117 protein-coding genes and 1 pseudogene (1 of these 118 running past the window's edge) are annotated in these 111006 nt (G+C 66.9%); 51 read left to right on the top strand and 67 right to left on the bottom strand.

The annotated features are described in order from the left end of the window. Positions 1-57: 57 nt before the first annotated feature. Complete coding sequence (locus F624_RS0101915; RefSeq protein WP_051107298.1) at positions 58-990, bottom strand: helix-turn-helix domain-containing protein; 933 nt, start codon at positions 988-990, stop codon at positions 58-60. Positions 991-1188: 198 nt separating this feature from the next. Here F624_RS0101915 and F624_RS0101910 point away from each other — a divergent pair, with 198 nt between their 5' ends. Further along, positions 1189-2283, top strand: coding sequence for an ABC transporter substrate-binding protein (locus F624_RS0101910; protein WP_019572564.1), 1095 nt, complete (start codon positions 1189-1191; stop codon positions 2281-2283). Then, positions 2280-3662 carry a sulfatase family protein gene (locus F624_RS0101905; protein WP_019572563.1) on the top strand — a complete coding sequence of 461 codons (1383 nt, stop codon included), beginning with the start codon at positions 2280-2282 and terminating at the stop codon, positions 3660-3662. Before F624_RS0101910 ends, F624_RS0101905 begins: the two co-directional genes overlap by 4 nt. 46 nt (positions 3663-3708) lie before the next feature. Here the strand turns inward: F624_RS0101905 and F624_RS0101900 are convergent, their stop codons facing one another. After that, the gene (locus tag F624_RS0101900) at positions 3709-5169 is read right to left on the bottom strand and encodes an APC family permease (RefSeq protein ID WP_051107273.1); all 1461 of its coding nucleotides are present in this window, start codon (positions 5167-5169) and stop codon (positions 3709-3711) included. 510 nt (positions 5170-5679) lie between these two features. Here F624_RS0101900 and F624_RS0101895 point away from each other — a divergent pair. Further along, a complete protein-coding gene (locus F624_RS0101895) occupies positions 5680-6552 on the top strand; it encodes a Bug family tripartite tricarboxylate transporter substrate binding protein (RefSeq protein ID WP_245573534.1) in 873 nt (290 codons plus the stop codon). Between the two features lie 109 nt (positions 6553-6661). Continuing rightward, the gene (locus F624_RS0101890) at positions 6662-7258 is read left to right on the top strand and encodes a nitroreductase family protein (protein ID WP_031253856.1); all 597 of its coding nucleotides are present in this window, start codon (positions 6662-6664) and stop codon (positions 7256-7258) included. Positions 7259-7282: 24 nt separating this feature from the next. Here the strand turns inward: F624_RS0101890 and F624_RS0101885 are convergent, their stop codons facing one another. From F624_RS0101885 to F624_RS0101815, 15 genes are all read right to left on the bottom strand, one after another. Continuing rightward, positions 7283-8005, bottom strand: coding sequence for an IclR family transcriptional regulator (locus F624_RS0101885; RefSeq protein ID WP_019572559.1), 723 nt, complete (start codon positions 8003-8005; stop codon positions 7283-7285). A 157-nt stretch (positions 8006-8162) separates the two neighbouring features. Continuing rightward, positions 8163-8903, bottom strand: a complete 741-nt coding sequence (locus F624_RS0101880) for an IclR family transcriptional regulator (RefSeq protein ID WP_019572558.1) — start codon at positions 8901-8903, stop codon at positions 8163-8165. A gap of 301 nt (positions 8904-9204) precedes the next feature. After that, complete coding sequence (locus tag F624_RS0101875; RefSeq protein ID WP_019572557.1) at positions 9205-10188, bottom strand: Bug family tripartite tricarboxylate transporter substrate binding protein; 984 nt, start codon at positions 10186-10188, stop codon at positions 9205-9207. 68 nt (positions 10189-10256) lie between these two features. After that, positions 10257-11294, bottom strand: coding sequence for a Bug family tripartite tricarboxylate transporter substrate binding protein (locus F624_RS0101870; protein ID WP_019572556.1), 1038 nt, complete (start codon positions 11292-11294; stop codon positions 10257-10259). Then, complete coding sequence (gene gabD, locus F624_RS0101865; protein ID WP_019572555.1) at positions 11291-12742, bottom strand: NADP-dependent succinate-semialdehyde dehydrogenase; 1452 nt, start codon at positions 12740-12742, stop codon at positions 11291-11293. The genes F624_RS0101870 and gabD overlap by 4 nt, the downstream gene beginning before the upstream one ends. A gap of 129 nt (positions 12743-12871) precedes the next feature. Then, positions 12872-14299, bottom strand: coding sequence for an NAD-dependent succinate-semialdehyde dehydrogenase (locus F624_RS0101860; RefSeq protein ID WP_019572554.1), 1428 nt, complete (start codon positions 14297-14299; stop codon positions 12872-12874). A gap of 75 nt (positions 14300-14374) precedes the next feature. After that, entirely contained in the window at positions 14375-15349 is a 975-nt protein-coding gene (locus F624_RS0101855) for a Bug family tripartite tricarboxylate transporter substrate binding protein (protein ID WP_019572553.1), read from the bottom strand. A gap of 136 nt (positions 15350-15485) precedes the next feature. Next, positions 15486-17105: a bifunctional 3-(3-hydroxy-phenyl)propionate/3-hydroxycinnamic acid hydroxylase gene (locus F624_RS0101850; RefSeq protein WP_019572552.1), complete on the bottom strand. Its 1620-nt coding sequence runs from the start codon at positions 17103-17105 to the stop codon at positions 15486-15488. 30 nt (positions 17106-17135) lie between these two features. After that, positions 17136-17432 (bottom strand): NIPSNAP family protein, encoded by a 297-nt coding sequence (locus F624_RS0101845; protein WP_019572551.1) that lies wholly within the window; start codon positions 17430-17432, stop codon positions 17136-17138. Between the two features lie 49 nt (positions 17433-17481). Further along, positions 17482-18327 carry an alpha/beta fold hydrolase gene (locus tag F624_RS0101840; protein WP_031253854.1) on the bottom strand — a complete coding sequence of 282 codons (846 nt, stop codon included), beginning with the start codon at positions 18325-18327 and terminating at the stop codon, positions 17482-17484. 12 nt (positions 18328-18339) lie between these two features. Next, a complete protein-coding gene (locus F624_RS0101835) occupies positions 18340-18942 on the bottom strand; it encodes an amino acid synthesis family protein (protein ID WP_019572549.1) in 603 nt (200 codons plus the stop codon). 30 nt (positions 18943-18972) lie between these two features. After that, complete coding sequence (locus F624_RS0101830; protein ID WP_027476678.1) at positions 18973-19455, bottom strand: VOC family protein; 483 nt, start codon at positions 19453-19455, stop codon at positions 18973-18975. Between the two features lie 14 nt (positions 19456-19469). Beyond that, positions 19470-20507, bottom strand: coding sequence for a WD40/YVTN/BNR-like repeat-containing protein (locus F624_RS0101825; protein ID WP_019572547.1), 1038 nt, complete (start codon positions 20505-20507; stop codon positions 19470-19472). 28 nt (positions 20508-20535) lie between these two features. Beyond that, positions 20536-21330: an SDR family NAD(P)-dependent oxidoreductase gene (locus F624_RS0101820; protein ID WP_031253852.1), complete on the bottom strand. Its 795-nt coding sequence runs from the start codon at positions 21328-21330 to the stop codon at positions 20536-20538. Positions 21331-21400: 70 nt separating this feature from the next. After that, on the bottom strand, positions 21401-22975 hold the full coding sequence (locus tag F624_RS0101815) for an acetolactate synthase large subunit (protein ID WP_019572545.1): 1575 nt from the start codon (positions 22973-22975) through the stop codon (positions 21401-21403). A 632-nt stretch (positions 22976-23607) separates the two neighbouring features. On the opposite strand from F624_RS0101815, the gene F624_RS35490 reads away from it, so the two are divergent. The 5 genes from F624_RS35490 to F624_RS34625 all read left to right on the top strand — a co-directional run bounded on the left by F624_RS35490 (position 23608) and on the right by F624_RS34625 (position 28766). Further along, positions 23608-23946, top strand: a complete 339-nt coding sequence (locus F624_RS35490; protein ID WP_211224125.1) for a BON domain-containing protein — start codon at positions 23608-23610, stop codon at positions 23944-23946. Positions 23947-23955: 9 nt separating this feature from the next. Beyond that, the gene (locus tag F624_RS0101805; protein WP_019572542.1) at positions 23956-24348 is read left to right on the top strand and encodes an antibiotic biosynthesis monooxygenase family protein; all 393 of its coding nucleotides are present in this window, start codon (positions 23956-23958) and stop codon (positions 24346-24348) included. A gap of 381 nt (positions 24349-24729) precedes the next feature. After that, a complete protein-coding gene (locus F624_RS0101800; RefSeq protein WP_043425346.1) occupies positions 24730-26550 on the top strand; it encodes a SulP family inorganic anion transporter in 1821 nt (606 codons plus the stop codon). Between the two features lie 126 nt (positions 26551-26676). Beyond that, positions 26677-28461: an arsenical pump-driving ATPase gene (gene arsA / locus F624_RS0101795; RefSeq protein WP_019572540.1), complete on the top strand. Its 1785-nt coding sequence runs from the start codon at positions 26677-26679 to the stop codon at positions 28459-28461. Between the two features lie 131 nt (positions 28462-28592). After that, a complete protein-coding gene (locus tag F624_RS34625; protein WP_019572539.1) occupies positions 28593-28766 on the top strand; it encodes a hypothetical protein in 174 nt (57 codons plus the stop codon). 102 nt (positions 28767-28868) lie between these two features. Here F624_RS34625 and dsbD read toward each other — a convergent pair whose 3' ends face one another. Beyond that, positions 28869-30758, bottom strand: a complete 1890-nt coding sequence (gene dsbD / locus F624_RS0101785) for a protein-disulfide reductase DsbD (RefSeq protein WP_043425343.1) — start codon at positions 30756-30758, stop codon at positions 28869-28871. A gap of 114 nt (positions 30759-30872) precedes the next feature. After that, positions 30873-31088, bottom strand: a pseudogene (locus tag F624_RS35485) (c-type cytochrome); the annotation flags it as partial. An 8-nt stretch (positions 31089-31096) separates the two neighbouring features. Between F624_RS35485 and F624_RS35480 the strand changes: the two are divergent. Then, positions 31097-31381 carry a hypothetical protein gene (locus F624_RS35480; RefSeq protein WP_019572536.1) on the top strand — a complete coding sequence of 95 codons (285 nt, stop codon included), beginning with the start codon at positions 31097-31099 and terminating at the stop codon, positions 31379-31381. On the opposite strand, the gene F624_RS0101770 is transcribed toward F624_RS35480, so the two are convergent. The 6 genes from F624_RS0101770 to F624_RS0101745 all read right to left on the bottom strand — a co-directional run bounded on the left by F624_RS0101770 (position 31337) and on the right by F624_RS0101745 (position 37291). Further along, entirely contained in the window at positions 31337-31636 is a 300-nt protein-coding gene (locus tag F624_RS0101770; protein ID WP_019572535.1) for an alpha/beta hydrolase family protein, read from the bottom strand. The genes F624_RS35480 and F624_RS0101770 overlap by 45 nt on opposite strands. Before the next feature lie 92 nt (positions 31637-31728). Continuing rightward, positions 31729-32556, bottom strand: a complete 828-nt coding sequence (locus tag F624_RS0101765; RefSeq protein ID WP_019572534.1) for a VOC family protein — start codon at positions 32554-32556, stop codon at positions 31729-31731. Further along, positions 32553-33107, bottom strand: coding sequence for an OsmC family protein (locus F624_RS0101760; protein ID WP_019572533.1), 555 nt, complete (start codon positions 33105-33107; stop codon positions 32553-32555). Before F624_RS0101760 ends, F624_RS0101765 begins: the two co-directional genes overlap by 4 nt. A 181-nt stretch (positions 33108-33288) precedes the next feature. Further along, positions 33289-33894, bottom strand: a complete 606-nt coding sequence (locus tag F624_RS0101755) for a histidine phosphatase family protein (protein ID WP_019572532.1) — start codon at positions 33892-33894, stop codon at positions 33289-33291. Beyond that, entirely contained in the window at positions 33891-34910 is a 1020-nt protein-coding gene (locus F624_RS0101750) for a class I fructose-bisphosphate aldolase (protein ID WP_031253846.1), read from the bottom strand. The genes F624_RS0101755 and F624_RS0101750 overlap by 4 nt, the downstream gene beginning before the upstream one ends. Continuing rightward, on the bottom strand, positions 34907-37291 hold the full coding sequence (locus F624_RS0101745) for a phosphoketolase family protein (protein ID WP_019572530.1): 2385 nt from the start codon (positions 37289-37291) through the stop codon (positions 34907-34909). Before F624_RS0101745 ends, F624_RS0101750 begins: the two co-directional genes overlap by 4 nt. Before the next feature lie 206 nt (positions 37292-37497). On the opposite strand from F624_RS0101745, the gene gnd reads away from it, so the two are divergent. Continuing rightward, on the top strand, positions 37498-38553 hold the full coding sequence (gnd, locus tag F624_RS0101740; protein WP_019572529.1) for a phosphogluconate dehydrogenase (NAD(+)-dependent, decarboxylating): 1056 nt from the start codon (positions 37498-37500) through the stop codon (positions 38551-38553). A gap of 89 nt (positions 38554-38642) precedes the next feature. Here the strand turns inward: gnd and F624_RS0101735 are convergent, their stop codons facing one another. Both F624_RS0101735 and F624_RS33170 read right to left on the bottom strand, forming a co-directional pair. Then, positions 38643-38903, bottom strand: a complete 261-nt coding sequence (locus tag F624_RS0101735; protein ID WP_019572528.1) for a hypothetical protein — start codon at positions 38901-38903, stop codon at positions 38643-38645. A gap of 131 nt (positions 38904-39034) precedes the next feature. Continuing rightward, complete coding sequence (locus F624_RS33170) at positions 39035-39454, bottom strand: hypothetical protein (RefSeq protein ID WP_157443273.1); 420 nt, start codon at positions 39452-39454, stop codon at positions 39035-39037. A gap of 215 nt (positions 39455-39669) precedes the next feature. Between F624_RS33170 and F624_RS34615 the strand changes: the two genes are divergently transcribed. Beyond that, a complete protein-coding gene (locus F624_RS34615; protein ID WP_019572526.1) occupies positions 39670-40185 on the top strand; it encodes a hypothetical protein in 516 nt (171 codons plus the stop codon). A gap of 50 nt (positions 40186-40235) precedes the next feature. Continuing rightward, positions 40236-41099 carry a DUF2145 domain-containing protein gene (locus F624_RS0101720; protein WP_019572525.1) on the top strand — a complete coding sequence of 288 codons (864 nt, stop codon included), beginning with the start codon at positions 40236-40238 and terminating at the stop codon, positions 41097-41099. 178 nt (positions 41100-41277) lie between these two features. On the opposite strand, the gene F624_RS0101715 is transcribed toward F624_RS0101720, so the two are convergent. After that, positions 41278-41811, bottom strand: a complete 534-nt coding sequence (locus F624_RS0101715; protein ID WP_019572524.1) for a DUF2867 domain-containing protein — start codon at positions 41809-41811, stop codon at positions 41278-41280. A gap of 45 nt (positions 41812-41856) precedes the next feature. Further along, positions 41857-42222: a response regulator transcription factor gene (locus F624_RS0101710; RefSeq protein WP_019572523.1), complete on the bottom strand. Its 366-nt coding sequence runs from the start codon at positions 42220-42222 to the stop codon at positions 41857-41859. Between the two features lie 133 nt (positions 42223-42355). On the opposite strand from F624_RS0101710, the gene F624_RS0101705 reads away from it, so the two are divergent. The 3 genes from F624_RS0101705 (at position 42356) to F624_RS32050 (ending at position 43786) form a co-directional block, all read left to right on the top strand. Next, positions 42356-42553 carry a hypothetical protein gene (locus tag F624_RS0101705; protein WP_019572522.1) on the top strand — a complete coding sequence of 66 codons (198 nt, stop codon included), beginning with the start codon at positions 42356-42358 and terminating at the stop codon, positions 42551-42553. A gap of 170 nt (positions 42554-42723) precedes the next feature. Then, positions 42724-42930 (top strand): dodecin, encoded by a 207-nt coding sequence (locus F624_RS0101700; RefSeq protein ID WP_019572521.1) that lies wholly within the window; start codon positions 42724-42726, stop codon positions 42928-42930. 265 nt (positions 42931-43195) lie between these two features. Continuing rightward, positions 43196-43786: a hypothetical protein gene (locus tag F624_RS32050; protein ID WP_019572520.1), complete on the top strand. Its 591-nt coding sequence runs from the start codon at positions 43196-43198 to the stop codon at positions 43784-43786. Between the two features lie 9 nt (positions 43787-43795). Here F624_RS32050 and F624_RS0101690 read toward each other — a convergent pair whose 3' ends face one another. Both F624_RS0101690 and F624_RS0101685 read right to left on the bottom strand, forming a co-directional pair. Further along, positions 43796-44257 (bottom strand): GNAT family N-acetyltransferase, encoded by a 462-nt coding sequence (locus F624_RS0101690; protein ID WP_019572519.1) that lies wholly within the window; start codon positions 44255-44257, stop codon positions 43796-43798. Positions 44258-44323: 66 nt separating this feature from the next. Then, positions 44324-44671 (bottom strand): DUF3088 family protein, encoded by a 348-nt coding sequence (locus F624_RS0101685; protein WP_019572518.1) that lies wholly within the window; start codon positions 44669-44671, stop codon positions 44324-44326. A 216-nt stretch (positions 44672-44887) separates the two neighbouring features. Between F624_RS0101685 and F624_RS0101680 the strand changes: the two genes are divergently transcribed. Both F624_RS0101680 and F624_RS0101675 read left to right on the top strand, forming a co-directional pair. Further along, positions 44888-46153: an OmpP1/FadL family transporter gene (locus tag F624_RS0101680; RefSeq protein ID WP_019572517.1), complete on the top strand. Its 1266-nt coding sequence runs from the start codon at positions 44888-44890 to the stop codon at positions 46151-46153. A gap of 9 nt (positions 46154-46162) precedes the next feature. After that, positions 46163-47041: an FAD-dependent oxidoreductase gene (locus F624_RS0101675; protein WP_051107270.1), complete on the top strand. Its 879-nt coding sequence runs from the start codon at positions 46163-46165 to the stop codon at positions 47039-47041. A gap of 23 nt (positions 47042-47064) precedes the next feature. Here F624_RS0101675 and F624_RS0101670 read toward each other — a convergent pair whose 3' ends face one another. From F624_RS0101670 to F624_RS33165, 4 genes are all read right to left on the bottom strand, one after another. Next, positions 47065-47808, bottom strand: a complete 744-nt coding sequence (locus F624_RS0101670) for a GGDEF domain-containing protein (protein ID WP_019572516.1) — start codon at positions 47806-47808, stop codon at positions 47065-47067. After that, the gene (locus F624_RS0101665; protein WP_019572515.1) at positions 47805-48209 is read right to left on the bottom strand and encodes a hypothetical protein; all 405 of its coding nucleotides are present in this window, start codon (positions 48207-48209) and stop codon (positions 47805-47807) included. The genes F624_RS0101670 and F624_RS0101665 overlap by 4 nt, the downstream gene beginning before the upstream one ends. Positions 48210-48270: 61 nt before the next feature. Then, positions 48271-49203 carry an OmpA family protein gene (locus tag F624_RS0101660; protein ID WP_019572514.1) on the bottom strand — a complete coding sequence of 311 codons (933 nt, stop codon included), beginning with the start codon at positions 49201-49203 and terminating at the stop codon, positions 48271-48273. Continuing rightward, the gene (locus tag F624_RS33165) at positions 49200-49640 is read right to left on the bottom strand and encodes a DUF4398 domain-containing protein (RefSeq protein WP_169426521.1); all 441 of its coding nucleotides are present in this window, start codon (positions 49638-49640) and stop codon (positions 49200-49202) included. The genes F624_RS0101660 and F624_RS33165 overlap by 4 nt, the downstream gene beginning before the upstream one ends. Before the next feature lie 411 nt (positions 49641-50051). Between F624_RS33165 and F624_RS0101645 the strand changes: the two genes are divergently transcribed. The 4 genes from F624_RS0101645 (at position 50052) to F624_RS33880 (ending at position 60336) form a co-directional block, all read left to right on the top strand. Next, a complete protein-coding gene (locus F624_RS0101645; protein ID WP_019572512.1) occupies positions 50052-50384 on the top strand; it encodes a BON domain-containing protein in 333 nt (110 codons plus the stop codon). Between the two features lie 108 nt (positions 50385-50492). After that, positions 50493-50792 (top strand): DUF1488 family protein, encoded by a 300-nt coding sequence (locus tag F624_RS0101640; RefSeq protein WP_019572511.1) that lies wholly within the window; start codon positions 50493-50495, stop codon positions 50790-50792. 224 nt (positions 50793-51016) lie between these two features. Further along, positions 51017-60079, top strand: a complete 9063-nt coding sequence (locus F624_RS35610; RefSeq protein ID WP_019572509.1) for a glycoside hydrolase family 94 protein — start codon at positions 51017-51019, stop codon at positions 60077-60079. 98 nt (positions 60080-60177) lie between these two features. Beyond that, positions 60178-60336 carry a DUF3309 family protein gene (locus tag F624_RS33880; protein WP_019572508.1) on the top strand — a complete coding sequence of 53 codons (159 nt, stop codon included), beginning with the start codon at positions 60178-60180 and terminating at the stop codon, positions 60334-60336. A gap of 271 nt (positions 60337-60607) precedes the next feature. On the opposite strand, the gene F624_RS0101620 is transcribed toward F624_RS33880, so the two are convergent. Next, complete coding sequence (locus F624_RS0101620) at positions 60608-61495, bottom strand: S1 family peptidase (protein ID WP_337955884.1); 888 nt, start codon at positions 61493-61495, stop codon at positions 60608-60610. A gap of 32 nt (positions 61496-61527) precedes the next feature. Next, entirely contained in the window at positions 61528-61908 is a 381-nt protein-coding gene (locus tag F624_RS0101615; RefSeq protein WP_019572506.1) for a hypothetical protein, read from the bottom strand. Positions 61909-62207: 299 nt separating this feature from the next. On the opposite strand from F624_RS0101615, the gene F624_RS0101610 reads away from it, so the two are divergent. The 5 genes from F624_RS0101610 (at position 62208) to F624_RS0101590 (ending at position 65311) form a co-directional block, all read left to right on the top strand. Continuing rightward, positions 62208-62939: a Crp/Fnr family transcriptional regulator gene (locus F624_RS0101610; RefSeq protein ID WP_019572505.1), complete on the top strand. Its 732-nt coding sequence runs from the start codon at positions 62208-62210 to the stop codon at positions 62937-62939. A 114-nt stretch (positions 62940-63053) separates the two neighbouring features. After that, positions 63054-63692, top strand: coding sequence for a sterol desaturase family protein (locus F624_RS33160; RefSeq protein WP_019572504.1), 639 nt, complete (start codon positions 63054-63056; stop codon positions 63690-63692). Further along, complete coding sequence (locus tag F624_RS0101600) at positions 63689-64339, top strand: BON domain-containing protein (RefSeq protein ID WP_019572503.1); 651 nt, start codon at positions 63689-63691, stop codon at positions 64337-64339. Before F624_RS33160 ends, F624_RS0101600 begins: the two co-directional genes overlap by 4 nt. Before the next feature lie 36 nt (positions 64340-64375). Next, positions 64376-64942 carry a hypothetical protein gene (locus F624_RS0101595; protein ID WP_019572502.1) on the top strand — a complete coding sequence of 189 codons (567 nt, stop codon included), beginning with the start codon at positions 64376-64378 and terminating at the stop codon, positions 64940-64942. Positions 64943-65083: 141 nt separating this feature from the next. After that, positions 65084-65311 carry a glycine zipper 2TM domain-containing protein gene (locus F624_RS0101590; RefSeq protein WP_019572501.1) on the top strand — a complete coding sequence of 76 codons (228 nt, stop codon included), beginning with the start codon at positions 65084-65086 and terminating at the stop codon, positions 65309-65311. Positions 65312-65371: 60 nt separating this feature from the next. Here the strand turns inward: F624_RS0101590 and F624_RS0101585 are convergent, their stop codons facing one another. Beyond that, positions 65372-65683 carry a hypothetical protein gene (locus F624_RS0101585; protein ID WP_019572500.1) on the bottom strand — a complete coding sequence of 104 codons (312 nt, stop codon included), beginning with the start codon at positions 65681-65683 and terminating at the stop codon, positions 65372-65374. Positions 65684-66001: 318 nt separating this feature from the next. Between F624_RS0101585 and F624_RS35605 the strand changes: the two genes are divergently transcribed. From F624_RS35605 to F624_RS33875, 3 genes are all read left to right on the top strand, one after another. Next, complete coding sequence (locus tag F624_RS35605; protein WP_019572499.1) at positions 66002-66373, top strand: hypothetical protein; 372 nt, start codon at positions 66002-66004, stop codon at positions 66371-66373. Between the two features lie 84 nt (positions 66374-66457). After that, positions 66458-67042, top strand: coding sequence for a ferritin-like domain-containing protein (locus tag F624_RS0101575; RefSeq protein ID WP_019572498.1), 585 nt, complete (start codon positions 66458-66460; stop codon positions 67040-67042). A 31-nt stretch (positions 67043-67073) separates the two neighbouring features. Further along, the gene (locus tag F624_RS33875) at positions 67074-67232 is read left to right on the top strand and encodes a DUF3309 family protein (protein WP_043328040.1); all 159 of its coding nucleotides are present in this window, start codon (positions 67074-67076) and stop codon (positions 67230-67232) included. A gap of 68 nt (positions 67233-67300) precedes the next feature. Here F624_RS33875 and F624_RS0101565 read toward each other — a convergent pair whose 3' ends face one another. After that, positions 67301-67993, bottom strand: a complete 693-nt coding sequence (locus F624_RS0101565; RefSeq protein WP_051107297.1) for a GntR family transcriptional regulator — start codon at positions 67991-67993, stop codon at positions 67301-67303. A 164-nt stretch (positions 67994-68157) separates the two neighbouring features. On the opposite strand from F624_RS0101565, the gene F624_RS32020 reads away from it, so the two are divergent. The 3 genes from F624_RS32020 to F624_RS0101550 are packed head-to-tail and all read left to right on the top strand — an operon-like array spanning position 68158 to position 70732. After that, a complete protein-coding gene (locus F624_RS32020) occupies positions 68158-69042 on the top strand; it encodes an NAD(P)-dependent oxidoreductase (protein ID WP_031253828.1) in 885 nt (294 codons plus the stop codon). Positions 69043-69056: 14 nt separating this feature from the next. Continuing rightward, positions 69057-69719 carry a 4-carboxy-4-hydroxy-2-oxoadipate aldolase/oxaloacetate decarboxylase gene (locus F624_RS0101555; RefSeq protein WP_273421773.1) on the top strand — a complete coding sequence of 221 codons (663 nt, stop codon included), beginning with the start codon at positions 69057-69059 and terminating at the stop codon, positions 69717-69719. A gap of 32 nt (positions 69720-69751) precedes the next feature. Beyond that, positions 69752-70732 carry a Bug family tripartite tricarboxylate transporter substrate binding protein gene (locus tag F624_RS0101550; protein WP_019572493.1) on the top strand — a complete coding sequence of 327 codons (981 nt, stop codon included), beginning with the start codon at positions 69752-69754 and terminating at the stop codon, positions 70730-70732. Between the two features lie 174 nt (positions 70733-70906). Here the strand turns inward: F624_RS0101550 and F624_RS0101545 are convergent, their stop codons facing one another. Then, positions 70907-72361, bottom strand: a complete 1455-nt coding sequence (locus F624_RS0101545) for a phospholipase D-like domain-containing protein (RefSeq protein WP_031253826.1) — start codon at positions 72359-72361, stop codon at positions 70907-70909. Next, positions 72358-73059, bottom strand: a complete 702-nt coding sequence (locus F624_RS0101540; RefSeq protein ID WP_169426519.1) for a hypothetical protein — start codon at positions 73057-73059, stop codon at positions 72358-72360. Before F624_RS0101540 ends, F624_RS0101545 begins: the two co-directional genes overlap by 4 nt. 297 nt (positions 73060-73356) lie before the next feature. Between F624_RS0101540 and F624_RS0101535 the strand changes: the two genes are divergently transcribed. The 7 genes from F624_RS0101535 to F624_RS0101500 all read left to right on the top strand — a co-directional run bounded on the left by F624_RS0101535 (position 73357) and on the right by F624_RS0101500 (position 77405). Continuing rightward, positions 73357-73611 carry a DUF2789 family protein gene (locus F624_RS0101535; RefSeq protein ID WP_019572490.1) on the top strand — a complete coding sequence of 85 codons (255 nt, stop codon included), beginning with the start codon at positions 73357-73359 and terminating at the stop codon, positions 73609-73611. A 127-nt stretch (positions 73612-73738) separates the two neighbouring features. Next, the gene (locus F624_RS0101530) at positions 73739-74080 is read left to right on the top strand and encodes a c-type cytochrome (RefSeq protein ID WP_019572489.1); all 342 of its coding nucleotides are present in this window, start codon (positions 73739-73741) and stop codon (positions 74078-74080) included. 235 nt (positions 74081-74315) lie between these two features. Further along, complete coding sequence (locus F624_RS35315) at positions 74316-74828, top strand: Spy/CpxP family protein refolding chaperone (protein WP_019572488.1); 513 nt, start codon at positions 74316-74318, stop codon at positions 74826-74828. Between the two features lie 38 nt (positions 74829-74866). After that, positions 74867-75199 (top strand): hypothetical protein, encoded by a 333-nt coding sequence (locus tag F624_RS0101515; protein ID WP_157443271.1) that lies wholly within the window; start codon positions 74867-74869, stop codon positions 75197-75199. A 168-nt stretch (positions 75200-75367) separates the two neighbouring features. Next, positions 75368-76102, top strand: a complete 735-nt coding sequence (locus tag F624_RS0101510) for a hypothetical protein (RefSeq protein ID WP_019572486.1) — start codon at positions 75368-75370, stop codon at positions 76100-76102. A gap of 161 nt (positions 76103-76263) precedes the next feature. Beyond that, complete coding sequence (locus F624_RS0101505; RefSeq protein ID WP_051107268.1) at positions 76264-76500, top strand: hypothetical protein; 237 nt, start codon at positions 76264-76266, stop codon at positions 76498-76500. 89 nt (positions 76501-76589) lie between these two features. After that, positions 76590-77405 (top strand): helix-turn-helix domain-containing protein, encoded by an 816-nt coding sequence (locus tag F624_RS0101500; protein ID WP_019572484.1) that lies wholly within the window; start codon positions 76590-76592, stop codon positions 77403-77405. On the opposite strand, the gene F624_RS0101495 is transcribed toward F624_RS0101500, so the two are convergent. From F624_RS0101495 to F624_RS0101455, 9 genes are all read right to left on the bottom strand, one after another. Further along, positions 77406-77969: a lipid-binding SYLF domain-containing protein gene (locus tag F624_RS0101495; protein ID WP_019572483.1), complete on the bottom strand. Its 564-nt coding sequence runs from the start codon at positions 77967-77969 to the stop codon at positions 77406-77408. 86 nt (positions 77970-78055) lie between these two features. Beyond that, a complete protein-coding gene (locus F624_RS0101490; RefSeq protein WP_019572482.1) occupies positions 78056-78805 on the bottom strand; it encodes a Crp/Fnr family transcriptional regulator in 750 nt (249 codons plus the stop codon). A gap of 106 nt (positions 78806-78911) precedes the next feature. Then, positions 78912-80003, bottom strand: a complete 1092-nt coding sequence (locus F624_RS0101485) for a hypothetical protein (RefSeq protein WP_019572481.1) — start codon at positions 80001-80003, stop codon at positions 78912-78914. A 226-nt stretch (positions 80004-80229) separates the two neighbouring features. Then, a complete protein-coding gene (locus F624_RS0101480; RefSeq protein ID WP_031253817.1) occupies positions 80230-81105 on the bottom strand; it encodes a hypothetical protein in 876 nt (291 codons plus the stop codon). 11 nt (positions 81106-81116) lie between these two features. After that, positions 81117-82001, bottom strand: coding sequence for a YaiO family outer membrane beta-barrel protein (locus tag F624_RS0101475; protein WP_019572479.1), 885 nt, complete (start codon positions 81999-82001; stop codon positions 81117-81119). After that, on the bottom strand, positions 81998-83239 hold the full coding sequence (gene wecB / locus F624_RS0101470) for a non-hydrolyzing UDP-N-acetylglucosamine 2-epimerase (protein ID WP_157443270.1): 1242 nt from the start codon (positions 83237-83239) through the stop codon (positions 81998-82000). Before wecB ends, F624_RS0101475 begins: the two co-directional genes overlap by 4 nt. A gap of 93 nt (positions 83240-83332) precedes the next feature. Next, entirely contained in the window at positions 83333-84328 is a 996-nt protein-coding gene (locus F624_RS0101465) for a hypothetical protein (RefSeq protein WP_157443269.1), read from the bottom strand. Further along, a complete protein-coding gene (locus tag F624_RS0101460) occupies positions 84325-85374 on the bottom strand; it encodes a bactofilin family protein (RefSeq protein WP_019572476.1) in 1050 nt (349 codons plus the stop codon). Before F624_RS0101460 ends, F624_RS0101465 begins: the two co-directional genes overlap by 4 nt. After that, on the bottom strand, positions 85371-86843 hold the full coding sequence (locus F624_RS0101455) for a glycosyltransferase family 2 protein (protein ID WP_019572475.1): 1473 nt from the start codon (positions 86841-86843) through the stop codon (positions 85371-85373). Before F624_RS0101455 ends, F624_RS0101460 begins: the two co-directional genes overlap by 4 nt. A gap of 386 nt (positions 86844-87229) precedes the next feature. Between F624_RS0101455 and F624_RS0101450 the strand changes: the two genes are divergently transcribed. Then, entirely contained in the window at positions 87230-87565 is a 336-nt protein-coding gene (locus F624_RS0101450; RefSeq protein WP_157443268.1) for a BON domain-containing protein, read from the top strand. Between the two features lie 114 nt (positions 87566-87679). On the opposite strand, the gene F624_RS0101445 is transcribed toward F624_RS0101450, so the two are convergent. Beyond that, positions 87680-88681: a LysR family transcriptional regulator gene (locus F624_RS0101445; RefSeq protein ID WP_245573533.1), complete on the bottom strand. Its 1002-nt coding sequence runs from the start codon at positions 88679-88681 to the stop codon at positions 87680-87682. Positions 88682-88749: 68 nt separating this feature from the next. Between F624_RS0101445 and F624_RS0101440 the strand changes: the two genes are divergently transcribed. Continuing rightward, on the top strand, positions 88750-90141 hold the full coding sequence (locus tag F624_RS0101440) for a D-serine ammonia-lyase (protein ID WP_019572472.1): 1392 nt from the start codon (positions 88750-88752) through the stop codon (positions 90139-90141). 28 nt (positions 90142-90169) lie between these two features. Here F624_RS0101440 and F624_RS0101435 read toward each other — a convergent pair whose 3' ends face one another. The 4 genes from F624_RS0101435 to F624_RS0101420 all read right to left on the bottom strand — a co-directional run bounded on the left by F624_RS0101435 (position 90170) and on the right by F624_RS0101420 (position 92515). Next, complete coding sequence (locus tag F624_RS0101435) at positions 90170-90832, bottom strand: LysE family transporter (RefSeq protein WP_019572471.1); 663 nt, start codon at positions 90830-90832, stop codon at positions 90170-90172. 105 nt (positions 90833-90937) lie between these two features. Further along, a complete protein-coding gene (locus tag F624_RS33150; protein WP_169426517.1) occupies positions 90938-91495 on the bottom strand; it encodes a helix-turn-helix domain-containing protein in 558 nt (185 codons plus the stop codon). 85 nt (positions 91496-91580) lie between these two features. Next, complete coding sequence (locus tag F624_RS0101425) at positions 91581-91859, bottom strand: DUF427 domain-containing protein (RefSeq protein ID WP_019572469.1); 279 nt, start codon at positions 91857-91859, stop codon at positions 91581-91583. A 182-nt stretch (positions 91860-92041) separates the two neighbouring features. Beyond that, on the bottom strand, positions 92042-92515 hold the full coding sequence (locus F624_RS0101420) for a hypothetical protein (protein ID WP_019572468.1): 474 nt from the start codon (positions 92513-92515) through the stop codon (positions 92042-92044). 234 nt (positions 92516-92749) lie between these two features. Here F624_RS0101420 and F624_RS0101415 point away from each other — a divergent pair, with 234 nt between their 5' ends. Continuing rightward, a complete protein-coding gene (locus F624_RS0101415) occupies positions 92750-93220 on the top strand; it encodes a (2Fe-2S)-binding protein (RefSeq protein WP_019572467.1) in 471 nt (156 codons plus the stop codon). Continuing rightward, on the top strand, positions 93217-95502 hold the full coding sequence (locus tag F624_RS0101410; protein WP_019572466.1) for a xanthine dehydrogenase family protein molybdopterin-binding subunit: 2286 nt from the start codon (positions 93217-93219) through the stop codon (positions 95500-95502). The genes F624_RS0101415 and F624_RS0101410 overlap by 4 nt, the downstream gene beginning before the upstream one ends. A gap of 65 nt (positions 95503-95567) precedes the next feature. Here the strand turns inward: F624_RS0101410 and F624_RS0101405 are convergent, their stop codons facing one another. From F624_RS0101405 to F624_RS0101385, 5 genes are all read right to left on the bottom strand, one after another. Further along, a complete protein-coding gene (locus F624_RS0101405; protein WP_157443267.1) occupies positions 95568-96758 on the bottom strand; it encodes an MFS transporter in 1191 nt (396 codons plus the stop codon). A gap of 141 nt (positions 96759-96899) precedes the next feature. Continuing rightward, a complete protein-coding gene (locus tag F624_RS0101400) occupies positions 96900-97793 on the bottom strand; it encodes a LysR family transcriptional regulator (protein ID WP_019572464.1) in 894 nt (297 codons plus the stop codon). Positions 97794-97968: 175 nt separating this feature from the next. Next, a complete protein-coding gene (locus F624_RS0101395; RefSeq protein WP_019572463.1) occupies positions 97969-98178 on the bottom strand; it encodes a CsbD family protein in 210 nt (69 codons plus the stop codon). Between the two features lie 135 nt (positions 98179-98313). Beyond that, positions 98314-98460 (bottom strand): lmo0937 family membrane protein, encoded by a 147-nt coding sequence (locus F624_RS34605; protein WP_019572462.1) that lies wholly within the window; start codon positions 98458-98460, stop codon positions 98314-98316. A 29-nt stretch (positions 98461-98489) separates the two neighbouring features. Then, positions 98490-99014 (bottom strand): acyloxyacyl hydrolase, encoded by a 525-nt coding sequence (locus F624_RS0101385; RefSeq protein WP_019572461.1) that lies wholly within the window; start codon positions 99012-99014, stop codon positions 98490-98492. On the opposite strand from F624_RS0101385, the gene F624_RS36435 reads away from it, so the two are divergent. After that, positions 98967-99104, top strand: a complete 138-nt coding sequence (locus F624_RS36435) for a cytochrome c3 family protein (protein WP_420536224.1) — start codon at positions 98967-98969, stop codon at positions 99102-99104. The two genes, F624_RS0101385 and F624_RS36435, sit on opposite strands and share 48 nt — an antisense overlap. 47 nt (positions 99105-99151) lie before the next feature. Here the strand turns inward: F624_RS36435 and F624_RS0101380 are convergent, their stop codons facing one another. Further along, a complete protein-coding gene (locus F624_RS0101380; protein WP_031253809.1) occupies positions 99152-99658 on the bottom strand; it encodes a hypothetical protein in 507 nt (168 codons plus the stop codon). Between the two features lie 147 nt (positions 99659-99805). On the opposite strand from F624_RS0101380, the gene F624_RS0101375 reads away from it, so the two are divergent. Further along, positions 99806-101137 carry a PQQ-dependent sugar dehydrogenase gene (locus tag F624_RS0101375; protein ID WP_019572459.1) on the top strand — a complete coding sequence of 444 codons (1332 nt, stop codon included), beginning with the start codon at positions 99806-99808 and terminating at the stop codon, positions 101135-101137. On the opposite strand, the gene F624_RS0101370 is transcribed toward F624_RS0101375, so the two are convergent. The 3 genes from F624_RS0101370 to F624_RS0101355 form a co-directional block, all read right to left on the bottom strand. Next, positions 101103-102257: an alpha/beta fold hydrolase gene (locus tag F624_RS0101370; protein WP_245573532.1), complete on the bottom strand. Its 1155-nt coding sequence runs from the start codon at positions 102255-102257 to the stop codon at positions 101103-101105. The two genes, F624_RS0101375 and F624_RS0101370, sit on opposite strands and share 35 nt — an antisense overlap. A gap of 369 nt (positions 102258-102626) precedes the next feature. Then, the gene (locus F624_RS0101360) at positions 102627-103508 is read right to left on the bottom strand and encodes an ADP-polyphosphate phosphotransferase (RefSeq protein ID WP_019572456.1); all 882 of its coding nucleotides are present in this window, start codon (positions 103506-103508) and stop codon (positions 102627-102629) included. Between the two features lie 203 nt (positions 103509-103711). After that, complete coding sequence (locus tag F624_RS0101355; protein WP_031253805.1) at positions 103712-104038, bottom strand: hypothetical protein; 327 nt, start codon at positions 104036-104038, stop codon at positions 103712-103714. 273 nt (positions 104039-104311) lie between these two features. Here F624_RS0101355 and F624_RS0101345 point away from each other — a divergent pair, with 273 nt between their 5' ends. The 4 genes from F624_RS0101345 to F624_RS0101330 are packed head-to-tail and all read left to right on the top strand — an operon-like array spanning position 104312 to position 107988. Continuing rightward, positions 104312-105439, top strand: a complete 1128-nt coding sequence (locus F624_RS0101345) for an ABC transporter permease (protein ID WP_031253804.1) — start codon at positions 104312-104314, stop codon at positions 105437-105439. Between the two features lies 1 nt (position 105440). After that, positions 105441-106283 (top strand): ABC transporter ATP-binding protein, encoded by an 843-nt coding sequence (locus F624_RS0101340; protein WP_019572452.1) that lies wholly within the window; start codon positions 105441-105443, stop codon positions 106281-106283. Positions 106284-106306: 23 nt separating this feature from the next. Then, positions 106307-107218, top strand: a complete 912-nt coding sequence (locus tag F624_RS0101335) for an MlaD family protein (RefSeq protein ID WP_211224124.1) — start codon at positions 106307-106309, stop codon at positions 107216-107218. Beyond that, positions 107215-107988, top strand: a complete 774-nt coding sequence (locus F624_RS0101330; protein ID WP_019572450.1) for an ABC-type transport auxiliary lipoprotein family protein — start codon at positions 107215-107217, stop codon at positions 107986-107988. Before F624_RS0101335 ends, F624_RS0101330 begins: the two co-directional genes overlap by 4 nt. A gap of 211 nt (positions 107989-108199) precedes the next feature. Here F624_RS0101330 and bla read toward each other — a convergent pair whose 3' ends face one another. Beyond that, the gene (bla, locus tag F624_RS0101325) at positions 108200-109102 is read right to left on the bottom strand and encodes a class A beta-lactamase (protein ID WP_043425295.1); all 903 of its coding nucleotides are present in this window, start codon (positions 109100-109102) and stop codon (positions 108200-108202) included. 104 nt (positions 109103-109206) lie between these two features. Here bla and F624_RS0101320 point away from each other — a divergent pair, with 104 nt between their 5' ends. Continuing rightward, positions 109207-110073 (top strand): LysR family transcriptional regulator, encoded by an 867-nt coding sequence (locus F624_RS0101320; RefSeq protein WP_031253802.1) that lies wholly within the window; start codon positions 109207-109209, stop codon positions 110071-110073. Positions 110074-110088: 15 nt separating this feature from the next. Here F624_RS0101320 and F624_RS0101315 read toward each other — a convergent pair whose 3' ends face one another. Then, positions 110089-110637, bottom strand: a complete 549-nt coding sequence (locus tag F624_RS0101315) for a flavin reductase family protein (RefSeq protein ID WP_019572447.1) — start codon at positions 110635-110637, stop codon at positions 110089-110091. A gap of 69 nt (positions 110638-110706) precedes the next feature. Continuing rightward, positions 110707-111006: the end of an ABC transporter permease gene (locus F624_RS0101310; protein ID WP_019572446.1), read on the bottom strand. It continues 930 nt past the right edge of the window; only the last 300 of its 1230 coding nucleotides appear in the window; its start codon lies beyond the right edge, outside the window — the gene reads right to left on this strand; its stop codon occupies positions 110707-110709.

Genomic DNA, 111006 nt, shown 5'->3' with positions numbered 1-111006 from the left:
CGGATTGCTGCGCCTGTCGAAACCCTGCGCTGCCCAGGGAAAACCCCGCCCCTGGCCTCAGCCCGCCCGGCGGTAGGCCGTCGGCGTCAGGCCCCAGTGCTGGCGGAAGGCCTGCGCGAAATGGGAGGCCGAGCGGTGGCCCGTCTGGCGGGCGATCTCCTCGAAGCTCAGCCGGGTTTCCCGCACCGCTTGCGCGGCCGCCTCCATGCGCTGCAGCCTCAGCCAGGCGTGGGGCGCCGCACCAAACGAGGCCCGGAAGGCCCGCGAAAAATGAAACGGGCTGAGGTCGACCAGTTGGGCCAGGCGCTCGACCGTCCAGTGGCCGGCCAGGTCGGCGCGCAAGGCCTCTTCCACGCGCTGCATCTGGCGCCGTGAGAGCCCGGCCTGGGCCCGTGAGCTGGTCCGCGCCCCGACGTAGTGCTGCATCAGGTGCAAGGCTATGGCTTCAGCGATGTGCTGGCCGAACTGGCTGTCGAGCGAGGTGTTGGAATCGAGCGAGGCCAGCAGCAATTGGGCAAACCCGGCCAGCAGCGGATCGTCGCGCCCGAAGCAGCTTTGCAGCGACACCTGCGCGTGCGCCACGCGCTCCAGCCAGGCGGGCGAGAGGTCGATGTGCAGGTTGTCGCGCGGCTGCGCACTGCGCCAGAACGAAGGCAGCCCGGCCGGCACCACCACGGCCTGCCCCGGCTGCCAGCGCAAGGACTCGGTCACGCTGCCCTGGCGCTGCAACAGCTGGGTGGGCTGCGCCCGCCGCACCAGAATGCTGTGACTGGCCGTGGGCGGCACATACAGATCGCCCTCCGGCCCCACCTGGTGCCAGAACACCAGGCCGGGCCAGGGCCGATCCTGGCTGGAGCGTTTGACGGTGTGCGGCAGCAGCTTCCAGGGAGGGGCATCGGGCGCCGCCTGCTCCAAGGCCTGCCAGCGGCCCACGTCAAAGCCGCTGGGCACGCGCCGGGAAGCATCAAAACGCGGGTCAGGTGGGTACATGGTCAGCCGGTGGCCCAGAACTGGGATCACACGGATGATGCCACGCAGGCGGGCCTGTCAGGCCGGCCCAGCCAAGACCCTGCTTGCTTATGCATCAAACTTCTTTGGCTATGAAGTCGGGTTTTCATAACATTTCGCCATGACGGGAGCGCGCCTGAAGGCCGCCCCGGTGTTTCAACGACTTCAAGCCCCCATTTCATGCCCTTGACCCTCGCCAAGCGACTGGCCCTGCCCCGTCGCGCCTTGATCGCCAGCGCCGGCCTGCTGCTGGCCGCTGCCGCCACCTTCACCCAGGCCGAGCCCGCCCCCACCGTGATCCGCATCGGCTCGCCCGAACTGGGCACCGGCACCAAGCCCTTCCCGGGGGCCAACCCGCTGGCGGTGGTCAAGGCCCGGGGCTGGCTGGAGGAAGAATTCAAGGCCGACCACATCAAGATCGAATGGACCACCTTCCGCGGCGCCGGCCCGGCCGTGAACGAAGCGGTGGCGGCCAAGCAGCTGGACGTGGTGTTCCTGGGCGACCTGGCCTCGGTCATCGGCAAGTCGCGCGGCCTGCCCACGCGGCTGATCGCCGTGGTGGGGCGCAACTCGAACAGCTACCTGGCGGTGGCACCGGGGGCGGGCATCCAGAGCTTTGCCGACCTCAAGGGGCGCAAGGTGTCGGTGCTCAAGGGGACGGCCTACCAGCGCCCCTTCGATGCCTTTCTGGCCGAAGCCGGCCTGACCGAAAAAGACCTGAAGGTGGTCAACCTCGACTGGCCCGGCTCCAAGGCGGCGGTGGTCAACCGCGACATCGACGCCACTTTTGGCGGCGCCGACCTGCACCTGCTGCTGGACAAGGGCGTGACCCTGCCCGTCAGCACCAAGGGCAAGGGCCCGGCCTTCAGCATCTACGCCAGCCTGCTGGCCACCGATGACTTCATCACCCGCTACCCGGCCCACACCACGCGCCTGGTCAAGCAGTTGATCCGCGCCTCGCAATGGGCCAGCGACGAAGCCAACCGCGCCGCACTGCTGCAACTGTGGGGCGACCAGAGCGGCCAGGGCGAGGCGGTGTACAAGGCCGAGTTCGACGGTGAATCGCTGAAGTCGCGCCATTCGCCGCGCATCGACGAGGCCGCGGTGTCGGTCTACAAGGGAGTGGTGGCCGATGGCCTGAAGCTGGGCCTGATCAAGCAGCCCGTGGACGTGGACGCCTGGGTGGCACCGCAGTTTGTCGAAGCCGCCCTGAAAGAGTTGAAGGCCGAGAAGTTCTGGCCCGCACTGGACCGCAACGGACGCCCCCTGCCATGAGCCAGAGCCGCCACACCAAGCACCCAGCCGACACCCACGACCCCCTGCACGACAGGCGCCCCAACATCCTCTTCATCGTGGCCGATGACCTGGGCTGGGCCGATCTGGGCGTGTACGGCCAGACCGACTACCCCACCCCGCACCTGGACCGGCTGGCCGACCAGGGGGTGCGCTTCACCCAGGCCTATTCCAACTCGGCCGTGTGTTCGGCCACCCGCTTCGCGCTGATCACCGGGCGCTACCAGTACCGCCTGCGTGGCGGCCTGGAAGAGCCGATCGCCAAGCCCGCCCACTACCTGGGTCTGCCGCCAGAGCACCCCACCCTGCCCTCGCTGCTGGCCGACGCCGGCTACCACACCGCATTGATCGGCAAATGGCACCTGGGCGCCCTGCCGCACTTCGGCCCGCTGAATAGCGGTTACCAGAAGTTCTTCGGCAACTACAGCGGCGTGATCGACTATTTCACCCACAAGCCCGGCGTGGGCGAACATGTGCCGCGCGACCTGTGGGAGGACGATGTGCCCGTTGAGCGCGTGGGGTACTACACCCAGATCCTGGCCGATGAGGCCTCGCGCTATGTGCAGCAACAGGCCCGAGCCGACAAGCCCTTCTTCCTGTCGCTGCACTTCACCGCGCCGCACTGGCCCTGGGTGGGGCCTGAGAACGAGTCGGTGTCGCGCAGCCTGAGCGACCTGTTCCACTACGACGGCGGCAACCTCGCCACCTACGGCAAGATGGTGCAATCGCTGGACACCGCCGTGGGCCAGGTGCTGAAGGCACTCGATGAGAGTGGGCAGGCCCAGAACACGATCGTGGTCTTCACCAGCGACAACGGCGGCGAGCGCTTTTCCAAGACCTGGCCCTTCACGGGTCAGAAGACCGAGCTGCTGGAGGGCGGGCTGCGCGTGCCCACCCTGCTGCGCTGGCCGCAACGCCTGGCGCCGCAGATCAGCGACCAGGTCACCATCACCATGGACTGGCTGCCCACCCTGCTGGCAGCGGTGGGCCTGGCGCCCCACCCCGACTACCCCAGCGACGGCGAGAACATCCTGCCCGCGCTGACCGGCGACCGCAGCCCCTGGCAACGCACCCTGTTCTGGCGCTACAAGTCACAAGCCCAACGCGCAGTGCGCCAGGGCGACTGGAAGTACCTGAAGATCAACGACAATGAGTTTCTGTTCGATGTGGTGCAGGACCAGCGCGAACGCGCCAACCTGCGGCACCGACACCCCGAGGTGTTCGCGCAGCTGAAAACCCTGTGGGGCCAATGGAACGAAACCCAGCTGCCCATCACCGACGAGGTCTTCACCCACGGCGTCACCCCCGACATCCAGGCCGACCGCTACGCGCCAGACAAGAGCCAGCGGATTCGGGCTTGACCGCCCAGAGCTTCAACGACGACGCACGCTGACGCGGGGCTGAACCCTACTTTCGATCGTGCCCCAAGGTGGCGTAGGCCACAGGGTCCAGGGCCTTCAATCGAAGAGCCGCCGCCCACCCTGCAAGCCCCGCACAAGGCAACAAGGCGAGCAGGGCCCAGGACAAGGCCTGGCTGGCCCCGGTCAAGACTTGAAAGTTGGGCACGGCGAGAGCGAAGACAAAGCTCAGGCCCAGCAGAGCCGCGAGTGGCATCCAGAAAATTCTGAACCTGCTGTAGGCATGTGCATCCCGGCGGAAGAACACGATGACCGCCACCGCCGTCGCCATCATCAGCAGCAGCAGGCACACCGTGGCGATGTTGCTGAGCCACGAGAAAAGGTGCAGAACGGGGTCGGCCTTGAACAGCGCAAACAAAAGCACCACGGCCAGGCACAGCACGGTCTGCAAAAGCGAGGCCACGTGCGGGCTTTTGTACTGCGGATGGGTGCAGCCCAGGCGCCTGGGCAGCAGGCGCTCCCGGCCCATCGAATAGAAGTAGCGGGCGGTAGAGTTGTGAAACGCGATCAGCCCCGCGTAGATGCTGACGATGAACATGCCGCGCAAGAGAAGGGTCAGGGGCTGGCCCGCGTAGGTATCAGACAGCAGATACAGGAAGTTGGTCGGATCACTCAGCCCGGTGATGGTCTCCTGGACGCGCTCGGCCCCCGTGCCGATCACCAGACACCACAGCGAAAACGAATAGAAGCACCCGACCAGGATCAGGGCCGAGTAGGTGGCGATCGGGATGCTGCGCTTCGGATCCTTGGCCTCTTCGCTGTAGATGGTGGTGGCCTCAAAGCCGATGAAGGCCGCGAAGCAAAACAGGATCCCGATGGAGGGATTGCCGGCACTGAGTGCTGCGGGCTGGAACGAGGAAAACTCGATGCCATGGGCCCCGCCGCGGTGCAGGATCAGCACGTCCAACAGCAGCACGAAGGCGTATTCGGCCACCACAAAGCAGGCCAGGATCTTGGCCGAAAAATCGATCTGGTGAAATCCAAAGTAGGCCACGGATGCAATCGCGGCCACCGCCACCAGCCACCAGGGCACGCTCAGATCAAACTGCGTGCGCAAGGATTCGGAGACCACCTCGCCGAGCAGCCCATACAAGCCAAATTGAAGGGTCAGCGACCCCAGTATCGCGATGAAGGCCGCCGCGCCACCCGCCGCACCACCCACCCCACGCGAGATCATCGCGTAGAAGCCTCCGGCACTGGTGACGCAGGTGCCCATGGCGGTATAGCCCGCAGCAAACATCAGCAGCAGCAACAAAGCCAGCACCACCAGCGCGGGTGTCCCGGCGCCATTGCCCAGCATCATCCCGATGGGAAAGCCCCCGGCGACCACACTCAGCGGGCTGGCCGCCGAGATCACCAAGAGCGTGATGAACCATGAACTCAGGGTTCCTGAGCGCAGGCCCGTGGCGTCATCGGGCAGACGGGGCATCGAAGGAGTGGGTGAATCCATAGGTGTTCTTGATCAGCAAGTGAGGTCTGTTGTCGGAGGCCACGCGAACGGTTCAGGTCGCGTTCACGCGCTCGGTTGTCTGAGGGCTGACGCAAAGTCTAGGCCGGCCATCTGGGAGTCGATAGCCCAGATCGGCATGCAGGAACACCGATCCAGGCACCGTAAAAGTGCGCCGGGAAGGCGCCTTAAAAATTTCGCACCAAAAGCCGGCATTTCTTAAAACGAAAATTTAACATCGTGCACGCAATTATTTTTTGATTTGTTTTGCTTTTTTATTTCATTGTGATAACTTTGCATTCACGCATCCACGGGGAAAAACGTGGATGACAAACCGTACGGCTTGGCCCATCACAGCTCAAGCCAGTGTCTTCCAGGATGATTTGAAAAGGACTCGGAATGCTTGCTGCACTCAAAAAATGGGCTTTGCTGGGCCTGCTGCTCGCCACCTCCGCGGCATGGACGGAATCGGCCGTTGCGCAGACGAATTGGCCAGCTCGACCCGTGAAAATCATGGTGCCTTACCCCCCGGGCACCGGGCCCGATGTGATGGCCCGATTGGTCGCAGAGGGGCTGGCCAAAGAGCTGAACACCAGTGTCATCGTGGACAACAAGCCGGGTGCCAACGCCATCATCGGCACCGATGCGGTGGTGAAAGCGCCTGCCGACGGCTACACCTTCTTGCTGCTGGACCGCATGACCTTGTCGGTGAACCCGCTGCTCTATCAACCACTGCCGTTTGATGTCCGCAAAGACCTGGTCTCGGTGAGCAACATTGCCGATGTGAACCTGTACCTGGTCACCAGCGCTCAATTGCCGGTGAGCGATTTCGCCTCGTTCGTGCAGTACGTGAAGGCCAACCCTGGCAAGGTCACCTTTGGCACGGGCGGGGTGGGCAGCATCATGCATCTGAACATGGAGTTGCTGCAGGCCCGCACCGGGATGGAGTTTCTGCATGTGCCGTACAAGGCCCTCGCGGAAGTCATCCCCGCCATGCTCGGTGGCCAGGTGCAGGCGACCTCGGGTGGTGTGGAGGCATTGCTGCCCCATGTTGAAAAGGGCAGCCTGAAATTGCTGGCGGTGGGCGCCCCCAAGAGAGCGCCCATCACACCCCAGGTGCCCACCATCCTGGAGGCTGGCGGCGCCGACATGCTGCTCTCGACCTCCTACACCCTGCATGCCAAGGCGGGCACGCCACCGGAAATTCTGGCCAGGGTGAATGCCAGCCTGTTCAAAGTGCTGGGCAGCCCTGAATTGCAAGCCTGGACCGCCAAGCGGGGCCTGCACGCGGCGGCGTCGAAGCCGGCAGAACTGGACGCGCAGATTGCCATTGATTCAGAACGCGTGGGCAAGCTCATCCGTGAACGGGGCATCCGGGTGCAGTGAGCACGGGGCCACGCCCGCCGCAATGGCCCCCACGCGACTCACCCTGCCCCTTCACCCACCCGACCTGCGCACCACGCTGCAGGTCAATTCACCCACCGGAGACCACCCTGTGTCATCTACCCGCGAAACCGAGCACCCCATCCATCCGCTATTCACTCAACGCTGGTCACCCCGCGCCTTCACGGGTGAAGCGATCTCAGAAGAACAGTTGCTGACGCTGCTCGAAGCCGCGCGTTGGGCGCCGTCGGCGTACAACGCCCAACCCTGGCGCTGGATCCACGTGCGACGCGACACGGCGCATTGGGCGCCCATTTTCGAGTCGCTGGTGGAGTTCAATCAGGGCTGGGCACAACACGCAGCAGCGCTTCTGGTGCTGGTGTCGGCCAAACAGGCCGTGTTTCCAGGAAAACCCGCGGCGACGCCCAATGCCTGGCACTCTTTTGACAGCGGTGCCGCATGGGCCAGCCTGGCCTTTCAGGCCACCTTGTCTGGCTTGGCCAGCCACGCCATGGCCGGCTTTGACGAGCCCCGCCTGCGCGAAGCCATTCAGTTGCCCGAGACCCACGCCATCGAGACCGTGATTGCGGTCGGCAAACCCGGCCGCCCGGATCGCTTGCCCGAAGCGCTGCGCGCGCGCGAGACTCCGAACGGGCGCCTGCCGCTGGCAGACGTGGCCTTCGAAGGCCGCTTCAAGAGCAACAGCTGAGGGCCTTGGGGCCGCCGCCCGGGATCAGGCCGCTGAAATATGCGCCGTGATGCTGGCGGCCGCACCCACCACCAGATTGGCGAGAAACTCCTGGTTGAAGGCCGCAAAGCGCTCGCTGGGCCCCACCAGGGTGATGCTGCCCAGAATGCGCTGCTTCTCGTCGAAGATCGGCGCGGCCAGGCCCGTCTTCTCGGGGTCGAGTTCGCCGACGCTGATGCAGAAACCCTGCTTGCGGATCTGCAGCATGGTCTTGGAGAAGACTTTCCAGTCGCCGCCAATGCGCTGCACGCCGGGATGATCGGTGTGGGCGTCGAATATCTTGCGCAATTGACGCGGCAGCAGATAGGCCAGGATCACCCGCGATGTGGCGCTGCGAAACAGATCCATGGGGCGCCCGCGACCAAAATTCAGGGGGTCGACGTTGGCCCCGGGCTGGTGATAGATCGAAATCACGGTGGAGCCATACAACTCGCTGATCAGCACACTGAGCCCGGTCTGCTCCACCAGGTGCTGCGTCAGATCGCGGCTGCTGGACAACAGCGGGTGGTATTCGGTCATCAGGCGATCCAGCTCGATCACCCTCGGGCCCAAGGCGTAGCCCCGGGGCAGACGCACCAGCAGACCGACATCGCTCAACTCGCGCACATAGCGGTAGGCGCTGGCCGGCGCATAGCCCAACTGGGAGCAGATCAACTCCACATCAATCACGGCCTGCTCAGGCTTGAACAGGCTCAAAACATCCAGCATGCGTCGAAGGCTATTCATCAATTCGTTGTTCTGTGGGAGGGTTGAAGTTCAGGTTGACAAGCGTAATCGAACTGCGGGCAGTGCCCGTGACGAAACGCCAAAGGAAGAGCAACAGGCCCGCACCAAGCCCATGCCCCCAAGGTCAGGAATGAGGACTCTATTGGGCCACGATGCGATCCGTCAACCGCGCAGCGGCCCGCACGACCAGATCACACAGAAAGGTTTCCTGAAAGGCTTGAAAGCGCTCGCTGCGCCCGACCAGGGTGATGCTGCCCAGCACCCGGCGCTTCTCGTCGAACACCGGCGCGGCAACGCCGGTGCGATCCGGGTGAAGCTCGCCCCGGCTCAGACAATAGCCTTTCTTGCGGATGTCCAGCAGGCTGCGGGAGTAGTCTTTCCAGGCCAGCCCCAGGTGCTGCAGCTGGGCGCTTTCGGCATGCTGATCGTAGATGCGCCGTATCTGGCGCGGCAGCAGGTAGGCCAGCACCACGCGTGAGGTGGCGCTGTGAAACAAGTCCATCGGCAAGCCCCGCCCACCGCCCACGGGCCCGGCGTCATGGCCCCGTTGCAGCAGCACATTGATGACGGAGTGGCCATGGAATTCGCTGATCAGGGCATCCAGGCCCGTCTGGGCCACCAGGTCGGCCACCAGGTCCCGCCCCCATTGCAGCATGGGGTCGTAGGCTGTCATCTGGTGCTCCAGCGCAATGATGCGCGGCCCCAAAGCGTAGCCCCGCGGCAGACGCACCAGCAAGCCCACCGCCCCCAGTTCACGCAGGTAGCGATAGGCGCTGGCCGGGGTGTAGCCCAACTCACGGGAGATGATGTCGATGTCGATCACCGACTGGTCAGACCTGAAGAGGCCCAAGACATCGAGCATCCGGCGCAAGCTGTTCATGGCATTGGTTTTGAAAACAACAAGGTGACAGCCAGGCACTTCGGCCCTGCCCTGCCAACGACATGCCAGGGGCCCGCACAGCCAAGCCGCGCCGGGCAACATGTCACAAATTTATTGCAAATTTTTGTCTATTTGATTGTATTGCAATTAAATAAAGCACTTTTATGCCAAATCAACACATCGATTTTTATCTCAGCGGCCTCAGGCATATTCCAACCGTCCTACGCTGCAGGCTTCATGGCGCCGCTGCCCGGGCCTTTCAGCGCCAGGCCTTGGGCCGCCCACCGGCTGGGCCACGCCCTCACTCCGCCGACATGCCACTTTGCCGGACCACGTCGGCAATCAGGGCGCGCTCGCTGCGCATCAGGCGCTCGAATTCAGGCCCCTGGATGAGCTGGGGCACGATGCCCCGGGCTTGCAGCATTTGCCGAAAGGCCTCACTGCCCGCCACTTTGCCGACGGCTTGATTCAGCCGATCGGCCTCGCTCTGCCGCAGGCCCGCCGGCGCCAGCAGACCCAACCATGAGCTCAGGGCCACGCCCTTCATGGCCGGCAGTTCAGACAGGGTGGGTACCTGGGGCAGCACACCGAGCCGCTGCGCGGCGCTCACGGCCAGGGCTTTCATTCGGCCCTCCTGCACGTGCTGCTGCACCAGGGCCACGGGCAGGATCGCCAGGTCCAACTGCCCGCCCAGCACATCGGTCACCACCTGGGGCGCCGCCTTGTAGGGAACATGCACCCAGTCCAGGCCGGTGCGCAGGTGGATCAGTTCACCGGTGATGTGCAGCAACGAGCCCCGGCCATCGGTGCCGAAGTTCAGCACCCCGGGATGGGCGCGCGCCCAGCGGATCAGCCCCTCCAGCGTGTCTGCCGGCAAACCCTGGCGCCCCACCACGGCAAAAGGCATCTGCCCGACCGCAGTCAAGGGCAAGAAATCACGAAAGCTGTCATAGCGCACGGCACTGGGGGTCAGCACCGGCGCCACATTGAGCGGGCTGCTGACCGCGAAGAGCAGCGTCTGCCCATCGGCGGCAGCGTGGGCGACCTTCTGCGTGCCGATGGTGCCGAAGGCGCCCGTGACGTTGTCGACCACCCAGGCCTGCCCCAGCAACTGGGCCACCGGCGCGGCCAACTGGCGGGCCACCCCATCGATGGCGCCGCCCGGCGCAAACGGCACGATCACGGTGACGGGCTTGCCCGCCACGGGTTGCGCCATCAAAGGGCACACCACGGCCAACCCGGCCAGGCCGAGACCCTTCAGACAAAACCGCTTGTTCAGTTCCATGCTGTACCTTTCGGGCCTTTCAGGGCCCATGCGTTGCTGACAACCTGACACCCGATGGGCCACCGGCCTCAGGGGAACTCGATGTGCGCCCGCTTGACCACCGGCTCGGCCTGGCGGAAAGCCTCCGCCCAGATGCGCCGTGCCTGCTCGGGCGTGCTGCCGACCGGGTCCACCCCCTGCGCCAGCAACCGCGACCGCAGCTCGCTCGACTGCAGCACCTGGTGCAAGGCCTTGGCCAAGGTGTCCTGGATCACGGGCGGTGTACCGGCAGGTGCAAACAGCGCAAACCAGCCCGACTCGGCCATCTGGGGCCACCCCAGTTCGACAAAAGTGGGGGTCGATGGCAAGGACGGGAATCGATGCGTGCCGGTCACGGCCAGCGGTCGAACCTGGGCACTCTCAACACCGCCACTGATGGCAGACACCGTGAGAAACACACTGTCGAGGTGCCCCCCGAGCAGGTCCGTGAGTGCTGGGGCCGAGCCCTTGTAGGGCACATGCACCCATTGCAGGTGGGCCACATCCGCCAACACCTCGCCCATGACATGGCCTGAGGACCCCACCCCGAAACTGCCGTAGCTCAGGCCTGGCGCCTTGGCCCGCTGCACGAACGCCCCCAGATCGCGCTCCTTGGCATCCGCCCGCACGGCCAGCACCAGCGGGGCATGGCCCACGATGCTGACCACGGCGAACTGCGCCATCATGGCCTGCGGATTCTGCGGCGGCTGCGCGGCCAGGGGCGCGATGACGTGCGTTGAATGGCTGCCCAACAGCAAGGTGTAGCCATCGGCCGGCTGCCGCTGGACGCTGCGCCAGGCCACCGTGCCATTGGCACCGGGGCGGTTGTCCACCACCATGGGCTGCCCCAACACCTGCTGGAGCTGCGTTCCCAGCAGGCGGGCCAGCGCGTCGGTGCCCCCGCCACTGGCAAAGGGCACCACCAAGGTGATGGCTTTTTGGGGGTAGGCCAGATCGGCTGCGCGGGCGTCGTGCGGCACGCCGACCCAGCCCGCCAGGGCCAGGGCCAGCCCCGCCAGGCCGATGCGCCAACTGGAGGCCGCGGTGCCAGGCCGCACCCACCTCCGCAGGGCCGGGGCCGTGCTCATTGGATACCTGCCATGTTGATGTACTTGATGACCAGGTAGTCATCCATGCCGTAGTGCGAGCCCTCACGCCCCAAGCCCGACTGCTTGACGCCGCCAAAGGGCGCCACTTCATTCGAGATCAGGCCCGTGTTGACGCCCACCATGCCGTACTCCAGACGCTCTGCCACGCGCCACACCCGCCCCAGGTCGCGGGCGTAGAAATAGCTGGCCAGGCCAAACTCGGTGTCATTGGCCAGGGCCACGACCTCGTCCTCAGACTCGAAACGGAACAGGGGCGCCAGAGGGCCGAAGGTCTCCTCGCGGGCCACCGCCATGTCGGAGGTGACATCCGCCAGCACGGTCGGCTCGAAGAAGGAACGCCCCAGGGCGTGGCGCTGCCCACCGGCCAGGACCCGCGCCCCCTTGGCCAGCGCATCGGCGATGTGCTCCTCGACCTTGGCCAGGGCCTTGTCATCGATCAGAGGCCCCACACGCACCCCCTCGGCCAGGCCGTCGCCGACCTTCAGGGCCTGCACCGCGGCCACCAGTTTGGCGGCAAAGGCGTCATAGACCTTGGCATGGACATACAGGCGGTTGGCGCACACACAGGTCTGCCCCGCATTGCGGTATTTGGAAATCATCGCCCCCTCCACCGCCGCATCGAGGTCGGCATCCTCGAACACGATGAAGGGCGCATTGCCCCCCAGCTCCATGGACACTTTCTTGATGCTGTCCGCGGTCTGCTTCATCAAGGTGCGCCCCACCTCCGTCGAGCCGGTGAAGCTCAGCTTGCGCACCGCCGGGTGGGTTGCCAACACCCGCCCGATGTCAGCCGCCGAGCCGGTCACCACCGACAAGACGCCCGCGGGCACGCCCGCACGTTCGGCCAGCGCCACCAAGGCCAAGGCCGTCAGGGGTGTCTGTGAGGCCGGCTTGAGCACCATCGTGCAGCCCGCAGCCAGGGCCGGGCCCGCCTTGCGGGTGATCATGGCGGCCGGAAAGTTCCAGGGCGTGATGGCGGCGCACACGCCAATGGGCTCCTTGGTGACCACGATGCGCTGGCTGCTCAAGGGCGCTGGAATGGTGTCGCCATAGACGCGCCGGGCCTCTTCGGCAAACCACTCGATGAACGAGGCTGCATAGGTGATCTCGCCCCGGGCCTCGGCCAGGGGCTTGCCCTGCTCGGCCGTCATGATGCGGGCCAGGTCGTCGGCATGGGCCTGGATCAGCTCGTACCAGCGGCGCAGGATGGCGGCACGCTCTTTGGCCGTGCGGGCGCGCCAGGCCGGCCAGGCGGCCTGGGCCGCCAGCACGGCACGCTCGGTCTCGGCGGCGCCCAGGCGGGGCACCGAGCCCACGCGCGCCCCAGTGGCCGGGTTGGTCACATCGATGCGATGCTCGGAAGAGATCCACTGGCCATCGATCAGGCATTGGTCGCGCAGCAGGGAGGGGTCTTGTAGGTTCAACATGGCGATTGAAATTTGAGAAAACCCCCAGGACCTGAAGCCCTGGGGAAAAGCCTGGAGAACAGGCCGTGAAACATCGGGTGAAAGGCAGGCCCGGCGGGGCCTTGCCCATGGCATGGGGCGCGCCAGGCGCTAGATCTGGGTGATCATCTTGGTGGCCAGGTAGCCGTCGAACAGCTCGGTGCCGCCCTCGCTGCCAATGCCGCTGTCCTTGATGCCGCCAAAGGGCAGCTCGGGATGGGCCATGCCGAAGTGGTTGATGTTGACCATGCCCGCCTCGAGGCCGTTGGCCACCCGCGTCGAGGTCTGAATCGAGTGGGTGAACACATAGGACGCCAGGCCAAACGGCACACTGTTGGCCCTGCGCAGCACCTCCTCCAGATCGGTGAAGCGGGTGATGGGCGCAAGGGGGCCGAAGGGCTCCTCGTTCATCACACGGGCGGTGTCGGGCAGGCCCGTGATCACGGTCGGGGCAAAGAAGTGGCCGGCACCCGGAAGACGGCCGCCACCGCTGAGCACCTCGCCCCCTTGGCGCCGGGCGTCTTCCACCAGGGACTGCACGGCCTCGAGGCGACGCGCGTGCACCAGGGGGCCCATCTGCGACTCGGGCTGCAGGCCATGGCCCATCGTCACCGAGTTGATGACCTCGGTGAAGGCGCTCACAAAGCGGTCATACACCCGGCTCTGCACATAAAAGCGCGAGGGCGAGACACACACCTGCCCGGCGTTGCGCACCTTGAAGCGGGCCAGCAGGGTGGCCGCCTGCTCCACATCGGCATCATCAAACACCAGCACCGGAGAATGCCCGCCCAGCTCCATGCTGACCCGCTTCATGTGGGCCCCCGCCATGGCCGCCAGGTGCTTGCCCACCGGCACGGAGCCCGTGAACGACACCTTGCGCACAATGGGCGACTCGATCAGGTGCTTGGAGATGGTGGAAGGCACGCCCCACACCACATTGAGCACGCCGGGTGGCAATCCGGCGTCGTGGAACAGGCGGGCCAGGGCATCCACCGCGCTGGGAGACTCTTCGGGCCCCTTGAGGACCACCGTGCAGCCGGCGCCAATGGCCGCCACCACCTTCTTCATGGCCTGCCCCATCGGGAAGTTCCACGGGCTGAAGGCCGCGCACACCCCCACGGGCTCGCGTACCACCCACTGGCGTACGAGGGGGTTGCGGGGCGGCACCACGCGGCCGTAGATGCGCCGGCACTCTTCGGCCGCCCATTCGGCATGTTCGGCGCTGTTGAGCACCTCGGCCACGGCCTCGGCCAGGGGCTTGCCGTTGTCCTGCGTGATGGCCCGTGCAATGTCGTTCGCGCGCTCGCGGGCCAGCTCACCCACCCGGCGCAACACGGCGGAGCGCTCCATGGGCGAGCTGCACCGCCAGGTCTGGAAGGCATGGTCTGCGGCCAGAAGTGCGGCATCCAGGTCTTCGCCAGTGGCCCAAGGCAGTTCACCCAAAGCCTCCTGCGTTGCAGGATCCCGGATGGTCTGGACTTCGCGCCCTTCGGCACTCAGGAAGCGGCCATTGATGTAGAGAGAAAGTGAGGGGTACATGGTGCGGTGCTCAGAGAATGGGTGGAGCGGGGGGCCCTGCCCTGTTCGGGGCAGAAGGCACAGGCAGAAACTTCGTCACTCCAGCTTGATGCCGGCCTCCCGGATGATCTTTCCGTAGCGCACGGCGTCCTTTTTCATGGATGCCAGGGTTTGCTGAGGCGTTGAGGTGGCCACGTCCATGCCGCGCACCGCATAAGTGCCCTTGACCTGAGACGAGTCCATGACCTTGGCCACGGCCTGGTTGATCTGCGTCACCACCGCATCGGGCACCTTGGAGGGCGCAAACAAGGCAAAGACGGTCGAGGGGATGGTGCCGGGCTTGCCGCCCGCCTCGGCCAGCGTGGGCACATCGGGCAGGTACATGGCGCGCTGCGTGTCGCCCATGGCCAGCAGGCGGATCTTGCCGCTCTTGGCGTGGGCCTGCATCACCATGCCGCCCGCCATCACGGCATCCACCTCACCCGACAACAAGCCCAGCACGGCGGGCGCCACGCCCCGGTAGGGCACGTAGGAGAAGTTCAGGCCGTGCGCCTGCTTGAGCATCTCCATGCCGATGTGGTTGACATGGCCGTTGCCACCGGTGCCGATGTTGACACCGCCCGGTGCGGTCTTGGCGTACTGCAGGAACTCGGCAAAGTTCTTCACCGGAAGACCTTCGCGCACCCCCACGAACAGGTTGACACCCGCCAGATCGGACACCGGCTTCAGGGCCGTCTCCCACTGGTAAGGCATCTTGGCGTACAGCACCGGGTTGGTGACCACGGCCAGGCGATCCACCATCAGCAAGGTGCTTCCGTCAGCATCTCCCTTGGTCACCACCTCGGTGCCGACGATGGAGTTGGCACCGGGGCGGTTGTCCACCACAAAGGCCTTGCCGGTCTGCTTGCTCAGGGCATTGCCCAGGTCGCGGGCCAGCACGTCGGGCTCGGTACCGGGTGGGTAGGGCACCACGATGCGGACCGTGGCGGGCGGCCAGGACTGTGCCATGGCGGACACGGCACCCAGTGCCAGCAGGCAAAAGGCCAGAAGACGGGATTTTGAGCGGTTCATGGGGGGGCTTTCTTGAGGGAACGAGATACGGAACTCAACAACACAGGCGGCCGAGGCCTGGCCGCAGCCAAGCGCGGCCCGGCGGCGATGCCGCCACGGCGACACCGGCGCTTTCAGCGCGATCGGCGCGATCGCCCTACCGCACCACCGTGCGACAGAACTCGGTCAATTGTTCGGGTGCGCTGGCCGCCAGGCCGGCCGCAGCCACAAACCGGTCCGGGCGGATCAACACCCAGTCCACACCACGGGCCTGGAACCAGGCGTTCAAGAGGTTGTCGGTGTCCTGGATGAGGTTGACCATCGGCGCCTCACCCGTGCAGCGATTCACTTCCCAGGCACTGCTTCGGGCCCTGACGGCCACAAATTGATCGCACTTGAGCAGCCGCAGCTGTTCGGCCAACGCGGGGCTCATCTGCGCCAAGGGATTGCAGCGCCAGCTGACCAATGCAAAACACCCGCCGATCACGTCGTCGAGCTTGCGCGGCTCGCCCGAAATCTGCTCGACCACGGGCTGGATGAACATGCGCCCCACCAGATCGTCGCGAGCGGCATGCCCGCTGTTCAGCACCACGCCCTTGACGAAGCGCGGCATGGGCTTGAACTTCATCTGCAGCACGTAGTCGCGCACCTTGGGAATGTTCTTGATCGACAGAAAGAAGCGGTCCCGCAGCCAGGCGACCAAGCGGTTGCGCTGCGACAGCACCGAGCCGAACAGGTCAGCCAGGTCAATCATGGCCTGGGCGTGGGCATGACGCTCGTCGTGGTAGCTGGCCAGCAATTCAGGCTTCATGCGGCCGCGCACGATCCAGGCCAGCTTCCAGGCCAGGTTGAACGCATCGCGCAAGCCGGCATTGAGCCCCTGCCCGATCCAGGGCGGGGTGATGTGCGCCGTGTCGCCTGCCAGGCACACCCGGCCCACCACGAAATCCTTGGCCACGCGCGAGTTGTGGGTGTAGACACGGGCCCGGATCACCTTCAGGCGCTCGGGATGTTCGACGTGGTGGCTCAGCAGCATCTGCACCTTCTCGGGTGTCAGCATCTGGTCGCCATCCTCACCGGGGAACAGCATGAACTCCCAGCGGCGCAGCCCATAGGGCAGGCGCAGGCAGACATAGGGCCGGCGGGGCTCGCAATGCAGCGCCGTGTAGGGGGCGTCGAGCGGGTCATCCTCACACTCGATGACCACCCATTTGTGCGAATGGGTCTTGCCCTCATAGGGCACTTTGAGAATGCCCTCGCGCACGGTGCTGCGTGCGCCGTCCGAAGCCACCAGGTACTGCGCACGGACCGTGCTCAAGCTGCCATCGGCCTGGCGCAAGGTGGCATCCACGCCGTGCTCGTCCTGCACCAGCGAGAGCAACTCCACCCCCAGGGCCATCTCGACATGCGGGTAGCGGGCCAGCCCCTTGCGCAGGGTGGCCTCGCCCAGCGGCTGGGAAAACAGGTTGCGACGACACCAGCCGAATTCACGCGTGCTGGGCAGGATCTCGGCGAAGCATTGCTTGGCCGCCGTGTACATGCGCATGGGCACGTTCTGGATCATGTCGCGCAGCATGTCCTCGGCCAGGCCTGCGGCCTGGAAGGTGCGCAAGGCTTCATCATCCAGACCCACCGCGCGCGGAAAATCCAGAATCGCCGGGCTGCGGTCGATGAGCAGGGTTTCGATCCCGTAGCTGCCCAGCAGGTTGGCGATGGTGACCCCACAGGGGCCAGCGCCAACAATCAGGACCGGAACTTCTTTTTTGTCTTGGGACATGTTGGGGGGGGGTGGTAGCGATGGGGTGTTTCAGATCGGGCTCAGCAACTGGCTTTCCTGACGAATCAACAGGTGCCGGACCGCCTTGCGGAAGTCCGTGAAGCGCGGGTCTTGCAGCAGTTCGGCACGCCGCCTGGCGCGGTCTTCAAAGCTGTCGAATGCCCACAGGAACTTCAGCTCGTTCAGGTCACCGCTCTCGGGCTGCAACAGACTGACCAATTGGCCCAGGATGCCGACCTGGACCTCGCGCCCGAGTTCGTTGTAGGTCTTCACATAGTCCCTAAGGCCGCCGGGGACCAGGGTGTAGGTTCTCAATTCGTAGATCATTTTTCGGTGTTTCCGTCCAACGGGAAGGGCATCAGGGGGGGCGGCTTGGTCACGGCTGGCGCGACAGGAATTGCCACACCACCTGGTTGAATCGCTCCGCCTGGTCGTCATGGATGTAATGGCCCGCATCCGCAATCTCGGTGGCCTGCAGGGTCGGGTTGAGGCGCAGCATCTCGCTCACCATCTCGGGCTGCAGGTAGTCAGAACGACCGCCGCGGATCACCAAGGTGGGGCATTGGATGGCTTGCACGCTGGGGCGAAGATCGACCACGCGCGCAGGGTCGGGGTCAAGCCGTGTCGCGGCGATGCCGGCATGGTCATAGCGCCAGGTCCATCGCCCCTGCGGGGTCTGCTTGAGCATCTGCTGCAAACGCTGATGCCTGGCCGCCTCGGACACGGTGGGCCGAAGCGCCCGCATGAAGTCTGCGGCCAGCTCCCAGCTCTCAAACTCGCTGGGGGTGGTGGCCAGCTCCTTGCGGATCCGAACCGCACCGGCACTGGTGTCAAAGGCGCCGGGGCCGGCGTCCTCGATCACCAGCCGACCCACCCGACCCGGGTGTTCGGCGGCATAGACCAGCGCGTTGATCCCCCCCATCGAATGCCCGAGCAGATCAAACTGCGCCAGGTGCAGGTGATCGACCAGGGCAGCCAGGTCGGCCACATAAGCATCGGTGTAGTAGTTCCAGGCCGGATCCCAATCGGTTTGCCCGCGGCCGCGCTGGTCAAAGGCAATGACCCTGAAGTCAGGCTGGAGCGCCGCGGCCACACCGGCAAAGGTCTCTGCATAGCCCCGGATGCCATGCATCATCACAATGGGTCGAGCGCCCGGGTCACCCCACTCCGTGACGTGGAAATTGAGCCCCTGGAGAGGCAGTGTGTCGTCGCGACGTTCCATGGCGGCCTCAGCTCAGACCAGGCCGTCCAGGCCCTTGACCTCGGAAGCCTTCAAGCCGCCCAGGCGCGCATTCAGGCGCCCGCGAGTGGCAAAGCTCCAGCACACAATGACCTCGTCGCGATTCGGGCCGTCATTGAACAGCGCGCTCACCGAGTCATAGTGCGAACGCACATACAGGGCATCCTTGTGGGCCAGCGGGATGTCCAGCACCGTGCCGGGCCCGCCGCGCTTGCCCGTCGAGGGCACCCAAGACTTGGCACCGCCCAGTGCATCGCGGATCGGATTGGCCGCCGGGTTGGTCAGCAGGGCGTTGCCATGCTCGTATTCACCGTCAGCGCCTACCAGGATGGCCTTGCCATAGCTTTCGATGGCTTGCCCGTTGGCGGCTTGCTGGATACGGCGGCCGAACTCCTGGCCCAGCGCCACAGAGCCTTCGATCCAGGCGCTGAGGTCAGGCTCGTAGCGACCTGCGTAGGGGTTGTGGATGCAGGCCGCCAGCACGAACTTGCGCAGGGGTTCACCGTCTGCAGGTGCACCGGTCTCGCCGGCCAGGGTGTCTTCAACCTGCAAGTACCACTTGCGGATGTGGAAGGCGCCAAAGTTCAGGGTTCTCATGGGTATTCTTTCAACTCAAAGTGGATGGATTCAAAGCGGCGTCAAATCAAAGGGGCGGCTCGGAGCGTCGTAGTCGCCCAGCAGGCGTTTGCCCTCTTCGTCGTCGTGCACGGTCTCGAGGAAGAACTCGAAGCGATGCCCGTCCGGATCCGTGAAATACAGGCCATAGCCCACGGCGTGGTCAGTGGTCTTCACCACCGGCACGTTCTTGCGCAGCAACATGCCGTAGAGACGACGCAGGTCATCCATCGACCCCTCGATCTCCAGCCCGTAGTGCTGCATGTTGATGTCGCCTCGGACCTCCGCCGTCGGGCTGGCCGGGTCGACCTGGATCAATGCGATGTCGTGGTGCTTCTGACCGAAAGAGAGAAACACCCACCGATCGCCACGCGCCGTGACCTCCATGCCCAGCACGTCCTCGTACCAGGAGGCCGTCTCGAAGGGGTTCTTGACGAACAGCGCCAGGTGGGTACGGCGAATGCGGGGCCGTACATCAGATGAGGGCGTAGACATGAAGCTCCCAGGCATCAGTTGATGGATTGCGGATGCGCATGGACCGGGGCCTCGAACGGTGTCCAGGCAATCGAGGTGATTTCGCTGAACTCACGCCACTCCTTGAACCAGGTCCGGCCTGCATCGGTGGAGCGCAGCAGGTCGCCGTACTTGGTGCCGGCAAACACCAGGTCGGGGTCGGCCGCATGGGTCCCGAAAGCCCACACGGTCGAGTTGGGCGCGGTGTGCAGCAAGGCGGTGCTCCAGGTCTGGCCACGGTCTTCTGAACGGTAGATCTTGGTCCGGGTACCCGGTGTGCCGTCGCCGATGGCCAGCAACAGCGCCTGCCCCGCAGCGCCCGTCACCTGGACCGTGCGCGTGTAGTACATGCCGTCAAACCGTTCGCGCGAGGGCTTGTGGACGAAGGACTTGCCGCCATCGGTGCTCTCGCAGACCGAGTTCACGGTGAGCACGAAATGGCGCACCGGGTCTTGCGCGGTGGCCGGCAGGATGGTGATCGCATGGATGTCGGAGTTGTTGATGCCCGCCCCGGGCACATCCATGCGTTCCCAATGGTCGCCTTGGTCGGTGCTGCGCCAGGCGCCACCTTCCTCGACGCCGAACCAGACCTCGTGGTGGTTCACCGGGTTGACGCACATCGTCAGAATCCGGGGGCGGTTGACGCCCTGGCAGAACTCCGGCAACTCGACACCCAGACGCTCCCAGCTCAGGCCGCCGTCGCGGGAGCGGCAGGTGAAGGCGCGCGAAGGCGCCCCGGTGCCGGCGTAGACGACTTTCGGGTCCACCGGGTCGAAGGCGATGGCCCAGACGGTCTGACCGTCCATGGGCGAGCTGACCCGGCTGAAATGGGCGCCACCATCGGTGCTGAGGCACAGCCCCACATCGGCACCCGCCAACACCCGCTGGGGGTCGGCCGGGTCCACCGCCAGCGCCCGCACCGTGCCGTCGAATTCAATGGCTTCCTTGAGCCCCAGGCGATGCCAACTGGCACCGTTGTCCACGCTGCGCAAAATGCCCTGGCCCGCAGTGGCCACAAGAATGGTTCCCTTCATGGGTGTTCCTTTTGGGGTGAATGAGCGATCAGATGAAGATGCCGCGGGTGATGCCGCCATCGACGGCAATGGATTCGCCGGTGATGGCACCAGCCCTCTCGGAGGCCAGGAACAGCACGGTGTCTGCAATCTCCTGGGGTTGGAGCACGCGGCGGATCGGGGTCACCTTGGCGTAGTTGGCCTCGACCTGCTCGGGCGTGAGGCCCTGCAGCTTGGCTTCCTTGGCGTACAGCTCATGGATGTGGGGGGTTTCCACCACGCCCGGGTGGATCACGTTGACGGTGATGCCCGAGGGGCCCAATTGGTCGGACAGGGTTTTGGTCAGGTGGCAGATGGCCACATTGCGCATGCCCGACAGCTGCTTGCTGCCCCGGCCGGTGAGGCCCCCGATGTTGATGATGCGGCCGTAGCCGTTCCTCTTCATGTGGGCTGCGGCCGCCTTGGCGCAACGCATGTAGCCCACCACCTTGATGTTGATGTCTTCCAGCAGGCCTTCGGGGCTGGCGTGCTCGATTTCGCTGCGCACCAGGCCACCCGGGTGGGCGGCCCCGTTGACGAGGATGTCGATGCGCCCGAAGTGTTGGGCCACCTGTTCGATCATGGCCTCGACCTGCTCGGTGCTGCTCACATCGGCCGGTGCGGCCAGCACCTCGACACCGTACTGTTCGCTGATTTCGCGGGCCGCAGCCTGCAGAGGGCCCGCACTGCGCGCCACGATGGCCACACGCACGCCTTCGGCGGCCAGTGCCTCGGTCACGGCACGGCCGATGCCCAGACTGCCGCCGGTGACCACAGCGACTTTTCCTTTGAGTTTCAGATCCACATTAGCTCCTGGTGATGGATGAGCGCCGCTGGCGCCCGGTTGCTTGGCATGACGCTGATGAAGCCGAGGCTCACAGCGCCATTTCGATCAGGCTGGGCCCGGAAGTGGCGACGGCCTTGGCAAACTGCTCTGCCAGCGCCTCGGCCGTCTGGGCGCGCGAGGCTTTGACCCCATAGGACTGCGCCAGCAAGACCCAGTCGATGCGGGGGTTCTCCAGGCTGGTCATGGCAGCAGCGCGTTCGCCGAGCGCAGCCCCGCCGCGCCTCAGCTCATTGCGCAAGATCGCGTACTGGTGATTGGCGGCCACCAGCACCACCACGTTCAGCCCCTCATGCGCCATGCTCCACAGGGTCTGGATCGTGTATTGGGTGCTGCCGTCAGACACCAGGGCGACCACTGGCCGCTCGGGGCAGGCGATGGCCGCCCCCATGGCCACGGGCAGGCCCTGCCCGATGGCCCCACCGGTGTTGGTCAAGGTGGTATGCACGCGGGCTGCAGCAGAAGCGGCATAGAAGGGATAGCCGCAGGTGCCGCCCTCGACCGACACGATGGCCTGGTCCGGCAGTTCACGCGCCAGCACGGCGGCGATCTTCTGGGGCGTCAACTCACCTGTGGGCCGCTCCGGCATCGGCACCTGCGGTGCCACATACGCAGGTGCCGCCAGCGCCTCAGCCAGCGCCTCCAGCCGGGTGGCCGCGTCTTCGCCGGGCTGGCTCAGCAGCAGCAGGCGGTCTGGGGTGACCATCTCGCTCGCATGGCCCTCGTAGCCGAAGTAGGTCACCGGTGGCAAAGCCCCCACCAGCACCACCAGGTCGGATGCGTCGAGCACCTGGCGGGCGGGTTCCGGGAAATACGGCAGCCGATCAAAGACCGGCAAGCCCTGCCCACGCTCCGAGCGCGCCGGGAAGGTCTCGGCATAGGCGCGCCCTGGCAGCACCTGGCACAGGCGGGCCACGGCCTTTTGAGCACGCTCACCCAATCCGCTCAAGGCACCGCCACCGCCGAGCAGGAACAAGGGGGCCTTGGCTTGACGAAGCGCGTGCACGCCAGCGGCCAGGTCGAAATGCGAGAGCGACGGCGACGGCGCGGCCACCGCCTCGCCTTTGCTGGAGCCGGCCGCTGCGTCCAGCGTGCCGTACTGGTAGTCGGCCGGGAAGATCAGCGTGGCCGACTGCCCGCCATGGGCCAGGCTCTGCCGCACGGCCTGCGCGGCAGCCGGCGCGGCATCGGCCACGCTGTCAATGCGATGCACCCAACCGGACACCGGACGCGCCAGGGACTCGATGTCGGAACTCAGGGGCGCATCGAACGGCAAATGCCAACTGGTGTGATCGCCGATGAGGTTGACGATCGGGGTGTGGGCGCGCTTGGCGTTGTGCAGGTTGGCAATGCCATTGGCAAATCCGGGGCCCAGGTGCAGCAGGGTGGCCGCAGGACGACCCAGCATGCGGCCATAGCCGTCAGCGGCGCCCGTGCACACGTTTTCCTGCAATCCGATCACGCAACGGACCGCGTCCTGCGTCTCCATGGATCGCACGACATCCAGTTCCGTGGTGCCGGGGTTGGCAAAGCAGGTATCCACGCCCTGAGCGGCCAGTTGGGCCAAAAGCAGGTCTGCTCCAGTGGGGTATTTTTCGGTGGTCATGTTTGCTACTTTATCGATTAGACGAAAATTAGCAACTACAAAGACGATTTATCAGGTTTTTTCTTTGGGCTATGCTTTGCTATTTTCTGTGTTATACGTATTTGTATCTTTTTAGTCAGTCACCCGAAAGCCGCTGCTGCGCGCGACATGGCAGGGCTGAGTTGCAGCGGATCCAGCCAGCGACAGGAGGCCCAAGGGGCATGGCGAAGCGAGGAATCGCCATGGGCAGGAGCCAGGCGCTGGGAACAACAACGGGCCGTGGGGCCCATGCTGGGAATGCGGGGATGAAGAGAGCGCAGGCTGAGGGGTGGGGGCAGCAGGCAGTCGACGTCTGGCCACGCAAGTGCGCCCCGCCGGGCGGCTGGCATGGCTGCATCGTCATCGGTGACAGCAGCGCCGCGGAGTTGCTGGATGTCGGTGTTCAGGCACAGGCCCAAGTCTGCGGAGGCCAGCGCGCCATGTTCTACGCGGCCCACGATGGGACTGCGAAGACCGGCGTGCACACATGCTGGGCGCCAGCGGCCAATTCTTGGTGGATCATGGTTGGCCTGCGCACCGACGGGTGTGTTCAAACGAGCGATGGTGGTCGCACGGCCACGCCAAGTTGGCCTACCGATTGGAGATCGCCTCAAATGAATACTCACCCCAAATCCATGGCTTTCGCCGCAGCCATGGCCGTAACGATGTTGGTATGCGGATGCGGCAAGTCGCCAGACGCCACAGGGGCGGCACCAGGTGTCTCTGCTGCTGCGAGCAACGTCTCGGACATGGATGTGACCGAGCATGTGAAAACGGCCCTGCAGCAGAATGAATCGCTCAAAGGCTTCGACATCAGCGTCGTGACACTGAAGGGGGATGTGCGCTTGACCGGGATGCTGGACAGCCAAGCGCAGATCGACGAGGCATTGAAGATTGCTCGCACCGCGGATGGCGCCCACACCATTCACGACGAACTCACGGTCAAGAAGTAGGAATGGACCATGGCCCAGCCATCAGCCCGCTTGTTGGCGGCCCTTGCACTGTCGTGTTGGACCTTGGCGTTCACGCCGGGTTCAGCGCAGACAGTTCCTGCCCAGACGGGTCCGGTGACGGTGGTGGTCGAAGTTGCGCTCGCGGCGAACGCCACCCCCTCAGAAGCCTTGGCGGCCATGAACGACATGCGCGCGATGATGAAGAGGCAGCCCGGGTATTTGTCTGAAGAGTTCTTGCAGAACCTCAATGCAAGCAATGCACCCCGCTACGTGCATGTATCGCATTGGGCCTCGATGACCTACTGGGCGGCGGTATTTCGGGCACCCGAATTCAGCAGGCTCAGCGCCCATGGCAACGAGCACTGCACGGTATCGACCGGCGCACTCCTGCCTGCCGTGTAGCTGCAACTGATTGACTCGCGTGCCAGCGACCAAGCCGACAGGTGGCCTCACCGCAGCCAAGTCGGCCATGGTTCAGTCGAGGGAGCCGCTCATACAGCGAGTGGCATCTCCAGCCAAGCGACCCATGACGCATTGGCGCGACATGCGTTCGGCAAGTCCATGGCCAATCCAGAGGGCCGCGCCTCGCGTGCCTGCAGTATGCGGCGCCCCTGACGAGGCGCAATGAAGTCATTGCGGCAAGTGCGTCCTCCCCCTGAGCGAAAGGATATATTGCGACAAGCGGCAGCGGACTCGGTCGCAGTTGGACTGCCACGATGTGGGTGAACCTCTTTTCACGCTGACCCGACTCATCCTTATTCGAGCCAGACAGAGGCTGTGATCATGGAATCTCCTGAAACCGGGAACCACCCGCCGCAGCGCTTGCTTCGCCCGCGTTCCACGCGGGCCGCTGCGGGTTGGGGGCGATGGTGTCCTGGCATTCAAACAGTTCGCCGCTACAAGATGGCATGGCTGGGGCATGACATCGTGGCAGGCCTGGTGTTGACCGCGGTGCTGGTCCCTGTCGGCATTGCTTACGCCGTGGCTTCCGGCTTGCCTGGCATCTGCGGCCTGTACGCCACCATGGCCGGGCTGCTGGCTTATGCCGTGTTTGGGCCGAGTCGCATCTTGGTATTGGGGCCGGATTCCTCGCTGGCCGCCCTTATCCTGGCCGTCGTACTGCCGCTGTCGGCAGGCGACCCACACCGAGCTGTTGCGTTGGCCGGCATGATGGCCCTGGTATCGGGTGTGCTGTGCATCGTTGCGGGCGCCTCAAGATTGGGCTTCATCACCGAGCTGCTGTCCAAGCCGATCCGTTATGGCTACATGAACGGCATCGCACTGACTGTGATTGCCAGCCAGTTGCCAGGCTTGTTCGGCTTCAGCGTCGATGCCCATGGGCTGCTTGACGAGTCCTGGCAATTCGGACTGGCCTTGTGGGCCGGCAAGCTGAACCCCATGGCTCTGCTCATCGGGGCCGGTACGTTGCTGACCATTCTTCTACTCAAGCGGTACCCACGGCTACCTGGGATTTTGGTCGCCGTGGTGGGCGCAACCCTGGTTGTCACCCTCCAGGACTTGGCCTGGGCCACCGGCGCCCATGCGGGCGTGCCCGTGCTCGGCGGGTTGCCACAGGGCCTCCCCCACTTTGCACTGCCGTCGATAGACTCCAACGACGTCGCCCCCGTGCTGCTCGGTGGGCTGGCGGTGGCGCTGATCTCGTTTGCCGACACCAGCGTGTTGTCGCGAACCTATGCTGGCCGAACGGCGACCTTCGTCGATCCCAACCAGGAGATGGTTGGCCTGGGCGCAGCCAACTTCGCCGCCGGGCTGTTCCAGGGCTTCCCGATCAGTGCCAGCGCCTCGCGCACACCGGTGGCGGAGGCCGCCGGCGCGAGGACGCAGCTTACCGGCATGGTGGGGGCGTGCACCGTTGGCGCCATGCTGCTGATGGCGCCCGGCCTGCCACGCAACGTCCCGGTCGCGGCGCTGTCCGCGGTGGTGATTGCCTCGGCCATCGGCCTGATCGAAGTCAAGGACTTGCGCCGCATTTGGCGAATTCAGCGGTGGGAATTCTGGTTATCGATTGGCTGCCTGTTGGGCGTGGCGCTCCTGGGTGCGATCCCCGGCATTGGTTTGGCGATCCTGGCCGCTGTCATCGAATTCCTGTGGGATGGCTGGCGACCGCACTCGGCTGTGTTGGGCCGGGTCGATGGCGTCAAGGGCTATCACGACATCAGTCGCTACCCCGAGGCGCGTGTTGTGCCGGGGCTGGTGCTTTTCCGGTGGGATGCACCGCTGTTCTTCGCCAACGCAGAGTTGTTCCGCGATCGCGTGCTGGATGCGGTGGCCGACTCACCAACACCCGTGCGCTGGCTGGTTGTCGGTGCTGAGCCGATGACCAGCGTGGACGTCACTTCAGCCGATGTGTTGGACGAACTCGATATGACCCTGCATGAGGCCGGCATCGATCTGTGCTTTGCAGAGATGAAGGATCCCGTCAAAGACAAGCTCAAGCGCTTTGGCCTGTTTTCCAGACTCGGCGAGCAGCGGTTTTTTGCGACGCTCGGCGAAGCGGTACGACGCTACCTGGTCTCTCAGAATGTCGTGTGGATCGACTGGGAAGACCGAGCAAGCGAGTCTGGGGCGGGCATTGTTCAATAGGCTCCAACGTCCAGTGGCAGCAGGGTCGGGGCATGTCCGCTGACAGACGGACCTGGAGTCATTTCATGAAACTCTCCTTGATGAAGATTCAGCAGGCACATCAACGCGATTCGAACCAGGAAACCTATGCCGTCACACTTCAGCCTTCTCGATGCGCCGACCAAGTACTTGTTCTTCACCGGCAAGGGCGGGGTTGGCAAGACCTCGGTTTCAACAGCGGTGTCCATTGCACTGGCAGACTCGGGCAAGAAAGTTCTGTTGGTCAGCACCGACGCGGCGTCCAACCTGGATGAGATGCTGGGCATTGAGCTGCGCAACCAACCGGTGGCTGTGCCTGGTGTGCCGGGCCTTTCTGTTCTGAACATCGACCCGGAAACAGCGGCTCAAGATTACCGGGCTCGTGTCGTCGGGCAGATGGGCGCACAGGCCAACCCCGAAGAGGTGTCGACGGTCAGGGAGCAGCTTTCAGGGGCCTGCACCACCGAGATCGCAACCTTCGATGAATTCGCCAGCCTGCTCTCGCATGGCGGCGATGCTTTTGAGCATGTGGTATTTGACACGGCCCCGACGGGACACACACTGAGGCTGCTCAGCCTGCCCAAGGCGTGGAGCGGTTTTCTGAGCGGCAATGACCGGGGAGCCTCCTGCCTGGGCCCGCATTCGGGCTTGAAGATGCAAGAGCAACTCTTCAACCAGGCCTTGAAGTCGCTCAACGACCCGGCCTTGACCAGCCTCGTCCTGGTCGCCCGCCCCGAGGCCGGTGCGCTGAATGAGGCCGCCAGGTCCTCTGTCGAATTGCTGGAATTGGGGCTGAGGCAGCAACGCCTGGTGGTGAATGCGGTGTTCAAGGCCAGTGACCGTCGTGATGGCATCGCGGCCGCACTGGAGGATCTGGGACAACAGGCCATCAGTGCCATGCCTGAGCCACTCCGAGCCCTGCCTTGCGACATGATCGCCTTGCGGCCGGTCGATTCAGTGGGTTTGGAGGCGCTTCGGGCGTTGCTGTCTGCCAAGCCGGTCGACACACCAAAGCGCCCTGCACTGGATGTCGCCAGGGACCATCCGGGCCTCGCGGATCTGGTGGCCGAGATTGCCAAGGGCGAGCATGGCTTGATCATGGTCATGGGCAAGGGCGGCGTCGGGAAAACCACGGTGGCGGCTGCCCTGGCCCTGGGTTTGGTCCAACGCGGCAAATCCGTCCACCTCAGCACCACAGACCCAGCAGCCCATCTGGCTGCAACCCTCGATGGCGAAGTGCCTGGCTTGAGCGTTGGGCGGATCGACCCGAAGACTGAGACACAAAAATACGTCGACAAGATCTTGGCTGCCAGGTCGCCCGGCATGACCGCTGCAGAAAAGGACTTGCTGATCGAGGACCTGCGTTCACCCTGCACCGAAGAGGTGGCGGTCTTCCACGCCTTCTCCCATGTGGTCTCGCAGGCCAGAAGCGCCTTTGTCGTGCTGGACACCGCGCCGACCGGGCACTCGTTGCTGTTGATGGACGCCACGGGCGCCTACCACCGGCAGATGGTTCGGGAGTTTGAGGGAAAAGGGGCCGGGCGGATCGTGACGCCCCTGATGCGCCTTCAAGACGCCAACTACACCAAGATCATTCTGGTGACCCTGCCCGAGGCAACACCTGTCTCGCAAGCGGCGGCGCTGCAAGACGACTTGCGACGCGCTCAAATCGAACCCTTCGCTTGGGTGATCAACAAATCCTTGCTGGCCACGGCAACCCGAGACCCCTTGCTCGAGGCGCGACTGTCCAATGAGCACAAGCAGATTCAGCGCGTGAGAACTTTTGCGCCGCGCGCGCCCTATGTGGTGCCGTGGAAAGCAGAACCCCTGGTCGGCCTGTTGGCGTTGGAGGGCTTGCTCTTGCAACCGGCCCTGCCCGGAAGAGAGTCCTGATCCGGTTCATCTCGGCTTCATCCTCATGGGTCAAAATCCGGCCCGGGAGTGTTGCCTCAATGCGCCACCAGCATAATTTCAAGAGCCCAAAGAGTCCTGCGCATTGAATTTGACATGGATGAGATTAGCAAATGCAACAGGACACCATTCCATCCAGGTTATTTCCAGATGACGATGCCAACAAACAGGAAAACAAGCCCCAAAAATCGTCAAAAGTGGGCTTGTGGGGCATTTTGTTGATTGGAATGTTGGTTGCACTGGGCAGCCTGGCGATTGCCAGGATATTTCACAGATTATTCGGGTAGAAGAAAGACCAGCCATCTTGACCACCAAGATGGCTGTGCTGTCCTGGGCCCTTGATGGCCAGAATTGCTCCGAATAACTTCTACAGCCCTCGTTGACGGCCATTATTTTGCCGAGGACAGATGCTCCAATGAGGCCAGAAATTCAGACGCGTTCTGGTATCCAATCACCCTCTTGACAGGGTCACTGCCACCACGGTGGTCAAAAAACAGGACACTGGGCGGACCAAATAGCCCAAATCGCTTCATCAGCGCCCTGTCCTCCGTGTTGTTGGCGGTGACATCCGCTTGCAAAAGCCTCACATTCTTCAATTTCGTTTGAACAGATGGATCGCTGAACGTCATCGATTCAAACTCCTTGCAGGCGACACACCAGTCTGCATAGAAGTCCAGCATCACTGTCTGCCCTCGTTGGCGGGCATTCTGCATTTCAACCTCAAGTTGGTCCAGGCTGACCACTTTCTCGAATCGCAGAGATTTGTTGTCACGAGGGGCCGCCGCGACTCCATTTTGGGGTGTTCCAAGGCCTCGCAAATGGGCCAGTGGCTGCACCACAGACTGTCCACCTGATGCTGCCCCCAGCAACAGGATCGAGGCAACGGCAATCGCAGCGGCTCCGCCAGCACGGGCTGCCACGGAAGAGCGTGAGTGCAGCGCAGTCCTCGCTTCAAAGATACCCAGCAAGGCGCCGGCAACCAGGAACCAAATGGCCCAAAACGCCATGTGAAGGGGCGCCAACAAAACGGGGGACACAATCCAGATGGCAACACCCAGCAGCATCATGCCGAACACCTGTTTGACCCGCTCCATCCAGGCACCGGCACGCGGCAGCAGACTGCCAGCGGACAGCCCCACCAGCAGCAGGGGGACACTCATGCCCATGGCCATGGAGAAAAGCGCCATGCCGCCCAAGACAACGTCTCGGGTCTGGCTGATGAACACCAAGGCCCCTGCCAGAGGAGCTGCCACGCATGGGCCAACCACCAGCGCAGAAATCCCGCCCATCAAAAACACGCCTAGAAACGAGCCGCCTTGAAAGCGGTTGGACCACTCCGTGGCGCGACTCTGGATGAAGCTGGGCATCTGCAACTCATACATCCCGAACATCGACAAGGACATCCCTGCCAGCAACAAGGCAAACGAGCCGAGGACCCAGGGATTCTGAAGCGCAGCGGCGAGCCCTTCTCCCGCAAGGCCGGCCATCACACCAAACGCTGCATAGACCAGTGCCATCCCCACAGAGTAGGCAGCTGAGAGACCAAAGCCCTTGCGCCTGCTGATCGCGGTGCCTTGACCTGCGATCAAGGACGAAAGAATGGGGACCATGGGCAACACGCAAGGCGTGAAGGCCAACAACAGGCCAGCCAAGCCAAACAGACCGGCAATATGCAGCCAGTTTCCCGATGCCAAAGTGCGCTCAATCTCCGAACTGCCCAGGTCCGCAGTGGGGGCCGACGTCACGAGCGATGACGTGGAAGCGGCTACCGCCGTGATGTCGGGCGTTTTGACGGTGCCCGAGCTATCGGTGATCTGGACACTGCCTCCGGCTTTGTTCGTGCTGGCCGTCCAATTCAACGACGCGGTCTCAGGGGGGTAACAGAGTCCGGCATCGGCACAACCCTGCCAAGTCAGTTCGACACCGTTTCCTTGCCCGACTGGAAGTGCGACGAGCACGTCGGCAGCGCCTTCATAGACCTCCATGTCCTTTGAGAAATTGGCGTCGTAGACCTTTTTGCCCGCGGGCAAGGTGACGGCCTCATGGGTGATGTCTCGGCCGTCAAGCCTGAGGTGAATGCGATCCCTGTAGAGGTGGTACCCCTTGGCGATCTGCCAATGAAGTCGCAAGGTCGAGCTGTCCACGATCTGGGCACTGAGTTCAAAAGCTGCTGTTGCAGCAAGAAACTCATCTGCGGCCCAAGCAGATCCCAGCGTGCTCAAGAAGATCAGTGCAGAGGAGGCCCATCGCCAGGTGGCCTTGTGGAAATAGTCAAGCATGTTCATTGTTCCAAAAATCCTATTCAAAATGCCATCGCGCCGGCTTGGGGAGCGCCGGCAAAGGCGCTGTCGCTCCCCAGTCTCAAGCTGAAGTCAGCCTGTACCGCCGAGGGCTCAAATGCCGGGATTGGCCAAGTACGCGGCAAGATCGCTGGCTGCAGTCGCATCGATCGTCGGCTTCAGAAAGCCCATTCCTCCCACGTTGTTGGTGATCGCGTTCAGGATCGTGGATGGGGAGTTCGCCCCCTTCAAAACCTTGCTGACATTGGCAGATGGATTGGCGGTGTGGCACATCGCACAGTTCGCTGAATACAGCGCCTTGCCATTGGCAGCCGCTGGTGCTGGTGCTGGTGCTGGTGCTGGTGCTGGTGCCGGAGCGGGAGCAGGAGCAGGAGCAGGAGCAGGAGCAGGAGCAGGTGCAGGAGCAGGAGCAGGTGCAGGTGCAGGTGCAGGTGCAGGTGCAGGTGCAGGTGCAGGAGCAGGAGCAGGAGCAGGAGCAGGAGCAGGAGCAGGTGCAGGAGCAGGTGCGTTGCCAATCCTCGCTGGGTCACCGACCCAGCTGCGGTTGGCGCCTTGCGCTAGGCCTTTTGGACCTCCAACGCATCCTGCGAAATCAGGGTTAACAGGCCCCAGTGGTCCAGGCTGGAGCCGATGAGCTGACCACCGCTTTCACCGTGGCCGGCAAAGTCGAACGCCGCGCTGGTGTGGCCGTGGGCGGCCAGGGCCGTCAGCAAGGGCCGAAAGCCCTGGCGCGACGACTGGCCGCCGCCATGCAGGGCCAGGAGGTGGGGCGGTTCGGCAAGCGGGCTGCCATGGTGCACGGTGCCGCGCAACACGGTGTCGCGCAGCGTCAGCTCGAAAGGGGTGGTGTCAGGCACGCCTGGGGTCTCCGTCGATAAGGGGCCGGGCGTGGCCGGCAGGCGCCGACTCTAACCCACCCAGCCCACCTGGGGCCTGGGCCCCGGCGCTCTCAAGCGGGGGTCCATTCGAACGGCGCACCGTGCGTGGCGGCCAGGGGCAAGGCGTGGGTCGATGCCCCGGTGTGGCCAGCGCCCAGGCGCAGGCTGGCCCCCAGCACACCCTCTCCCCGGGTGTCCAGCAGGTGTTGCAGGCTGCGGGCCGGCGCCGTGTCGGCGTCAGCCACCGGGGCCAGCAGGACCAGGCGTTGAGTGCCCAAGGACAGCACCGCCTGTTCGATGCCCAGGCCGCTGAGCACCGTGTGGCCCAGCAGCGGCTCGGCCGCCCCCAGCAGCGCCTGGTAGCGCGACAGGCTGGCGGCGAGGTCACGCACCACCAGGGTCAGCGCCGCCACGCCTTGCACGCCGTTGGCATGCACGCGCACCTCGCCTTCACGCACCCGCAGGGCACGGGGGGTGACGTCGCCACACAAAAAGGGCAGGTCGGGGGTGGGCGGTATGCCCAGTTGCCACACCAGGCGCTCGCCATCAGGGCGCAGGCGGCCGCCCTCGATGGGGCCCTGGTAGTTCAGGCCCTGGGCTTGAGCGCCTTGCACCACCTGGCCCACATCGTGGGGCAGCAGGGCAAAGTCGACAAAGCCTTCGTAGCCGCTTTGCTGGTGCCTGCCCCAGCGGTGCGAGGCCGCGGGCTTCAGGAAGGCGATCAATTCGAGGTAGCTGCCATCGGCAAAGCCGATCAGGGCATTGTGGGTGTTGCCGTCGGCATGGGTGCCGCCGTCCTGCACGGTGAAGCCCAGGGCGGTGTACTGGGCGACCGCTGCCGCAAGGTCTTTGACGTGGATGACCAGGTGGTCCAGCGACAAGGGCGATGAGGTGCTCATGCTGCAGCCTCCAACGATGCCGAGGCGCTGCGGGTGTGCTTCACCACACCGCGCACCTGCTGAGGCTGGCGCAGCAGGTTCAGGATCGGGCAGCTGCGCTCCACCGCTTCAAACAAAGCGTCGATCTCTTCCGTGCTGGCCGGAGAGCTCAGATGCACGGTGTAGGCCAGGTCATGGGGCCAGACCGGAATGTGTTCATGGCCGGGCTTGCCGGCACGTGGATCGATCTGCCCGCTGATCTCGACCTCCAGGCTGTCGATCGGCACCTCACGGTCAGCGGCCTGGATCAGGAAGATGTGGGTCACGCACGAACCCAGCACACCCAGCTGCAATTCGGGCGAACTGGGCCCGAGGTCGTAGCCCGCAAAGTTATAAGGGCTGTCACTGATGATCTGGTGATCACGGATGCGGATGCGGCGCACCCCGCTGCGCCCTTCGGCGCTGACCTTGGCGGCCAGCCGGGCGGGCTGGCTTTCGCCTTGCGCCGTCTGCGCGTGGCGGGCGCGCACGGCGGTGCGTTTTTCGGCCAGGTAGTCATTGAGAGTGGTCATGAACAGGTCTTTCGGGTGGAAAGCCAGGCCCGCTGATCAGGGGCATGGCAGCACCGGATCTTCAAGGCCCTGACGCGTCTTGAAACGAAGACTTCCGCATCAGCTTAGAAGCAGACCGAGGCTTCAGCAGCCGAACCACCTGGGTGACAAGCACCGATGAGCCCCACGGTGGCCAGTTGTCTCAGATCGCCCGCAGCCCCCCACACACCGGGGCATTCCACAGGGTGATGACGCGGCGCTGCGGGTAGCCCTGCTCAAAGCCCAGCACGCTGAGGGATGTGGGGCCCAGCGTGAAGTGCTGGCCCTGGGTCACCGGCAGGCCGATCCAGCGTGCGGCCAACACGCGCCCGAACTGGCCGTGCGAGAACAGAATCACCGGCCCGCTGAGGTCTTGCAGCTGGGCAATGAGCTGATCGGCCCGGGCCGCCACATCGGCCGGGGTTTCGCCCCCGGGGCAACCGTCGGCCCACACGCTCCAGCCCGGGTGCAGCACCTGGATGCCGGCGGTGCGCAAGCCCTCGTAGTCGCCGTAGTCCCACTCGGCCAGCAGGGGCTCGTTCTGTACCACGGCGCCGAGGCCGGCCAGTTCGCAGGTGGCCCGGGCGCGGCGCCGCGGGCTGCTGAGCACCCGGGAGAACGCGATGTCGCGCAGCGGCGCCGCCAGTTCGCGGGCCATGGCCTCACCGGTGGGCGTGAGCGGCAGGTCGGTGCTGCCGGTGTGCTGGCCCGACAGGGTCCAGGCGGTTTCGCCGTGGCGCACGAAGAAGATCTTCAAGGCGCCCGTCATGGGATTTCCAGTTCGGCGGTGTAGCGCCCGCGCAGCGCCGCCACATTGCAGCGCACCCGGTGCATCAGGGCCGCCCGGGCGGCGCCTTGCTGGCTGGCCTGGCCGGCCCAGATCTCGAGCGCCGGGTGTTGCAGGGCCCGGGCAAACGAAAATGACACGGCCCAGGGCAGGCTTGCATCGGGCACCGCATGCAGGGCATTGAGCCGGCTGCTGGCCTGCGGGCCGCTTTGCCCGCCCGACAGCAACACAATGCCCGGCACGGCGGCCGGCACCGCTCGGCGCAGGCACTGCAGCGTGGCCCGGGCCACGTCAGCGGCGCTGTCCTGCTGCGGCCCGTCCAGCCCGCTGATCACCATGTTGGGTTTGAGGATCAGCAACTCCAGGGCCACCCCTTGCCGCTGCAACTGGCTGAACACGCTGCCCAGCAGTGCCTCGGTCACCTGCTGGCAGCGTGCCAGGGAGTGCGGGCCCGCCATCAGCACCTCGGGCTCGACGATGGGCACCAGACCGGCCGCCTGGCACAGGCCGGCATAGCGCGCCAGGGCGTGGGCATTGGCCTCGATGCAGGCCAGGCTGGGCCGGGCCAGGTCATCGACACTGCAGACGCCGCGCCATTTGGCAAAGCGCGCACCCAGCGCCCGGTAGGCCTGCAGTCGCGGGCCCAGGCCGTCCAGCCCCTCGGTGACCTTCTCGCCCGCATGGCCGGGCAGGTCTTGCGTGCCCAGATCCACCTTGATGCCGATCAGCACGCCGGCGTCCTGCGCCAGCTGCGCCGTGCTGACCATGGCCCGCCCGTTGTCCAGCGACTGGCGCAGGGTTTCGTCGTGCAGTATCACGCCGCTGATGCCCTCGCCCAGTTGCGGCGTGCCCAGCAACAGCGCGCGGTAGGCCTGGCGCATCTCGGGCGTGGGGGCGATGCCGGCCGCCACCAGGCGCTGGTTGCAGGTGCCCACGCTCTCGTCCATGGCCAGCAGGCCCTTGCCCGACACCAGCAGGGCGCGCAAGGTGTCGATCATGGGGCCCGCCCCGCACTGGCGGCGGGCCAGCGCCAATCGCGGATCTCGGGCAGATCCTGGCCGTGCTGGTCGATGTAGCGCTTGTGCGCCAGCAGCCGCTCCTGGGTCCATTGGCGCAGGGGCTCGGCGCGGGGGCCCAGCTGGGGCAGGCACTCCAGCGCGTGCTGAATCAGGTGAAAGCGGTCCAGGCGGTTTTGCACCCGCATGTCGAAGGCGGTGGTGATGGTGCCCTCCTCCTGGTAGCCATGCACCTGCAACTGCCGATTGGCGCGCCGGTGGGTCAGGCGGTGCACCAGGCCGGGGTAGCCATGAAAGCCGAAGATCACCGGCTTGTCGCGGGTGAACAAGGCGTCGAAGTCGGTATCGCTCAGGCCCTCGGCATGGTCGACGGGCGACTGCAGTCGGCCCAGGTCCACCACGTTCACCACGCGCAGGTGCAGCTCAGGCAGGTGCTCACGCAGCAAGGCGGTGGCGGCCAGGATTTCCAGCGTGGGGGTGTCGCCGCAGCAGGCCATCACCAGATCGGGCCCGGCCGGGCCTTCGTTGCCGGCCCAGGCCCAGGCGCCCAGGCCCTGGGCGCAGTGCGCTGCGGCCGCCTCGATGCCCAGCCACTGCGGCAGGGCGTGCTTGCCCGCCACCACCACGTTGACGCGGCCCAGGCTGCGCAGGCAGTGGTCGGCCACCGCCAGCAGGCAGTTGGCATCGGGCGGCAGGTAGACGCGCACCAGCTCGGGCTTCTTGCTCAGCACATGATCGATGAAGCCGGGGTCCTGGTGGGTGTAGCCATTGTGGTCCTGCTGCCAGACGTGCGAGGTCAGCAGGTAGTTCAGCGAGGCGATGGGCCGCCGCCAGGGCAGGTCACGGCTCACCTTGAGCCATTTGGCGTGCTGGCTGAACATCGAATCGACGATGCGCACAAAGGCCTCGTAGCTGTTGAACAGTCCGTGGCGCCCGGTGAGCAGGTAGCCCTCGAGCCAGCCCTGGCACTGGTGCTCGCTCAGCATCGAATCGAGCACCAGGCCGTCGGGCTGCAGAAACTCGTCGTTGCCCAGGGTTTCGGCGTCCCACTGGCGGTTGGTCACCTCGAAAACGGCCCCCAGCAGGTTGGACACGGTCTCATCGGGCCCGAACAGCCTGAAGTTGCGCTGCGCGCGGTTGAGCCGCATCACGTCGCGCAGGTACAGGCCCAGCACCTGCGTGTCCTGGGCCTGCAGCGCGCCGGGCACGGTGAGCGGCCGCGCGTGCTCCCGGAAATCAGGCAGCAGCAGTGGGCGCAACAGCAGCCCGCCATTGGCATGGGGGTTGCTGCCCATGCGTTGAAGGCCCGTGGGCGCCAGCTCGGCCAGTTCAGGCAGCAGCGTGCCCTGTTCATCGAACAGCTCTTGCGGCCGGTAGCTTTGCATCCAGGCCTCAAGCAAGGCCAGGTGCTGCGGGAACTCGGGGCTGACCACCAACGGCACCTGATGCGATCGGAAGGTGTTCTCGATCTGCAGACCGTCCACCGTGGCCGGACCGGTCCAGCCCTTGGGCGAGCGCAGCACGATCAGGGGCCAGGGTGGCCGCTCACCGCCTTCGTGCTGGCGCGCCTGGCGCTGGATCTGCTGGATCTGCGCCACCGCCAGGTCCAGTGCCACGGCCATGCGCTGGTGCATGGCCATCGGCTCATCGCCCTCGACAAAGATCGGTGCCCAGCCGCAGCCCTGAAAGAACTGCGTCAGGGCTTCATGCCCGATGCGCGCCAGCAGCGTGGGGTTGCTGATCTTGAACCCATTGAGGTGCAGGATGGGCAGCACGGCACCGTCATGCACCGGGTCGAGCAGCTTGTTCGAATGCCAGGCTGTGGCCAGCGGGCCGGTCTCGGCCTCACCGTCGCCGACCACACAAGCCGCGATCAGCTCGGGGTTGTCGAACACCGCGCCAAAGGCATGGCTGAGCGAATAGCCCAGCTCGCCGCCTTCGTGGATCGATCCCGGCGTGGTGGGCGCCACGTGGCTGGAGATGCCCCCTGGGAAGGAAAACTGCTTGAACAGCCTCTGCAGGCCGGCCAGGTTCTGCGTCACCTCGGGGTAGACCTCGCTCCAGCTGCCTTCGAGGTAGACCTGCGCCACCAGGGCCGCCCCGCCGTGCCCAGGGCCGGCGATGTAGAGCATGTTGAGCCCGTGCTGGCAGATCACGCGGTTCAGGTGCACGTAGATGAAGTTCTGCCCCGGCACCGTGCCCCAGTGCCCCACCACCAGGGGCTTGATGTGCGCCAGGGTCAGCGGCTGGCGCAGCAAGGGGTTGTCGTACAGATAGAGCTGGCCCACGGCCAGGTAGTTGGAGGCCCGCCAGTACGCATCCATGCGCTGCAGCAGATCGGGAGACAGGGAGTCGGGGGTCATGGGTGGGGCTTCCGGTGTTCGAGGGCCTGAGAGCGCTCCAAGTTAGCCGCGGCCCCCGGGGCGGTCTGTGCGCTGAGCCACCCGGCCCGGTGTGCCAGGCCACAGACACAGGGCGGGCCAAGCCTGCACATTGGGCCAACATGCCACGCGCCGGCGCCTGCGGCGGCGGGCGTGCTCATTCACGGCACAGGCGCAGGAGTCGAACGATGCAACTCGGCATGATCGGATTGGGGCGCATGGGGGGCAGCATGGTGACCCGGCTGCTGCGCGGGGGCCACGACTGTGTGGTGCTGGACCGCGAGCCGCAGGCCATTGCACCGCTGTTCGCCCTCGGGGCCCGGGGCGCGGCCTCCGCCCAGGACCTGGTGCAGCAATTGAGTGCGCCACGCACGCTGTGGCTGATGGTGCCGGCCGCGGCGGTCGATGCCTTGCTGGCCCAGCTCATCCCCCTGCTGGCCCCGGGCGACACCGTGATCGATGGCGGCAACTCGCGCCACCGCGACGACCTGCGCCGCGCCACCCTGCTGCGGGCCACAGGCATCCACCACCTGGACGTGGGCACCAGCGGGGGTGTGGCGGGGCTGGAGCGCGGCTACTGCCTGATGGTGGGCGGCGATGCCGCCGTGGTGCAAGGCGCCGCGCCGCTGTTCGAAACCCTGGCCCCCGGCAGCGGCACGGCCCCACCCACCCCCGGCCGGCCGCCCCACACCGGCACCGCCCGCCATGGCTGGCTGCACTGCGGGCCGCACGGCGCCGGGCACTTCGTCAAGATGGTGCACAACGGCATCGAATACGGCTTGATGGCGGCCTACGCAGAGGGCTTCAACCTGTTGCAAAGCGCCGGCATCGGCCGCACTGGCCTGACGACGCAAGGCACGCAGGCCCCGGCACCCAATGCCGAGACCGCCCCCCTGGATGCGCCCGAGCTGTATGCCTACGACATGAACCTGGCCGACATCGCCGAGCTGTGGCGCCGGGGCAGCGTGGTCAGCTCCTGGCTGCTCGACCTGAGCGCCGAGGCCCTGGTGGCCGACCCCACGCTGGCCGCCTTCGAAGGCCGGGTGTCCGACTCGGGCGAGGGCCGCTGGGCGGTGCAGGCGGCCATGGACGTCGGGGTGCCCGTGCCGGTGCTGAGCGCCGCCCTGAGCGCGCGCTTTGCCTCGCGCGGCGAGAGCGGCTTTGCCCTGCGCCTGCAGTCGGCCATGCGGCATGAGTTCGGCGGCCACGCCGAAACGGCCCCTGCAAAAGACGAATCACACTGAATCGGCCACCTCAAAAGAATCAGGGCGCCGGAGCCTGTCGGCTGCCGGCGCCCTGTAGGGCCGGTAGGGCCTGTGGGGCCTGCCTCGGCTCAGCGCGAAGCCGGGGCCGAAGGCTTGGCCGCTGCCTTCTGGGCATGCTGGGCGGCCGTGGCGGTGTGGGTTTCGGCCTTCTTTTCGGAGCTGGCTGCGGCGGCCTTGTCGCCACTGGCATGGTGCTTGGCCGCATCCTTGTGCGCGGCCGAGGCCAGGTCCAGGTGTTCTGCGCTCTTCAAATGGTGCTGCTCCGCCGACTTGGCGCCGTCTTTGGAGGCGTCTTTGGCGGCGGCATTGCTGCTTTGGGTCAGGGTCATGGAATCACCTTGTGCTGGTTGGGTTGACGAATGCTGAACGCAGACATTGCGCTCAGGTACAGATTCTTGAGCCGTGGGCCAGGGCGGTCTGTGCGACATGGCACCCAGATCTGCAGCGCACTCAGATCGTCTCAGCGCGCTGGTGCGAGCGGCGCTTCTTCCGCGCGACGCCACTCACGCAAGATGCCCCCTGACTCCACCGAGCCATGGGCGGCGCTGGGCTCGTTCATGCGCGACAGGCAGTCTTCACGGGCGTGGTCGCGCTCGGGCAAGGCCTGGCAACGCCGCACCTGGTTGTGGCGGTAGCGCGCCGCGTCCGCGCTGCGGGTGGGGGCTGGCACGGGCTGGGCGTGGGCGGCGTTCGCCTCTTTCAGGCAGGTGGCCCGGTCCTGGTGGCTGCTGCCATCGAGGCAGCTTTGGCGCTCGCTGCGGTAACGCCGTTCACGGTCCTGGGCCTCGGTGGGGGGCAAGGCCAGGGCCGAGCCCAGGGTGCAGGCCAGGGGCAGCGCCAGGGCAAGGCGGGGTATCCACAACCGAAATGAAGCACACATGGCAAACCTTTGGAAAGTTGTTTTTCAGGTCCCATGATTCTGGTGAGCGGCATGGCGAGCTTCTGTGCGTCAGCACACCGCCCCCTGGCGAAGGCGCAGCGCCCGTTGGGCCGCAATGCCGGGGCGCTGCATGGATAATCAGCCCACCAGTCAACCCGCGGCACGCTGCCCCAGGCACACGTCCCTGCAGCTTGCCCCCATGCCCTAGCCCCACCATGCCCCTTCAAGCCACCCACCTTTGCCACCTTTCAGCCGCACTGCTGATCGCTGCAAGCTGTGCCTACGGGCCTGCCCAGGCCGACAGTCTGGCCTCTTCGGCCTCCAGCGCCGGCTCGTCGGCCAGCGGCAGCGTGTCGGACTCGCTGCACGGCTCCAGCAACAGTTCGGCCGACAGCTCGCGTGATGGCCGGCAGGTGGCCAATGGCGACTACCGCATCCTGGCACTGGCCCCGGTACCGGAGCGCCCAGGCAAGCTCCGCCTCACGCTGCAATGGCAGGCGGCCATGCCGGTGGGTCAGGCGACGGCCGCCGCCGATGCGGGCCTGCTGATGCTCGACCTGCCGGCCGAAGTGGTGCGCGCCCAAGACCTGAGCACCGGCGGCACGGTGCATGCCGAACGCCGCGTGTACGGCATCGAGTTCAGCCAGCCCGAGACCCGGAAAGCCTTCTTTCTGGTGCTGGCCGACGACTGGCACGACGACCTGGCCGCCCGCCGCGTCATCGGGCTGTGAGGCTCCGGGCGATCCGCGCCCTGCTCGCAGGTCTCACTCTGGCCTGCGGGTTGGCCACAGCCCATGCCGCCGGCCTGGCTTCTTCTCAATTTTGCGAGCGCAGCCCCACCCTGAGCGCAGGCGAGCAAGACACCCTGCTGCGCTTTGCCGGTGTGCTGCGCGCCGAGCTGGACGCCAGCGGCGAAGACACGGTGCTGATCAGCCGCTCGGGCCTGGACCTGTCGGAGTTCGGGCTGCGCTACTCCCATGCAGGGGTGGCCCTGCGCGACCGCGAGACCGGGGTGTGGCGCGTGCGCCAGCTGTACTACGCCTGTGACGAACAGGCCCCGCGCCTGTACGACCAGGGGCTGGCGGGCTTTGTGATGGGCTCGGAGCGACCCCAGCGGGGCTACTTGTCCGTCGTACGCCTGCCGCCTGCCGCGGCCCAGGCGCTGCGCGCAGCGGCCCTCGACACGCCCGCCGCCCTGCAACTGCTGGCCAGCCGCTACAGCGCCAACGCCTATGCCTGGGGCCTGCGCTACCAGAACTGCAACCAGTGGGTGCTGGAGCTGATGGCCCTGGCCTGGGGTGCCCTGCCGCGCGGCCCCGATCTGCGCGCCCAGGCCCAGCAATGGCTGCGCCAGGCCGGTTACGCCCCCGAGCCCGTGCAGGTGCCCTCGCACTGGTTGATGTTCGCCTCGACCTTTGTGCCCCTGGTGCACCTGGACGACCACCCCGAGGACGACCGTTTTGCCTTGCGCCTGAAGGTCAGCGTACCCGCCACGCTGGAGGCCTTTGCGCGGGCGCGCTGGCCCGACAGTCAGCACCTGGAGCTGTGCCATGACGGGCCGCAGGCTGTCGTGCATGAGGGCTGGGCGCCGGTGGACGAGGCCTGCCACGCCGGCCAGGCGGATCGCCTGCAACCGCTGCTTTGACGCCCGCTGCCCACGCAGGCCCACCCAGCCCGAGTGGCACCTGGGAGCATGGCGCCGGCGCCCACTCCACACGCACAAAGTTGCTGTAGATCGCCCCAGTCACCCCGGCACGGCTGTAGCGCCGCCACGGCGCCATCGGACGAACCGGCCACAGCCGAGGAGGCGCTGAACACCGGGCTCACGCCCCTTCGGGCTTGCCGATGGCCTTCAACACCGCCGGCCCGATGATGCGGTGCATGGGCGTGACCGGCAGCATGTAGATCTTGCCCAGCAGGTTGTGCACGTGCACCACGGTGGTCACGGTCACGGTGGAGGGCCCACCCGCCGGGTCTGCGGCTCGGTGCACCGACAGGGTCACGTCCAGGTGCTTGTCCTGGTCGCCCAGCAGCACCTCGTCGGGGGTGTTTTTGATCAGGGTGAAGATGCCCACACGCTCGCCCACGGCGTAGGCCGAGGCGGGCTTGGCAGGGTCCAGCCGCGACAAGGCGCCCAGGTCTTTCAGGCCCAGCAGGGACACCACCCGGTTGCGCAGCACCATCAGCGTGTCAACCCAGCGCGGGGTATGCCGCAGGGCCTGCAGAAAATGGTCCAGGGCGGTGGTCTGGCGGCCCGCCACGGCGATGGCGTTGGCGTCGTGAAAGTAGGCACCCGGCAGCAAAGGGCTGATCAGGCTGCCGGCCGGGGCCTCACAGGCATAGGGTCTGGCGTGCATAAAGGTCACCGGTTTGAAATTCGCAAAGGCTGAAAGCCGAGGCATTCAGGCTTTGTCGTTGAGTATCTGCAGCTTGGCCAGCAGTTCGGTCACGCTGAAGGGCTTGGCAATGTACTCGTCCGCCCCGGCCATGAGGCCGTCGAACTGGTCGACCAACTGGGCCTTGGCGCTCAGCATCAGGATCTTGCAGCGGTGGCTGGTGTCAGCCCGGATGGCCTTGCAGACCTCCAGACCGTCCAGCCCCCCGGGCAACATCACGTCGAGCAGCACCACATCGGGCTTGTGCTCGGTGTATTGATCCAGCCCGCTGCGCCCGTTCACGGCCTCGAACACCTCGCAATCCATGAAATCAAGCGCCATCACGATCAGTTGCCGCACCGAGGCGTTGTCTTCGATGATCAGGATTTTCATGCTCCTGCCTTGCCTCAAATGAAAGTCTGGGGTACCAGCTTATCAGCCGCAGCAGTGAAAACAGCAAAATCTCGACAAGTCAGGCCGCAGTCAGATGCTGCGCGCTAGGGTATCGGCTCCTCCTGGAAGACCCATGCCCTTGCCCAAAGAACGCCCTGTCGATGACTCTGACATCGACGCTGAGACGCCCTCCTGGCAGCCCCTGCCCGGCGCCAGCAGCCACCCCGGCGCATCGCTGTGCTGGGTGTGGCTGAAGGTGCTGGCCGTGGGTTTTCTGCTGGCGCTGGCCGTGGGCCTGATCGGACTGGCGCTCGATGTCCTCTGGCTTTGATGCGTTTTCCGGGGGGGGCTCAGACGTTTTACTTTGTTGTGCCAGGCCGACAGCGGCGGGAACATGGGCCCACCGACACCCCAGGGTGTCGGCCGGGTGTGCCGCCCCACAGACGGCTGTGCGGCAGCACGCCAGCATCCATGATCCAGCCAACACAAGGAAGCCGTGCCATGAATCACCATGTCTACCAGATCAGCGAACTCACCGGCTCGTCGCCCACCAGCAGCGACGACGCCATCCGCCAGGCCCTGACCAAGGCGGCCGAAAAATCCCCCGACATCAAGTGGTTCGAGGTGGTCGAGACCCGTGGCCAGGTGGTGCAGGGGGCCGTGGCCCACTGGCAGGTGACGATCAAGGTCGGTCAGACCCTGGGTTGAGACCTTCAGCCCGGTGCAGGCCGGGCCTCGAAACCCGGCCCCTCGAATACCGTGACGGGGGCGACTCCCAGGCCCTGCGGCCAACCTCCACCCGGGCCTTCTTGCGAAGGTCACATGCGACTCGGTTGACATAACTTCATCTTTCCATATTTTTCTGGAACTTTGTAAAGACGACCTCGTCTACCCCCTGCGGCGCTGAGAGCAGCCCGCCCTGCAGCCCTGCGTGGCTTCGGGTGTTGGAGATACATCAGGGAGAAAATACAAAGTGAGCCATCTCAACAACCTTCGTCGGCCGCTGTTGGCCGGATCCATCGTGGCGCTGCTTGGGCTGAGTGCCTGTGGCGGTGGCGGGCTGGATGCCCTGGTGGGCGGCACGATGTCGGGCCTGCCAACAGGCCAGCAGATCGTGTTACAGAACAACGGTGCCGACGATCTGACACTGACCCAGAATGGCGATTTCCGCTTTGCCTCGGAACTGAAAGCCAATGCCAGCTACAGCGTCACCATCAAAACCGCGCCCACCGGGGTAACCTGCACCGTCACCAATGGCAGCGGCAAGATCAGCAACACCGGCTCGTCGGTACGAAACATCAAGGTGAATTGCGATACCGGCCCCTCCATTGGGGGCACCCTCACCGGGCTGCAAAGCGGCTACAGCGTCACCCTGAGCACCAACGGCATGGCCCTGGTGCTGGCGCAAAACGGTGACTTCCGCTTTGCCAACTCGCTGCCCAACGGCACGACCTACAACGTGGTGGTGGCGCAGCAACCCCTGGTGGGCACCTGCCAGGTCACCAACCCGACCGGCGTCACCGCCACCAACAAACTCTCGTTGGTCAGCGTCGGCTGTCAGTGAGTCGGTGAACTAGGGCCCGTCGACCTTGCGTGGGGTCCCCGGGCGCCTCACATACACAAGATCCCACTCGGACTCCTGCACCAGCTCAAATCCATGACGCTGGTAGAAGTGGTTCGAGCGGCTGCCCCGCAAGGCCGTCACCCGGACCGGCAGGCCCTGAGCGTCGGCCTGCATGAACACCTCGGCCAGCACAGCGGCACCCAGGCCCTGGCCCTGGTGATCCGGGTGCACATACAGGTGCTCAAGCAGCCACTGCCCATCGTCTTGCCTCAGCACCACCACACCGACCCGGCGCCCAGCCAGCACCAGATGCTGGGTGCAAGCTGGCGTGAAGTGCTCCAGAAAACGGGCTCGGGCGCGTTGGGGATCAAAGCGGCCCACACGCTCCAGGCTGGGGCGCATGGCCGCAATGCGCAAGGCGACGAGTTCCTCGGCATCGCGGAGTTGGGCGGGTTCAAAGTGAAGCGTCATGGCTGGCCTTGAGCATAGCGCTCGCGGCGCCGGCAGCTTCTCAGGCCGGTGAACCCGCTGCCCCCGTCAAAGCGCCAGAAGACCGTGCCGCTCAGCCAGCAAGCGGGAAATCTGCTGCACATCGTTCACAAAAGCCCGGCCTTCGTGGCGTTGAGCATCGGCAGGCACAGGGTGTTGGTCGCCCAGCACCAGCACGGGCAGGCCCTGGTGGTCGGGGCCCAACAGCTCGATGACGGCCTGACGCGGGCGCTCGAAGGGCACGCGCGAGACCTTCAGTTGCGCGGCAGCGCCAGCGGGTGCCGTGGCCAGCAGGCCTTCGAGCACATTGCAGTCGGGGCAGGCAAAGCGGGCCTCGGGTGCGCGGCCGGGGCGCACGAAGCCGGGCTGGATCAGGATCAGGTGGTCTTGGCTCATGGTGTTGGTGTTTCGTTGTTTCGCAGACGCGCCCACCCGGCCGGGCCCCATGCCCAGGCCAGTAGCGATCCCGTTGGATGCTAGGTCGATCGGCGTTCCGCCACCAAGCCCGAATTGCGCTTTAACTTATACAGAAATGATCGTTGGCGCAGGCACGCGGGCGCGGCAATCTGGCAACCAATCGCTTGACCCGACACCCGACTCACAGCCAACACCATGACACACCCAAACCGCTTTGCCACCCCCTTCGCCCTGCGCCCGCTGGCCCTGGCCGCCGCCTTGATGGCGCCCCTGCTGGCCCAGGCCACCAACGGCTACTTTGCCCACGGCTACGGGGCTGCCGCCCTGGGCACGGGCGGGGTGGCCATTGCCCTGCCGCAAGATGCGCTGGTGGCCGCCAGCAACCCGGCCGGCATCACCGCCCTGGGCGACCGGCTGGATCTGGGCCTGAGCTGGTTCGGGCCGCGCCGCAGCGCCAGCATCAGCGGCAATGGCGTGGCACCCGACGCCACCTACAGCGGCGACAGTGCGCGCAACTTCTTCCTGCCTGAAGCGGGCACCACCCGCCGCATCGATGACCGCTGGCACGTGGGCCTGGCGGTGTATGGCAATGGCGGCATGAACACCGATTACGCCAGCAACCCCTACGCCCGCTTTGGTGCCACCGGCTCGGCCGGGGTGAACCTGGAGCAGTTGTTCGTCACCCCCTCGGTGGCCTACAAGCTGAGCCCCGAGCACAGCCTGGGCCTGGGCCTGAACCTGGCCTATCAACGCTTCTCGGCCAAGGGCCTGGGCCTGTTCAACGGCTTCTCGCAGGCGCCGGGCCAGGTCAGCGACCAGGGCGATGACACCAGCACCGGCGCGGGCCTGCGCCTGGGCTGGACCGGCCAGGTGGCCCCCGGCGTGACGCTGGGCGCCACCTGGGCCTCGAAGATTTCGGGGCGCTTTGACAAGTACCGCGGCCTGTTTGCCAACGGCGGCAGCTTCGACATCCCCGAGAACCTGGGCCTGGGTGTGGCCTGGACGGCCACCCCGGCCCTGACCCTGGCCGCCGACTACCAGGTGATCCGCTACAGCCAGGTGGCCGCTGTGGGCAACTCGGCGGCCAGCCTGTTTGCCGGCCAGCCCCTGGGCAGCAAGCCAGGCTTCGGCTGGCAGGATGCCAAGGTGCTCAAGCTGGGCGCCGTGTACCAGGCCCGGGGTGACCTGGTGCTGCGCGGCGGCGTGAGCGTGACCAACCAGGTGGTCCCGGCGGGAGAGACCTTCTTCAACGTGCTGGCCCCCGGCGTGATCCGCACCCACCTGACCGTGGGCGCCACCTGGACCCTGCCCAGTGGCGGCCAGCTGACCGGCTACTACGCGCGCGGCCTGGGCGAAACCGTCAACGGCAATGGCTCGATCCCGGCCAGCTTTGGCGGCGGCAACGCCAATGTGCGGCTGAAGGAAAACATCATCGGCATCGCCTACGGCTGGAAGCTCTGAGCCCGGACCATGGCGCTGGAAAACAGCCTGAGCACCGATGTGCTGGTGATTGGCGGCGGCATGGCCGGGGCCTGGGCGGCGCTGGGCGCAGTGCGCACAGGCGCCCGAGTGACCCTGGTGGACAAGGGCTATTGCGGCACCAGCGGCGTGACCGCCACCGCCGGCCCGGGCCACTGGTGGGTGCCACCGGCCGAACGCGAGCAAGCGGTGCGCCAACGCGCCGCCAATGCGGGCGGGCTGGCCGAGGCCCCGTGGATGCGGCGCATCATCGAAACCACCTGGGAGCACCTGCCCACCCTGGCCCGGCACTACCGCTTTGCGGTGGATGCGAACGGCCACACCATCTTCAGAGCGCTGCGCGGGCCCGAGTACATGAAGGCCTTGCGCGCCATGCTCAACGAGGCCGGTGTGAAGGTGCTCGACCACCACCCGGCGCTCGAGCTGCTGCGCGATGACCAGGGTCGCGTGGCCGGGGCGGCTGGCCTGCGCCGGGTCGATCAGCAGCCCTGGCGCATCAGCGCGGGCGCGGTGGTGCTGGCCAGCGGCGGCTGCGCGTTCCTGTCCAAACTGCTGGGGGCCGACAACAACACAGGTGACGGCCTGCTGATGGCGGCCGAGGTGGGTGCCGAGCTGTACTGCCAGGCCGATGCCCTGTACGTGGACCCTTCGGTGTTTGAACGCGTACAGGTGAATGCCGACACCGTGCGGGCCAGTGGCCTGCTGGGCGTGTACCGGCGCGACTCGGGCTGGGACGAATGGGCCGACGACCCGCGCTATGTCAATCAGCACTGGCGCATGGAGGAGGTGTTTGCGCGCGGGCGCGAACTGGCACGAGATGGCGCAGGAGGCGCAGGAGGCGCAGTTGGCGCAGCCCAAGCCAAGGCCTGAGATCCGAGACCTGACCCGCAGCCTCAGCAATCTGCCCCGTCAAAAACCCGCCCACCGCCGCCCGCCTTGGCCCGGTACATGGCACGGTCGGCACAAGCAGTCAAGGCCTCGGCACTGCTGGCGTCACGTGGGTAGATGGCCAGACCCAGACTGACGGACAGTGGCCATGAGCTGGCACCCATGCTGCAAGGCTGCATCAGCGCGGCCATCACCTTGTCGGCCAGGGCCAGGGCGTCTTCCGGATGGGCCAGCTCGGGCAGCAGCACCAGGAACTCATCGCCGCCATGGCGGCACACCGTGTCCGACTGGCGCACACAGGCGGCCAGCCGAGTTGCCACGGTCTTGAGCACGGTGTCGCCCGCGGCATGGCCATGGGCATCATTGATCTGCTTGAAGCCGTCGATGTCGATGAAGAACAGCGCCAGCAAGGCACTGTTGCGAGAGGCGTGCGCAATCGCCTGGGCGAGGCGGTCCTGCATCAGGGCGCGGTTGGGGATGCGGGTCAGCGCGTCGCGCTGGCTCTGCTGGGTGAGGGCCTGCAGCTCCGACAGGCTCAGCGCAGCCCGCGTCTGGGCTTGCAGGGCCGCCAGCACCAGGTGCTCGTTGGCTGCCAGCAATTGGGCCGCCTGGCGCGCCCCGGCCAGGGCCTGGGGCACCTCGGCGCGCAGGGCGGCCACGCGCGCCTCCAGGCGCCGGGCATGGGCGGCCAGCAGGACCAGCGAGCGAGCGGTCGAGGGCCCCAGGTTGAGCCGGCGCGGGGCTGTCATGGCCGGGCTCCATCTTGTTCATGCGGCGTCTGAGCCCAGGGCAGGTCGGACGACACCGGGGCGCGGCGCGTCAGCGGCCACTCGACCAGCCCCATCAGCGAATGGCAGCACTGCGGCCCCAACAACTGCAGGGCCACGCCACGCAACACCGACTGCAGGGTCTGGGTCTCGCCGTCGACCGCCGCCAGCCACCAGGCCAGCACCTCGTCGCTGGGCTGCGACTGGGTCAGCAGGCGCATCACCGTGCTGACCTCGGTGCCCACCTCGGCGCCCTGCTCCAGACACAGGGCCAGGCTGCGCTGCACCAGGGCCCGCGTGCCACGGGGCCCGATCACCAGCCCCAGGCCGGCCAGCAGCTCGCGCCAATGGGTGGCACTGGCCAGCACCGGGTCGGTGCTCAAGCGCGGCCCGGCCAGGGGCAGCTCCCTGGAGCGCCCTGGGACCCTGCCGGTCGCACCCATCTCAGGGGGCCTGCGGCGCATCGCCAGCCGGGCTCAGGTAGATGTCCACGCGGCGGTTGGCCCGCCGGCCTTCGGCCGTGTCGTTCGAGGCCGCCGGCTGGCTGTCGCCCAGGGCGAGTGTGCCCAATCGTTCGGCGGCCACACCCAGAGCGACCAGGCCCTGGCGCACCGCGTCGGCTCGACGCAGGGCCAACGCCTGGTTGCTGCCATGGCTGCCATCGCTATCGGTATGGCCTTCGATGGTGGCACGCTCGGCCGGGTTGGCGTTCAGCACCAGCGCGATGCGCGCCAGCTCCTGCTGGCCCTCGGGTGACAAGACCGAGTGCCCGGGGGCAAACCAGCCCTCGCCCAGCTCCAGCATCCAGCCCCGCTCGGTGTGTTGCGAGGCAATGCCATGCAATTGCAGCTGCAAGGTGGCCAGGCGCACATCGCGCTGGGCTTCCGTGTCCATCGGCCCGTTCAAGGGACGGGCAGGACGGGCCGGATCGGAGGCCAGGGCCGCCTGCAGGCGCTCGCTGCGGGCCTGCACGGCCTGAGCGCGCAGGCGCTCATGTTCGGTACGGGACGCATCGATGGCGGCCCGTGCCTGGGCGCTGGCCGCCGCCTCGCGGGCGAGGGTGAGGGTCTGCGCAGCCAGGTAGGCGGCATGGTTCAGCTCCACTGGCGTGGCACGCCCCGCGTCCACGCGGTCGGCCGTGTCCAGGGCGCGCTGCCGGGCCTGCTGGGCACGGGCCCAGGCCTCGGGGGCGCGGCGGGTCGAAGCCAGATCGGCCTCGGCCAGGGCGTAGCGCTGGTTCAGGGCAAGCAGGACCGGGTTCTGGGCCGCGGCCCCCGGCTCGCGTGGGCCGGCGCAGGCGCTCAGCAGGCTGGCCGCCAGCAGCGCCGATGCGGCACTGAGATGCCTGTGGCGTAACTTCCAGTAGGGGGGCTTCATGGCTGGGCTCCCGCAGAGCGCCCGGCCCCCTGCAGGTTCAGGGTCAGGGCCCTGGCGGTGTTCTCTTCGCGGCGCAGGCGCACGCGCTGCGCATGGGCCTCGGCCACCTGGGCGTCCAGCTCGGCCTGCTCGGCCAGGCGTTGGGCCATGGCCGCATCCTGCACGCCCAGGGCCTGATGGGCCCGCTGCAGCTTCTCGCGGGCCAGGCCCAGTTCGATCGGGGCATCGGCCTGCACGGCGGGTTGGTCGGCCTGGCGCAGGGCGGCCTCGGCCCGGCTCCACTGGGCCTGGGCGGCACCCAAGCCGCTGCAGGCGCCCAGGCTGCAGGCCACGGGCCAGGCCAGCCATAGCCAGAGACGCCAGGGGCGCCAGCGGCGCAGGCCAGAGCAGGGAGACAGCAGCCGCGACTGTGGCCGCGACAAGGACGGTGAAGGCATGGGGTCTCCTGGTAAGAAGGCACACGAAATGGGCAAACCGGGCCCAGAGGGCCACCGCAGGAAAAACGGCAACCAGGGCTGGCGCTCGTGGCTCGCCCCCTGCGACCTGCGTCCGACGGGGTTCGGTCTCCAAGGGGGCTCGCTTTCCATCAGTGTCGAGGCCCCCACGCCCGGGGTCTGTATGGCAACGCACAAGCGACAGCGCCCGCCCTCCTTGTGTGATGCACCGCACCGACACGCCCCCCCTGATGCCCGATGCTGGGCCGGTGCCCCTGGAGCAGCCCGCACCCCGTGCGGCCTGCGCCGCGTTCACCCGGTTTTGCGCAGCCTGGCGCCCGCACGCCCTTCAGGGGCCGAGATGCCAGAACACGCGAAGCCGGCCCCTCCTCCTGACCTTGAAAGACCTGAACCATGATCCTTCACCCCACTCTCACCACCACCAGCCGCCGTCTGGGCCTGGCCTGCGCATTCACCCTGAGCCTGCTGCTGGGCGCCTGCGCGGCCACTCAGCGCACCGAAGGCACGGGCGAATACGTGGACGACACCGCCATCACCACCAAGGTGAAGGCGGCCATCTTCAACGACCCGACCTTGAAATCGGCCGAGATCAATGTCGAGACCTTCAAGGGCCGCGTGCAGTTGAGCGGCTTCGTGAGTTCGCAAGGCAACGTCGACCGGGCCGTGCGCCTGGCCCGCGAAGTCAAGGGCGTGACCGCTGTGACGGACGACATGCGCCTGAAATGACCCCAGGCCCCAGGTGTGCGGGCCGGACCACCCGAGCCCGCACACCGGCTCACGCCCCCTCCGGTGCCCCTCCCACCGCCTCATTTCTCATGACCGAACGGATTCCCCATGCAGGTCGACCCCGCTGCCCCCCCCACCCCCGTGCCCGACCCCCACCTGAGTGAGGCCTTCTTTCACGAGCCCTCGGACACGGTGCGCTTTCAGGTGGCCAAGGCCGGCGCGGCGGTCAATGCCAGCGTCTCGCGCCAGGCGCTGCGTCACCACTTCGGTGCCGGCGAGAGCCAGGCCGATCTGCTGACCTGCTTCCAGGCGCACAGCCGGCAGATCCACGCCGTGGTGCTGCGCCGCCTCGGCGAAGGGGCGCTCGAGCCCGTGATGCTGCGCGAGGCGCACTTCACCCTGCCCTGACGCGCCTCGGTGGCCCTCATCACCGTACCTCACCCGCCCCCCACCGCATTCCCACCCCAGGAGCCCCCATGTCGCACAAACAAAACGGCAACAAAGAAGTCAAGAAGCCCAAGCAGGTGAAAAAGCCCGAGCCCCCGCCGCCGGCCGTGGCGCCTGTGCCACCGCGCAAGAAATAGCCTGCCGCCCCGCTTCGTTTCCTTCTGGCGCCCCCGTGCGCACTGCCCATGCCCCCAACGCCTGCCTTTCTGCGCGCTCTGCTGCGCCACCTGCCCGGCTTGCCACACGCCGCTGCGCCGGCACAGGCGATCTTTGCCGCCCCCCCCCTGCAGGCCGACCTGTTCAACAGCGAGCAGATGGAGCGGCACGGCAAAACCCTGGCGCAGCGCCACCGCGGCAGCCTGCACACTGGCCCCGACCTGCTGCTGGCGCGCCTGGCCGACAACGAAAAGGTGCTGGACCAGACCTACGCCCAGTTGCGCGAGGCGGTGGACGGCCAGAGCGCCGTCCCGCCCGCAGGCGAGTGGCTGCTGGACAACTTCTACCTGATCGAGGAGCAGATCCGCACCGCCAGGCTGCATTTCTCCAAGCGCTACAGCCGCGCCCTGCCCTTGCTGGGCAGCGGCCCCTCCAAGGGCTGCCCGCGGGTCTACGACATGGCGCTGGAAGCCATCTCGCATGGCGACGGCCGCCTCGACCTGGACGCCCTGCGCCGCCTGATCCAGGCCTACCAGGGGGTGGACCTGCTGCGCCTGGGCGAGCTGTGGGCCATCCCCATCATGCTGCGCCTGGCCATGCTGGAGAACCTGCGCCGTGTGGGCGAGCGCATCGCTGCCGACCTGAGCCAACGCAGCCGCGCCACGGCCTGGGCCGACCAGCTCAGCGCCGCCGCCCAGACCGACCCCAAGCACCTGATCCTGGTGGTGGCCGACATGGCCCGCACCGACCCGCCGCTGGCGGGCGCCTTCGTGGCCGAACTGGTGCGCCGCCTGCGCGGCCAGGGTGCCACCCTGGCCATGCCCCTGAACTGGATCGAGCTGCACCTGGCCGACAGCGGCCTGTCCATCGAACAGGTGGTGCAGGTCGAAACCCAGCACCAGGCCGCCAGCCAGCTGTCGATCAGCAACAGCATCGCCAGCCTGCGCCTGCTGGGCGCCACCGACTGGCGCGATTTCGTCGAAGCCATGAGCGCAGTGGAGCACACGCTGCAGGACGACCCTGGCGGCCTGTACGGCCGCATGGACTTTGCCACCCGCGACCGCTACCGCCACGCGGTCGAGCGCCTGGCCCGGCGCAGCCACCTCAGCGAGGTCGAGGTGGCCCGCCAGGCCGTCACCCTGGCCCGCCAGGCCGCGGCCCTGCCCGCGGCGCCGGGGCGGCTTGCGCCAGGTCGACTCTCGCACGTGGGCTACTACCTGATCGACCAGGGCCTGCCGCAACTGCAGCAACTCAGCACGCCCCGCCCGGGCCAGAGCCCGAATGAAGCAGTGTCCAAGGCACCAAGCCCCCCCTCCAGACTGCCCCTGCTGGCCCGCCCCAACGCCATGCTGGCGCTGTACCTGGGCAGCATCGCCCTGCTCACACTGCTCACCAGCGTGCACATGCTGGCCGGCACCCGGCTGGCCGCAGGCGGCCCCGTGCTGCTGATCCTGGCCAGCCTGGGCATGGCCCTGGGCTGCAGCCAGCTGGCCGTCACCATCGTCAACTGGTGCGCCACCCTGCTGGCGCGCCCCCAGCGGCTGCCCCGCATGGACTATGCCCACGGCATCCCTGCTGAGTCGCGCACGCTGGTGGTGGTGCCCTGCCTGCTGGGCTCCGAGGCGGGCGCCGACCGGCTGGCCGAATCGCTGGAGTTGCGCTTTCTGGCCAACACCGACCCCCAGCTGCACTTTGCCCTGCTCAGCGACCCGCCCGACGCCACCCAGCAAGAACTGCCAGCCGATGCCCCCGCCCTGGCCCGCCTGCGCCAGCGCATCGAGGCGCTGAACCTGCGCCATGGCCAGCCCGCACAGCCCCAGCCCTTTGGCCTGTTCCACCGCCCACGCTGCTGGAACCCCGCCGAGCCCGCCTGGATGGGCTTCGAGCGCAAGCGCGGCAAGCTGGCCGCGCTCAATGCCTGGCTGTTGGGCGGTGACGGGGCCGACTTCTCGCTCATCGTCGGCGACACCGCCGCCCTGCGCGGCGTGCGCTACGTGATCACGCTGGACACCGACACCCAGCTGCCACGCGATGCGGCCCAGCGCCTGGTCAGCACCCTGGCCCACCCTCTGAACCAGGCCCAGTACGACCCGTTGGCCCAACGTGTCACCCAGGGCTATGGCCTGCTGCAGCCGCGTATGGCCGCCACCCTGCCCAGCACCAACCGCAGCCGCTATGCACGCCTGTTCGGCGGCGACCAGGGCGTCAACCCCTACACCGGCGCCGCCTCGGACGTCTACCAGGACCTGTTCCAGGAAGGCTCCTACATCGGCAAGGGCATCTACGACGTGGCCGTGTTCGAGCAGGCCCTGAGCGGGCGCTTTCCCGACAACCGCATCCTCAGCCATGACCTGCTGGAGGGCTGCTACGCGCGCTGCGGCCTGGTCAGCGACGTGATCCTGTACGAAGACATGCCCGCCCTGTACCTGAGTGACGTGAAGCGCCGCCACCGCTGGATCCGGGGCGACTGGCAGGTGGCGGCCTGGGCCTGGGCCCGGGTGCCGCTGGCCCGCGGCGGACGCGGGTTGAACCCGCTGAGCCCCCTGTCGCAATGGAAGCTGCTCGACAACCTGCGCCGCAGCCTGGTGGCACCGGCCCTGCTGGGCCTGCTGCTGGCGGGCTGGGCCCTGCTGCCCCAGGCGGTGGGCTGGACCCTGGGCGTGCTGGGGATTCTGTTCTTCCCCGCGCTGGCCAATGCCGCGCTGCAGGCGGTGCGCAAGCCCGACGAGGCCACCGCCGACCAGCACGCCACACTGATCTTGGAGGCCCTGCTGCTGCGCTGCCGACAAGGCCTGTTCACCTTGGCCTGCCTGCCTTTCGAGGCCTGGTACAGCCTGGACGCGCTGCTGCGCACCCAGGTGCGCCTGCACCTGAGCCACCACGACCTGCTGGAATGGCAGGCCAGCCACGAGGCCCCGGCGCCCGTGACCGGCGTCGCCACCCCGGCCGTGACGGCGCAGGCCCGCCCTCGCATCGCCTGGCGACCCACGTGGCAACCCATCTGGCAGGGCCTGTGGCCGGCCCCGGCACTGGCCGTGTTGACCGCCACCGCCCTGGCTCTGTACCGGCCCGGCGCCCTGTGGGTGGGCGCCCCGGTGCTGCTGCTGTGGGCCCTGGCCCCGCTGGCCAACGCCTACCTCAGTCGACCCCTGCGCGAAGAGCAGGCCCCCTTGAACCTGGCACAGGCCCGCTTTCTGGGCCGCCTGGCACGCCGCACCTGGCACTTCTTCGAGACCTTTGTAACCGCCACCGACCATTGGCTTCCACCCGACAACCAGCAGGAGCAGCCCCAGGCCAAGCTGGCCCACCGCACCTCGCCCACCAACATCGGCCTGTCGCTGCTGGCCAACCTGGCCGCCAACGACTTCGGCTACCTGAGCACTGCCGGCCTGATCGAGCGCACCCGCAACGCCCTGGCCACCCTGCACGCGCTGCCGCGCCACCAGGGCCACTTCTACAACTGGTATGACACCCTGAGCCTGCAACCGCTGCCACCGCTGTATGTGTCATCGGTCGACAGCGGCAACCTGGCCGGCCACCTGCTGACCCTGCACGCCGGCCTGCTGGCCCTGGCCGAAGGCCCCTGCCTGAGCCCGCGCCTGCTCGATGGCCTGGGCGACACCCTGGGCGTGCTGCAGGAGCAGGCCGATGCACACACCCCGCCCGCCCTGATCCAGGCCCTGCGCAACCTGCAGCAGCGCCTGGACCAGGCCCTGGCCGCCCAGGACGCAGCGCGCGAAGGCGGATCCGCCGCCACCACACCCGCCACCACACCCGCCACCGCACCCGCCAGCCAGCCAGCCCAGCCCGGGGCCGGCCTGTACGCCAGCCCTTCGGCCCTGCTGGCCAGCCTGCAGCGCCTGAGCGAGTCCTGCGTCGTGCTGCAGGCCCAATGCCTGGCGCCCGGGCCCGACAACCCGACCCCCGACGCCAGCCACAGCCCCCACGCCGAGATGCACCACTGGGCCGGCGTGCTGCTGGCCCAGATCCAGGACGGGCGCCAGGAGCTGCAGACCCTGCTGCCCTGGTGCAGCCAGGCCGACGCCCTGCTGCCGCACCGCCTGCTGAGCCTGCCCAGCCTGGGCGAGCTGGCCGGCTTGGGCCTCGCCTTCGCCACCGGCACCCGTGCCGACACCGGCATGACCCTGGCCCCCTACCCCGGCAGCGCCGCCGCCATCGGCGCCCTGCCCGATGTGCGCGCCCTGGTGGGCCTGGCCAGCCAGCGGGCCCAGTTGCGCCAGGCCGAACTGCACGAACTGGCCGCCCAGGTGCTGGCCCTGAGCCAGATGCAATGGGCCTTTCTGAGCCATCCCACACGCCACCTGCTGACCATCGGCTACGACGTGGAGCAGCACCGGCTGGACGAGGGCTGCTATGACCTGCTGGCCTCCGAGTCGCGCCTGGCCAGCTATGTGGCCATCGCCCAGGGCCAGCTCTCGCAAGAGCACTGGTTCGGCCTGGGCCGCCTGCTGACCTCGGTGGGGGGCCCGCCCATCCTGCTGTCCTGGAGCGGCTCGATGTTCGAGTACCTGATGCCGCTGCTGGTGATGCCCAGCCTGGCCAACAGCCTGCTCGACCAGACCTGCCTGTCGGCTGTGCAACGCCAGGTGGCCTACGGCGCCAGCCGGGGTGTGGCCTGGGGCATTTCCGAATCGGGCTACAACGCGGTGGATGCCAGCCTCAACTACCGCTACCGCGCCTTCGGCGTGCCGGGCACCGGCCTGAAGCGGGGCTTGGCCGAAGACCTGGTGGTGGCCCCCTACGCCACGGCACTGGCCCTGCTGGTGAGCCCCCAGGCGGCCTGCCAGAACCTGCAACGCCTGGCCGGCATGGGCCTGAACACCCGCTACGGCCTGTACGAGGCGATCGATTTCACCGCCGCCCGCGTGCCCCGCGGCAAGACCAGCGCCACCGTGCAGTCCTTCATGGCGCATCACCAGGGCATGAGCCTGCTGGCCCTGGGGCACGCCTTGCTGGGCCAGCCCATGCAGCGCCGCTTCATGGCCGTACCGGCCCTGCGCGCCAGCGCTCTGCTGCTGCACGAGCGCATTCCCAACCCGACCCGGCTGCAGCACGAAACCGCGGCCAGCAGCGCCACCCGCACACCCTCGACCGGGCCGGTCCTTCCCATGCGCATCATCACCGAACCCGAACGCCAGGCCCCCGAGGTGCAACTGCTGTCCAACGGCCGCTACCACGTGATGCTGACCCACAATGGCGCCGGCTACAGCCGCTGGAAAGACCTGGCCGTGACCCGCTGGCGCGAAGACCCCACCCGCGACCCCTGGGGCCAGTTCTGCTACCTGCGCGATGTAGCCAGCGGCGAGTTCTGGTCGGTGGGGCACCAGCCAACCTGCCGGGAGCCCAGCAGCTACCAGGCGATCTTCTCGGAAGGCCGGGTGGAGTTCCGCCGCCGCGACCTGAACTACGACGTGCACGCCGAGATGGCCGTCTCGCCCGAAGACGACATCGAACTGCGCCGCCTGCACATCCGCAACAACGCCAGCGAGCGCCGCACCCTCGAAGTCACCAGCTATGCCGAGGTGGTGCTGGCCCCGGCCGGTGGCGACAGTCAGCACCCGGCCTTCAGCAAGCTGTTCGTGCAGACCGAGATCGTGCCGGCGCGCCAGGCCATCGTCTGCACGCGCCGACCGCGCGCCAGCACCGAAGCCGCCGTGTGGCTGATGCACCTGGTGGTGGTGCACGGCGGCACCAGCTCGCAGACCAGCTTCGAGACCGACCGCCGCCGCTTCATCGGCCGCACCCGCAGCCTGCAGTCACCCCAGGCCCTGAACAGCCACGCCCCGCTGTCGGGCAGCGCGGGTGCGGTGCTGGACCCGATCGTGGCGATCCGCCACCGCATCACACTGGAGCCGCAGCAGACCATCACCCTCGATATGGTCACCGGCATGGCCGACACCCGCGACCAGGCCATGGGGCTGATCGACAAATACCGCGACAAGCACCTGGCCGACCGGGTGTTCGACCTGGCCTGGACGCACAGCTGGGTGAACCTGCAGCAGATCAACGCCAGCGAAGCCGACGCCCAGCTCTATGGGCGGCTGGCCGGCGCCGTGCTGTATGCACAGCCGGCGCTGCGCCCGCCGGCCGAGGTGCTGCTGCGCAACCAGCGGCGCCAGTCCGGGCTGTGGAGCTACGCCATCTCGGGCGACCTGCCCATCGTGCTGCTGCGGATCAGCGATGTGGCCCACATCGGCCTGGTGCAGCAGCTGGTGCGCGCCCATGCCTACTGGCGCCTCAAGGGCCTGACGGTGGACCTGATGATCTGGAACGAAGACCGCGCCGGCTACCGCCAGGTGCTGCAGGAGCAGATCCTGGGCCTGATCGCCTCGGGCCTGGAGGCCAACCTGGCCGAAAAATCGGGCGGCATCTTTGTGCGCGTGGGCGAGCACATCTCGCCCGAAGACCGGCACCTGTTTCTGAGTGTGGCGCGGGTGGTGCTGAGCGACACCGGGGGCACACTGGCCCAACAGGTGGCCCCGCCACGCGGCAAGGAGCTGCGGCGCAGCAAGGCCCCGCGCCTGTTGAGCGCCAACCCGGGCCCCGATGAGCGCCAGGGAGACGGGCCCGCCGCTGTGGCGGGCCTGCAGTTCGACAACGGCCTGGGCGGCTTCGCGGCCGATGGTCAGAGCTATGTGGTCCGCCTGGGCAGACCGGGGCACCCGGGCACGACACCCGAACCCTGGGTCAATGTGATGGCCAACGAGCAGCTGGGCTGCGTGTTGTCGGAAAGCGGCGGCAGCTACACCTGGTTCCAGAACGCGCACGAATACCGCCTCTCCCCCTGGAGCAACGACCCGGTGGGCGACAACAGCGGCGAGGCCTTGTACCTGCGCGACGAAGACAGCGGCCGCTACTGGTCGCCCACGCCGCTGCCCTGTGGCGGCGGCGGGGCCACGGTGGTGCGCCACGGCTTTGGTCACAGCCGCTTCGAGCACGCGGCGCAAGGCATCCACAGCACGCTGAGCGTGCACGTGGACGCCACGCAGTCGCTCAAATGGTCGGTGCTGACACTGCACAACCGCAGCGCCCGGGTGCGGCGCCTGTCCGTCACCGGCTATGTGGAGTGGGTGCTGGGCGACCTGCCATCGCACACCGGCCAGCACGTCGTGACGGAGCGCGACTCGGCCACCGGGGCCTTGCTGGCGCACAACCCCTACAACAACGACTTTGCCGGGGTGCGGGTGTTCTTTGACGCCGGTGCTTCGAGCCTGCAACCCGGCGTGAGCTGGAGCGGCGACCGCACCGAGTTTCTGGGGCGCCAGGGCTCCTGGCGCCAGCCAGCGGCCATGAACCAGGCCCAGCTGTCGCTGCGCCTGGGCGCGGGGCTGGACCCGTGCGCAGCGCTGCGCGTGCCCCTGGAACTGGCACCGGACGAAAGCCGGCAAATCGTGTTCCGGCTGGGCGCCCTGCAAGGCCTGGGGCCTGAAGGCGTGGCCGGGCCACGCGACGCTGCGGCGGCCGAGGCCTCGCTGCAGGCCGTGGAGCAAGCCTGGAAGCGCGTGCTGCAGCCGGTGCAGGCCCACACCCCCGACCCGGGGCTGAACCTGTTGTTCAACGGCTGGCTGCTGTACCAGACGCTGTCGAGCCGGCTGTGGGGGCGCAGCGGTTTCTACCAATCTGGCGGCGCCTTCGGCTTTAGGGACCAGTTGCAGGACAGCATGGCGCTGGCCCACAGCCAACCCGCCCTGGCCCGGTCCCACCTGCTGCGGGCCGCGGCGCGCCAGTTCCAGGAGGGCGATGTGCAGCACTGGTGGCACCCGCCCACCGGCCGCGGCGTGCGCACCCGCTGCTCGGACGACTTTCTGTGGCTGCCCCAGGCGGTGAGCCACTACCTGCAATTGACCGGTGATGTGGGCGTGCTGGCCGAAACCCTGCCCTACCTGAAGGGCCGGCCGGTGCCGGCCGACGAAGAGGCCTATTACGACCTGCCAGAAGCCTCAGGCGAGAGCGGCAGCCTGTACCAGCACTGCTGCCGCGCGCTGGCGCATGGCCTGCGCTTTGGTGCCCACGGCCTGCCCCTGATGGGCTCGGGCGACTGGAACGACGGCATGAACCTGGTGGGCATCGAGGGGCGTGGCGAGAGTGTCTGGCTGGCGTTCTTTCTGCACGACACCCTGGGCCGGATGGCGGAGATGGCAGAGATGGCCCAGCTGGCCCATTTGCCTGCTGGCCAGGGCGACCCGGCCCAGGCCAGCGCCTGGCGGGCCCAGGCCGCCACCCTGGCCGAGCAGACCGAGCAGCACGCCTGGGACGGCGACTGGTACCGGCGCGCCTACTTTGACGACGGCACCCCGCTGGGCTCGGCCAGCAACACCGAATGCCAGATTGACGCCGTGGCGCAGAGCTGGTCGGTGCTGGGTGGGGCCTCCACCCCTGCGCACCAGCGAGCGGCCATGCAGGCGGTGGGCCAGCGCCTGGTCAACCGCCATTTTGGCTATGTGGCCCTGCTCGACCCCCCGTTCGACCATGGCGGCCTGGACCCGGGCTACATCAAGGGTTATGTGCCCGGCGTGCGCGAGAACGGTGGCCAATACACCCATGCCGCCATCTGGTGTGCCATGGCCTACGCCCGGCTGGGGCAAGCCCAACAGGCCTGGGAGGTGTTCGACATGGTGAGCCCGCTGCGCCATGCCGAGACCGCCGCGGGCGTGGCCCGCTACCAGGTGGAGCCTTATGCGGTGGCCGCCGACATCTACGGCGTCGCCCCGCACCAGGGCCGAGGCGGCTGGACCTGGTACACCGGCTCGGCCGGCTGGGCCTACCGGCTGGTGCTGGAGTCGCTGCTGGGCGTGCAACTGGCCCAGGGCCGGCTGCAGCTGCGGCCCTGCCTGCGCCCGGGCTGGACCGGCTTCAAGCTTCAGTACCAGCGCCAGGGCACGTGCTACGACATCGAGGTGCAGGCCGTGCCTGAGAGGCCAGGCCTGCATGAGCTGTTTTGCGACGGGCTGCTGCAGGGCCCGGAGGGCATCGCACTGCAGGCCGACCAGGGCGTGCGTCAGGTGCTGCTGCGCCTGGGGCCGGGGCCGGGGCCGGAAGAAAGCCTGCCGCCACCGGCCAGTACCGCCTGAAAGCCGCGCTGCGCAACCTGCACGGTGCGCCAGCGCACAGGCAGGCCGGCGCCCAGGGCACACACTGGCTGAACCCCCCTGGGGGTGAGGAGTTGAACATGAACCTGGGTGCCATCCTGCTGGTGATTCTGGTGCTGATGGTCGTGGGCGCCGTGCCCATCTGGCCGCACAGCCATGCCTGGGGCTACATGCCCAGCGGAGGCCTGGGGCTGCTGCTGATCGTGCTGCTGATCCTGTGGCTGACGGGGCGGCTGTGAACACCCGCCCACGGCCAGCCCCGGCGCCCCGGCCGCGCCCCACGCTGTCGCTCAAGAAAAGCCGGCACCAAAACGCCCATGCAACCAGCCAGCACGCTGGCGGTCAGGCCTCACCGGAGCCGCTTCAGCATGAGCACCCTGGTGACTCCCGCCCTGGCAGCGAGCCGCGCCCGGGCAGCATGACCGCCCAACACCCCGACTTTGGCCCCGAAGCAGCCCCGCCACGCGGTTGAGCGAGCGCAGCCGAGGGGCCTGGGCGGAGCGGGCCTGTTCAGCCCGCCCCGAAGCGGCTGGGGTCGGCCGTGAGGCGCAGCAGGATGTCGGCGTACCAGACGCAGTTGAGGCCCAGCGACTCGTCCTGCAGCAGATCCCGGTTGCCCATGTCCATGCGCGAGGAGTGCACGCCCAACAGCCGCCAGGGCAAGGCCTGTTGCTCAGCGCTGGGGTGCTGGCGGCGCGACACCACCGGAGCACCACTGGTGCCCCGGTGGGTGCGGGCATCCGTCAGGAAATAGCCCTTGCCCTGAAAGCGGATGCCGTAGGGCGAGGCCACCATGGCATAGCGCAGCACCGGCAGGTGGTGCACCGCATCGTGAAAGCCCAGCGGAAAGCCCACCACCACCAGGGGCTCGCCGACGGGCACCTCGGCAAAGTCGCTCACCAGATGAGCCGGCGTGAAGGCCCGGATGACCACCGAGGCCGGCAGCTTGCGGCGCTCGATCTCCAGCACCGCGACATCGATGTCGCCCCCCCCGTCGCTCCCCTGGCGCCACACGGCCTGGCCTTGTACATAAAGCGGGATGGAAAAGCCGGTGGATCGGGTCAGGTTGGTGCCGTCCAGGTGCAGTTCGATCTCCAGCCGATCGGGCACATGGCGGGTGGCCTGGTCAAACACCACATGGCGGCTGGTGACAAGGTACAGGCGCCCGTCGCGCTGAAAGTAGAATCCGCTGGCATGCGTGAGCCCGCGCTCGCCGGCCAGGGTGGAGACCCGGGGCACGGAGAAGAACAGTGGGTCGACCGTGGGGCTGTGGGCCGCAGTCTCGTCCGGCGCAGGAGCCGACAAAGACTCCGTGCCACGGCCGGCACTGGTCCAGCCCGAGGGCCCGGTCAGGCGAGGGGCGCCGTCAACAGACTCTGGCGCGACGGAGGCGGGCACGGCCAAGGCCGTGCCAGAAGTCGTGGCCTGCATCATCGACGCGGAGAAAAGGCCAGGTGCCAAAGACGCGGCAGGGCCATGAGGCAACCCCCTGCCAGCACCGCCAGGGCCACGGCGGTGAGCGGGCGGTCCTGGATCTGGCGCTGCACCAGGCGGCGCGCCTGCTCGGCCTGGCTGCGCAGCTCCCGCGCCGAATCGCGCAGCACACGCATCGGCTCGCCGGGTGGTACGGCGCTGGCGGCCAGCCAGGCCATGGCATGGGCCTCCTGATCCTGCAGCAGGCCATTCAGCGCATCCAGCGGGTGCGGAGCGGCGCGCACCGGGTGGTGGGCCAGGGTGGGGTCGACATCGCCGGGGCCGGCGCCTTCATGGGCGCGGCCATCGCCGTCATGCAGGGGTTTGGTGTGGTTCATGGCAAGGTGTCCTGAGTAGCAAATCAGAGTGGCAGATCAAAGCGATCCAGGGCCCGGGCAGGGTGGCCCGCCGCGCTGGGCGCCGGGCGCCGTGCTCGGGCCTGCAGCCAGGGTGGAGCGGCCGCCGAGTGCTGTCGGTGCGATGGCAAACGCTGACGAGGTTTTTGAACAATATGTTCGTTAGCGAACATCTAATCTCGCGGAAAGGCACTACGCTGGTGCGGGGCGCCAATGTGCGGATGCCGCTTTCGGCCAATCCGCTCAACCAACCAAACCAAGCGCGCCCGGGAGGAACACACATGATCCAGGTCTCACCCACCCCCGCCGATTACAGGCAAAACCACCTGCTGGAGGCCATGGACTCGCCCGAGTTCGCGCCCATCCTGGCCCTGCTGGAGCCGGTGGACCTGCCCCTGGGCATGGTGCTGTACGAGTCGGGCGTGACGATGAACTACGCCTACTTTCCCACCACCGCCATCATTTCGCTGTTGTATGTGATGGAAACCGGCGCCTCGGCCGAGATTGCCGTGGTGGGCAACGAGGGCATGGTGGGGGTGGCCCTTTTCATGGGCGGCAACTCCACGCCCAGCCGGGCTGTGGTGCAAAGTGCCGGCAAGGGCCTGCGCCTGCGTGCCTCGACACTGAAAAACGAGTTCGACCGCGCCGGGCCCTTTCTGCACCTGTTGCTGCGCTACACCCAGGCCTTGCTCACGCAGATGTCGCAGACCGCCGTGTGCAACCGCCACCACTCACTGGACCAGCAGCTGTGCCGCTGGCTGCTGCTGAGCCTGGACCGCTTGAGCGGCCCCGACCTGATCATGACCCAGGAGCTGATCTCCAACATGCTGGGCGTAAGGCGCGAGGGCGTGACCGGGGCCGCCCTGCAACTGCAGGCCGCCGGCCTGATCCGCTACGCCCGCGGTCACATCACGGTGCTGGACCGCCCCGGCCTGGAGAAACGCACCTGCGAGTGCTATCAGGTGGTCAAGCGCGAATACGACCGCCTGCTGCCCAACCTGCCGGCACGCTGATTCCCACCCGGCCAGGCCAGGGCCGATCAGGGTTCGACAGCGCACAGACCCGACGCTGCGGCGGCGCCAAGCTGAGGGCTCGCACCCCAGCCCGCAACCCGCCAAAGGAAACCCATGGCCTTCTTGAACCTGGAGCACAGTGCCCGGGCCTACTACGCCGACCTGGTGTTCTATGGCGCCGCGTCCATGGGCCTGAGCCTGTGGCTGGCCTGGGCCGTGCCCCCGGGGCAACGCCTGCTGGGCGTGCTGCTGTTTGCCCTCGGGGCCCTGATCTGGACCCTGCTGGAGTACCTGCTGCACCGCTTCGTGCTGCATGGCTTCGACCCTTTCAGGCGCTGGCACCAGATGCACCACGACCGGCCGGCCGCACGCATCTGCAGCCCCACGGTGATCAGCGCCTCGGCCTTCGGGCTGCTGGTGCTGCTGCCCAGCCTGGCCTGGCTGCCCACCTGGCAGGGCCTGCCCCTGGCGGCGGGCGTGCTCAGCGGGCTGTTCGTGTACTCGCTGGCCCACCATGCGCTCCACCACCACCGCCCGCAACGCCCCTGGGTCCGCCGCTACAAGCTCTGGCACGCCAGCCACCACCTGCCGGGCCAACACCACCGCTTTGGCGTGACCACCTTCTTCTGGGACGGGGTGTGGGGCACGGCCGGCCCCGCCTTGGGCCCACTCAAGCGCCAGCCCTGTGCGACCACCTCGCGTAGCGCCCCGGCGGATGCCTCCAAAACCTCACACCAAGGACCTTCACCATGACACCCGACAAGACACTGCAAGCCTCCGTGGTCGCCGAACTGACCGGCGACCCTTCCATCAACTCGGCCCACATCGGCGTGGGGGTGAACGAGGGCGTGGTCACCCTGAGCGGGGTGGTGGACAGCTTCTCCGAGAAATGGGAGGCCGAGCGCGCCGCCAAGCGCGTGCAGGGCGTGCGCGCCCTGGCGGTGGAACTGAAGGTGCAGCTGCAAAGCACGGCCGAGCGCAGCGACTCCGATCTGGCGCGGGCCGCCATCTCGGCGCTGCAATGGACGCGCCAGCTGCCCGCCAAGGCGCTGCATGTGCTGGTGGAAGACGGCAACATGACCTTGAGCGGCGTCGTGCACTGGGATTTCCAGCGCGAGGCGGCCCTGGCCACCGTGCGCCACCTGCAGGGCCTGCGCAACCTGACCGACGAGATCGCGGTCAAGCCCCAGATCAACTGCTCGGCCGTGGCGGCCGACATCGAACGCGCCCTGCAGCGGCGCGCCCATGGCGACGCACGCCGCATCTCGGTGGCGGTGCAGGGTGCCACGGTCACCCTCAGCGGCGAAGTGGACAGTTGGGCTGAGCATGGCCTGGCGCTGCAGGCCGCCTGGAACACGCCCGGCGTGCGCCATGTGCACGACGAACTGAGCTTTGACTGAAGCCCTGCCCGCAACCCTCTTCCCTCAGGACACCTCATGAACGACCACCTTGCCCCCGGCTTCATCTTCGCCACGCACCAGGAGGCAGAGACTGCCCTGCAGACCCTGGGGCGCGCGGGCATCGACCTCAAGACCCTGTCCCTGCTGGGCAAGGGCTACCACAGCGAAGAACACCCCACCGGCTTCTACACCGTGGGCGACAAGATGAAGGCCTGGGGCGCCACAGGCGCTTTCTGGGGCGGCATCTGGAGCCTGTTGCTGGCGCCTGCCGTGTTCTTTCTGCCCGGCATCGGCGTGCTGGCCATGGCCGGCCCGGTGGTGCTGACCCTGGTCGGCGTGCTGGAGGGCGCCGCCCTGGTGGGTGGGCTGTCGGCCCTGGGCGCGGCGCTGACGCGACTGGGCGTGCCGGCCGACGCCCAGATCAAATACGAGACCGCGCTCCAGGTCGACCAGTACGTGCTGGTGGTGCACGGCAGCCTGGAGGAGGTGGCCCGCGTGCGCGAATTGCTGGCCCCGCCCAGCAACAGCAGCCATAGCCCGGTGGGCGCGGTGGGCACGATGGGCACGAAGGGCCCCATCGGCGCCACCCGCGCCGCCGCCTGAACCAGGGCTGGGCCACAACGTGGGCCAGGACACAGACAGAGCGCACAGCCCGGCCCATGCTGGGGTTCCGGGCCCAGGCGCCGGGCCTCCCCCGCGGGGCGGAACCGGCAGGGCCTTCATCAACCCGAACAGGTGAAATACATGACTTTTCTTTCTCAAAAATCCCTGGCCTTGTCGGCCAGCGCTCTGATTCTGCTCAGCCTGGGCGCCTGCAGCGGCATGTCGGGCCGGCAACAGGACACCGCGGTCGGGGCCGGCGTGGGTGCCGTGGGCGGCGCCATCCTGACCGGGGGCAGCGGCATCGGCACGGTGGGCGGAGCAGCGGTGGGCGCGGTGATCGGCAATGAGGTCGGCAAGGACAAGCGCTGAACACGGGCAGGCCGCTGCGAGCGGCCTGCCCTCCCCCCACACGGCGGCCTGCCACCCGGATCACTTGGTCATGGCCACCCCCGGATACGGGGCCAGAGACTGCGCCAGCAAGGCGTGATCGACGCCACCCAGCGGCACGCGCAGGGTCAGAAAGTCATCCACCCATGTCGCCTGCAGCAGCGCGGCCAGACCGGCCTCGTTGGCCCGTGTGGTCAGTTGGATGAAACACAGCGCTTCGCGCTGCCCCCGGTTTGACAAGGTCATGATGCGCAGGTAGGCCACCGGGCCGAACGCGGCACACACCTGCGCCAGTGTGGTGGCCAGGCTTTGCACATCGTCGCAATCGGCCAAGGTGGCTGCGATGGAATTCATACCCTCTTCTCCCTGCTGTTGACGATGGCGCAATTTGCAACAGCGCTGCCAGGGGGTCTGTGCGTCAACCCACACTGATCCGCCCACACGGGGTTCGGGGCGCCGCCGCACAGACGGCCACATGCCCTGGCCCCAAGGTGGAGGCTGGACCTCGGGTCGACCCTAGCTCATCCAAGCCCCAAGGGCGGGTACAGCGGGGCACCCCGACGCCACACCGGCCTGATGCCCCGGTGCCCGGCCAACCAGCAGCCCCATCAAGGTTGCACCCCGCCAGCGCGCCCTGCGCGCCGCAGCGGGCTGCCTTCACAGGAGTTCCCCATGAACACGACACGCACTTTTCTGACCCTGACGCTGGCCACTGCCGCCCTGGCCCTGGCGGGCTGCTTCTCCGTGCCAGCCGGCCCCGCCGGCCCGGCAGGCGCCACCGGGGCCACGGGCTCGATGGGGCCAGTTGGCGCCTCGGGCAACACCGGTAACACCGGCTATACCGGCGCCACGGGTTACACCGGCGCCACCGGGGCCACAGGCGCCACCGGCGGGTCAGGGGCCACCGGCGCCATGGGTGGCACAGGCGCCACAGGCGATACCGGCAGCACCGGCAGCACGGGTGCCACCGGCGCCAAGGGCAACACCGGGGCCCGTGGCACCAGCGCGCCGGCCGATGGCGTGCTGTACGTACCTGCTCGCTGAAAGCCCCACCGCGTGGCCCCGCCCAGGGCTGCGCGGAGCACTCCCCCTGCCCTGCCCCTTCACCTCAACTGCAAAGGCACTGCCATGACCGAATCCCTGCAAGCCCCGCTGGACCTGGGCGCCTTGCGCCAACGGGCCCGCCAACACCTGGAGCAAGGCGCCGTGACGGCCGGCTACCAGGCCGACCGCGAACAGCTGCTGCTGCAGCTCAATGCTGCGCTGGCCACCGAACTGGTGTGCGTGCTGCGCTACCGTTACCACCACTTCATGGCCCGCGGCATCCACGCCCAGGCGGTGGGGGCCGAGTTTCTGGCCCACGCCAACGAAGAGCTGGCCCACGCCGACCAGCTGGCCGAGCGCATCGTGCAGTTGGGCGGGCGCCCTGACTTTTCGCCCGCCACCCTGCTGGCACGCAGCCACGCCGAGTACGTGCCCGGTGAGGGTCTGACCGACATGATCCGCGAAGACCTGGTGGCCGAGCGCATCGCCATCGACAGCTACCGCCACCTGATCGGTGCCCTGCACGGGCAAGACCCGACCACACGCCGCCTGCTCGAAGGCATTCTGGCCGTGGAAGAAGAACACGCCGACGACCTGGCCGACCTGCTGCAGCACGCCCCGCAGGCTGCGCTGCAGCAGCCGGCACGCCCCGCCCTGCTCGCACTATGACACGTCCACCCATCCCTTCAGGAGCCACGCCATGACCCTCGGAACCTTGATGCTGTTCATTCTGATCCTGCTGCTGTTGGGCGTGGTGCCGGCCTGGCCGCACAGCCGTGGCTGGGGCTATGCACCCAGCGGGGGCGTGGGCCTGGTGCTGGTCGTGGTGCTGGTGTTGATGCTGCTTGGGCGGATCTAGGTCAGGCAGCTGAAAACGGTCTGATCACGGGCACACCTCCGCCGATGTGCCCGGGCCGGCCAGCCGGCTCAATGTCGATCGGTGCCAGACGCCCTCGTGCCTTCAGAGGCGGCTCGGTACTGATCCCGGTGCTGCATGAACCGGTGATAGGACATGCGCAGATGAAGCTGCATGACCTGTCTCGCCAACTCTCCGTCGGCGGCAGTGGCCGCCACCGTCAGGTCCTGGTGATGGTGCAAGCTTTGCTCCAACTCGCTGCGAGTGGACAGGTAGAAAGACCGCACGATGATGGGCATGTCAATCATGGTCTCCAGGATCGTCTGCAAGCGAGGCGAACCTGAGGCGTCCAGCAAGGCGCGGTGAAAGCTCCGGTTGGCTTCCTGAATCTGCGCCACAGCGCCCTCACCGCCACGCTCAATCGCGTTGGCCATCTGCTCGTTGCTGGCCTTGAGTTGGGTCACCAATGCCACCCCACCACGCTCTGCCGCCAAGCACGCAGCATACGGCTCCAACAACATCCGGAGCTGGAACGTCTCTTCAATGTCCCAGTCGCTCCACTGGGCCACATGAATGCCTTGGCCAGCATCCGCCGTGGCCAGCCCATCGGCGACCAGCCGCTTGAGGGCGGCACGCACGGGTGTTCTGCTCAATCCAAACTCCCGCGCCAGCGGCTCTTCCTTGAGTTGGGTTCCAGCCTTGTAGTGGCCGCCCACCAGACGCTGCCGTAGCACTTCGTACGCTTTGTCCGAGCCTTGTCTCATCGTGGTCTGTTCCTGCATTCACGTTTTCCTGCTCCGATTGTAGAAGCCACATCGGCCATGCCTTCTTCGCCACATATGTACTGTTAATGTACTTAAATGAGGTTTTATAGGGGTTTACCCGGCACTCAATAGCTTGTTTTGTACTTTTTTTGTATTCTTGCGCCATGAATCAAAAACTTGCGCAAATCGCGATCATTGGTCTTGGCGAGGTGGGGCGGTGCTACGCCAAACCTTTGCATGAAGCTGGTTTCAAACTATTGTTGTGTGAGGCACGGCCATCACCGGCTGCCTTGCAGTTGGCTGCTCAGTGTCGACTCACCGTGCATGAGGCACCTGGCGCATGGCTCGGTGCGGCCGACTGGGTACTGTCTTGCGTCACAGGTGAGCAGGCCTTGAAGGTGGCATCACAAGTGCTGGGCTTCGCCAGGGCAAATGCTGGGCTGGCAGACCTCACCACGGCCAGCCCGGAGATCAAACGCGAGGCCGCCCAACAGGCCGTGCAACGCGGTGTCCGCTACGTGGACACCGCGATCATGGGCGCCATCAGCCTGAACTGGGTACGCACCCCCTTGCTTGCCGCGGGGGCTGGTGCCAACGAACTCAAGACGCTGCTCGAACAGGCGGGCGCCCGTGTTCAGGTCATCCAGGGCGGCGCCGCTGGCGATGCCATCTCTCTCAAGATCCTGCGCAGTGTGTTCACCAAGGGCATGGAAGCCCTGAGCGTGGAGCTGTTGACCAGCGCCGAGAAGCAAGGTGTCAGGGCGCAGTTGTATGAACAACTGAACGATATCGACCAGACCCCTTTGCGCAGCTTCATTGACATGCTGGTTCGCACGCATGTGATCCACGCCAAACGCCGAGCCCATGAAGTGCATGACGCCAACAAGGTATTGGCGGCGCAAGGCCTGCCTTCACTGGTTCTGCCAGGGGTAGAGCAACGGTTCCTCGATACAGCGCGCAAGCTCGATAGCCACCCACTTGAGGTGGCCGACCCCGATATCGACCAAGCGCTGCATTGGCTGCTGGCCAACAACGCCCGCAAGGCCTGACTGAATCCCACCTCATTCAAAAACGAAGGACTCCCATGATTTCCCAAGAAAAGCTCATCCAACTGCGCGACCTCGGCACCGCCACCATTTATGAAGCACAGGGCGCCCAAGGCGCTTTCGACCACGGGATGAAACCGATAGATCCGACCGTGCGCATGGCAGGGCCGGCTCTCACGGTGGATGTTCGGCCTGCTGACAACCTGATGCTGCATTACGCCGTGCTGCAGGCCAGGCCCGGCGACGTGTTGGTGGTCGACGCCAAAGGCTTCATGGAGGCCGGCCCCTGGGGCGACGTGCTGACGCTGCAAGCGATGAAGCAGGGCATTGCGGGGCTGGTGATCCATGGCTGCGTGCGCGATGCCAATCTGATCATTGACTTGGGCTTTCCGGTGTTCTGCCGTGGCCTGTCGATCAAGGGGACGGGCAAGAACCAGCCCGGCAAGGTGAACGTGCCGATCAGCATCGGCGACGCCGTGATCCGTCCCGGGGACATCGTCGTTGGTGACCGTGATGGTTTGGTGGTGGTCGCTCACGATGAAGTGGACAGGACCATCGCAAACAGCCTGGCGCGGGAGGAGAAGGAAATCAAACAGCGCGAAGCCATCGAGGCGGGCACGTCCAACACCTTGGAGTTGCTCAACCTGGGTGACACCCTCAAGCGCTTTGGTCTGGTCTGAGCCAGGCAGCCAAGTACAAACAGGAGACAGATATGCGCAGTGTGTTGAAAATCGTGACCGCCTTGGGACTTCTGATCCAAGGCGCATCCCCTGCCGTGCAGGCGGCAGAGCCGCTTTACCCCAGCAAGCCCGTGCGCATGGTGGTCGCATTTCCGCCTGGCGGATCGGCAGACATCAATGCCCGATCGGTTGCACAGCAACTGGGCAAAGAGCTGGGCGCAACGGTGATCATCGACAACCGGGGCGGCGCTGGCGGAAATATCGGCGCGATTGAAGTCAAGAAGTCCGCGCCCGACGGCTACACCGTGTTCTACGCCACCTCGGCTGTGGTGTTGGCACCCTCGTTGTATGCGAATCCCGGGTTTGACCCCTATTCAGACTTCGTCCCCATTTCATTGACGGCCACGATTCCTCTGGTCCTGGTGGCCAACAACAGCCTGCCCGTCAAAACGCTTGCCGAATTCATCACCTGGGGCAAGAGCCGTGCAGGCAAGGTCAATTACGGGTCCTCCGGCACCGGCGCATTGCTTCATCTCGCAGGGGCGTTGTTTCTCAAGGAGGTCGGCGTTCAAGCTACGCACGTTTCCTACAAGGGCAGTGCGCCGGCCATCACGGACTTGATCGGCGGTTCAACGGACTTCATGTTCCTGCCCGTCAATGAAGCCTCTACGCACATCAAGAGCGGCGCCCTTCGCCCACTGGTCGTGACGAGTGAACGGCGGTCCCCGTTACTCCCGGACGTGCTGACGATGCGGGAAGCCACTGGAAAAATCAACATGGACATGGGGGCCTGGCAGGGCCTGATGGCGCCCAAAGGCACACCTGCCGACGTGCTGGGCAAGTTGCAAGGCGCGCTGCAAAGGGCGCTGGCCGATCCCCCCCTGCGCGACCGCCTCACCGCACAAGGCTCTTTTGTTCTGGGGGGCACGCAGAAGCAATATGTGGACTACATGAAGGCAGAGGGTGCCCGTTGGGCCGCCGTGGTGCGCGAGACGGGTGCCAGGCTCGATTAAGCCCCCACCCATCAACGCCCCCCCCCACGGACTCAGGCCTCGGAAAGCTGATGCCCATCGCGGGCTGCCAGCCTCCACAGCGGCGGCTGGGCGCGCTCCCAGTGGCGGTGCGGGCCTGGGAGCGGTGCCGCCTGGGAGGTTCGGGGGCCCCTCCACCCACAACGCACCAGGGGCTCACAACAGGCGCGCCAGCCGGCGCGCCCCCCATTCCTTGAGCCGCCACGACAGCGGCCGTTGCTGCCATTGCGCCCAGGTGATGGGCGTGGCCGCCAGCAGATCGGCCTCGAAGGCCTGCTGCAGCGTGGCGGCAAAGCCCTCGCCCAGCACCACGGCATTGATCTCGTCGTTGTCCAGGGCACTGCGCCAATCGAGGTTGCTGGAGCCCACGCAGGACCACAGGCCATCGATGACGGCCGTCTTGGCGTGCAGCAGCACGCTGCGCATTTCGAACACCTCGACACCGGCCTGCAGCAGCTCGGTGTATTCGGAGCGCCCGGCGTGGAAAGTCAGGCCCGAATCGGACTGGCCCGGCAGGATCAGTTGCACCTGGACGCCGCGCGCGGCCGCCGTGGTGAGCGCACGCATGAGCTGCCTGTCCGGCACGAAATAGGCCTGGGTGATCCGGATCTGCCGCTGCGCCTGATCCAATGCGGCCAGCAGGCTCAGGTACATCAGGCTGTAGGGATCGTCGGGCGAGCTGGCGATGGCACGCACCACCTGCGGCCCCATCGGAGGCACGACCGGAAAGTAGTTGCGCCCGGCCAGCACCGGCCCGCGCTGGCGCTGCCAGCTTTGCAGAAACAGGCGCTGGAATTCGGCCACGGCCGGGCCCTCGATGAGGATGTCGGTGTCGCGCCAGGGCAGCGCTGGCACAGCGCCAGTTCCGCCACTGGCTTCACCACCTTTCTCGGCGCCCGAGGCTTTGCCCGGCCGGTGCCTGAGCCCACGCAGCGATGAGCCACTGGCATACACCCCGCTGATGTTGACGCCCCCCAGAATCGCCAGCTGGCCATCCACCACCAGCAGCTTGCGGTGGTCTCGGTGGTTGGGCGCCCATGGCGCCAGCGCCGACCAGGGCTGCAGCGGGTTGAACTCCAGCACCTGCACGCCTGCATCGCGCAGCCGCTCGAAGAAGGCCGGGTCCGTGCCCCAGGCGCCCACGCTGTCGTAAATCAGATTGACCTGCACGCCCGCACGCTGGCGTGCCAGCAGCAGTTCGGCAAAGCGCTCGCCCACTGCATCGTCATCGAGGATGTAGGACTCGAGATTGATGTGGTCTTGCGCCTGGGCGATGGCCTCGAACATGGCCTGGTAGGTGGCGGCCCCATCCTGCAGCAGGCGGGCCCGGTTGCCCAGCACCAGGGGCCGGCCCACGATCATCTGCTCTTGCGCAATGCGCTCGTCCAGGCCCGAGGCATCGCCCCAGCTGCCCTGCAGTCGCTGTACCAGGGCCGCGCTGCGCTGGGCCGACAGCTGGCCCCAGGCCGCCTGGAAATGCGGTGTGGCACTGGGCTGCACCTGCCAGCGCCACACCGGCAGCTGGGCGCAGCCCGTCAGGGCCAACACGCAGCCTGTCAGACACAGGGCCTGGGTCAGCCTTCGCCGGGCAAAGGCTGGGCGCCGACTCATGGCGCGGCCCCCAAGCGCCGCAGGCTGGCCGGGCCCGAGGTGAGCGGGCTGAATTCGGCCGCCCGCGCGGCGCCAGGTGTGGCAGCGCCTTCGCTGGCGCTGATGCGTGCCTGCTGAGCCACATCGTGCGGGTAGTTTGACCCGGCATAGCGCCGTTGATAGGCAGGCAGCGGCCAGGCTGGGGGCGTGGTGCGCCGGTTCCAGCGCTGCCAGCCCAGCGGCAGGGCCTGCCAGCCCTGGCCCCAGTGTTCGTCCCAGCGGGGTGCGGTGTCGAGCGGGCCGCCACGCAGTTCATCGGGCGGACGGTGGTAATAGCGCAGGGGCACGCGCAGCAGGAACAAAGGCACCTCGTCACGCCACATCAGCTGCCAGGGCCCGCTGTACCAACGGCTGCGGTACCAGCGCTGGTCGCGGAAGAACCAGAACGCCCCCTCATAGAAGAAGTAATTGGCCCGCCCGCCGGGCTGGTAATACACCGGGTAGCCCGGCACGGGTACCAGGCGGGGGTAGGCCGACAGGGTCAGGCCGATGCTCTCGCCAGCCAGCCACGCATCGGCTTCGGCCACCACCGGCTTGACCACAGGCAGCGGCCACTGGGCTTGCGCGGCGCACGCCAACGCTCCGCCCCACAAGGCCCAGGCAGCCCAGCGCGGCCTGACGCGCGCGCCCACAAAGCCCTGAGATTCAGCGTTGTTCACCATCGTCGTCCCGCACCCCCTGGGCGCCCAGCCAGAAAAGGCAGGCCGCGGTGACGCCTTGCAGACGCCCGGCCAGCCACCAGCCCACCAGCCTGCGCCCCCTTGCAGCGTGTGTCGGTGCGGCGGAGCACGTGGAGAGGCGCCCGCAGCAGGCCGAAGAAACGCCATCCCGTCGCCTCTGTGCCCGGGCGCACAGACCGGCCGCCAAAGCGCAGCTCAGCATGGCTTGATGCCTGCCGGCCCGCCGTGGCCCATTTCAGGGCCCGGCGCTGGCGGGCACCCGTCTTGAAAGCCCCCATGGAACTCAACCCACACGACCTCGGCCACCTGTTTCTGCAACTGGGCCTGCCTGCCGAGCCGGCCGAGCGTGATGCCTTTGTCCGAACGCACCGCCTGGCCGCGGGTGTGCGTCTGTCCGAGGCGCCGTTCTGGAACGCCTCACAGGCCGAATTTTTGAAGAAGTCGTTGGCCGATGACGCCAGCTGGAGCGCCCAGGCCGATGAATTGGCGGCACTGCTCAGTGCCGAGCCGCCGGCCGACGAAGAGGGTTGACCCCTGGGATCATGTGCGTGAGCGCACCGACGCTTCCCACAGACGCCCCCACAGTGAACGGCTGGCGGGCCTGGCCCGCTCTGGATGTATTCAGACCGAACTCAGAACACGCTGCCCAGGAGGCCCCATGAACTTGCGCCCCGCCTTGCTGAGCCTGATGCTGGCCTGGGCCATGGCGGCCCGGGCCGCCGAGCTGCCCGATGCCAGCCATGGCCAGTTGCTGTACGACACCCATTGCATCAGCTGCCACGGCACCCAGGTGCATTGGCGCGGCCAACGACTGGCGCATGACTGGCCCTCCCTGCAGGCGCAGGTACAGCGCTGGCAAAGCAACTCCGCCCTGGGCTGGCGCGAGGCCGATGTGCAGGATGTGGCGCGCTACCTCAGCGACACCATCTACCACTTCGAGCCTGGCGCCTCGGCGCAAGGGCCGACACCCGCACTGTCGCGACTGCAGGCCCTGCCATGACGCAGCCCCGGACAGCTGCCCCAGCTGCCCACCGCCCCCGCCGATCCTGGAGCGCGTGGCTGGCCGGGGTGCTGCTGGGTGTCCTGCAGGTCACCTGGGCGCTGGCCGTGGACGTATCACTCATTGGGCCGGTCTGGGCCTCGACCCAGCCCGCTGTGCGTCAGCACGCCGGTCTTCAACGATGGCCGCCAGCCCCACCTCTTTTGTCTCCACTTGCCTCATCCGAAAGAAACCCATGAAAACCGCATTGAATGTCTGGCCCCTGGCCTGCGCCCTGGTCGCCGGCCTGGCCCTGAACCCCTTGCCCGCTCTGGCACAGGACGCCTCGCCCAAGCCCATGATGCAGGGCGGGGGCCACCAAGAAGGCCAAACCGGCCCCAGGCACGGGGCGGGCCCGGAGCATGGCGGCACCCGCCATGCCGGGGTGGAGCAGCACATCCAGACGCTGCAACAGCGCCTGCGCATCACGGCCGCCCAGGCGCCGCAATGGGATGCCGTGGCACAGGCCATGCGCGAGTCGGCACGCGAACTTGACACCGCCATGGCACGCCGAGGGGCGCAGGTGCAGGCCGGGCCCGTGGCGGCCACCGACTCGCTGAAGGCCTATGCCCAGATGGCCCAGGTGCATGCTGACAGTGCCGGGCGTCTGGCCTCTGCGTTTGCGCCGCTGTACGCGGCCATGAGCGCCGAGCAGCAGAAACAGGCCGATGAGGTGTTTGCCCAGCGCATGCGACCAGGCCCCAGGTGAGCCGGCCCCATAACGTGATGACGATGCAAGGCGCCCCCATGAACCGCATTCCACCCCGCCACCTGGCCTCAGCACTGGCGCTGGGCTTGTTGCTGGCCTGCACCAGCCCCCTGGCCCAGGCCGAGCTGAGCATCAGCATCGGCCTGAACCCCTACGGCTACGTGCCCTACCCCGGCCCTGTGTCGGTCTACCCACCGAGCCCGGTGTACTACCCACCGCCAGTGATCTACCTGGGCAATGGCCGCTGGGGCCACGACGATGACGACGATCGCCGCCACCCAGGGGCTTGGCCGCCACCCCGGCCCAACCCCAACCACGGCCATGCCCAGCCGGGTGGCGGCGGCCCCCACGGCGGCGGTCGCAGGCACTGAGCCGGCCCGGCCGTGGCCTGTACTGAACGTGCGCCAACGCACGGAAAGCGCCGGCCACCGGGCGCCATACTGACCCATGAACACTCACCACCCAGCCGCCCCCCCAGCCGACGCGTTCGGCATGCCTCCTTGCGGCAGCGCCCGCCCCACCCCGACAGGAGCCCGGCCATGACCTACCAGGGCGCCCGGGCCCAACCGGTGCTGGACGAAACCCACAAGGTGTTTGAACTGTCGGCCGCCCATTGGGATGCGCAGGACCAGATCAGCCATGTGCGCTGGGTGGAGGTGCATGCCGAATCGAACCTGGACGTGGGCGCTTCCAGCGTGGTGCCGGTGGCCGATGTGATCGACGCGCTGCACGATGGCGCTCGGGTGATGGCGGTGTTTTCACCAGCGTCTGGCCTGCCACGCGGCTTGCAGTTCGAGGTGGTGGAACACCCGGACGGCCACGAGACCATTGCCCTGGCCTCCCACGCAGGCACCGAGACCCATGCCAGCCCCGGCCTGCATGCGCTGATCACCCTGAACCCCACTGAGCTGGACAGCCAGGCCGGGCCGGTGCCCACAGCCACGCCCCAGCCCACACATGCGGTGTCGGAGGTGGCGCTGGACGGGGACGGGCGCGTTACCGCCGTGCGCTGGGGGCAGGTCGATGTGCAGCGCAACGATTGGGCCGGCACCCAGCAACACGCCGATGTGGCGAGCGTGGTGCGGGCCCTGCATGCGGGGCACGCGGTATTTGCGCTGTTTCCGGCCACCCACGGGCATGTGCACGAGCGGGAGTTCATGGTGGTCCACTATGGCAACGGCTTGCAGACCATTGCCTTGCAAGGCCCCAGCACGCACGAGCGCGAGATCCACGACATGACCCATTTTGCATGGCCCCTGCTGGCCCGGAACTGACGCCGGGCGCTGGCCCCGAAAGGAGGCTGCGCGTGCCACCACGCCAGGGTGCAGCAGCGCACGGACAAGGCTCGCTCTTGCGCCCCACCATGGGCTGCACTGGCCCCGCACACGGGCCCCGCAGAACCCGATCCTGACGGATGACCCACCGGACCCACACCATGAGCCAAGCTGCCTACCCTCCCATTCCGCACCGGCCTCTGGGCGCCTCTGCACTGAGCCCGCAGCAGCACCACCTGCAGGCGGCCGAGCACCTGAACAAGGCCGCTGCGCAGCACCAGGAGGCAGCCCGGCACCAGGCCAGCGGCGATGGGGTGGCCGCGGCCCAGAAGGCCAAGGCAGCGGCCCAGCACACCGCCACGGCGGCGGAACACGCTCGCCAGGCGATGAAGAAATAGGCTCCCTGGGCACACCAAAGACCACCATGTGCAGTTGCCTCGCAGGGGCCAGACCGCTCCATAACCCCGCCATCGACAGGGGCGTCGCCATGAGCTGCGGGGCCTGCGCCTTGCTCGCGCTGACGCAGCCCCAACTCACCGAGTTCGACAACACCCTGGCGCCGGGGCCGTTCGGGCCGCCCCGCCTGCTGGCGCTGGCCCGGGGGGCCGTCCTGTTCCGCCAGGGCGACGCCTGCCGCGCGGTGTATGCGGTGCGTACGGGGGGGCTGAAGTCCGAGGTGGTGTCGGCCGACGGACGCCACCAGACCGTGGGTTTTCACCTGTGCGGCGAGCTGGTCGGATTGGCAGCGCTGGGGTTGGGCCGCCAGATCGGCGAAGTGATGGCGCTGGAGGATTCACAGGTCTGTGTGCTACCCCTGCGCCACCGCCCCGATCCGATGGCCTTGCCTGCGCTGCTGCAGCAGCGGCTGCTGGCCGAACTGGGCGAGGCATTGCAGCAGGCCCACCAGCTGCAGATTTTGCTGGGCTGCAGCAGCGCCCAGGTCAGGCTGTGCAGCTTCGTGCTGGAGCTGAGCCGGCGCGCCCGCCTGCAAGGCCTGTCAGCAACCCGGCTGCGCCTGCCCATGACGCGCCATGACATCGGCAGCTACCTGGGTCTGACGGTGGAGACCGTGAGCCGCATGCTCTCGCGCCTGCACGATGCCCGGGTACTGGAGGTGCACCGGCGCGAGCTGCGGGTGCTCGACGCGCCCACCCTGCAACGCCTGAGCGCCACCCCCGAACGCGAACGAATGGCCGGCAGACACCGGCCCCAGCACACCGGGCCGCCCGCCCTGCCCGGCTGGGAAGCGGTCCAGGCTGGAAGCTCAGGGCCAGGTCACGCCGCAGGAGCCAGCGCCGCTTGATCAACGCTTGATGCGGCTGATCTTGGTCCCTTCAATGCTCAGGCTGGCCATCAGGCCTTGCTGATCGGTGATGAAGGCGTAGGCATCGTCCTTCAGGGTGGAAGTGGACAGATTCTTGGCCATGCCCTCATTGACCGCGACCACCGTGGGGCCGACGCCGAACTCCCAGCCCTTGGATTTAGCCAGGTAATTGACAGCCTTGTCGCTCATCAGAAACACCACGTAGGCATAGGATTCCGCCCCCACCTGCCAGCCCCATGAGGCCGACACGGTGTTGTAGAAGTCGCTCACCTTGCCGCCACGCAGCAACACCCCCTCGCCGTAGCTGCCGCCGAACACCAGGCCGGCCTTCACCACCTTGGGGAACACCAGAATGCCCTTGGCCTTTTTGCTCAGCAGTTCGGCGCTGGGTTGCACCTTGTACAGCGCTTGCAGTGATTCGGTGGCGTCGCGCTCCAGGTCCTGGGCGTTGGCCGCCGCGGCAGGCAAGGCCACGCTCCCCAGCATGAAGGCGGTGGCTGAGAGCAGGAGCAGTTTGTGGATGGTGCGTCGAATCGGGGTCATGGGACTTTCCTTGAGCTCGGCAGGATGCCGATCCTGCTCAGGGTAAGCCGCAGCGGCTGGCGCAGACTGTGCGCCAGCCCACCGATTCAGAGCTTGAGCATGTGCTCGTAGTCGCCGCGCTCAAGCGCGTAGCAGTTGCAGCTGGCGTGTTGCAGGCCGGATCGGTCCAGCACCAGGATCTGGCCGCGGCTGTACTGGATCAAGCCCTGGTCCTGGAACAGGCCGGCCTGCAGGGTGACCCCGACACGGCGCATGCCGAGGGCCGCCGCCATGGTCTCGTGGGTCAGGCGCAGGTCGGCACTGCGCATGCGGTCCTGGCACATCAGCAGCAGGCGCGCCAGCCGTTGGGCCAGCGAGTGAAAGCGCCCACAGGCCGCCATCAGGCCCATTTGCGACAGCTCAAAATACAGGTAGTGGATGAACAGCCGGTTGAGCCCGCTGTGGCGCAGCGTGAGCTGCTGCAGTCGCAGCAGCTCGACCCGCCAGGCCCGGCCCGGGCCGGTCACCACGGCATCAAAGGCGCAGGCCGACACGCCCAGTGCCTGGCCGGCCCCCAGCATGCCCTCAAAGCCGATCAGGCCGATCTCGAAATGGCGCTGCCCCAGGGGCCGGGACAGCAGCGAGACCATGCAGTCGACGGGGAAATACACCCACTCCAGGGACTGGCCGGCGTGACCGAGCTGCTGCAGTTCGGTCACCTCCACCAGCTCTGCACCGGTCAGCAGGTTGTGGCGTGCGGCCTCATCCAATTGGGCAAGCAAGCGGTTGGCAAGGCGTAGATCGATGACGGGCTCCGGGGGTGTGCCCGAAAGGGCTTTCTGATTGTGGGTAGTCATGGCTTTTAGATCCGTCCGGCAACGAACAAAGGCCGTTGCACCAGGCCTCCTGGCGGGTGAGCCCCAGCGCAGGGTGGGGAGTACCGAGCCGGCCGCAGGCGGGCGCTCATACGTCGACCTGCCCGGCCAGCACGGACTGCGTGCGCAGGTAGAAGCCCAGCTCGTTGATGGTGACCAGGCTGCGGTTGGAGGCGAACAACTGCTCGATGGAGCGTGTCTTGGCCACGGCCAGCGGGGTCTCGCCGCGCAAGGCCGCCACATAGCCCAGGATGGCCCAGGGATAGGGGTCGAGCTTGCCCGTCTCCCAGCCTGGCGACAACGCGTTGAGCGTGTTCCAGCCGTAGCTGAACAGGGGCGCCAGCTCCACCAGGCCAAAGGCCTGCGGATAGATCTGGCAGGTAGTGCCCGGGTAGAACACCGCGCTGGTGGGTTGGTTGCCATCGCTGGGTGCAAAGGCCTTGGCCGTGCTGTTGAAGCACTGGTTGACCAGGCCCAGGGCCACGTTAGAGGCCAGCAGATCGTAGTAGTTGGCCTCGATCAGTTCGCTGCGGCTGCGCAGCAGTGCGGCCAGATCACGCAGGCCGCGGTAGCCCTCGCAGTTGTCCATCAGGTAGCCGAAGGAGTTGGTCTGGCTGCGCGGCGCCTGGAACACCGAGGCCAGACCGCTGGCCTTGGCCGTCAGGGCCAGGTTGCGGTAGGCGATGTTCTTGAGGGCCGCCTTGTTGGCCTCCCACCAGGTCCAGTTGCTGCTGGCCCGCACATAGCGCACGGCCAGCGAGAGAAAGGTCGAGGCGTAGGCATCGTCCGAGTCGGAGGGCACCAGCGTGAACACCGAGGGGTTGGCCCGGCCGAACGGGAAGTTGACGTCCTGGATGGTGCTGCTGGCGCTCACGTTGCGCAGGTACAAGTCGAGGTAGCTGCGGATGTACAGCTCCAGATCCGGCACGCTGAGGCGCTGCACCAGGGGCAGCAGCCCGAGGTTGGTGAAATACCAGTTCAGCCGTCCGTTGGGCGCGATCTCGTAGCCCCCGGCATACGGGCCGGCGGTGATGCGCAAGGCCTTGAGCTCGGCCACGACATCGATGGCGGTCGCGCTGGTGCCGGGGGGCACGCAACTGACCTGGGACTGCGCGGGGTTCGCAAAGACCAGGGGCAAGGCAAGCAAAGGAGCAGCGGTGAGCAGGCGACGGCGGAGCATGGATTTCCTAGCGACCCCCGCCCTGCAGAAACAAGTGGATTCCGCTGGACCGGGGTCAGATGGCCCGCCGGGCCTTCATGCATCGCAACCGCGCGGAGCGCAGTGCGGCATGACGCCTTGGGGGGTGAGGCCATTCTGGGGAAATACAGGCTTCGATTCGCGTACGGTGCGCTTCCGCACAGACGTTGCCGGGCGGCGCGCAAGCGCCCTGGAACAGGGTGATGCTCTAGGCCGCCCCCCGGGTGGGCGCCAGTGGCGGCGCCAGGCTCACGATCCAGGCGTACAGCGCCACAAAGACCATCATGTCGAACAGCGCACCAAAGCAGATGTAGAGCACCGGCATGAAGGCCACCGACAGGTGTTGCAGCACCACCAGGTGCACCAGGGCCTGGTGCGGCACCATCAACACGAAGTACCCCATCAGCAGCACGGCGCTGCGCAGCTTGACCCAGAGACTGATGTTCAGCGCAAAGTAGCCCAGGCCGAGCAGCACCGGGATCGCCACGATCAGCACGTCGCCGGTGTCCAGCACATCGCCCAGGTGATCGAGCACGCTGTGGGGCAGCGCATCCGGCGCCCACCAGAAGTAGGCCACGGCCACCGCCTGCACCACCACCACCACCCGCACCAGGTACTTGATCGGCAAAGCCTTGCCAGGCCAGCGCCCCGACACCAGCCAGGCCAGCAGGCACAGCGCCGCGCCCAGCCACACCCCCGATGACAGCGACAGGGCCCAGGACGCATCGCCGGGTGACCAGATCAGGTCCAGCCCGTGCCCCTGCGGCCTGTCGCTGGCCGGGTCGGCGCCGGTGCGCAGCTTCAGGGGCAGGTGCAGCCAGCCGGCCCAGGCCAGCAGGTAGGCCTGCCAGAAGGCGTACAGCCAGGTCTGCGCTGCCAGCGCCAGCCCCGACAGGGCCAGGGGCAGCAGCGTCATCTGCAACAGCAGGCGCGGGCCCGGAATCAGGCGCTGGATGGAGCGGTGCGGGCTGCCCAGGCGGTGCTCGGTCTGGGCCTGGGCCAGGATCTGGCGGGCCTGGGCAAAGGCGGCCTCGCGCACATGGGGGGGTGCGTGGTGGAGGGGGGCGTGGTGGGATTCAGGCATGCCGTCCGCTTTCATGGAAAGTCGTGAAACAGGCCCAGGGTCAGGCCGCTGCGCACGTAGTAAGGGTTGCTGTAGCGCTCGGCGGCCACCAGCCAGCCCCAGTCTGGGCTGACCCAGTGGCGCCACGACGCGCTGAACTGGCGGCTCTGGAAATTGACCAGGGTGGTGTTGGCCGCGATGGCCTGGTAGCCCTCACCGCCATAGGCATAGCGCACGGTGCCCAGGTCTTGCCGGAAGTGCCCATAGGTGAGGGCCGCAAACTGCTGGTGCGTGCTGATGCCCCCGGGGTTGCTGCGGTTCAGGCGCAGGCCGGCTTCGACGATCCAGGGCTGTTTGAAGTAGTAGGTGCCGCCCAGGCTCAGGGCATGGTCGATGTGGCCGTCGGGGGCCTTGTAGTAGGTGCCCCCCAGGCTGGTGACCAGTTGGCGGCTGCCACCCCATTTGCGGCTGGCCGTCAGGTCCACGCGCACCCGGGGCAGGTAGAAGGCGCCATCGCCCGCGCCCACGGTGAGGTTGCCATACCAGTCGGGCGAGAACGTGAGCGTGTCGCCCACCGCCAGGTATTTGCCGTCCTGCCCGAAGGCATGGCGGGCGGCCAGCTCGCCCTGCCACACGTGGGGGCCGGCCTCGTAGGTGCCCACCGCACGCTGGTCGCGCCAGTTGCCGTAGCCGGCCGTGAGGTGCTGGGCCGAGGTGCTGAGCTCCAGCCGACGCACCGGTGCGCGCTCACTGACCAGGGGCGCGTTCGGCAGGGGCGTGCCCTCGGCGGCCTCCAGTTGGGCCGGCGCGTTGTTCAGGTCTTGCGCGTGGGCTGCACCAAGTCCCATCAGCAGGGGCCAGGCCACCAGGCCCACCCAGGCGCAGATCCGGCGCGGGCGGTTGAGGGCGCGGCTCATGCGTACAAGGCCTGGGCCGTGGGGGTGCGCAGCGCCGGCACCGGAAACGGCGGCCAGACGGTGGCGGCCTGCTGGGCCGATTCAAATGCCACCGACTCGACCAGGATGGCCGCAATGCGCTGGGCGCTCTGGCCGTCGCCAAAGGGGCTCTGGCTCAGTTGCATGCTGCGGTAGATCTGGGGCTGGGTGAGCAGGGCATCGGCATGGGCCGTGATGGCCTCCACCGAGGTGCCCACCAGCACAGCCCCACCGGCCTGCACCAGCTCCTGGCGTTCGGTGCTCTGGCGGGCCACCAGCACCGGCTTGCCGAAGGCGGAGGCCTCTTCCTGGATGCCGCCCGAATCGGTGAGCGCGAACTCGCACTGCAGCAGCAGGCTGATCATGGTCTGGTAGCCCAGCGGCTCGCTCAGGCAGATGCGTTCGCGCACCTGGGCCGGCATGCGTGACAGCACGCTGTTCACATCGGCCTGGACGCTCGGGTTGGGGTGCACCGGCCACAGGGCCACGGTGTCTTCGTGGTTGGCAATGATCTGGGCCACGGCGGTGGCCACCGAGCGGATGGGTTGGCCCCAGTTCTCGCGTCGGTGGGCGGTGATCAGCATCAGCTTCTTGCCCACATGGCGCGCCAGAAAGCTGCGGATCGGTGGGGGCATGCGGTCCTGCGACGCAGGCTCGCTGCGGCTGAGGCGGTCGCGGGTCCAGCAGGCGGCGTCGATCACGGTGTTGCCCACCTCGAAGATGCGGGCCAGATCCACCCCTTCGCTGAGCAGGTTGTACTTGCACTGGCGTGTGGGCGCAAAATGCCAGCGGCTCAGGCGGCCGATCAGCTCGCGGTTCTTCTCTTCGGGAAAGGGTTCACGCTCGCCGGTGCGCAGACCGGCCTCGACATGGCCGACGGGGATGTCGTGGTAGTAGCCCTGCAAGGCGCCCACCAGCGCGGTGGTGGTGTCACCCTGCACCAGCAGCACATCGGGTTTGAGCTGTAGCAGCGCGGCGTCGATGGCATTGAGCAGGGCCGAGCTGAGGTGGGTGAGCGAGGGGCTTTGCCGCTGCAGGGCGATGCTGATGTCGGGCTTCATGTCAAAGAACCGGTACAGCGCCTGGGCCACCTCTTCGTGCTGCCCGGTGTGCAGCACTGTCACCTTCTGGCCCTGGGCCTGCAGGGCGCGGTACACCGGCGCCATCTTGATGATTTCGGGCCGGGTTCCCATGCAGAGAAGGTAGTTCTGGGGCGTCATGTCGTTGGCTCCTGGGTGTTGTGAGCGGGGGCACCGCGTGCTTGCAAAAAATGAGGCTTGGCAGGGACGGCTCCCCGCAGGACAGGGGCGGCTTCAACGGCAGGAGGCATCGCTGGCGGCCTCGCTGACCTTGTTCTTGCGCAGGATCTGATGCACCACTTCGTCGGTGACGATCCAGTGCGCCGAGCCACGTGCGCCGGCGGTGTAGCGCAGCCAGCAGCCGGCGGTCTCGAAGTCGCGCGCCTTCAGCGCCACGATGGCCACCAGGCCCCAGGCAAAGTCGGTTTTCGACTGGCTGAGCCAGCTGGCGCGGTGTTGCCGCATCCAGTCGCGGTAATGAACGCGCTGGTCCAGCGCCTGCAGCTTGAAGCTGAACAGCATGGGGTACAGCTGGGCCACGTACTCGGGGTAGAAGGTGGGGGCCACCGTCAACTGACCGGGCTGGGTGGAGACCAGAAAGCGCCCGGTGTCGGGGTTCCAGAAAGTGTCATGGATGGAGCGCTCCAGCCGGCGTCGCCGGGCATCGACCTGACCGCAGTCGCGCTGGCAGGGCTGGCTGTAGGACAGCACTTCCAGGTTGTCCATGAACAAGGCATGCGGGTAGACCGGCGACACCAGGTACACGCCCCGCTGCGGATCGATGAGCCGCTGCAGGGCCTGTACGCTGCTGTCACGGCTTTTGCGCCACACCGGGCTCTGGGCCAGGCCCTCGGGCATGGTGTCGAGCAGCTTGAGCCACAGCGCCAGCAGAGTGTCGTCGGCATCGGCCGTCTTGCAGGGGGCCCACACCGGGCCGGCGCGGCAGAAGCGGTCAAAGGTGGCATCGGGCTTTTGCCGGCTGACCAGCCAGTCGGCCCAGCGCCGGGCATAGGGGCCCGCGTCCAGACCGAACTCATGGGCCAGCAACAGGGCCTGCAACGCAAAGTAGGGGTCGATGGTGTCGCCCTGGTGCTGCACGCTGATGGCGCCGTCGGCACCGGCATAGCCGTCCAGGCTCAGCGGGTAGGCCTGGGCCGCCACGGCAGCAGCGGCCTGCCCCAGCAGCAGGATCAGGGTGGGGATCAGGGCTCGGGTCAGGGTCCGGATCATGCGGCCCATACCACCCCCATGTTGCGCGCCCAGACCGTGCCGTGCGCATGGGCCCCGCCCTCCACCAGGATGCTGTCGGCGCTCACGGTGGTGGGCGCATCGTGCCGCCCCAACCGCACCTGGGCGCCGACCAGGATGATGGTCTCGGAGATCACCGGCCCGGCCACGCTGGCGCCCTCCAGGATCTGGATCTGTTTTTCGCTGGTCAGCGAGCCATCCATGCGGGCCTCGGCGCCCACCACGATGCCGTCGCGCGCCTTGACATCGCCCACCACCTCGGAGCCGGCACCGATGAGCAACCGCCCGGTGACGATGAGGGAGCCGACATAGCGCGTGTCCTGGGCCAGGCGGCAGTCCCCCCGGATCAGGGTCAGGTGCTCGGTCTGGCGGATGGCGCCCTGCAACTCGCTGAGCAGGGCCTGGCGGCGCGGCCGCCGGCTCGGCACGCCACGCACTGCACCGACCTGACCGAAGTTCACGTCAGGGGCCTGCACCCGCTCGAAGCAGCAGTCGGGCGCCAGGGTGACCGACTCCATCGAAGACACCCGTCGCGTGACCTTGCAGCCCTGCGCCAGCTGCACCTTGCCGTCGGCGTGCGCCCAACTGCGCACCGCGCTGCGCGCACCCAGCTGCAGAGCCCCCTGCACCAGCAGGGCATCGAAATCGCTGCCGGCCCCGGCGTTGAGATCGCCATGGACAAAGACCTGCGTCGGGCACTCGATGGCCTGGTCGGTGCTCAGATCACCCAGCGCAATCACCGGGCGCTGGGCGCCGCGCCAGTCCACCCGGCGCACCTGTGCACCCACCATGTCGAAGTGGTCGGCCAGGTGAAGCTGGGGGCTGCGCAGGTGCTCCTGCACATCGGCCCGGAAGCGGTCGGAGAAGTGGTCGATGTCGCTGCTGTAATTGGGCAGCACGCGCAAGGCCGCGGTGTCGCTGGGGCGCAGCCACTCCAGCCAGCTGGGGCCGAAGGCCAGCACCAGAAAGGCCACGGTGAGCGCGATGAGGCACAGGTAGGCCAGGGCGGAGCTCAGGTCGTAGTTCATTCGATGCTCGGCTTTCTGTAGCGGACGGTTTTGTCCCAGACCATCTCGCGGTGCAGCAGGTGGTCCAGCAACAGGCTGAAGACCGAGGACGAGATGGAGAAAAGGCTCACGACAAAGCCCAGCAGACTCATGGGCAGCAGGCGCAGGCGGCGGCGGTTGCCATCAAGCATCACCGCCATGGCCATCTCGAAGAAGGCCGCAAAGTTGCCCACCGTGGCATAGGCCATCAGTGCAAACACCGGGATCAGCTCGGTGAGCAGGGTGCCCGCATTGAACAGGTACAGGCCCATGGCCAGCACCCAGCCCAACAGCAGCAGGGGCGGCAGCGTGAAGACGAACAGCAGCAACAGGCCGTCCACCCGCTCGCGGGTGCTGAGATAGGGGCTGGTGGCAAAGCGGTAGCCATAGCGCAGCAGCACCTGGTTGTGGCCCTTGGACCAGCGCTTGACTTGCTTGATGCGCACGGCCCAGTCTTCGGGCACCTCTTCGTAGCACTCGGATCGGTTGGTGTAGACGGTCTTCCAGCCATTGAGCAGCAGGCGGTAGGTGATGTCGGTGTCTTCGGCCAGGGTGTTGTCGTTCCAGCCGCCCACCGCGGCCACGGCCGACAGGCGCACCCCGCCGACGGTGCCACCGTACTGGGGCACCAGGCGCAGGTTCATGCGGGCCTGCTGGTCCACCTGGTAGCCGCCGGCACGCTCCAGATCCAGCAGCCGGGTCAGCAGGTTGGCGCCGGTGTTGACGGGCACCACCCGGCCCATGACGGCGCCCACCTCGGGGTCGAAGAAGGGCGCCACCAGCTGTTTCAGCAGGCCCCGGCCCGGAACGTAGTCGGCATCGAAGATGATGACGATGTCGCCCTCCACATAGGCCAGCGCGTCTTTCAGGGCGGCCGCCTTGCCCGCCTTGCCTCCGCGGCGGTGAAAGGGCGTGATGCGGCCGGGGTAGCGGCGTACCCAGTCGTCCACGATGGCCTCGGTGCCGTCGGTGGAGCGGTCATTGACCGGCACGATCTTGATGCGGGCCGCCGGGTAGTTCGAATTGATCAAGGCGCCCAGACAGCCAGCCACCACCGCCTCTTCGTTGTGGGCCGCGATCAGCACCGTGATCTGCGGCCAATCGGCGATGTCGATGTCCAGATAGGGGTGGCGCTGGGTGCCGAACAGGCGGTTCAGGGTCAGCACGGTGTGCCGCAGGGCGTAGACCACCATCACCACGATCACCCCGAACAGCAGCGTGGCCACCAGCGCCATCAAGGCATGGGGCCAACTGCCCTGCACCAGCACCGCCGGCAGGGGTACGATCGGTGCTTCCGGCAGCGGCCCGCTCTGTGCCCAGGCCGTGGCTTGCAGGGCAAGCAGCCCGACCGCCAGGAGGGCTTGGCCGAGACGAGCGACGGCATACCCTGCCCGCGAAAGGCTCGGCTGGTACAGATCGGTGGAAGCGGGCGTTTGAGAAGAGTGCTTCATGGGGACCAGTTGCTCCTTGCCGGTTCAGCGTTGAAGGGCGGCGGGGCCCCGGGTTGTGTCTGAATGTATTTGCGGCACCCGGCAGGGTCTGTGCGAAAGAGAACATTGCGCGGCAGACGCTGGAGTCCAGTCGCATCGTTTACTACCTTCAGGTAGAACCAGCCTCAAACGGTGTGGCCTTGCGCACAGACGCGAGCGGCCGGGGCGAGCACGATCGTCCATCGCTTTTGCACGGCTCCGGCCCTGTTGCAAGGCCCTGTATTTGACGGAGTTCTTTGGGTTGCGCCACAAGCTGATATGGGCCCGTCATACCTTGGGCCCGACACTTGTGGCGGGCTCTTTTTTGCAAAACAGCTGTCTAAAAAAAGGTGGCCAAAGAGATCCCCATGAATACAAGAATCGCCCAGAGCAGCAAGCCAGACACCGGTCTCATCAAGGCAACGCCCCAGCGAACCGCACAAGCCATCTTGGAAGCCTTGTGCAACGGCTATGCCGTGCGCCCGGCACAGGTGTGGGTCACCGTGACAGCCCACCAGGCCCGTCTGGTGGGCGAGGTGGACTGGAAATACCAGCAACAAGGGGCCACGCGATGTGCACTGGCCACACCAGGCATCCACAGCGTGGACAACCAGCTCACCTTGACACCCGAGTTGGCCGGCGCGTTTCTGAACCGCTCGGCGGCTGCCGCGCCATGCGATCGCCAGTCAACGCTGGCCATCTGACCCTCAGTAGCCAGAGGGCTTCGGCGCTTCGCCACCGCTTCGGGATTCACACCCGCATGACGCCAGGATGGCTGGATGAGGGATGCCGGGCAACAGTCAGCCGGGCGGTGTTGCTCAGAGCAGTGCCCACTGTTTCAGCAGCGGGTCTCTCTGCTCCCGAAACCCTTGCGCCTGGTCGACCAGCCAGCCCCGTACCGATTCGACCTCGTCAGGCGCCCCCCCGGCGCTGACCAGAAAATACGCGGCCCTGGATCGAAGCACCATCGGGAACGGCGCACACAGGCGCCCCGCCAGCAGATCGCCCAGCACCAGGGTCAAGCGGCCCATGGCCATGCCCTGATGAGCCGCAGCCGCCTCCGAGGCCAGCAAGGACAGGTTGAAACTGCGCCCCTGCGCAAGCCAGGCCGCGGGCTTGGGCGAGCCAGCATGCTGCAGCCATTGCTGCCATTCCTCGCCGGGCTGGGCGCCCGCCCAGGGCGCCTCGTCATGCAGCAGCAGTGCGCCGTCCAGATCGGCAGCCGAGCGGATCTCCGGGTGTTCGGCCATGAAGCGGGGGCTGGCCACAGGCAGCAGAAACTCCTCCAGCACGGGGTGGCTCACCAGGTCAGGGTAGTGACCCAGGTCATAGCGCAAGGCTGCGGCCAGGCCTTCAGCGTGCATGCGTCTGGCATCCAGCGGATGGAACTCGGCCATGACCTTGAGGCCGACCTCCGGCAGACGCCGATAGAAATCGCCCAGCCGGGGCGTGAGCCAGCTCATGGCAAAAGAGGGTGAACAGCTCAGCAACAGTGACTGGTTCGCGTCGGCGCTGCGGATTTGCGCCAGGGCCTGCTCGATGGCCTGCAACGAAGTGGTGAGCGCCGCGGCCAAGCGCTGCCCCTCGGGGGTGGGCACCAGCGAGCGGGCGCTGCGTACCAACAAGGTCTTGCCGGCCCAGTCTTCCAATTGACGCACCTGCTGGCTCACGGCCCCCTGGGTGATGCAAAGGTCTTGCGCTGCCTTGGTGAAGCTCTGGCAGCGGACCACGGCCTCAAAGGTGCGGGCCCAGACCAGCAGGGAGGGGGAAAGGCGCAGGCGGGTCACCATCTTCACATTGGTCAAACTAATGAACCACATCAGTATAGGCCGCTTCACTCTGGAAGGATCTACAGGAACAATGCAGCCATCCATTAGCGAAGCTGCCTATGAACACCCGCCAGACACCCCAAGCCGTCCCCTCCCCAGACACCCCCCGGCAAGGTGTTGCCTTTGACATCGCCGGCCTGCTGGCCGGCAGGCCGGTGCTGTGGACGCAAGCCCTGGGGCCGGCCAACCCCGTGCAGGACGAGGCCGCCGAAACCTTGTCGGCGGCCGCGATCGAGGCGGCCCGGCAGCGACTGCAGCGCTTTGAGCCGCTGTTGGCCCTGCTTTTTGAAGGGCTGCAAGCCAGCGGCGGGCAGATCGAATCGCCCCTGCTGCGCGTGCCTGAACTGCAGGCGGCCCTGGGCCTGCCGGCCAGCCAGGGCAGCCTGTGGGTGAAGGCCGATCACCTGCTGCCCGTGGCCGGGTCGGTGAAGGCGCGCGGTGGCACCCACGAGGTGATCGAGTTCGCCGAGAAGCTGGCCCTGCAACACGGCCTGATCGGCCCGGGTGGCGACTACCGCACCCTGGCCAGCCCCGAGGCCCGCGCCCTGTTTGGCCGGTACACGGTGGCCGTGGGTTCCACCGGCAACCTGGGGCTGGCCATCGGCACCATGGCTGCGGCACTGGGCTTTCGCGCCGAGGTGCACATGTCGGCCGACGCCAAGGCCTGGAAGAAGGCGCGGCTGCGCAGCCGCGGTGTGAGTGTGATCGAACATGCTGGCGACTACGCCGATGCCGTGGCCGCCGGGCGGGCCGTGGCTGCGGCCGACCCGCACTGCCATTTTGTGGATGACGAGCGCTCCACCTCGCTGTTTCTGGGCTACGCCACGGCCGCCGCACACTTGGCAGCCCAGTTGGCCGAAGCGGGCTGCCGTGTCGATGCCCAGCACCCCTTGTTCGTCTACCTACCGTGTGGCGTGGGTGGCGCACCCGGGGGGGTGGCCTATGGCCTGCAACAGGTGTTCGGGCCCCATGTGCATTGCGTGTTGGCCGAACCCACCGCATCGCCGTGCTTTCTGGCGCAGCGGCTGGCGGGCTGGCCAGGGCTGCCGGCCACCGGGCCACACCCCAGCGTGTACGACATCGGCCTGAACAACCACACCGAGGCCGATGGCCTGGCCGTGCCCAAGGCCTCCACCCTGGCCGCCGCCGCCGTGGGCGGGCAGATCGCCGGCATCTACACGGTGCAGGATGACACCCTGCTGCGCCACCTGTGGCAGGCCCAGGCCAGCCAGGGCCTGCGCATCGAACCCTCAGCCGCTGCAGGCCTGTCGGGCCCGGCCATGCTGCTCAACACCCCTCAGGGTGGGGCCTATCTGCAACAGAAGGGCCTGGCCAGCCAGCTGGCGCAGGCCACCCACGTGGCCTGGCTGACGGGGGGCATGCTGATGCCCGAGGCCGACTACCAGGGCTTTGTGCTGCGGGGCCAGGCCAGCGATCAAGCCCAGGCCTGAAGCCGGGGATGTGGGGATGCGGGCGCGCTCAGGCGGCCCGGCGCACCCACATCAGGCTGGCGCCCATGGCCATCAACACGCCACCAAACAGGCGGTTCTGCGCGCGTTGCGCCCGGACACTGCGCAGCAGGCTGGCCAGTCGTGCACCGGTGAAGGCGTAGCCGTGCATGACCACCAGATCCACCGCCACGGTGGTGAGCATCAGCACCCCGATCTGGGGCAACAGGGGGCGGCTGGCCACGATGAACTGAGGCAGCACGGCCACCATGAACACGATGCCCTTGGGGTTGGTCAGGTTGGTGAACAGGCCCGTCAGAAAGCGCTGCCGGGCCGGCATCATCGGCACGGCGCCCGGGCTGGCCCCGGTGTTGCCGGTGGCATCATCCAGCAGGCCGTGCCCGGCATGCACCGGAGCCCGCCACTGCTTCCAGCCCAGCCACAGCAGGTACAGGGCGCCCAGCACCTTGACCACCGTGAAGGCCGTGGCCGAGGCCACCAGCAGCGAGCCCACGCCCACCCCGGCAATCAGGGTGATGCCCATGAGCCCGGCCTGCAGGCCCAGGATGGTGACGCTGGCGCCTTGCACGCCATAGCGCAGCCCATGCCCCACCGACAGCACGGCCCCGGAACCTGGCGACAGGGCAATCAGCCAGGCCGCCGCGAAATATGACCACCAAATACTTGTATCCATGGCTCAAATGGTAATGGGCGATGCGACCGCCCCGGCACAGGTGGGCTTGAAAACCGCCTTGGCCGGCAGGCCACAAGTCGGCTGAAGGGCGGCTGAAGGGAAGGCTCAGTTCAGGGGCGCCTGCAAGAACAGCCCAGCGGCAGGCAAGGCCAGGGCCACAGGCTGCAGCGCAGAGGTGACTGTGGGCTGCTCTGCCAGCAAGGCCGGCTCAGCGTTGGCGCCGACGCGGTTGCGCAAGGCAGCCGCAGGTTCCCGGTACACGAGCTGGCCGATGAACAGGCGCATGCGCAGCGAGGCCAGCACCTTCAAGAACAGATCCATGCTGATGTGGGCGGGGTCGGACTCGATGTGGGCGATGCGGGACTGGGTGACCCCCACCATCTGCCCGAACCGGGCCTGGGTCAGGCCCGTGGCGCGGCGGGCTTCGATCAGCATCGGGCGCAGGGTCGCCAGATCGGGAAACGGATGCACGTCGGCGCCCAGGGCGGTCATCAACAGGTAAAACTGGTGCAACTTGATGGCCAGCGGGTTGCGCTCGATGCCCCACACGCGCGAACTGCTGATCTGCATGTAGTCTGCCAGCTCGGCCACCGAAACCTGCTGAGCCAGGCGCAACGCCTTCAGCTGCGCACCGAGCTGGGTGGGAATAACGGCGTATTGCATGGTGCTGGGGACTCCGGGAGGGGGCTGAGCGCGATTGTGCCAAATCCGGCCCATGCCGCCAGGGCTTCCCGACTGAACCGCAGGGTCAGCGCACCTGCACGCCACTCCAGAAAGCGACCCGGCCCCGCACGGCCTCGGCCTCGGGCTTGGGATCGGGGTAGTACCAGATCGCGTTGGGGTTGAGCTCGCCATCGACCAGCAGCGAGTAATAGTGGGCCTGCCCCTTCCAGGCGCAGGTGCTGCGGTGGTTGCTGAAGGTCACATAACTGCGGTTGAGGGCGCTTTCGGGGAAATAGTGGTTTCCCTCAACGAGCACGGTGTCGTCGCTCTCGGCGATGACAACGCCTTTCCAGATGGCTTGCATGGCTTGAATCCTTTCAGGGGTGCGGCCAGCCCGGGCTGGCGGCGAAGCGGGTGCGCGCAAAGACGGCGCCCGAGCAAAGTGTAGCCATGCTTTGGCGGTGCGGCGGCCACGCCGGGGATCCCCGTCAGCCCCGGCGCAAGGGATCGGGGGCGTATTTGTCACCCACTCTTTCACGCAGCGGGTCAAGACGCTGGCAACAGCGCCGCGTCCCGCGCGGCCAAGGACTGAAGCTGTTGCAGTTGCCAGTCATGCTCAGGCTCAAAAGCGTCACGCTCTGCCACAGCGGCGTAGCCACCCGATGCGTAGACGGCGGCATAGGCGCAGTACTGCGCCGCCTCCATGGCCTTGCCGGCCAAGGCCTTGGCCACACCATAACTGGCGGACACCGCCGCATGGCCACAGCCGTCAATCGATCTGGAGCCTCGATGGCGGTTGGCCAGCACGGCCGCATCGGAGGCGGCGGCCTGCAGCGCCGCGGCATCGGCCAAGCCATCCACATGGCGGGCCAGCACCCGCAGGCAGGTCGCGACCTCGGGTTCCTCCAGCAGATGCTCCACGCGGCGGGCACAAGCCAGGCAGAAAGCCAGCGCGAGTGGCCTGTTTTCGGGCGCATCCAGGCGCAAGGAGGTGGCAAGGCGGGTCAGTGCTTCGTTCATGGCATGCCTCCGACAGGTGTCAGTCGAAACGAACTTTAACCGGTCTGTGCGACCGGGCACATGCGATCGAGCGCTACTTTCACGCAGCGCTGAGTTGAGTTCACGCAGTCCGAGCCGCCATTCATGAATGCCATTCATGGGCCCATGCCATCCAGGGTGTCTTGTCTGGCCAGATGCCAGCCCGTAAGTTCCATCCCCTGACGTCCCACCCTCTGGGCTCCGGCCCAACCCACCATGACCTCACTCAAAATCAACGAGCAGGTGCGCTCCAGCAGCGCCCCGGATGAGACCCCTCTTCTCTGGATCCTGCGCGACGAACTCGGCATGACCGGCACCAAGTTCGGCTGCGGCATGGCGCTTTGCGGCGCCTGCACCGTGCACGTCAATGGTCAGGCCACGCGCGCCTGCCTGACACCCGTCGGCTCCGTGGCGGGTCGACCCGTGCACACCATTGAACACATGCAAAGCGACCGGGTCGGCCGCATCGTCCAGCAAGCCTGGGTCGATCTGAATGTGGCGCAGTGCGGCTACTGCCAGGCCGGCCAGATCATGAGCGCCGTGGCCTTGCTGAAGACCAGCCCCAAGCCGAGCGAGGCCCAGATCGACAACGCCATGAGCGGCAACCTCTGCCGCTGCGGCACCTACCCCCGCATCCGCGCGGCCATTCAACTGGCCTCGCGCCGCCTGGCCGGAGCAAAAGCATGAACCGCACCGACAACCTGATGCTGCGCCGCCGCTTTCTGCAGGTATCGACGGCCCCATTCGCGCTCGTCATGGGGCTGGATGCCGAAGCCCAGGCCACGGCCCCGCAAAAATACGGCGCCGACTCCATGCCCGGTGGCACTGTCGACAACCCCTTGGTCTTTTTGTCCATCGCCGAGGACGGTGCGGTGACCATCGTGGCCCACCGCGCCGAAATGGGCACGGGCGTGCGCACCAGCCTGCCCATGGTGGTGGCCGACGAACTCGAAGCACGCTGGGACCGTGTCAAGGTCGTGCAAGCCGGTGCCGATGAAGCGCGCTTTGGCAACCAGAATGTGGACGGCTCGCGCAGCGTCAGGCATTTCTTCGAGCCCATGCGCCGCGTGGGCGCTGCAGCCCGTCAGATGCTGGAAGCCGCAGCGGCGGCGCGCTGGTCCGTTCCGGTGAGCGAGGTCAAGGCCGTGCAGCACGAGGTCTTGCACAGCGCCACAGGCCGCCGTCTGGGCTTTGGTGATCTGGCCGCAGAGGCCGCCAGGCAAGCGGTGCCCACGCGGGAGCAACTCCAGCTCAAGACGCCCGCCGATTGGCGCTACATCGGCAAGGGCAAGACGGCGGGCATCGACCAGGTGGCCATCAGCCAAGGGCAGGCCAGCTATGGCATGGATGTGTTGCTGCCCGGCATGGTGTTCGCGGTCGTGGCGCGTCCACCCGTGGTGGGGGGCAGACTTCGGCAGGCCGATACCGAGGCCGCGCTCAAGGTGCCCGGGGTCCTCCAAGTGGTCGAGATCCCGGGCTTCCAGGGTGCCCCGGCCTTTCAGCCGCTGGGCGGCATCGCAGTGGTGGCCCGCAACACCTGGGCCGCCATGCAGGGCCGCAACGCACTCAACCCGCAATGGGACGACGGCGCCCATGGCAGCTATGACTCGACGGCCTTCCGGCGCGAGCAGGAGCAGGCGGTCAAAGCGCCGGGCACGGTCTTTCGCGACAACGGAGACGCCCCCAAGGTGATCGGCAACGCGCCGGCAGGGCGCCGTTTCTCGGCCGACTATTTCGTGCCCCATCTGGCACATGCCACGATGGAGCCGCCCGTGGCCACCGCGCTGGTCACCGAGCAGGGCTGTGAAGTCTGGACATCGACACAGAACCCACAGGCCGCGCTCGATGGCGTGGCCGCCACCCTGGGCCTCCAACCGGCCCAAGTCAAGGTCAACGTGTTGTTGCTGGGGGGCGGCTTTGGCCGCAAGTCCAAACCCGATTACGTGACCGAGGCCGCGCTGGTGGCCAAGGCCCTGCCCGGCACCCCGGTCAAACTGGTGTGGACGCGGGAGGACGACATCCACCACGGCTACTACCATGCCGTCTCGCTGGATCACCTGGAGGCGGCGCTCGGGCCGGACGGCCTGCCCGAGGCCTGGCTGCACCGCACGGCGGCGCCCACCATCACCTCCCTGTTCGCGCCCGGCGCGAAGGCGGCAGCCCCCTTCGAGACCGGCATGTCGGCCACCAACATGCCTTTCCAGGTGCCCCATGTCCGCGTCGAACGAGCCGAAGTGGCGGCCCATGCACGCATCGGCTGGTTCCGCTCGGTGGCCAACATCCCGCATGTGTTCGCCACACAGAGCTTTGTCAATGAGTTGGCCCACCGCGCCGGGCAAGATCCGCTGCGCTACGCCCTGGCGCTGCTGGGCCCGGACCGCAAGATCGACCCAGGCTCGATCTCAGATGTTTTCAACTACAGCGAATCACCACAGCAATACCCCATCGACACCGGCCGCATGCGCGCCGTCATCGAAGCCGCGGCGCGCGGCGCCCGCTGGGGCCGCAAGCTGCCCAAAGGCCACGGCCTGGGACTGGCGTTTGCCTACAGCTTTGTCACCTACACCGCCACCGTGGTGGAAGTGGCCGTCAGACCCGACGGAGACCTGAGCATCGTGGCGGTGGACATGGCCCTTGACTGCGGCCCGCAGATCCATCCGGAGCGCATCCGTGCGCAGATGGAGGGCGCAGCGGTGATGGGCCTGTCCTTGGCCCTGACGGGCGAGATCACGTTCCAGAACGGGCGCGTGCAGCAAAGCAATTACCACGACTACGAGGTGCTGCGCCACGCGCAGTCGCCGCGCACCATCCGCACCCACCTGGTCGGCGGCGATCCCACACTGCCCCCCGGCGGCGTGGGCGAACCCCCTGTGCCCCCCGTGGCCCCGGCGCTGACCAACGCCCTCTTTGCAGCCACCGGCAAGCGAATCCGGTCGCTGCCCGTGCGCCAGCAACTGCGCAAGGCATGAACGCCGGCTGCCAGCGGCGACTGAGCGACAGAGCGAACTGAACCCGCACAGTTCGCTGCCTTGCCTCAAACCGCTTGAAGCCGACGGCGCGAGGCAGCCACCAACGTGGCCGCCAACAACAGTGCCGCACCTCCTACAAAGGTGGCATTGACCGACCCATGGTCTAGCAGCGCCCCACCCAGCCCGGCACCCGCCATGATGGCCATCTGGATGGACGCCACCATCAGGCCGCCACCGGCCTCGGGTTCATCCTGCACCTCCTGGGCCAGCCAGTTGAACCAGGCCACCGGGACGGCCGCGTTCAACGCCCCCCAGCACGCCAGGCCAGCAGCGGTCATCCAGACCACCGGGGCCAGTTCGATCAGGCCCAGGGTGACCAGCCCCAGCAGCAGGGGGCAGGCCCACAGCAAAGGGTACAGCCAGCGCGACAGCAGCACCGTGGCGCCCGAGGTGCCGACAAAACCTGCGGCCCCCAGGATCAACAAGAGCACGGACAGCTCCGTGACCGACACATGGGTGCGGGTTTCAAGAAAGGGCCGCAAATAGGTGAACGCTGCAAATGCGCCGGCGAAGGTCAGCATGGAGGCCATGACGGCGGTACGCACATGCGGGCGCTTGAGCAGGCCCAACACCCGGGAGGCCGGAATGGACCGGGTGGCCGGCATGCTGGGCAGGGCCAAGGCCTGCCAAAGCAAGGTGAGCACCCCCACCGGCACCAACAGCCAGAAGACCCCGCGCCAGCCCACCACGCCCCCCAGGTAGCTGCCCACCGGGGCCGCCAGCGCCGTCGCCGCCGCGTTGCCCATGTACATCAGGCCCAGTGCTCGAGGCACCTGGGCCGGCGACACCAGTTGCATCACGGTCGCCGTGGCCAGCGACCAGAACCCGCCGATGGTGATGCCCAACAAGGCACGCGCCAGCATCAGCAGCCCGAAATCGGGGGCCTCGGCCATCAGGCCCAGCGAGAGGACCATCACAGCCGTCAGGCCGATCAGCACATGGCGGCGGTCCAACCGGCTGGCCACGGTCGCGATGAAGAGACTGGTGGCCACCGCCAACAAACCAGAGATGGCAATGGCCTGCCCCAGCAAGCCCTCGGTGGCGTGCAGGTCTGCGGCCATCGGCGTGAGCAGACTCACCGGCATGAATTCCGACGCGATCAGCATGGCGACGCACAGCGTCATGGACCCCACCGCGCTCCAGGCATCGCGAGGCCGTGTCGGGGTCTGTTCAAGAGAGGAGATCTGAGAGTGCATGAGAGTGCGGCCACGGGCCAGGTCATCGGCCGCGTACTCTAGAACCTGCCAGGGCTGTGCACTAGACGGCCACCGCCGCATGGCCTCATGAACCCCACTCATGAGTGGGGTGGGCCGCGTCACTCTGCTGGTAGCGGCCCCTCAGAGCGGCAGGCGGATCGCCTCGATCACCAGCCGCAAGGCCCTGGACGATTGCCGGCGGCTCGGGTAGTAGGCATGCAGCCCCGGAAAAACCGGGCACCAGTCGCGCATCAGGCTGACCAGGCGCCCGCTGGCCAGGTGCTCGGCCACCAGGTCTTGCGGCAGAAAAGCCAGCCCCACCCCCACCAGCGCCGCGTTCAGCATCTGGTAGGCGCCATTGAAGGTGGCCTGTCCGCTCACCCTGGCCTGGATCTGGCGTTCGCCCTGACAAAGCTCCCAGGCATACACGCCGCCACTGCTCGCCAGGCGCAAGGTGATGCAGTTGTGCTGCAGCAGGTCTGCCGGCTCCAGGGGTATCCCGCACTGGGCCACATGGCTCGGGCTGGCCACGATGTGCATGGGCATGTCGGGGGCCAGGCGCACGGCAATCATGTCGCGGGCCACCTGGTCACCCCAGCGCACGCCGATGTCGAAGCGCTCGGCCACGATGTCCACCATGCGGTAGTCTGAGCTGACCTCTACCTTGAGGTCGGGGTAGGCGTGGAGCAATGGCGCCAGCCGGGGCCAGATGAGGCTGTCAACCACATGGTCGATCGCAGTGATGCGGATGGTGCCACTCACCTTGTCGCCGAGATCGCTGACGGCCTGCACCTCTTCCTCGATCTCTTGCAGACGCGGCGCCACCGTGGCCATCAGGCGCTCGCCGGCCTCGGTGGGCGAGACACTGCGCGTGGTACGTGTCAGCAGGCGCACGCCAAGACGGGTCTCCAGCGCGCGCACGGTGTGGCTGAGGGCCGATTGCGAGACCCCGAGCTTGGCTGCGGCACGTGTGAAGCTGCGCTCCTGGGCAACGGCCAGGAACGCCAGAAGATCGCTGATGGCATGTCGGGTCATGGGGAGGGTCGGTGGGCAGCAAACGCGTATTTTGCGGGAAGCCACCTTCCACGAACACCGTCCAAGACTACCTTCCACAACCACTTCCTACGACCTCCTCCCACGCCCGACTGACACGAAGCCGGGCACCGGCCTGCTTGAAGCCTGTGCCAAGCGCCCGGCAGCTGGCCAGCGCTCAGGGGCCACCCACCTCGGACTTCACGGCCTTGGCTGCGTCATCCACCGCCTCGATGGCGTCGCCCTTGCGGGCCTGCAGGCTTCCCTTGACCTGGTTCTTCAGACCCTTGGCCTGCAACGACTTGTCGTCAACCGCCTTGCCGGCGGCCACCTGGGTTTTGCCCAGCGCTGTTTTGGCGGCGCCTGCAATCTGGTCTTTGTTGATCATGGTTATTTCTCCGATGGGTAGGATTCCATCTGCACCGTGCCTTCAACATGAAGAGCACATCCACAGCGTGCTCCTATGCGCAGACGATGTCAGTGCACTGGAGCACCAAGCTGCCCCAACCCGGGCACCCGGCTGCTAGCGGCCCGCGCTTCCCAGCACGCGAAACAGAAACAGCACGATGGCGATCACCAGTAAAACGTGGATGAATCCACCCAGTGTGGTCGAGGTGATCAGGCCCAGAACCCACAGCACGAGCAAGATGATGGCGATGGTTTGAAGCATGAGAGTTTCCTTTGGATCGGGTGAGTGCCTCAAGGCAGATAGGTGTAGGTGAATTGAAGCAGCGTCAGGCCTGGGTTGGGTGCCTTGATGCCCGCATTCGAGAAGTGGGACAGGCGAACGCCGATGCGGTGGTGGCCACTCAGTTGGTAGCCCAGGCCCAGGTGATCACCAAACTGAAAAGCTGTGCTGATGGCGTCACCCGGCAAGTGGGTATGGCGAAATGCGCTCACGCCAATGCCGGCCTCCCAAAAAAGACCTGGCTGATCTACCGACCAGTAGCGAAACAGCGGTGTGACGCTGAGTTGCCAGACCGAGGCAGGTACGAGATCGCCATGGGCGCCCCACCGGGCGACGCCGAATTCCGAGACCGCCGTCCAGGCGCCATGCCGGGCGTCACCCGGCAAGACCCACCAGGGCGCCGTTTCCCAGTTGAGGCCCAGGCGGGACGCATGGCGGGCCGTTCCCAGTTGCAGGCTGTAGGCCCCCAGTGACCCCACGCCGTCCTCCTGGGCGATGGCCGGGGCCTGGGCAATCCATCCCCAACACAGTGCCACAAGCCCCCGCGCAGCAAGCTTGGCAAGGCGCTGCGAGCGCCAGAACCGACAGTGTGCAAGGGGTGTTGGGACAGGCATGCGCCAGCCTAGCCCCCGCCGCTGACTGCGTCAGTGCGCCGGCGCACAGATCTGCCCGCTCAGCCGATCAGGTCTTGCACCGCCAGGGTTCGGTAGTAGACCGCCAGGGTGGCACCGCAGCCGCGGGCGATTTCAGCAGCAGACTCGGCGTGCTCCGCATCGTCCACCTGCACCAGCAGCCAGCGGTAGCCGTCCTGGTCGAGTTGAATGTAGCGCTCCAGCATATGGATCTCATAGCCCAGCCCTGCCAGCACGCCTGCGTTGTCGACCATGGCCTGAAACTCGGCCGCGCTTTCCGTGGGTGAGAACTGGCGCAAGGCCACGGCAGGCCATCCCGCGTCATGCAGCCCAGCCACCAAAGCATCGAGTGGCCCCTGTGCGGGAAGGCCCACCATCACATGCCCCACCGGTTTGAAAACCCCGAACGAGGTGGGCAGGGCACTGGCCGCCTCGGCGTCGATGAGCGCGACCCGGCCCGCCGCCCCGCTCTCAGCGGGGCTGGCGGGCTGAGCGCTGGGCGCACCGGCAAGGGGATTGGCAAGGGGATTGGGAGCAAGCTGTGTCATGGTGTGTTCCTCAGGGTGGCCCCATGGTCTGCCGGGCCGCAGGCGGCATCTGTGCGTTCACACACAGGCAGACTGGGCGACCTGGCCAGACAATGGGTACCCTCCGGGCCAGCGTGCCCAAAAGCCCATGCCCACCAGGAGTCTCAGATGAAAACCGTGCGCCTTGCCTTGCTCAGTGCCAGCAGCCTGTGGCTGGCCGCCTGTGGTGACACCGCCTTGCTCACCGTGGCCGAAGGCACCGGGCCGCACCCGCGCTGGGTGGCGCCCCACCCCACGCTGCTCCCGACCTTGAACATCGCCCCCGCCCGGGGTTGGCCGGCGGGTGTGACGCCCCAGGCCGCCGAGGGCACGCGGGTGGCGGCTTTTGCCCGTGGCCTGGACCACCCCCGCTGGTTGCTGGTGCTGCCCAACGGCGATGTGCTGGTGGCCGAGACCAATGCGCCGGCGCGGCCCGATGACAGCCCGGGCCTCAAGGGGGCGGTGGCCCGCCTGGTGATGAAGCGGGCCGGGGCCGCGGCACCCAGCGCCAACCGCATCACCCTGCTGCGCGACAACCAGGGCCGCGGCGTGGCCGATGAACGCCATGCCTTTCTGACCGGTCTCAACGCACCGTTCGGCATGGTGCTGCTGGGCCAGCACCTGTATGTGGCCAACACCGATGCGGTGCTGCGCTTTCCCTACACGCCGGGGCAGACCCAGATCAGCGCCCCAGGCGAGCTGGTGGCCAAGCTGCCGGCCGGCCCCATCAACCACCATTGGACCAAGAACCTGCTGGCCAGCGCCGATGGCCGCAAGCTCTACGTGAGCGTGGGCTCCAACAGCAATGTGGCCGAGAACGGCATGGCCGCCGAAGACGGGCGCGCCGCCATCTGGGAGCTGGACCTGGCCAGCGGCACGCACCGCGTTTTCGCCAGCGGCCTGCGCAACCCCAATGGCATGGCCTGGGCCAGCGATGGCGTGCTGTGGACGGTGGTCAACGAACGTGACGAGATCGGCAGCGACCTGGTGCCCGACTACCTGAACTCGGTGCGGGACGGCGGCTTTTACGGCTGGCCCTACAGCTACTTCGGCCAGCACCTCGACGAACGCGTGCAGCCCCAGGCCCCCGAACGGGTGGCCAGCGCCCTGGTGCCCGACTACGCGCTGGGGCCGCACACCGCCTCGCTGGGCTTGGCAGCGGCCGAGGGCAACCGCCTGCCAGGCCGGTTTGCCCAGGGCATGTTCATCGGCCAGCACGGTTCGTGGAACCGCCGCCCGCACAGCGGCTACCAGGTGATCTTTGTGCCCTTCGACGGCGCACGCCCCTCGGGAGCGCCACCCCTGGCGGTGCTGACCGGTTTTCTGGATGGCGAGGGCGGGGCCTATGGCCGCCCGGTGGGCGTGGCCATTGACCGGCAAGGCGCACTGCTGGTGGCCGACGACGTGGGCAATGTGGTCTGGCGGGTCAGCGCTTCAGAAAGTCCAGCAACGCGTCGTTGAACAGCTTCGGGTGCGTGGCATTGAGCCCGTGCGGCGCACCCAGCACCCTGACCATCAGGCTGTGCGGCACGGCCCGGTGGGTGAGTTCACCCGAGGCTTCAATCGGCACGATGGCATCGGCCTCGCCGTGGATCACCAGCGTGGGCACCGACACCCGGCTCAGGTCCCGGCGAAAGTCGGTGCTGCCGAACGCCTCCATGCAGGCCAGTGCCGCCACCTGGGACGACTGCTGGCACAGCCGCAGCGCTTCGGCGCGCTGGGCCTCGGTGGCCAGCAAGACGCCATGGGCCGAATAGAAGTGGCGGGTGAACTGCTCAAAGTAGGCGGCACGATCGCCCGTCAAGGCCTGGATGGCGAGCCGCGCGGCCTCGGGCGTGAGGGGGCCCTGCGGGTTGTCTGCCGTCTTCAACAGGTAGGGCGGCACTGCGGCGGCAAACACCACGCTGTGCAGGCGGGATTCACCAAAGCGGCCGATGTAGCGCGCCACTTCACCGCCCCCCATCGAAAAGCCCACCAGGCTCACCTCCCGCAAATCGCAGGCGTCGAGCACCCGCTGCAGATCGTCGGCCAGCGTGTCGTAGTCATAGCCCGTGGCGGGCTTGTCGGAGCGCCCAAAGCCCCGCCGGTCGTAGGTCACCACGCGGTAGCCGGCGGCGCGCAACACCGAGACCTGTGGTGCCCAGGCCTCGGCCGACAAGGGCCAGCCGTGGATCAAGACCACTGCCCGCCCCTCGCCGCCGCTGTCCTCCATGTGCAAGCGCACATCCACCCCGGGGGCTGCGGCTGGGGCAACGCCCTCTGCGCTGGCGATGGCACCGGCCGCGCCACCCCCCAAGGCGCCCATCACAGCCCCCACGGTGACGCCGACCACGGCGCCGACCGGCCCTCCGACCGCTCCCCCCACGGCCCCGCCCACAGCGGCGCCGGCCACCATGCCACCGCCTGCGAGTGCCGAACCGGCCTCACGCTCGGCCTCGGCCGGCAACAAAGGCATTTGTGCGGCCGGATTCGGATCTTGCGAAGGGATGCCGTGCCCCGGGCGCGCCTGTTCGACCATGTCTTCGTCGACAGAAGCCTCCTGGGGAGGTGGGCTGGCAAAAGGGGCTTGGGATGGGCACATGGAACACTCCTGAGTAGGCGCTCATCGTGGCGCTCCCTGGGTGTACCGTCGGTTCGGTAGAACACAGTCCGTCAAGCTGCCGGTGCGGCGGCTGGCCTCAGCCGGCCAGCACCAAAATCAATGACTGTGGATGCCGTGCTCTTGCACCCATTGGACGGCGATGGGCACATTTTTACGAGTCAGCTTGTCGATGCCTGCCAATTTCTTGATGCAGGCGGCACTGCCTGGCATCAGAGTCGCCATCTTGGCGGACCACAAGGTGTCGGAGAGCTTGGTGCCCAGGACCCAGCGATCCCGGTGGGGTGATGGCGCTCCACCGGTGCAACACAGCGTGGGCAGATCGACGCAGCCGCCTCTGCGGCGGGCCCTCTATTGAGCTTGCACCAGCCGATCTCTCAGAAGCTGCAACTCCCGCGATCTGTCCGCATTCAAGGCCGGGTAGTGCATAGGAAGTGATTCAAGGAGGTTCAGGACGATGCGCGAGACGATCAAGTGCGCAGTGTTCTTGTCGTCGGCGGGCACGATATGCCAAGGCGCATGGCGGGTGCTGGTGGCGCTGATGCATTGACCATAGGCTTTCATGTACTGCTTCCAATAGCCGCGCTCGCGCACATCGGCAGCACTGAACTTCCAGTTTTTTTCGGGCAGGTCGATCCGTTCAAGCAGCCGCTTTTTCTGCTCCTCTGGTGAGATGTGCAAGAAGAATTTCAGGATCTTCAAACCATTGCGGTCCAGGTGGCGCTCCAGATTGCGGATGGACTGGTAACGCTGGCGCCATGTTTTTTCTTCATGTTTTCCAGGGCTCGGCAGGCCTTCACTGCGCAAGATCTGGGGGTGCACTCGGGTGATCAACACCTCTTCGTAATACGAGCGATTGAAGATCCCGATGCGCCCACGTTCGGGTAGATCGCGGGTGGTGCGCCACAGGAAGTCATGTTGCAGCTCGGCCTGACTCGGGTGTTTGAAACTGAAAACCTGGCAGCCCTGAGGATTGACCCCCGACATCACATGTTTGATTGCTCCATCCTTGCCAGCCGCGTCCAAGGCCTGAAAGATCAAAAGCACGGCGTATTGGTTCGAGGCGTACAAAAGGTCCTGTAGCCGGCTGAGGCCAGCCACATGGACCTCCATCAACCGTCGGTAGGCGGCTTTGCCACGGCAGATGTCGGGAACACGGGTGGCCCAGTCCGAGAGCGTGATGGCGACACCTGGCTTGGCGATGAAGGCACTGACGTCGAGATGGGGTTTCATTGAGCTGCTCTGGTAGGTCGACGCGATGAATCGGAACGGTCAAGCACCCGTCCCGACGTTCTTTCGGACACAGGGCGATGCCCCTCTCGGGCCCTGGGTGATGCCAGACTTCGGCGCAGTTCTGTGCGCGGTGAATACGGTCCCCATAGACAAGGAGGCCACCTCATGCAGGAGCGCAAGTGCCCAGCACCTTCATCGCACCTTCACCGCAGCAGGGCCGCTTCAAGCTGCGCCTTGTTCATCAATGAACGCCCCTTGATGCCGCGCTGGCGGGCCTCATTTCGCAATTGCTGCAAGGTGCGGCCACCCGGTCCTTGGTGGGAGTGCAGTCCGCCACGCCGGCTGGACGACATGTCGTCCAGCGACGATGCACTGGCCGTCATCGACTCGCCGTGTTGTGCCCGCTCCTTGTTCACGACACGTGCCGCAATCTCCTCGGCCAGGGGCGTGGGGTCGCCCCGCTCGAGCCGGCTTTTTTTGATGTGTTGGTATTGGCGTTCACGCTTGGCGCTCCAGGTCTTTTGAGGCATCTTTTCCATCCTTGAAAAATGAAGGAGCAGGACAAGGTCTTGTCTTGGACATCGAGCGTCCACAGAAGGCCAATCTCATGGCTGTTCCAGTTCAAAACGACTGCGTGGTGTCAAACGCGAGACTAAAGGCGGCACACACGCGGGATCTGTTCGATAGTGAACGGAGCCGGGCTCAACAAGCTGCCAGCATGGTCGCCATGAAACCCCTGGCCATCGAGACCCCGAGGCCCGTCGCGGACAGCGCCGGCTTCGTGTCACCGCAATAGCAGCCTGATGCCTGCAACACCAGCTGCCTACACCCAAGCGTCGCCGCAAACCGTCGTCCTCAGTGGCGCGTGGACGGCGTCAGGTCTGGGGAACATCGCGCCAGGTCTGGACACGCTGATATGGGCCGCAGGCACCACCGTGGTCATCGATGGTGCAGGCATCAGCGCCTTCGACACAGCGGGGGCGTGGCTGGTGCAGCGCTTGCTGCAAAGCACGCACGACGGCGGTGTGACCTGCCAGGTCGTGCATCTTGAAGAGCGCTTTGCCAGGCTGCTGGAAGCCGTGTCACGCCTCTATGCAGAACAGGCGGTGCATCCAGCACCCCCAGTCCAGCCAACGCTCAGCGTCCTCCAGCAGATGGGGCGCAGCGCCGTCTCGACTGCAGAAGAAGCCGCCAGCCTGCTGAGCTTCGTGGGGGAGGTGACGGTCAGCCTCGCCCGCAGCCTGGCCCATCCCAAGCGGCTTCGATGGCGCCCGGTGCTGTTCAACATCCGCACCGCAGGCTTCGATGCCTTGCCGATTGTGGGGCTGCTGGCGTTTCTACTCGGCGTGGTGGTGACTTACCAAGGCGCCAGTCAGTTGCGCCAATACGGGGCCAACATCTTCGTTGCCGACCTGGTGGGGGTGTCGATGCTGCGCGAGTTCGCCCCCTTGATCACCGCCATCATCGTTGCCGGCCGCTCCGGCTCCTCGTATGCAGCACAGATCGGCACCATGGCGGTGACCGAAGAGATTGACGCCATGCGCACGCTGGGCATCAACCCCCAGGAGATGCTGGTGTTGCCCAAAGTCATTGCGCTGATGATCGCGCTGCCACTGCTCACGGTGTTCGCCGATGGACTCGGTGTCTTCGGCGGGATGGTCATGGCGCGCCAGCAGTTGGGGGTCAGTAACACCGATTTTCTCGACCGCCTCGTCAAGGCGGTGGTCACCTCGACGGTGCTCACCGGCCTAGGCAAGGCGCCAGTCTTTGCAGGCATCATCGCCATGGTGGGCTGCCATCAAGGCTTTCGCACGAAGGGAGGGGCCGACAGCGTCGGTCGCCAAACCACACGCAGCGTTGTGCAGGCGATTTTCTTTGTCATTGTGGCCGATGGACTTTTCTCCATCGCCTTCAGTGCGCTGGATCTCTGACATGGCCGACACATCACTCCAGCGAGACCATGTGATCGACATCCGCCAGGTGTCAACCCGCTTTGGCAAGCATGTGGTGCACACCGACCTCAGCCTGACGGTGGATCGCTCGGAGATTTTCGCCTTGATCGGCGGCAGCGGCTCTGGCAAATCCACCTTGCTGCGCGAGCTCGTGCTGTTGCAGCAGCCCGATTCCGGCTCGATCCGCGTGCTGGGCGAAGAACTGACCACCATGACCGACGACGCGGCGGCTGCGTGGCGTCAACGCCTGGGCGTGACCTTCCAGCACGGAGGGCTGTTCGATGCCCTGACGGTGAGCGAAAACGTGGGCCTGCCGCTGCGCGAGCACACCCGGCTGGACAAGCAGCTCATCGATGAGTTGGCCATGGCCAAGCTGGTCATGACCGGGCTGTCGCCCGACGTGGGCTCGCAACGTCCCTCGGAGCTCAGCGGGGGCATGATGAAACGGGTGGCCCTGGCGCGCGCGCTGGTGCTCGACCCTGAGTTGCTGTTTCTTGACGAACCCACCGCTGGGCTGGACCCGGCCAGCGCCGACGCCATCGACGAGCTGGTCCTGCGAATGCGTGATCTGTTCGGCATCACGATCTTCATCGTCTCGCATGACCTGGACCTGCTTTGGCAGGTGGCCGACCGGGTCGCCGTGCTGGCCGATGGCAAGGTGCAGGGCGTGGGTTCGATGACCGAGCTGTCGCAGATGGCGGTGCCCTCGATACGGCAGTTCTTCGATGGCACACGGGCGCGTGCTGCTCAAACACAGCCCCACAGCAGGGGCGCAGCCCCCAAGGCGGCCATGAACGGGAGTGCATCATCGAAACCAAAGTGAACTACACCCTCGTGGGGGTCTTTGTGCTGGTGCTGACCAGCCTGCTGATCGCTGGCGTGCTGTGGATCGCGTCGGGCGGAACGCTGCAAAAGAAGTACGACACCTACCTGGCCATCGAAGGCGAATCCGTGGCTGGTCTCAACCTCAACGCACCGGTGAAATACAACGGCGTGGAGTTGGGAAAGGTCAGCAAGATCCAGCTGGACCCCGCCAATCCGGAGCGTGTGCAGCTGACCTTCGCCATCGAACGTGGCACACCGATCAAGGTCGACACCGTCGCGGTATTGAAGACGCAGGGGCTGACAGGCATCGCCTATGTCGAGCTGGGCGGAGGCAGCGGCGACGCACCGCTTCTGCAACCCAGGGCCGAACCGCCCTACCCGGTGATACGCACCAAGCCCTCGCTGAGTGCCAGGCTCGAGAACGTGCTCACCACCGTTCTGGCCAAGCTTGACCACACGTCCAGCAACATCGACGCCTTGCTGAGCCAACACAACCTCGCGGCCCTCACCAGCACCCTGACGAACCTGGCCATCGTGACCCACACACTGGCCGCCCGCAAGGATGTGATTGACGCGGGCATCGTGAGCGCCGGAAAAGCCGCCCGCAACACGGCGGCTCTCACGGAGCAGCTCAAACCCATCACTGCACGCCTTGGCCGTGCAGCCGACGCAATCGAGAAGATGGGCCACGAGGTATCTGGGGCAGGCATGGCGACTGCCAAGACCGCCGAGGCCATCGGCGCCGAGGCACAGCGCTTCGACGCCAATACCCTGCCTGAAATCCGGCGCCTCTTGACCGAGTTGAGCAGCCTCACCAACTCACTGCGCCGCCTCAGCGAGCAAACAGCACGCGATCCGGCAGGCCTGATCCGGGGTCGCAGCCCGGTACCGGATGGCCCTGGGGAAAGCACCACCGAACAGGAGTCCCGATGAACAGCCCATCAATCCTGCGCCGATGTGTCGTCTCGCTGCTGGGCCTGGGGGCCGCGGCCCTGGTCAGCGGCTGTGGGGCCCTGGTACCCAAGGCCGCGCCCGCACCACGGGTCTATGTGATCGAAGACCCATGGGGCAAGTCGCACAGCCCCTCGCAGGGTAGCTCGGGCGGCGTCTCAGGCGGCATGTTTCACGATCCAGCGCCTGACCCAGCGCCCTCCTCCAGCGCGGCAATCACACCTATTGCAGCACCGGCACTGATCGTCCACCCGACGCGTGCCGCCCCAGGCTTTGACAGCCAGCACATCATCTATGTTCGGGTCTCTCATCAGCTGGAGCACTTCGCGCATGCCGACTGGGTGGACACGCCGGCCCAAATGTTGATGCCCCTGATCATCGCGAGCCTCCAACGCACCGACCGTTTCCGTGCCGTCGGCACGACAGACAGCGACATGGATGGCGACCTGAGGCTGGACACGGAAGTGCTTCGATTGCAGCAGCAGTTCGGCGAACAGTTCGGCGAGGGCCCCAGCCAGGTACGCTTCACCTTGCGGGCCACGCTGTCAGACACCAGAACCCACCAAGTCCTCTCGTGGCAGGAGTTTGACGAAACAGTGCCCTCTGCCAGCGAAGACCCCTATGGCGGGGTGGTGGCCGCCAACCAGGCAGTTCAGCGCGTCATGGCCCAGCTGGCCCATTTCTGCGCCCTGGCCGCCGGTTCGCGGCGCCCGTCGCAAGACAAGCCCCAGCGCGCACAAGCCCTGCCCTGAGGCATGGACGTTCTTCCCTTGCCTGAAGCGACTGGCGCCGATATCCAGCACGACCGTGGCCCCCTGATCGAAGCTCTGCAGGCACGGCGCGATGCCGCGCCCGATGGCGGTGGGTGCTCCGCCGATCGGAGCGCCTGCATTCGAGCGCTGCAGCGCTCGTGGGGGTGCACCACCGTCTTGCGCCACCACCAGCCCCTGCCAGCCAAATGGCTCAGCTGCTTCGCAGGCCGTGAACCCGGCGCGCCACCTGCGCAAGCACGGCCTCGCGCGCCTCCAGGCTGGCCTTGGATTCCGTGAGGAACACGGCCACCACGATCGGGCCACGGTCTGGCGGCCAGTAGAGGCCCACATCGTTGGTGCTGCCATGCGCCCCCGTGCCGGTCTTGCTGCCCACACGCCATGACGCTGGCAGGCCAGCCGCCAGGCGTTTGACGTTGGTCTGGGTGGCTTGCAGCCATTGCGCCAGTTGCTGGCGGCTGCCCACCGACAGGGCGGGGCCGAGCACCGCCTGCCTGAGCAGCTCCACCATGGCCCGCGGGCTGCTGGTGTCACGCGGGTCGCCCGGGATGGCTTCGTTGAGCTCGGGCTCCCAGCGGTCCAGGCGGGTGACCGGGTCGCCCAGTTGCCGGGCAAAGCGGGTCAGGCCCTCGGGCCCACCAAAGGAGCGCAAAAGCAGATTGGCCGCCGCGTTGTCGCTGACGGTGATGGCGGCATGGCACAGCTCACCCACGGTCATGCCGGCACCGCCCGCGTGCTTTTCCGTCACGGGCGACCAGGGCAGCAGCGCCTCGCGGCCGAATTCGATACGCCGGTCCAGGCGCTCCAGGCCCTGGTCCACCCGGCGCAGCACCTGGGCGGCGGCCAGCCACTTGAAGGTGCTGCACATGGCAAAGCGCTCGTCGAGCCGGTGGCCCAGCCACGCCCCGCTTTGCGTGTCGAACACCGCAACGCCCAGGCGGCCCTGGCTTTCGCGCTCCAGGGCCTGCCATTGGCCCGTATTTTCTGGGGGTTGGGCTTGGGCGCCAGCCCCTGCCAGGGTCTGGGCGCTGGCCAGTCTAGAGGCCAGTGCGGCGGTGGACACAAGGGCCATGCGGCTGAAATGTCGTCTTTGCATGCGGTTCATTCGAAGGGGTGAAGAGAAAGTGTCGGCATGCTAAGCGCGATGGTTTGGCAGGACAAACGATGATTTCGGGTGCCAAGCCATAGAAAATCTGGGGCATGAACCTTCCATTGAACGCCCTACGCGCTTTTGAAGCGTCGGCCCGGCACCTGAGCTTCACGCTGGCGGCGCAGGAACTGAACGTCACCCAGTCGGCCATCAGCGCGCAGGTCAAGAACCTGGAGCAGCGCCTGGGCGCACCGCTGTTTCGCCGCCTGCCCCGGGGCCTGATGCTGACCGACGAGGGTCAGGCCCTGCTGCCGCTGTTGAGTGATTCGTTCACGCGCATGGGGGCGGTGCTGAGCCAGTTCGAGAAGGGGCGCCTGCGCGAGCCGCTGACGGTGGCGGCCGTGGGCACCTATGCCGTGGGCTGGCTGATGCCGCGCCTGGCCGATTTCGCGCGCGACCACCCCTTTGTGGACCTGCGCCTGATGACGCACAACAACCGCGTCAACCTGGCAGGAGAAGGGCTGGACTTTGCCATCCGCTTCGGCGACGGCTCCTGGCACGGCACCCAGGCCGACCCCTTGCAGGAGGCCCCCCTGACCCCCGTGTGCTCGCCAGCCATCGCCCAGCGGCTGCACACCCCTGCCGACCTGCTCAACGAGACGCTGCTGCGCTCGTACCGTGCAGACGAGTGGCCCAGCTGGTTTTCGGCGGCCCGGCTGGCGCCCCCGGTCCTGCGGGGCCCCGTGTTCGACACCTCGCTCGCGATGGCATCGGCGGCCGTGCAAGGCTTTGGCGTGGCCTTGCTGCCGCCCTCGATGTTCACGGCAGACCTGCAGCAGGGGCGGCTGGCGCAGCCCTTCGAGCTTCAGATCGCGCAGGGCCGCTACTGGCTCACCCGCCTGCAATCCCGCACCCCCAGCACCGCCATGACCGAGTTCCGCCGATGGCTGCTGCAGCAGATCGGCGCCGAGGGCTGAGCCTGACGTCTGGCCCTACTCCCCCGGCGGCAGCTTGCCGGCCATGGCGGCGCGCCGGTTGAACCGGTGCCCGTCGACCACAAAGCTGCCGTCACCCACCGCGTGCAGGGTGCGCGTTTCCTGCCGGGCCGTATCGCGGTAAGCGACCAGGGCCTGCAGCACCACGATGTGCTGTGCAGCGACGAATTCAGTGACGCGGCATTCGATGTTGGCCAGGCACTGCTTCACCAGGGGCGCCTGCACATGGCGCGCCGGCGCCCGGGTGAGGCCGAAGCGGGCAAATTTGTCGACCCCAGCGTCGGCGCCCGAGCACATGCCGATGCCCACCACCTGATCGATCATGTCGACCGTGGGGATGGCGATCACGCACTCGCGGGTGGCCTGCAAGGCCTTGAAGGAGTGGTTCCAGGCCCCGGTGCAGAGCGCAAACACCCCACTGAATTCGAGCACCATCGTCCACGACACCGTCATCAGGTTGTCGCGCTGGCCGTCGTTCGTGCTGATCAGCACCACGGGCCCGGGCTCGATCAGGGTGAAGGCGGTGTTCAGGTCCAGGGTCTGCATGCGGTGCCTTCATGGGCGTGGGATGGACGAGGCCCCGTGGGGGTGGCATGGCTGGCGGCCATGCGGTCGCTATTCATGGCGCAAGGCCTCGATGGGGTCCATGCGGGCGGCGCGCAGGGCCGGAAAGTAGCCAAACACCACCCCGATGAAGGCCGAGAACAGCAGTGCCAGCACATTGATGCCCAGGTCGAACTCGTAGGCCACCCCCATCAGGCGCGACAGCCCGAACGAGGCCCCCACAGCCAGCACCACGCCCACCAGCCCGCCCAGGGCCGACAGCACCACGGCCTCGATCAGGAACTGCAGCAGCACCTCTTGCTCGAGCGCGCCCACGGCCAGGCGCAGGCCGATCTCGCGAGTACGCTCGGT

This window comes from Curvibacter lanceolatus ATCC 14669 (assembly GCF_000381265.1).
Lineage (GTDB): Bacteria > Pseudomonadota > Gammaproteobacteria > Burkholderiales > Burkholderiaceae_C > Curvibacter > Curvibacter lanceolatus.
This window is presented reverse-complemented; position numbering and strand designations above follow the sequence as displayed.

Coding starts and splice junctions, on each gene's coding strand:
- F624_RS0101915 (WP_051107298.1), bottom strand. CDS start 990: ATGTACCCACCTGACCCGCGTTTTGATGCTTCCCGGCGCGTGCCCAGC.
- F624_RS0101910 (WP_019572564.1), top strand. CDS start 1,189: ATGCCCTTGACCCTCGCCAAGCGACTGGCCCTGCCCCGTCGCGCCTTG.
- F624_RS0101905 (WP_019572563.1), top strand. CDS start 2,280: ATGAGCCAGAGCCGCCACACCAAGCACCCAGCCGACACCCACGACCCC.
- F624_RS0101900 (WP_051107273.1), bottom strand. CDS start 5,169: ATGGATTCACCCACTCCTTCGATGCCCCGTCTGCCCGATGACGCCACG.
- F624_RS0101895 (WP_245573534.1), top strand. CDS start 5,680: ATGGTGCCTTACCCCCCGGGCACCGGGCCCGATGTGATGGCCCGATTG.
- F624_RS0101885 (WP_019572559.1), bottom strand. CDS start 8,005: ATGCTGGATGTTTTGAGCCTGTTCAAGCCTGAGCAGGCCGTGATTGAT.
- F624_RS0101880 (WP_019572558.1), bottom strand. CDS start 8,903: ATGAACAGCTTGCGCCGGATGCTCGATGTCTTGGGCCTCTTCAGGTCT.
- F624_RS0101875 (WP_019572557.1), bottom strand. CDS start 10,188: ATGGAACTGAACAAGCGGTTTTGTCTGAAGGGTCTCGGCCTGGCCGGG.
- F624_RS0101870 (WP_019572556.1), bottom strand. CDS start 11,294: ATGAGCACGGCCCCGGCCCTGCGGAGGTGGGTGCGGCCTGGCACCGCG.
- gabD (WP_019572555.1), bottom strand. CDS start 12,742: ATGTTGAACCTACAAGACCCCTCCCTGCTGCGCGACCAATGCCTGATC.
- F624_RS0101860 (WP_019572554.1), bottom strand. CDS start 14,299: ATGTACCCCTCACTTTCTCTCTACATCAATGGCCGCTTCCTGAGTGCC.
- F624_RS0101855 (WP_019572553.1), bottom strand. CDS start 15,349: ATGAACCGCTCAAAATCCCGTCTTCTGGCCTTTTGCCTGCTGGCACTG.
- F624_RS0101850 (WP_019572552.1), bottom strand. CDS start 17,105: ATGTCCCAAGACAAAAAAGAAGTTCCGGTCCTGATTGTTGGCGCTGGC.
- F624_RS0101845 (WP_019572551.1), bottom strand. CDS start 17,432: ATGATCTACGAATTGAGAACCTACACCCTGGTCCCCGGCGGCCTTAGG.
- F624_RS0101840 (WP_031253854.1), bottom strand. CDS start 18,327: ATGGAACGTCGCGACGACACACTGCCTCTCCAGGGGCTCAATTTCCAC.
- F624_RS0101835 (WP_019572549.1), bottom strand. CDS start 18,942: ATGAGAACCCTGAACTTTGGCGCCTTCCACATCCGCAAGTGGTACTTG.
- F624_RS0101830 (WP_027476678.1), bottom strand. CDS start 19,455: ATGTCTACGCCCTCATCTGATGTACGGCCCCGCATTCGCCGTACCCAC.
- F624_RS0101825 (WP_019572547.1), bottom strand. CDS start 20,507: ATGAAGGGAACCATTCTTGTGGCCACTGCGGGCCAGGGCATTTTGCGC.
- F624_RS0101815 (WP_019572545.1), bottom strand. CDS start 22,975: ATGACCACCGAAAAATACCCCACTGGAGCAGACCTGCTTTTGGCCCAA.
- F624_RS35490 (WP_211224125.1), top strand. CDS start 23,608: ATGAATACTCACCCCAAATCCATGGCTTTCGCCGCAGCCATGGCCGTA.
- F624_RS0101805 (WP_019572542.1), top strand. CDS start 23,956: ATGGCCCAGCCATCAGCCCGCTTGTTGGCGGCCCTTGCACTGTCGTGT.
- F624_RS0101800 (WP_043425346.1), top strand. CDS start 24,730: ATGGAATCTCCTGAAACCGGGAACCACCCGCCGCAGCGCTTGCTTCGC.
- arsA (WP_019572540.1), top strand. CDS start 26,677: ATGCCGTCACACTTCAGCCTTCTCGATGCGCCGACCAAGTACTTGTTC.
- F624_RS34625 (WP_019572539.1), top strand. CDS start 28,593: ATGCAACAGGACACCATTCCATCCAGGTTATTTCCAGATGACGATGCC.
- dsbD (WP_043425343.1), bottom strand. CDS start 30,758: ATGCTTGACTATTTCCACAAGGCCACCTGGCGATGGGCCTCCTCTGCA.
- F624_RS0101765 (WP_019572534.1), bottom strand. CDS start 32,556: ATGAGCACCTCATCGCCCTTGTCGCTGGACCACCTGGTCATCCACGTC.
- F624_RS0101760 (WP_019572533.1), bottom strand. CDS start 33,107: ATGACCACTCTCAATGACTACCTGGCCGAAAAACGCACCGCCGTGCGC.
- F624_RS0101755 (WP_019572532.1), bottom strand. CDS start 33,894: ATGACGGGCGCCTTGAAGATCTTCTTCGTGCGCCACGGCGAAACCGCC.
- F624_RS0101750 (WP_031253846.1), bottom strand. CDS start 34,910: ATGATCGACACCTTGCGCGCCCTGCTGGTGTCGGGCAAGGGCCTGCTG.
- F624_RS0101745 (WP_019572530.1), bottom strand. CDS start 37,291: ATGACCCCCGACTCCCTGTCTCCCGATCTGCTGCAGCGCATGGATGCG.
- gnd (WP_019572529.1), top strand. CDS start 37,498: ATGCAACTCGGCATGATCGGATTGGGGCGCATGGGGGGCAGCATGGTG.
- F624_RS0101735 (WP_019572528.1), bottom strand. CDS start 38,903: ATGACCCTGACCCAAAGCAGCAATGCCGCCGCCAAAGACGCCTCCAAA.
- F624_RS33170 (WP_157443273.1), bottom strand. CDS start 39,454: ATGTGTGCTTCATTTCGGTTGTGGATACCCCGCCTTGCCCTGGCGCTG.
- F624_RS34615 (WP_019572526.1), top strand. CDS start 39,670: ATGCCCCTTCAAGCCACCCACCTTTGCCACCTTTCAGCCGCACTGCTG.
- F624_RS0101715 (WP_019572524.1), bottom strand. CDS start 41,811: ATGCACGCCAGACCCTATGCCTGTGAGGCCCCGGCCGGCAGCCTGATC.
- F624_RS0101710 (WP_019572523.1), bottom strand. CDS start 42,222: ATGAAAATCCTGATCATCGAAGACAACGCCTCGGTGCGGCAACTGATC.
- F624_RS0101705 (WP_019572522.1), top strand. CDS start 42,356: ATGCCCTTGCCCAAAGAACGCCCTGTCGATGACTCTGACATCGACGCT.
- F624_RS0101700 (WP_019572521.1), top strand. CDS start 42,724: ATGAATCACCATGTCTACCAGATCAGCGAACTCACCGGCTCGTCGCCC.
- F624_RS0101690 (WP_019572519.1), bottom strand. CDS start 44,257: ATGACGCTTCACTTTGAACCCGCCCAACTCCGCGATGCCGAGGAACTC.
- F624_RS0101685 (WP_019572518.1), bottom strand. CDS start 44,671: ATGAGCCAAGACCACCTGATCCTGATCCAGCCCGGCTTCGTGCGCCCC.
- F624_RS0101680 (WP_019572517.1), top strand. CDS start 44,888: ATGACACACCCAAACCGCTTTGCCACCCCCTTCGCCCTGCGCCCGCTG.
- F624_RS0101675 (WP_051107270.1), top strand. CDS start 46,163: ATGGCGCTGGAAAACAGCCTGAGCACCGATGTGCTGGTGATTGGCGGC.
- F624_RS0101670 (WP_019572516.1), bottom strand. CDS start 47,808: ATGACAGCCCCGCGCCGGCTCAACCTGGGGCCCTCGACCGCTCGCTCG.
- F624_RS0101660 (WP_019572514.1), bottom strand. CDS start 49,203: ATGAAGCCCCCCTACTGGAAGTTACGCCACAGGCATCTCAGTGCCGCA.
- F624_RS33165 (WP_169426521.1), bottom strand. CDS start 49,640: ATGCCTTCACCGTCCTTGTCGCGGCCACAGTCGCGGCTGCTGTCTCCC.
- F624_RS0101645 (WP_019572512.1), top strand. CDS start 50,052: ATGATCCTTCACCCCACTCTCACCACCACCAGCCGCCGTCTGGGCCTG.
- F624_RS0101640 (WP_019572511.1), top strand. CDS start 50,493: ATGCAGGTCGACCCCGCTGCCCCCCCCACCCCCGTGCCCGACCCCCAC.
- F624_RS35610 (WP_019572509.1), top strand. CDS start 51,017: ATGCCCCCAACGCCTGCCTTTCTGCGCGCTCTGCTGCGCCACCTGCCC.
- F624_RS33880 (WP_019572508.1), top strand. CDS start 60,178: ATGAACCTGGGTGCCATCCTGCTGGTGATTCTGGTGCTGATGGTCGTG.
- F624_RS0101615 (WP_019572506.1), bottom strand. CDS start 61,908: ATGAACCACACCAAACCCCTGCATGACGGCGATGGCCGCGCCCATGAA.
- F624_RS0101610 (WP_019572505.1), top strand. CDS start 62,208: ATGATCCAGGTCTCACCCACCCCCGCCGATTACAGGCAAAACCACCTG.
- F624_RS33160 (WP_019572504.1), top strand. CDS start 63,054: ATGGCCTTCTTGAACCTGGAGCACAGTGCCCGGGCCTACTACGCCGAC.
- F624_RS0101600 (WP_019572503.1), top strand. CDS start 63,689: ATGACACCCGACAAGACACTGCAAGCCTCCGTGGTCGCCGAACTGACC.
- F624_RS0101595 (WP_019572502.1), top strand. CDS start 64,376: ATGAACGACCACCTTGCCCCCGGCTTCATCTTCGCCACGCACCAGGAG.
- F624_RS0101590 (WP_019572501.1), top strand. CDS start 65,084: ATGACTTTTCTTTCTCAAAAATCCCTGGCCTTGTCGGCCAGCGCTCTG.
- F624_RS0101585 (WP_019572500.1), bottom strand. CDS start 65,683: ATGAATTCCATCGCAGCCACCTTGGCCGATTGCGACGATGTGCAAAGC.
- F624_RS35605 (WP_019572499.1), top strand. CDS start 66,002: ATGAACACGACACGCACTTTTCTGACCCTGACGCTGGCCACTGCCGCC.
- F624_RS0101575 (WP_019572498.1), top strand. CDS start 66,458: ATGACCGAATCCCTGCAAGCCCCGCTGGACCTGGGCGCCTTGCGCCAA.
- F624_RS33875 (WP_043328040.1), top strand. CDS start 67,074: ATGACCCTCGGAACCTTGATGCTGTTCATTCTGATCCTGCTGCTGTTG.
- F624_RS0101565 (WP_051107297.1), bottom strand. CDS start 67,993: ATGAGACAAGGCTCGGACAAAGCGTACGAAGTGCTACGGCAGCGTCTG.
- F624_RS32020 (WP_031253828.1), top strand. CDS start 68,158: ATGAATCAAAAACTTGCGCAAATCGCGATCATTGGTCTTGGCGAGGTG.
- F624_RS0101550 (WP_019572493.1), top strand. CDS start 69,752: ATGCGCAGTGTGTTGAAAATCGTGACCGCCTTGGGACTTCTGATCCAA.
- F624_RS0101545 (WP_031253826.1), bottom strand. CDS start 72,361: ATGAGTCGGCGCCCAGCCTTTGCCCGGCGAAGGCTGACCCAGGCCCTG.
- F624_RS0101535 (WP_019572490.1), top strand. CDS start 73,357: ATGGAACTCAACCCACACGACCTCGGCCACCTGTTTCTGCAACTGGGC.
- F624_RS0101530 (WP_019572489.1), top strand. CDS start 73,739: ATGAACTTGCGCCCCGCCTTGCTGAGCCTGATGCTGGCCTGGGCCATG.
- F624_RS35315 (WP_019572488.1), top strand. CDS start 74,316: ATGAAAACCGCATTGAATGTCTGGCCCCTGGCCTGCGCCCTGGTCGCC.
- F624_RS0101515 (WP_157443271.1), top strand. CDS start 74,867: ATGAACCGCATTCCACCCCGCCACCTGGCCTCAGCACTGGCGCTGGGC.
- F624_RS0101510 (WP_019572486.1), top strand. CDS start 75,368: ATGACCTACCAGGGCGCCCGGGCCCAACCGGTGCTGGACGAAACCCAC.
- F624_RS0101505 (WP_051107268.1), top strand. CDS start 76,264: ATGAGCCAAGCTGCCTACCCTCCCATTCCGCACCGGCCTCTGGGCGCC.
- F624_RS0101500 (WP_019572484.1), top strand. CDS start 76,590: ATGAGCTGCGGGGCCTGCGCCTTGCTCGCGCTGACGCAGCCCCAACTC.
- F624_RS0101495 (WP_019572483.1), bottom strand. CDS start 77,969: ATGACCCCGATTCGACGCACCATCCACAAACTGCTCCTGCTCTCAGCC.
- F624_RS0101490 (WP_019572482.1), bottom strand. CDS start 78,805: ATGACTACCCACAATCAGAAAGCCCTTTCGGGCACACCCCCGGAGCCC.
- F624_RS0101485 (WP_019572481.1), bottom strand. CDS start 80,003: ATGCTCCGCCGTCGCCTGCTCACCGCTGCTCCTTTGCTTGCCTTGCCC.
- F624_RS0101480 (WP_031253817.1), bottom strand. CDS start 81,105: ATGCCTGAATCCCACCACGCCCCCCTCCACCACGCACCCCCCCATGTG.
- F624_RS0101475 (WP_019572479.1), bottom strand. CDS start 82,001: ATGAGCCGCGCCCTCAACCGCCCGCGCCGGATCTGCGCCTGGGTGGGC.
- wecB (WP_157443270.1), bottom strand. CDS start 83,239: ATGACGCCCCAGAACTACCTTCTCTGCATGGGAACCCGGCCCGAAATC.
- F624_RS0101465 (WP_157443269.1), bottom strand. CDS start 84,328: ATGATCCGGACCCTGACCCGAGCCCTGATCCCCACCCTGATCCTGCTG.
- F624_RS0101460 (WP_019572476.1), bottom strand. CDS start 85,374: ATGAACTACGACCTGAGCTCCGCCCTGGCCTACCTGTGCCTCATCGCG.
- F624_RS0101455 (WP_019572475.1), bottom strand. CDS start 86,843: ATGAAGCACTCTTCTCAAACGCCCGCTTCCACCGATCTGTACCAGCCG.
- F624_RS0101450 (WP_157443268.1), top strand. CDS start 87,230: ATGAATACAAGAATCGCCCAGAGCAGCAAGCCAGACACCGGTCTCATC.
- F624_RS0101445 (WP_245573533.1), bottom strand. CDS start 88,681: ATGTGGTTCATTAGTTTGACCAATGTGAAGATGGTGACCCGCCTGCGC.
- F624_RS0101440 (WP_019572472.1), top strand. CDS start 88,750: ATGAACACCCGCCAGACACCCCAAGCCGTCCCCTCCCCAGACACCCCC.
- F624_RS0101435 (WP_019572471.1), bottom strand. CDS start 90,832: ATGGATACAAGTATTTGGTGGTCATATTTCGCGGCGGCCTGGCTGATT.
- F624_RS33150 (WP_169426517.1), bottom strand. CDS start 91,495: ATGCAATACGCCGTTATTCCCACCCAGCTCGGTGCGCAGCTGAAGGCG.
- F624_RS0101425 (WP_019572469.1), bottom strand. CDS start 91,859: ATGCAAGCCATCTGGAAAGGCGTTGTCATCGCCGAGAGCGACGACACC.
- F624_RS0101420 (WP_019572468.1), bottom strand. CDS start 92,515: ATGAACGAAGCACTGACCCGCCTTGCCACCTCCTTGCGCCTGGATGCG.
- F624_RS0101415 (WP_019572467.1), top strand. CDS start 92,750: ATGACCTCACTCAAAATCAACGAGCAGGTGCGCTCCAGCAGCGCCCCG.
- F624_RS0101410 (WP_019572466.1), top strand. CDS start 93,217: ATGAACCGCACCGACAACCTGATGCTGCGCCGCCGCTTTCTGCAGGTA.
- F624_RS0101405 (WP_157443267.1), bottom strand. CDS start 96,758: ATGCACTCTCAGATCTCCTCTCTTGAACAGACCCCGACACGGCCTCGC.
- F624_RS0101400 (WP_019572464.1), bottom strand. CDS start 97,793: ATGACCCGACATGCCATCAGCGATCTTCTGGCGTTCCTGGCCGTTGCC.
- F624_RS0101395 (WP_019572463.1), bottom strand. CDS start 98,178: ATGATCAACAAAGACCAGATTGCAGGCGCCGCCAAAACAGCGCTGGGC.
- F624_RS34605 (WP_019572462.1), bottom strand. CDS start 98,460: ATGCTTCAAACCATCGCCATCATCTTGCTCGTGCTGTGGGTTCTGGGC.
- F624_RS0101380 (WP_031253809.1), bottom strand. CDS start 99,658: ATGACACAGCTTGCTCCCAATCCCCTTGCCAATCCCCTTGCCGGTGCG.
- F624_RS0101375 (WP_019572459.1), top strand. CDS start 99,806: ATGAAAACCGTGCGCCTTGCCTTGCTCAGTGCCAGCAGCCTGTGGCTG.
- F624_RS0101370 (WP_245573532.1), bottom strand. CDS start 102,257: ATGTGCCCATCCCAAGCCCCTTTTGCCAGCCCACCTCCCCAGGAGGCT.
- F624_RS0101360 (WP_019572456.1), bottom strand. CDS start 103,508: ATGAAACCCCATCTCGACGTCAGTGCCTTCATCGCCAAGCCAGGTGTC.
- F624_RS0101355 (WP_031253805.1), bottom strand. CDS start 104,038: ATGCCTCAAAAGACCTGGAGCGCCAAGCGTGAACGCCAATACCAACAC.
- F624_RS0101345 (WP_031253804.1), top strand. CDS start 104,312: ATGCCTGCAACACCAGCTGCCTACACCCAAGCGTCGCCGCAAACCGTC.
- F624_RS0101340 (WP_019572452.1), top strand. CDS start 105,441: ATGGCCGACACATCACTCCAGCGAGACCATGTGATCGACATCCGCCAG.
- F624_RS0101330 (WP_019572450.1), top strand. CDS start 107,215: ATGAACAGCCCATCAATCCTGCGCCGATGTGTCGTCTCGCTGCTGGGC.
- bla (WP_043425295.1), bottom strand. CDS start 109,102: ATGCAAAGACGACATTTCAGCCGCATGGCCCTTGTGTCCACCGCCGCA.
- F624_RS0101320 (WP_031253802.1), top strand. CDS start 109,207: ATGAACCTTCCATTGAACGCCCTACGCGCTTTTGAAGCGTCGGCCCGG.
- F624_RS0101315 (WP_019572447.1), bottom strand. CDS start 110,637: ATGCAGACCCTGGACCTGAACACCGCCTTCACCCTGATCGAGCCCGGG.